Raw genomic sequence first — 115343 nt, 5'->3', positions numbered from 1 at the left:
CTCTGTATATCTATGGATTCTTCCGGAGCAGTCTTTCTGTACACCTCTGGCATACGGGATCTCCGGATACCCAAATCCCACAATTAACCGCATATAATGATCTGCCGGAATTCCCATCATATCTCTCGCCACGGGGGCCAGCTGTTCGATGACTTCCGCCGGGTAACTCATAATGATGGTGCCGAGGCCAAAGCTATTGGCAAGCAGCTCAAAATAGGCAGTTGCCAAATCACAGTTGATTTTCATATCCTCACCCCATTTTCCGGTCTGCTTTGCATGAGCAATAAAAAGATGCGGTGCCCCGCAGAACAACATATCATCCTTGCGAATACTTTGCTCCGATTCCTTCATTTTTGCATAATAAAAATCATCAAAGCTGTCCGTGTAAATATGCCGTTTGGCATTCTTCTCCATGATTTTATATACGATACGACGGATTTCTTCGACTCTATCCTTATCGTCAATGACAGTATACTCCACGCTACAGCAATTTCCGCCTGTGGGAGCTGCCGCCATGGACTTGAGCATTCTCGTAATGAGGGCAGGATTCACATTTTTCTTCTGATAGCGGCGGCAGGAGCGGCGGTTCGCAATCAGCTCCTCCATGTAAGTCCCCATTTCCTTGGGAGGAGGCGGCAGGGAATCTTCAGCTTTCTTACCAAAGATAGAAACAGCACCGGTGGGACAAACAGCAAGACAATGTTGACACCGCCAGCAACCACGCCAGCCGTACCGTTCAAAAGGCTGCATCTCCGGAACGCCATCTGACCGCGCTTTCAAAACCATCCCGGCGCAAACATTGATACAGCGACCGCAGCGGATGCACTTATCCGGATTGACTTCAAAACGAGGATCGATTTTCATTCTTTTCCTTCTCCGATCCGGATGATTCGCCCCTCTTTTCGAGGCTTTGCGGTGGGGTGCTTGTCACCCTCACGCGGATATCCCAAGAGAAGCTGCATAATAGCGTAGTGATCGGTGGGTATATTCCACTGCCGCAACATTTCCTGTCCGTAAGGATGGTCAAAGGCCGTCCATCCCTGTCCGATATAGCAGGAACCGATACCCAAGGTGTCTGCCGCCAGCATCATATTTTCAGCTGCCAGCGCGCAGTCCTCAGCCGAAAACAGAAAGTTCTTCGGTGCGAACATGGTGATTACGGCGGGGGCATCGTAAAAAGCATTTGTCAGCTTGGGGTCATCCGCAATACTCGGCTGCTCACGGGAAACAAAGCTCGTTTCCGTCGCCATACAGGGATGAGAATTGGCCCGCTTAATCTTGCCGAGGCGCTCATTTACCTCTTTATCCTGACAAACGGCAAACAGTACACCTTGCCGTCCGCCTGCGCTCGGGGCATATAGCCCGGCTTGCAATATCTGCTGTAAGGCGGTTTCTTCAATCTGCTTCGGCGCGAATCGTCGGATGGAACGGCGGTGAAGAATGGTATTCATGACTTCGTTCATGCTTGTACCTCCCTATCGAATTTGTTGCTCAAGCTGTAGTTCCGGTGGGGCAAGCCGTCCGTAAAGGAATTGAACTCGGCCCATGCTTCGGTCAGATAGTAGGCTACTACAAGCTCCCGTTGCTCTCCGAATTGCGAAGTCAGCACCGGGCTTTCCGCAAAGCAGCGGTTTACAATGGCGGGGTCCTTGGTGAAATTGACTTTACCGCCCAGCCGTACATAGCTCATCGTTTCCGGGTCACAGATACAGAGCTGAAGATAACGGTGTCAAAATACAAAACACCGTCCTCTTCGAACTTGAACGCAAGGGGGCGAATCTGCGGCTTGCCGTCCAACCCAAGCGTCGTTCCGTATTGCAGGGAGAAACGGTCAAAGGTTTTTGTGAGAACGCGCAGACCGTCCTCATAATCCAGTGACTGAAAAAACTCCAAGTTCGTCATGGCACGCCCTCCTTTTGGGTAGCTGCTGTGAAAACGATAACGCCGGTCGGAAACCTGCGGCACAGCACCAACATGATTTTAGGGTTTGCTCTCAAGCGACTTTAAGAACTTCATACAACTTCTTTCCAACACTGCGGATCGGCAGCATAGAAGTTTCCGTCTTTACCGCTCGCCACAGCGGGACAGCCCCGGCAGAACGCCAGCAGTTCGCATTTGCTGCACTTCTCAAATTTGGTGTAGTCCCGGTACTCTTCCATTTGGCATACCCAAACATCCGCCAGACGGTCGGTAAACACATTGGCAACCTTGCTGTTCTGCACCCGGCGGCAGGCATACACATCCCCGGTGGGGAGTATGGTCAGGTGACAGTTGCCGCAGTTGCAGCCGCCGTAAATCATACCGTCCTCCACGGTTTCGGGAATTTTGAACGTCCCGGTTTCGTACTCATAGAGCGTCCAGAGATGGTCTTTTTTGTTAAAGTAAGTCCGGCAGCCTGCGGCCTCATATTCTTTGAATTTCTTGTCGCAGTCAGAGAGGAGCTTGCGGTAACGGAACGGATCGATGCCGACCTCCTTTTCCTCGCTGGTCGGACAGTAACGCGCGAACGCAAAGACATTCACCCCCGCCGCCACAACAGCGTCGATGATGCCGGGAACCTCATCAATGTTTTTGCCGGAAACGGTGGTCATCACCACGGAGCGAATACCGGCTCGATTGATGCAAGCGATTTTCTCGAGTGTCAGATCAAAGCTGCCGGGTTTGCGGAACCAGTCGTGGGTTTCGCGCAAACCGTCAACGGAAAGCTGATATTTTTCACAGCCGTATTCTCTCAAGCGACGGCAAACCTCGTCGGTCAGGTGGAAGGGGTTGCCGAGTATGGTAAACGGAACGCCGTGCTGCTTCATCAGCCCCAGCAGTTTCCAAAAGTCAGGGTGTAGGATCGGATCGCCGCCGGTAATGTAAAAATACGGCAAGCGGTCATAGACCTCACAGAAGTCAAGACAGTTATAGAAGCTGTCCTGCATTTGCTGCCAAGACATCGCATCCAACTTCTTGTTGCAGTTTTCAGAGAAAATGTAGCAGTGCTTGCACCGCTGATCGCATTCATCGGTGATATGCCACTGGAAAGAAAAATACTGTTTCATGTGATCCTCCTTGTTGTGATAGGACGCATTTCCGAAAGCGTAACAGCTGTTGCTCTCTCGGAAATACGCCCCAAGCTTTTTCTTGGGGTGTATCCCGTCGTCACAAGCTCCGTATCATGCGGTTCCGCGTAAACGCAAAACCTGATTCATTCCGCTCTGACTTCTCCCACAAAATCCTGTGATTTTGCGGGAACACGGTCTTTACTGCTTATCGCCGGCACCGCAGGCAGAACCGCAAGCGGCGGGCTTTTCGGCGGGCTTGTCGCCGGCACCGCAGGCAGATCCGCAAGCAGCGGGCTTCTCATCGGGCTTATCACCGGCACCGCAAGCCGTAGCGGCTGCGGAAGCCTGTGCCTTATTGTTCCAGCCAAAGAGATTCGAAAGAGCCATGATTATGTACCCCCATCCATTTTTGTCAAACAGCGTTTCCTGTTTGCAGTTTCATTGTAACGCATCTTACTCTTGAAAAAAGTACGCACAAATCTATTACTGAGTTACCTTTTTGTAACCCATAGGCGAAAAGAGGGTGGCTTCGCGCCTCCCCTTGCCGAACGTTAACACTTGAAAAAATGTAAGCGTCACACCATAATTGAGGTGTAACATTCTAAATTAAACCATTGGAGGACTGCTATGCTGACCAAAGAAGAGATGCCGGCCTGCCCGGTAGCGACTACCGTGGCGCTGATCGGGAGCAAATGGAAACTGCTTATCATGCGAAACCTGTTGGCCCGTCCGTGGCGCTTCAATGAACTGAAAAAGAACTTGGAGGGGATCAGCCAGAAGGTGTTGACGGACAGCCTGCGTTCCATGGAAGCCGACGGTATTATTACCCGCACCGTTTATCCGGAAGTTCCGCCGAGGGTAGAATATGCTCTGTCCGAGCTTGGCGAATCCATGCGTCCTATCATTCAGTCAATGGAAGCGTGGGGTCTTGATTATAAAAAAGCAAAGGAATAAAAAGCGGCAAGCCAGTCGAATTGCTCCGACAGGCTTGCCGTTTTTTGTTTTTGATATATCCCGCACCATGGACACGCGCGTGTCTCAAGCCGAAGTACTTTTCCAGACACACCGGCTGTACTGCCGGGATCCTATTTTCATTTGCTTTCCGGTCCTATGATTGGTGATACCCTCGTCACTGCTCTCTATTTCGTTCTGCCTCTATCTCTTTCAGGGTTTTACCCCCGCTATTTTCCCAACACGCCGGACCGCAGCATGCCGTCGGTCGCGATCAGTGCACGCTGTTCGTCCTCGCTCATTTCTTTCCGCTTCTTGGAAAGACCAATTTCCCGGTAAGGAATGCCGCATACACGACTATTCTGAAGGCTTATATCGATGTGCCTGCTTTATCCTGTATATAGTCCATCCGCTTCCTCTGTCAATGTCCTCTGTGCCTCTCTTTTCGCTTCTGCTGCTTTAACAGAAACAGGCGTTCCGCTTTTGCCTGCTGTTCTTCTCTGTTCTTTTTCCTGCCTTCCAGACGCTTCGCTTCATGCTGCATTTTTAGCGCCTGCTGCGACTTTGTCCCGATTCCGACCTGTTGCATTTGTCTCTTCGCGTCACGCTGTGCTGTCTTCGGGTTCTTCTTTGCTTCCTTTCGTTCCGTCGGCACAGGCTGACTGAAGCACAGCTCATAAAAATGTCTTTGTATGAAACCAGCGATTTCATAGTCCTTGGGTTCTGCCCCGAAGGTAATTTTTGTTGCCGATAAATGTCCGCCCGCAATCCGCTCAGCTACGCCAACCCAAAACGGATCTGCGAAATAAACCGTCAACTTGATAACTACTTTGTCCATGACAATCCCTCCTAAAATTCAATTCATGAACAAAGAACGGACAACCCGGAGGGCAGGTTACTTACCACGGCTACGCCGTGACGGCCGGGCTACCTACCGGCTCTGGCATACATTTCTGTACGCGTTGCGTTTTTATCTTTGTTATTTTTTATCGAGCTCGTCAGGTTCTCCTGTATTCTTCCGTGAGCTCATCCGCCAGATACATATCACTCATGCAATGTAAATCCGATACGCCTTCATGTAGTAAAGGGTACAATTCGGACTTGTAAAAGAAATCCGTCGCTTCATCTAACAAGGCACGAAGCCGTCACGACTATCCAGATGACTGCCAGACCGCTCATAAGAAGCTTCCTGGCAATCTGCCAAGAGTAACCGTAGAATTTCATCCTGATCCAATGTAATATTGAGTCGAGACCTCGCTCGTTCCCCCTCAGTCTTATGTTGATTGTTATAATTTACATTATACCTGAGGGACGCTTCCCTGACTCTTTCCAGTTTTTGAATTTACGTCATTATGCAGGAACTCCCCCTCATTTGCTCTCTGTCTGTCGATGAATGCAAGATATTGCTCATATTTTTTCAACATCATATTCTTTGTATACTGCTCCATAAAGGCATAATCAGGCTCATCATCATTAGTAACTGGAAGCATGATACGTTCCCTCTTAATGCTATCTTTGTTGCCCATATGCCCATAGGTGTACTTCGAACATGTTTGTTGCACTGCTCTTGCAACAAATAGCCCCAAATAAAGATTAAGCCAATCACTACGCAACATCAAAATTGATGATCCAGCTCCACCACGTCCAAGAAAATCCATCGGCTGGTAGAACGTACTGCCATCCACTGGACTTACAGTGATGCAATTCCCCTTGTCTAATAACTCATCAGGTTTTGAATTACAGCGCTTCATCACGCCGTTATTCACAGCTCCAGACGCCACAAACGGCGTATCACCAAAATCGTAATCATCCTTGTTTCTTGCCTTGGGACGGCTAATTGTAAATAAATCACTCACAAAGAACTCTCCCCATTCCTTCTCATCTAGCGGGGGGATTTCCTTGTATTCTAGCTGGGAGAGTTGCCCTGTGATAAATCTCTTATACCTCATGAGCATACCCCCCTCACTTTAGCGGAGTAAAGCGTCATGTAGTTGTAGTCAGGATTACCCTTGTAATCTACGGGCAATGAGATGCCAACAGTTTTTGCCTTTCGCCAATGTCTCGCGTACCCCATATCTGGAATCCGCTTTTCCCAAGCTACAGCAATAAATGCCAAATCGTCCATGTTCAACCCATTGCTCTTGAGAATTTTTACATTATCTGCTGCTGAAAACGAACATTGTACCAGATTCATGCACCTAGTATGATCGCCAAATATTAAATAGCGATATCGTTTTATATCGATTTCTGGTTCACCATTTGTGAATCCCATAACTCCATTATTTTGTGACTGCGACGCATACACAGGTGTTTTCCCATCATAAGAACAATCTGTAGCAGATAATTTATTTTTTTGTTTTTGCAAAGCAAAGAACTTTTCATACCCAAATTCTTTCCATTCCTTCTCACTCAGTCTTTCCATCATTAACACCTCCCTCGAACAGATATTCTCGATTCTGCATAACCATCGAGAACTCGAACGTCAGATAGTCTCCGATGAATTTCTCAAAATCTGCATCAGTCGGAATCTCATCATTGAAGTAGTAGAAGCTATGGAGCCACTCATCATCTGATTGTACGGTTGATTCAACGCAGAACTTAGACGGAGCTTCTACTCTCCCACACCATGTGTCCAGTAAGTGCTGGAGTTTGTCCTTAGCAGAATCACCCTCAACAAGCCCGACATGAGCCCTTACCACGTACCCGTCATCCCTAAAGTCTATAAACTTGCAGACCTTATCCTTTGGATGTGGCTCATATGCCGTGAATACTGCAATGACCGGATTAGTTCCCACGCCATAGAATGTATCAGTATTGCACGTGATTACGCCCTCGAGTGTATGGTGCTTCATAATGCTCTCCTTGAAAGCCTGCTCTACCTTTGACTTTCCCGTCATGGATGACTGCGGAACAATGACCGCAGCTCGCGCACCCACAGTCAATGAATCCAACAAATGCTCAATGAACGAAAGCTCATACTGGCTTGGGTCTGCCTTCGTGCCCTGCGAATACGGTGGATTCATCAAACCTATCGTTGCTCCCTTCATCTGCACCTGTGCTGGGTTCTTGGCCAAAAAGTCGCTACACTCGAGGTTACTATTCCCATCCCGGCGCAGAATCATGTTTGCAGCCGCCACCGCAAACATATTGCTCTGAAGTTCAAAGCCGTGAAGCTGCTTTTTCTTGATATTCTTTCTTTGTTGTTCACTATCCGCCATAGAGAGCATCTTATGCATCGCAGAAATCAAAAATCCTGCCGTCCCACACGTAGGGTCTGTTGCCGTGTCTAATTTGATACAACATAACGGCAGCCTTTTTCTACCCCTTAACGATGAACACCCCAGTGTACATTTTTGCACACCCCTCATAATGATGCCGTATGCATCGTTACGGAGTAAGGGATTCGGTTTTATCGCTGCCTGTGCGTACATTGCGCTCTCCTCGTAAAACTTGAATAATCAGCCAATCACCTGGTATCGCAATCTAATATAGGAATCCTCAAGTGCAGAGCATTCTATTAACTTCAGCACTCCTAAATCGGATAGTTCAGCTTTGGATTTCAAAGACTGCCCATCAATCAAAGTGGATGTATCTTTACCGCCAATCAGGATCGGAGCCACAACGATATCGACAAAGTCAAACAGTTTTTCACGAAGGAACAATCCATTTACAGTACCCCCAGACTGCACCGTCAATCGCGCACATCCATAATCCTCATGCAGATGTTCAAGTGCTGCTTTCAACGAGATTTGCTCTTGAAAAATAATATACAGATTATCCTCTTTTACGGAGAAAGCCGGATGATTCGGATTCGATGTTATCACCACCGCCTGTTTTGAAAGAGCGCAAAAATACTTTACGCCATTTTCCATCAGATGGTGATTATCCAACAGCACAAACGACACCGGCGTTTTTGCGGGGAGAGGCTTCTCATTAACACCCATCTTGGCCTGCACTCGTCCTGTGTTAAAAGACCACAGGTCTGTTGACTGTTCAATTTTGTAGTATTGATGCAAGCCCTCTGCCACGCCAGTTATGGTAGGGAAATCCCTATCTACATCCAATTCGTCCGAGGAGCCTGTGCTGATTTTGCCGTCAACCGACATCAGCATAAATAAAGTCGTTATAGGTCTGCTCATTTTCAACCTCGTGTACTCGTACTATTTTATAGAGACTGTCCATGTATCCCCATCGACCAGGTACTGAAATTCCGTCAGAGCCGGATCGTTTATTACACGCATCAAGTCCTTAAAATCATCAACCGTATTTATCTCTGTCGAGCCTTTTTGCCCTTGGATAAGTTACCGAGAAGCGTTCGTCTTGTCCGATGCCAAATTTGTCCGATTACCCGAAAACCGCAGTATACTTAAGCTTTCGCGGCTATTTCTCTTCGACTCTTGACATCAAACATACCGTCTCCACATGCATGGTTCTCGGAAAGTTGTCGACCGGGCGCACACGCGTTAGCTCATAGCCATTGGCGCGGAGGTACTTAATATCCCGCGCGAGGGTCGAGGGGTTGCAGCTCACATAGACAATGCGCTTCGGCGCAAGTTCTACCATAGTGCGGAGGGCAGTTTCATCGCAGCCCTTCCGCGGCGGGTCCACGGTAATCACATCGATGTACTGCGCAGGGTGTTCCCGCTGCCACGCCGGGAGTACTTCCTCGGCGGCCCCGGTAAAGAATTCCGCGTTTGCAATGCCGTTACGCTTGGCGTTTTCCTTGGCATCCCGAATGGCGGCCGGCACAATTTCCACGCCGTAGACCTTCTTTGCCTGCTGCGCCAAAAAGAGGGAGATGGTTCCGATGCCGCAGTATAAATCCCAGACGGTCTCGTTTCCGCCGAGTGCCGCGAATTCCAGAGCCGCACCGTACATGGCCTCGGTCTGAACGGGATTCACCTGATAGAAGGAGTGCGGGGAGATGCGGAAGCGGATATCGCCTATGCTGTCCTCAATATAGCCCCTGCCGTAGAGGGTGCGCACCGTGTCGCCGAGTATCACATTGTCGCGGCGGGTGTTGGTGTTGAGCACCAGAGTCTCAAGGCGCGCGTCCTCGCTGTCTGCTGCCTGAAGCGCCTGAAGCAGCGCCTCCCAATGCGGCAATTCCTTGCCGTTTACAATGAGACAGAGCATATAGCTCTTGGTCGCACGGCTCTTCCGTATCAGGGCGTGGCGAAGCAGCCCCCTGCCGCTCTCTTCGTCGTAGGGGGCTATCCCGAAGCGCTCCGTAAAGGCGAGTAGCACTTCCAGAATACGCGCGTTTTCCTTTGCACCGATATCGCAGTCAAGCCAGGGAATCACACGGTGACTCCGGGCAGCATAAAAGCCGGCAACGGGTCTTCCGTCCTCGCCGGCTGCAAACGGCACCTGGGCCTTATTTCGGTAGCGGGACGGCTCTTCCATCCCAACAATTGCCTCCGTGACGGCATCCAGCCGCTCCGCCGGAACTTCGCCGATGCGGAGCAGGTCTTCCCTCACTTTATTCGCCTTGAAACGAAGCTCGGCCTCATAGGAGAGCGCCTGCAGCTGGCAGCCGCCGCAGCGCTGCTCGACCGCACAGCGCGGCGTAACGCGCTCCGGCGAAGGTTTTAAAAGCGTCTTTACGCGCGCAAAGCCGTAGTTCTTTTTGAGCTTCATCGCGAGACAGAGCGCTGTGTCTCCGGGGAGGGTGCCCTTCACAAACCAGACAAAGCCGTCCAGCTTCCCTATTCCGAGCCCCTCATCGGAGAGCGCCGTGATTTCCAGTTCAAACTCATCGTTCTTACGCATGCGGTCTTCTCTTTCTCTCTTCTCAGCGCATTCTTCCGCACTTATACGCCGCTCTCGGAGGTCTTTCTCAGGTTGCTGTCCAAGAAGCGATTAAACCCGAGCCAGCCGTTATTTGCCCCGGCGGCATTCAGGAGTTCCATAAAGGTCTCCATCTTTGCGTCGGTATTGTCCGCGAGATTCAAGGCCATGGCCTCAATCAGTGCGGGCTTCTTCGGGGAGCCGAATTCCAGCTCGCCGTGGTGCGCGACAATGCAGTGCCGAAGTTCGGCCGCGCGCTTCTCGGGGAAGTTCGGAATCTTTGCGATTGCCGCCGCGATCATCTCGCAGCCGATCACAATGTGACCGAGCAGCTGTCCCTCGTCGGTGTAGGCATTCTCCGGAAAAGCCGAGAGCTCGCGGGTCTTGCCGATGTCGTGACAGAGGGCCGCGGTAATCAGGAGGTCCCGGTTCAGAATGGGGTAGTTCTTACAGTAGTAGTCGCAGAGTCTTGCGACACTTAACGTGTGCTCCATGAGGCCGCCGATAAAGCCGTGGTGCACGGACTTCGCCGCCGAGCTCAGGCGGAAACGCTTCACAAAGGCAGCATCGTCCACAAAAAAAGCGCGGAGCAGCGTCTGCAGGTAGCTGTCCTGCACCGACTGAATCTGTGCCAGGAGTTCCGCATACATCTCGTTGTTGTCCCGATTAGAGACCGGCATGTAGTCGCCCGGGTTATACTCGCCCTCATTGGCGCGGCGAATGCGGCTTATTTTGAGCTGCAGCTTGTTGTTGTAGAGAATCACATCCGCATCGATTGCGACATAGTCGAGCTCATCGAAGTCGCCGATGCCGGGATTTCCGGGCTCCCAGATTTTTGCGTCGACCACACCTGTCTTATCGCGGAGCTGCAGACTTTCGTACTCCTTGCCGCTCTTCGTGAGATAGGTCGCCTTTTGCTGGCAGAGATAAACCTCCGAAATATGGGTGTTCTCCCGGAGTGCGTCGATATATTTCATAGTGTGTCCTTTCTGGTTTGCCTTTATCTGCCCGCAAGTGTCGCGGTGACCGAGATGGTCTCATACTTCTCTCTGCCGTTTCGCATCAGGGTTAAGCGCACGCTCTCCCCCTTCGCACTTTTTTCCAGCGCGCCTTCGAGGTCGCGCATGGTCTCGATTTTGCTGTCGCCGAGCGAAATCAGAATGTCCCCCGGCTGCACGCCCGCCGCATAGGCCGGTGCGTTCGGTTCGACGCGGGAGATGTAGACGCCCGCCGGCATTCCCTGTTCGCGCTGCGTGGTGCCGACCTGTCTGCCGTAAATGCCGAGCTTCGCCGTTTCCTTCCCGTTCATCATCCGCTCGATCATGGGCTTTAAATCCGAGATTCCGAGGATCGCCGTGCTGCTCTGTCCCTCCGTCTCGGAGAAGAGGTCTGTCATCCAGCCGACCAGCTCGCCGTCCGCATTTAAGACCCAGGTGCCGGACGCCGCGTCTCCGCTCACATCCGGCAGGTAAACGGTCGCATAGCCGTCCATCACACTCACATTGGTCCGGACATTCGAGAGAAAGCCGTACTTCACCGAGTGAATCATGCCGAGCGGGGAGCCGATCAGGAACAGAAGATCGCCGCGCTTCAGGCGGTAGGAATTGCCGAAGGGAATCACGGCCTGCTTTGCGAGACTGTCCCGGTTCGCATCCGTAATCGGGAGCGAGAGCACCGCAAGATGGGTCGCACTGTCCCGCAGTTTGACAGTCGCGCTCATCCGATCGCCGCGGGCAAAGGTGACTGTCACCGTGTCGGTGCCCTCCACCGCAGCGGTCGTCGTGAGAAATAAGAGCTCGCTCTCCGTCTTTGCGACCGCAAGCCCCGCGTAGTTCTCCGAACTCTCGAGCGCATTGTTAAACCAGTCCCGTTCGGCCTGCTCATGCGTCACGGAGACCACGGCGGCATCGGCGCTGTCGGCCTGTTTCCGGAGCGTTCCCGCCATCTGGCGGATATCGCTGAGCGTGTAGTCCCGGTTCTCTATGGCCTGTTCGACCTGTTCCCGGATGTTCTGATTCTCGGCCTCCCCGTTCACTTCTCCGCTGCCGGACTCGGCCTCCGCGGGAGAGCTCAGCTGCTCGCGCGACTCTCCCTCGCCCCGGCTCTCGTCCCGCTCGATTTTGACGCTGTTTTTTTCCGTACTCTGCCGCCACTTTTTTGCGAGTATCGGGCAGGTGACACAGGTGATGGCTGCAGCGCCGAGCGCAAAACCCGCCCCGGCAAGCGCCGCTTTCCCGGCGAGTTCCATCAGCTTTTTTCTCTTTTGCTTTTTCTCGGCGATATGCTGTGTGATAAACTCATCTTCCTGCATAAAACTCCCTCCGCCGTACTATATTAATGCTTAGTATACCATAAAAGCCGAGCATCCGAAACGCGCGCCGTAGTTTGTGCTATACTGTATCAGGAAAAGTTTTCTCTATTAAAATCAAAGCCGTAACCAAAGCGATACCTACTCTGCCGAACGGCGGAAGAAACGGATGAATCCAACGCATGAACAGCAAAACCCTACATACTTTGGAATTTGATAAAATCATTGCCCTGCTTGCGGAAAGAGCCGTGAGCGCACCCGGAAAAGCGCTGTGTCACGCCCTTGTACCCATGACCGATCTCCCGGAGATAGAGCGCGCCCAGGCGGAGACCGAGGCTGCGCTCTCCCGCATCCGCATGAAGGGCGAATTGCGCCTATCGGGACTCCGCGATGTGAGCGCCTCGGTGAAGCGCCTCGATGTCGGCGGAACTCTCAGCACTTCCGAGCTCTACGCCATCAGCACGCTGCTCGACTTAAGCGAGCGAGCCCGGAATTACGGCGCGCACGAAGAAGCGGAGCCGGATCCCGACGCACTCGAAGCCTCTTTCACGGCGCTCTCCCCGCTCCCGAAAGAAAAGCGGGAACTGAAGCACTGCATCCTCTCGGAGGAGCTGGTCGCCGACACGGCGAGCGCCGAGCTTTCGCGCATCCGGCGGCAGATGAAGACGGCCGACGAGCGCATGCACAGCGCTTTGCAGGAGGAAATCAACCGCCACAAGAGCTATCTCATGGATACCATCGTGACCATGCGTAACGGCAGCTACTGTCTCGCCGTGAAAAGCGAGTACAAGTCGAAACTTCCGGGCGTGGTGCACGACCAGAGTTCCACCGGCTCGACCGTTTTCATCGAGCCGCTTGTCGCCGTGCGCCTGAACAACGAATACCGCGAGCTGGTCATTGCCGAGCAGCAGGAAATCACAAAAATTCTCGCGGCGCTCAGCGCGCTTCTCACGCCCTGCACCGCTGCTCTGCTCGCAAACCAGAAAATACTCGCCGCACTTGACTTTGTCTTTGCGAAGGCGCGGCTCGCCTCTTCGATGCAGGCCTCGAAGCCGCTCTTTAACACCGAGCGCATTGTCGAAATCAAAGACGGCCGCCATCCGCTGATTCCGCGGGACAAGGTGGTGCCGATCAGCATACGGATTGGCGAAGACTTCACGCTCCTCATCATCACGGGACCGAACACCGGCGGCAAGACAGTCTCCCTGAAAACCATGGGACTGTTTACGCTGATGGGGCAGGCCGGACTCCACATCCCGGCGTTTCAGGGGAGCCGCCTCGCCGTATTCCGCGATGTCTTTGCGGACATCGGCGACGAGCAGAGCATAGAGCAGTCGCTCTCGACTTTCTCGGGGCACATGAAAAATGTGGTCGAGATTCTAGCGTCTGCAGACAGCGATGCGCTCTGCCTCTTCGACGAGCTCGGCGCCGGCACAGATCCGACCGAGGGCGCGGCGCTCGCGATTGCGATTCTGTCGTTCTTACAGAATATCGGCGCGCGGACGGTCGCGACCACGCACTACAGCGAATTGAAAGTCTACGCGCTCTCTACGAAGGGCGTCGAAAACGCAAGCTGTGAATTCGATGTCGCGACACTCCGCCCGACCTACCGACTCTTAATCGGTATTCCGGGCAAGAGTAACGCGTTTGCGATTTCCAAAAAACTCGGACTCCCGGATTACATCATTGAGGAGGCAAAGACGCACATCGAGCAGAACGATGCGGCCTTTGAGGATCTCCTCACCCGTCTCGAAGCGGATCGCCGCACGATTGAGGCCGAGCGGAAGGAAATCCTCGCGTACCGGACCGAGATTGAAGAGTTGAAGACCCGGCACGAAAAGGCAGATCAAAACCTCGACGAACGCAAAGAGCGCATTCTCGAGAAGGCACGCGCCGAAGCCGAGCGCATTCTCGCCGAAGCGAAAGAGAGCGCCGATCAGAGCATACGGCGCATCAACCGCCTGAGCGCGGACTCCGGTCTGCTCCGCGAACTCGAAAAAGAGCGCACCGGCCTCCGCGAAAGGTTAAAGGCGGTCGAAAAGACCGCGCCGAAAAAGGAGGCCGTCAAAGCGGCAAAGCCCGCGGTGCTCCACATTGGCGACTCGGTCCGCGTGCTCAGCATGGACCACGATGCCATTGTCTCGACGCTGCCGGATAAAAATAACCGTCTCTTTGTCCGCATGGGCGTGCTTCGCACGCAGGTTTCCGCGGACGATGTAGTCCTGATTGAGGAGGAAGCGGCAAGCGCAAAGGGCGCAAAGCGCGGCTACAGCGGTGCAGCGCCGACCTTCGGCAAGGCCTCCCACATCTCCCCCGAAATCAATTTGATCGGCAAGACGGTCGATGAGGCACTCGGGGAGCTCGACAAGTACCTGGACGACGCCCTCCTCGCACACCTGAACTCGGTCCGCGTGATTCATGGCCGCGGCACCGGCGCACTGAAAAAAGGTGTGCTCGCCTGGCTCAAAAAGCAGCCCTATGTCAAGAAATTCGAAGATGCCCATTTTGACGACGGCGGCGAGGCCGTGACCGTGGTCACCTTCCGCTGACCCGCAGAAAGGAGTCTCTTTGGCAGGAAAACAGAAAATACTGATTGTCGACGACGACGAAAATATTGCGGAACTCATCTCCCTCTACCTGGAAAAAGAATGTTTCGAGACGCACATTGCGCCGGACGGCGCGGCGGCACTCTCGCTCTTTCACTCACTCTCCCCGGATCTCGTGCTCCTGGATCTCATGCTGCCGCATGTCGACGGCTACCAGGTATGTCGCGAGATTCGAAAGAGTGCCCAGACGCCTGTCATTATGCTCTCGGCAAAGGGAGAGGTCTTTGACAAGGTGCTCGGACTCGAGCTCGGCGCCGACGACTATATCATAAAGCCCTTCGAGCCGAAGGAACTGGTCGCGCGCGTCCGCGCTGTGCTGCGCCGCTACCGGCCGCAGGAAGCTGCCCCGCCCGCCCGCACCGACACGGATGTAGTGCGCTGCGAGGATTTGGAGATCAGCCTCACGAACTACGCTGTCCGCTATGAGGGACGCCCGGTCGAAATGCCGCCGAAAGAGCTTGAACTCCTCTACTTTATCGCCTCCCACCCGAACCAGGTCTTTACGCGCGAGCAGCTCCTGGACCATATCTGGGGCTATGAGTATGCGGGCGATACCCGCACCGTCGATGTGCACATCAAGCGCCTCCGCGAGAAGCTGAAGGATAAGCCGAGCTGGTCCATCGCCACCGTCTGGGGCGTCGGCTATAAATTCGACCTCCGCGCATGATGAAGTTCATACGCCGCTCTCTCTACTTAAAATTTCTGCTCGGTTATCTGCTCTTTGGCGTCGCGGGCTTTCTCGCGGTCTCGACGCTCTCCGCGCGTCTCACGGAAAATTATCTGATTAAGAGCCGCGCGCGCACGCTTTACGACGAGGCGAATCTGATTGCCGCCGCCTACTCGGGTGTCTACGACGGCAAGGCGCTGCCGCTCCAGAGCGCCTACCCGCAGCTCGAAGCTGTCTCCACCTTTCTGCGGGCGGAAATCTGGATTATGGACAAAAACGGCGCGATTGTCATTGACTCCGCGCACAGCTGGGACGGCCGCACCATACCGGATTTCGATCCGACCGCGACCGGCAATCGTTCCTATACGGTCGGCTCCTACTTCGGCTCCTTCCCGGAGACCGTCCTCAGTGTCTCCGCACCGATCACGGGCAATTACCGGACCTACGGCTATGTCGTGATTCATCTCCGGATGAACTATGTCCGGGAAGATGCGATGCAGATTCTGAATCTGGTCTATATCAGTTACGGTATTGTCTTTCTGCTATCCCTCACCTTCCTCTTTATTTTTCACTTTGCGGTATACCGGCCGCTCGCCGCAATCACCGAGGGCGCCCGCCAATTTGCCGACGGCAACCTGACCCACCGGATTCCGGTGCGCGCCGAGGATGAGATGGGCTATCTCGCGACAACCATGAACGGGATGGCGGAAAAGCTCGCGCGACTCGAGGAAGATGAGCGGCGTTTTATCGCCAATGTGTCCCACGATTTCCGCTCGCCCTTGACTTCGATCAAGGGCTTCTCCGAGGCGATTCTGGACGGCACCATTCCGCCCGAACAGCGGGAAAAGTACATGCGGCGCGTCATCGCCGAGAGCGAGCGCCTCTCCAAGCTCACGGAAAACATGCTGCGTCTCAACACCCTGAATCCCGGACAGACGCTACACAGAAGCGTCTTTGAGCTGAATGCGCTGATTCGCGCCACAGTCGAGAGCTTTGAACCCCAGTGCAAAGCAAAGCATATTCACATCTCCCTCCTCTTCGCCGAGGAACAGAGTTTTGTCTATGCCGACGCCCTGCGCATCCAGCAGGTCCTCTATAATCTCACCGACAACGCAATCAAGTTTTCGCCGGAGAACAGCGAGATCGAGATTGCCTGCACGGAGCGCCGAAGTCGCATGGAGATCTCGGTCAGCGACAGCGGCATCGGTATTCCGGACGAGGACTTGTCCCGCATCTTTGACCGCTTCTTTAAGGGCGACCGCTCTCGCGGAAAGGACAAAATGGGCGCGGGGCTCGGCCTCGCGATTGCGCGGGAGGTCATGCTCGCGCACGGTGAGAGTCTGGAAGCGACGCAGCGCACAGAGGGCGGCAGCCGTTTTGTCTTCACACTGCCGAAAGCTGACGAAAAAAACCTGCGCCACTGACAGGGAATCGTCATTCTGTCGTAAGGAATTCGTAAGCTTGCTGTGCTATACTCGCTATATAGAAGTTTTTAGAATTCGGAGGTATTTTATGATGAAACGACTGAAACGGGCAACTGCCCTGTTCCTCTGCCTCGCGATGACGCTCTCACAGGGTGCTGTGAGCTTTGCGCGGACGGAAGATGACGACCCGCAGGACTATTCGGTCAGCGATGTCTCCTTTGATGTCTCGAACGACCGCGTCTATGTCAACTGGTCGGTCGGCGACAGCCGCACAAGCTACACGGTGCAGCTCTACAGCTCCTCGGATTTGAAGCCGAAGCACAAGATCGGCACGGCTGTCACGGCGGGCTATACGGCGGAAAAGGCCGACATCACCGACAAGGTCTTAAAGCGCGGCGCCGGCACCTACTACGCGCAGGTCACGGCAAAGAAGAAGGCCAAGGGACAGGGACGCGCAGCTTCCGCCATGGGTGCCGAGACCATCACGGCCGAGGACATCATGATGATTAAGCAGAACCGCGGCAATGCGGATGAGACCAAGACTTCCGCTGCCGCAAGCACTGCCGCCAACCAGAGCACGGCCGCGCAGAATGCTGCCGCACAGACCCAGGCTGCCAACACACAGAATACCGGCGCGCAGAACACAGCTGCCGCAACCGGTCACTGGGTGTCGCTCGAGAACGGCGGCTGGAGCTATGTGCTGAACAACGGTCAGAAGGCGACCGGCTGGTTCCAGGTCGGAGATAAGTGGTACTATGCGGGCAGCGACGGCGCTATGTGGGCAAATGCCTGGATTAAGAGCGCAACCGAAGAGGGTGTCTACTACTATGTTGGCTACAACGGTGAGATGCTCGTGAGCGCTCAGACGCCGGACGGCTATCTCGTGGACTACGCGGGCAAGTGGCGTCCGTAAGCCTGCGCACCCCGAATCTTTTTCGAATCGAATATTCTTTTTTAAAAAATGACATCGCGATTTCCGCGGTGTCATTTTTTGTGAAAAGGTTACACCAAAGGCCGTTAAATTTTTGTGATAATCTTCTTACAGGAAAGTAAGAGAACCGTAAGTGAAATCCACTATTCTTTCCCGCCGAAATCGTTTAGGATAGAGTCAACAGAAAAATTACCAAGCAGGAAATCCTGCGGAACGGAGGAAACAGAAATGATGCAGAAGAATCTGTTAAAGAAAGTGGCTCCCATTGTTCTGAGCGCTGCTATGCTGCTCGGCATGACAAGCGTCGCCTTTGCAAAATCCTCAAAGGGCGTTGTGCAGAATGTCACGATTGATCTCGACTACGACCTCTCTCCGGGCATGACCGCAAGCCAGATTGACGCCGAGAGTGACAGCGCAGGCGTGGACAGCGTCAAGGTCACCTCAATCACGAACACCGACTTCGGCAAGAAGCCGAAGGTCACGCTGAAGCTGAAGCCCGACAGCGACTTCACCTTCAAGGGCACGCCAAAGGGCAATGTCAAGCTCAATGACAAGGGCGGCAAGGGCGCCGAGGTCAGCAAGATTGTCACGAGCGCAAGCGCCATGACCGTCACGGTCACCCTGCCGAAGACCGGCTCCACAGATAAGGACGCACTCGAAGTCGGCGATGTCTCCTGGGGTGACGATGACAGCCCGGTGGTCTCCTGGGATCAGGCAGACTACGCAAAGCAGTACGAGGTAAAGCTCTACCGGAACAACACCATCCGCGAGTCGGTCACGACGAACGGCACGAGCTACGACTTCCGCAGCCAGATTCGTGAGGGCGGCAAGGGCGATTACACTGTCAAGGTCCGCGCGGTTGTCGGCAACGGCAACGGCTCGAAAGGTAACTGGACCGAGTCGGATGAGTTCAGCGTCGATGACGATATCCTCGCGGCACTCGGCGGCAAGACGAACAACGGCGGCTCCAACAACGGCGGTCAGACCGGCCCGAACGGATCGAACTCCGGCAACAAGGGCGCATGGCTGAAGGACAATGTCGGCTGGTGGTACTGCAACGCAGACCGCTCCTATACGACCGACAACTGGCAGCAGATTGACGGCAACTGGTACTACTTCAACAAGGCCGGCTACATGCAGACCGGCTGGCTGAAGAGCCGCTTCACCGGCAAGTGGTACTGGCTCAGCACCGAGAACGGCAGCAACCTCGGCAAGATGCTGACCAACCAGTGGGTTGACAACAACCGCTACTACGTTGACAACAGCGGTATCTGGACCCAGAGCAGATAAAGAAACGGCAGAACGCCTGTCGCACAAAACGTGCGACAGGCGTTTTTTTGTTATTCGAGTTATAGAACAAAAAGAGACGGTATCTTTCTTGAAACAGTTTGTTCGGCGGAAACCTTCACGAAGTATGCAATCCGGCCTTTTTGAGGTGGGCTTTGTATGAAATACGGGAAGAATCCGTCCGGCGCTTCGCGGTGGCGCTGCAATCCCTGTTCCATGATGATTACACCCGGGTTTTTGTTGCGGAAGAACAGAAGGGGGAAGTTCAATCCCGACCTGAGAGGATACAAGCATAAGGAGTCGGTACCATTTGTCAAAAAAAACAGCCCCTGCATCGCAGGGGCTGTTTCTCTTAGTTTGCGTAACGCTCCACAAAGCGCTGAATGCGCCCCATGGCCTCGCGGAGCTGTTCGAGCGAATATGCGTACGAGATGCGTACAAAGCCCTCTCCGCTCTGTCCGAACGCCGTGCCCGGCACGACCGCGACCTTTTCCTCGGTCAGCAGCTTCGTGCAGAACTCCTCGGAGGACATGCCGAATTTCGAGATGTTCGGGAAAATATAGAAGGCGCCCTCCGGCTCAAAGCAGGGGATATTCATCTCCTCGAGCCGCTTTAAGAGATAGCGGCGCCGCTGGTTATAGGCCTCGCGCATCCGCGCAATCTCGGCGTCGCAGTCGCGAAGCGCCGCGACCGCCGCGTACTGGCTTGTGGTCGGCGCGCACATAATCGCATACTGGTGCACCTTGATCATCTGGCGGAGTATCGGTTCCGGCCCGCAGGCATAGCCGAGGCGCCAGCCGGTCATCGCATACGCCTTCGAGAAGCCGTTGATCAGAACGGTTCTCTCCCGCATGCCCGGAATCTGAATGATCGAGGCCGGTGCCTCGCCGTTATAGGTGAGCTCGGTGTAAATTTCGTCCGAGACCACATAGAGGTCGTGGCGGATTGCGACTTCCGCAATCGCCGCGAGCTCCTCTCCGGTCATAATCGAGCCGGTCGGGTTATTCGGGAACGGCAACACCAAAAACTTGGTGCGCGGGGTGGTGGCCTTCTCGAGGTCCTCCGGCATCAGCTTGAAGCGATCCTTCTCCTTGAGTTCCACAATGACCGGCACGCCGTCCGCGAGACGCACACAGGGCTCGTAGGAGACATAACTCGGCTGCGGGATAATGACTTCGTCGCCGGGATCCAGCATAGCGCGGCAGGCGAGGTCTATGCCCTCCGAGCCGCCGACCGTCACCGTGATCTCGCTGAGCGGTTCATAGGAGACACCGAAGCGGCGCTGAATGTAGCGCGCAATCTCCTCGCGGAGCTCATTGAGGCCCGCATTGCTCGTGTAGAAAGTGCGTCCGCGCTCCAGCGAGTAAATGCCCTCTTCCCGGATGGGCCAGGGCGTGTCAAAATCCGGCTCGCCGACGCCGAGGGAAATGGCGCCCTCCATCGTGCGGACAATGTCAAAAAACTTCCGGATGCCGGAGGGCTGCAGGGCAACTGTCTTCTTCGCTAAAATTTCGTTGATATCTCTCATGCCATGAACAACTGCCTTTCGTCTTCTTTCTTCACTTCCATCTCCGTGCCGTGATCCTTGTACTTCTTCAGCACGAAGTGCGTCGAAGTACCTGTCACCGACTCGAGCGGCGCCAGCCGCTCGGAGACAAAGAGTGCGACTTCCCGCATGGTCTTACCCTCAAGAAGCACCATGAAATCGAACGCACCGCTCATCAGATAGACGGAATCGACTTCGTTGTACTGGTAAATGCGCTCCGCAATGCGGTCATAGCCCATGCCGCGCTGCGGGGTCACATTGACCTCAATCAGCGCTTCCACGCGCTCGTTGCTCGTGTTCTCCCAGTTGATCAGGGTGTGATAGCCGCGGATCACATTCTCTTTCTCCATGTCCGCAATCTCGTTCGCGACCGCTGCTTCGCTCTCGCCGAGCAGCATTGCGAGTTCGTGGATGTCGATACGCGCGTTCTTCTCGAGAACCGCGAGGATTTTTTCACGCATCTTTCGTCCTTTCTGTCTCAAACACTTCCGCTTCCAATGTGATGCCCTTTTCCGGGCGGTTGATGTATTCGCGCTCGGTCTTATCGACCACGCACTTGTCAAGTCCCGGCACCAGGCGGCCGATGCATGCTGCCGGAATCCCTGTCCCGCGGAGCGCCCGCACCAGACTGTCACTGTGCGCGGTCAGAAATAAAACGCCCGCCGTGTCCATGCGGTAGGGATTTTTGCCGAGCGCCTCCGCGAGCGCTATGGTCTCCTGGCGAATCGGCACCGCGCGGAGCCGGAGTTCGACACCGGACCTTCGCGCAAGCGCGGTGAGATAGACTGCCGCGAGAAGCCCTCCTCTGCCGTAGGGCAGGCAGAGCGTCTCCGCGTCCGTCTCCCGTCCCAGTCGCAAGGCGGTTTCCCGGGCGTCTTCCTCGGCTTTCAGTCGCTCCAAAAGCGCTGCCAAGTCTCGAACATATATTTTGTTTTCCGACCCGTGTTCCGAAAGAAACCTCGCCGTTTCCAGGTTTCCCGCCGAACAGGCTGCGACAAGTTCCGGATAGCGCTGGCTCAATGCAGGAAAGCGCTGAGGCCGGCCGCGGCCATGCCGAGCACCATCGAAGCACAGAGCACCACTGCCACAATCATTGCCACCACTCTACGACGCTTATCTTTCATCTTCTTCACCTCTGTCTCTGCGGCATTTTCCGCTGAATTTCATTTTACTATAGTCCCTCTCTTCGCCTTCGGCAAGAGAAAACTCAGACAATAATTTGAAGCTTTCGCCCTGTCTTTGTGTACTGGTAGTAGCGGACGCCCGCCGCGTTCAGCATGCGCTTGCTCGCGCGAACCGCCGCCGTGTCGCCGTACTTGTCCTCTCCGTAAATCAAAGTCCGGATACCGCTCTGGATAATCGCCTTGGCGCACTCGTTGCAGGGGAACAAGGTCACATAGAGCTTGCTACCCTCGAGCGAACCCCCACGGTAATTCAGAATCGCATTCAGCTCGCTGTGCGTCGCATAGAAGTATTTTGCCTGATAGGGGTCATCCTGCTCGTGCTCCTTCCCCCAGGGAAACTCATCGTCCGAGCAGCCTCTCGGAAAGCCGTTATAGCCCATCGAGAGAATCTTGTTGTCATCGCTCACAATGCAGGCGCCGACCTGCGTGTTCGGATCCTTCGAGCGGAGCGCCGAGAGATAGGCGACACCCATGAAATATTCGTCCCAGCTGATATAGTCTTCGCGCTTTCCGCTCATTTTTCCTCCTCTGCGTGCAGATAGTGATGCCCCGCTGCCTTGTTCATGCGATTCATAACGGCAAGGCCGACCCCGCTCTCCGGAAACGCCTCGGCGTAAATCACATCGACCGCGCGGGCATCCATCTCGCGGAGCGCGGCAAAGAGATTGTGGGCAATCTCCGCCGGTTTTGCGCGTTCCCCGAGGCAGAGGATCGCATCGGCACGGTAGGCATCTAAGTTTTCCGCACTCGCGAGTATACCGACCTTTTTGCCGTCCGCCTTCGCTACGGCAGCGCAGGCATTGATTTTCCGAATCGCCGCCGCCTGTGTCCCGTCGACCAGGAACATCTCGGCGCGCGGCGCGTAGTGCCGGTACTTCATGCCGGGCGCCTTGGGATGCATATCCGGCGTGAGCGGCTTTGTGAGCACCGGGTCAAACTCTATTTTCCCGAGCACGCCTTCCAGCATTTCCGGCGTAATCGCGCCCGGGCGGAGCAGTGCGGGCACACGGCCGGTCAGATCCACGATGGTCGACTCAAGCCCCACGGCGACCGCGCCGCCGTCCAGTATCATGTCGATTTTGCCGCCGAGATCCTCCGCGACATGGCGCGCCGAAGTCGGGCTCGGGCGCCCCGAGGTATTCGCAGAAGGCGCCGCGATCGGCACTCCCGCCGCCTGAATCAGAGCTCTCGCATTCGGGTCAAGCGGCAGCCGGATTGCGACCGTGTCGAGCCCGCCGCTGGTTTCGCGCGGCACAGCCTCGCTCTTTGGCAAAATCATGGTGAGAGGGCCCGGCCAGAAGGCCGCCGCGAGCTTTTCGGCACTCTCGGGGATGTCCCGCACCAGCGGCTCCATCTCTTCGACGCGGGCAATGTGGACAATCAGCGGATTGTCGCTCGGCCGCCCCTTTGCCGCGTAAATTTTTTCCGCCGCCGCAGCGCTCAGTGCGTTGCCGCCGAGGCCGTAGACGGTCTCGGTCGGAAATGCGACCAGACCGCCGTCGCGAAGTATCTCTCCGGCGCGCGCCAAGGCTTCCTCCCGCTCTGCCCTGCTTCCGGTCAGCAGACCGTAGATTGTCTCCATGCTCAGCGCCGTCCTTCCTGCTCTTTCAGCACATGGCTCAGGCGCTTGTAGAGAAGAATCGTAAGCAACATGTCCACGCTGCCCTTGACAAGATTCAGCGGTGCGACCGCGTAGAGCGCCATGGTCTCAACGCTCACAATGCGCGGGTTCACCTTGGTTCCCATCTGCACAATGGTCTCGAGCGGCATGCCGTAGAGCGCCGCGAATTTCGGGAGCAGGTAAACCGCATTGAGGAGCGAACCGAAAATGGTCATGCAGATCACGCCGAGCGCGCAGGCGATGAAGGCCTGGCGCTTGGTCTTCTTCTCGTAGTAGAAAATACCGGCCGGGAGCACGAGCGCGCAGCCCACCGCAAAGTTTGCGAGCTCGCCGACAAAGGCGGTCGAGGTGGACTTAAACACGAGTTTCAATAAGATTTTCACAAACTCCGCCATCACACCCGCAACCGGGCCGTAGGCAAAGCTCAGAATTAAAATCGGGAGCTCCGAGAGATCGATCTTATAAAAGGGCGGTGCGAACGGCACCGGCACCTCGAACAGCATGAGCACAGCCGCAGCCGCCGAGAAGAGGCCTATCATGGCCATCTTCCGGGTGCTCAGAATGCGCTCCTTCTGCCCTCTCCGCCGCTGAATTCGCTTCTCGATGATATAAGCGACAAAGAAGCAGAGAAAGACAATCAGCAGGAACTCGCCGACAAAGATAAGATTTTCTGCAATTTTCTGAACTAAATTTCCCATTACCGATTGATTATCCCCCATACATCCGTTGTCTCAAGGCCGAGCCGCCACACGGCAATGCCGGCGGGATCCTTGGCCCGTATCACTTCCATGCGCGCCTGCATCGACTTGGCATCCTCCATCCAGATGGACTGAATGCTTCCGTTTGCCGAGCGCTGGCCGTAGTTCTGCCCGAGCGTCTCGTCGTAGGTCAGGCTGACCTGGTTCTTGTTGACCCAGTCCTGCGCCGCCTTCATGCCGAGCGCCTCGCTCGATACCTTGCCGTTCTTGTCCTCCGTCCAGAGCCGCGTGTAGAACGGCACAGCCTGAATCAGTTTTTCCTTCGGAATCTCTTCGAGGCAGGCGTCGAGGCCCGTCGTCACGAAGTCGAGCGAAGCCGTGCTGCCCGGTGCGTCGCCACCGGTGTGCTCGTCATAGCCCATGTTGATAATGTAGTCACAGAAGACCGCGAGTTCTTTTCTGTCGTAGTAGGCATTGAACTTCGCGGGATTCGGAACATCCACCGTGAGGTAGAGCTGCTTGGCATGGCAGGCGACCGAGAGCTCACGGATAAATTCGAGATACTGGTCAATCGCCTCCTGTTTGATGAGCTCAAGATCCACATTGATGCCGTCAAAGCCGTAGAGATCGGCGTCGGCCATCAGCGAGTCAATCAGCCTTTTCCGCACGGATGTCTTTTTCAGGAGTTCTCCCGTCGTGACACTCTTGTCAAAGTTATCGAGCAGCGCAAAGACCTTGAGGCCTTTCTCGTGCGCCGCTTCCACGTAGGCGCGGTCGGCATAGCTCTGATAGTCACCCTCGTTGCCGCGAAGCGAGAACCAGGTCGGGACGATCACATTCATGCCGCTCGCATTGCCGGCAAGCGTCGAAAGTCCCTGGTTTGCCGCCTGGTTGGAGACAAGGTGGAAACCGAGCAACACTTTGCCGCCGATGGAAAGGGTTCCGTAGTCCTGTGCGGCAAACGAATTCTGATAGGGCACCGTCTCCGCCGCCTGCAGACTTCTCTGCTGCACATACCCGGTGAAACCGCTGTCAGTCTTGACGCGCACCCAGCGCGCGGTATCCGTCTTTGCATCGGCATGGTCCGGAATCACGCGGAGCGCCTCCGCTTTTGCCGCGACCGTGACAATGCTGCCGCGCACACTCGGCCGGCTCCGGAGTACGGTTTTATGCTTTGTCGCCCGCACTTCGTCGCTCTCCGGTGCGGTCTCGACAAAAAGCCGCTTGACCTCACCGTCCGTATAGGCCTCGGTGCGGACATTCGTGAATTCGCGGAACAGCGGCAGCGAGAGGTAAAGCGCCTGGTCTTTGACAAAAAAGAGCGGCTTGCCCTCTGTGTCCACCTCTTCCGCCGTAAATGTGCGGACGCCGCCGGGTGCCGCGTAGACCAGGCACTTCTCGTCCTTGTCCCAGTAGAAGCGCCGGTTCATCTCGCGCTTCACAAGTGTCAGCGGCAGATAGACACTGCCGTTCTCAAGAACCGCCTTGTCGCTCTGCAATTCATAGTTATAGAGCACGGCGACTTCATCCCCCTGCACGCCGAACAGGCTGTTCTCGCTGATGCGGGTGCGGCTCGGGCCGAACTGCCGATACCAGAGCCCGAGAATCACTGCGACGAGCGCGAACAACAGCACCAAGGGCAGCAAAGATTTCCTGCCGTTTCGCTTCCGGCTCCGCCTCGCGCTCTGCAGCTCTTTTGTTTCATTCCTTTCTTCCAAGATAATCCTCCTCTGAAGTGCGGTTACATCCCATTAATATTAGGAAGAGAGCCCTAAATAATTTCCGGAACAGTATATCATAAAACGGCGAACTCTGTGTGAAGACAAGCAAAAAAGCGACAGTGCGCTCCGTGACAAGCGCACTGCCGCCTGTGCTCCAAACTTGCAGGCCCGGCAGCACATACAGTTGACAAACATTTTCCGTGACATCATGGCGGAATCGCGAATTCCGCGGGTTGCCGCCCTCTGCTGCGCGAGATGGATGGCGTAGTTCACGCATACAAAAAAGCGCCGGACAGCTCCGGATTTTTGAGTATTTTTAGGGAATACACCGCACGGATGCGTGCGATGCGGCGACGGAGTGTCACCGTTTTCAGAAAGGAATCTTTTGTCTTGGGGACAAGATCTAAAACCGCTGCCTCCTGTTCTCCATCCGCTTAAAGTATACCAATAAAAGCCGCAATCTTCAATTGCCAAACGCGGCATTCCGTTGTATTATGCTTTAACAAAACAGAAAGAGGTGAAGTCCATGAAATTAGAGCGCGTCAGCGAGTATCAGATCAGCTGCACGCTGTCCGGTTTTGATTTGATTGAGCGCGACATCGAGCTCAATGAACTCGCATATGGCAGCAAAAAAGCAAGACGCCTTCTTCGGGAGATGATGCAGCAGGCATCCTCTGAATTGGGCTTTGAAGTCGATAATATGCCGCTGCGCGTGGAGTCCATACCGCTCTCCGACGACAGCATTCGGGTACTGATTACCAAAGTAGACGATCCCGAGGAACTGGATGCGCGCTTTTCGCGCTTTGTCCCCTCGACGGACACCGAGGAGGATGAGGATGACCAGATGGGATTCTCCGATTTCCTGCAGGACACAGACGAGCGGGAATCGTCCTTTGATGACGACGAGATGGATGAACTCCTGCGAAAATGTGCCTCCCTTGCGAATGAATTCACATCCGTCAAGCTCGACGAAAAAATTCCGGAACCTTCCGAGTATCTGGTGCGCGGCTTCCGCTTCCCGAATCTGGACGCTGTCATCACAGCCGCTCACGCTCTGCAAGATCTGTCGACCGAGCTCGTTGCGGAATCGCTCTACCGGAATCCGGAAAACGGTCGGTACACCCTGGTTCTCCGCTTCAAACGGCAGTTTTCGCTACACATTGCCCTACTCTGCAACAGCCTCGGCGAGTACAGCGAGCCCCTGCTGCTGAGCCCGGCGCGCGCCGCCTTCTACGACGAGCACTATGAACGCATTCTCTCAAAGGATGTGCTCACTTCGCTCGCAAAGCTCTGATAGCAAGCCTTAAGTTTTGTTAGTTAATTATAACAAATTGTCCAAGATGTACCTCTAAAAGTGCAGATTTGCTAAATCCTCTGCTTGTAATTACGACTTCTTTCGTTTACAATGTGGGAAACAGCAAAGATGCTGTCCTAGTTTAGAGGAATCAAGGAGGATTTTGATTATGGCACGCAGAATTTCCGATGCTTGCGTCAGCTGTGGCAGCTGCGCTGGTGAATGTCCGGTTGGTGTGATCTCCCAGGGAGACACGCAGTATGTGATCGACGAGTCCGGTTGCATCGATTGCGGCGCTTGCGAGGCAGTATGCCCGGTCGGCGCAATTTCTGAGGCAAACTGAGAAGAATCACAATAAAAAGCTCTGAGCGTAAGCTCAGAGCTTTTTTGCGTTATGGGACAAAAGAGCTTGAAACAGTCTGTTTAGAAGAAAACGTCATGAAGCATGCAATCTGTCTTTCTTCTTTTTTGTTCGCTTAGCCGCTTTTTATGTCAGCGCGCCATATTGACAAAGCGCGTGGTATCCGGCTTCCAGACCAGACTGACGGTGCCGATCGGGCCGTTACGCTGTTTTGCGATGATGACCTCGGCCTCGTTCGGGTGCTCGGTATCCTTGTTGTAGTAGTCGTCGCGGTACAGGAACATCACGACATCCGCGTCCTGCTCGATGGCGCCGGACTCACGGAGATCCGAGAGCATCGGGCGGTGGTCCGGCCGCTGCTCCACTGCGCGGGAGAGCTGGGAGAGCGCAATCACCGGCGCCTGCAGTTCACGCGCCAGTGCCTTTAAATTTCTGGAGATGTCGGAAATCTCCTGCTGGCGGTTTTCGCCGGACTTGCCGCTGCCGCTCATGAGCTGCAGGTAGTCGATAATCACGAGGTCCACCCCGTGCTCTAATTTCTGCTTCCGGCATTTGCTTCGCAGTTCGCCGATGCCGATGCCCGCCGTGTCATCAATCACCAGATTTTTGCTCTCGGAGATATGTGCGGCCGCCTCGATGATGTTGCTGAAATCGCCGCTCGAGAGATCGCCGTTTCGCATCTTCTGCGCGTCGACACTCGACTCCATCGAGAGGATGCGGTTCACCAGCTGCTCCTTGCTCATCTCAAGCGAGAAAATCATGCAGGAACGGCCGTTCCGTACGGCTGCGTGCTCGACAATGTTCAGCACAAAGGCCGTCTTTCCCATCGAAGGGCGCGCCGCAATCAGCACGAGATCCGAGGGCTGGAGACCGCTCAGCTTCCGGTCGAGGTCTATAAAGCCGGTCGGAATGCCGGTCACCTCCGCGCCGTTCTGATAGGCCTCCTGGATTCTCTCCAGCACCCGCAGGGTGATCTCCGAAATCGGGGTGAATTCCGCCGCGCTCCGCTGCTGCAGTATGCGGAACATCTTCTCCTCGGTCTCCTGCAACAAGGTCTCGAGCTCCTGACTGTCGGCATAACAGCTGTTCGCAATCTCCTCACTCGCCTGAATCAGCTTCCGCTTGACTGCCTTTGCGCGGACAATCTTCGCATACTCCCGGATGTTCGCGGCGGTCGCCTCACTCTGCGCAATCTCGCGCAAAAAATCCAGTCCCTGCATTTCCGGCGGCACATCTTTTGTCTTTAGCTTTTCCTGCACCGTCAGAATATCGACCGGCTTGCCCTCGTTGAAGAGCTCTGCCATGCACGAAAAAACAATGCCGTACTGCTTGGAATAAAAATCCGCCGCACTGCAGTGTTCCAGCGCGACGGCAAGACTGTTCTGATCCACAAAAACCGCACCGAGGATGGAGCGCTCTCCCTCCTCGCTGTGCGGCATGATGCGCTTTAGCACATTTTGGCTGTCGTCCGTCATTTTGCTTCCGTCACATTGACCTTGAGCGTCGCCTGCACATCGCGGTGCAACTTGACTACGGTCTCATAGCTGCCGAAGTTCTTGATCGGCTCCGCGAGAGCAATCTTCTTCTTGTCGAGTTCCAGGCCGAGCTGTTCCTTCACGGCTTCCGCGAGTTCCTTGGTCGAGACGGAACCGTAGGTCTTGCCGTTCTCGCCGCCCTTGATGTGCACGGTCACGCTGCCGGCCTCAATCTTGGCTGCGAGTGCCTTCGCCTCGGCGAGCTGCTCCGCCGCAATCTTCGCCTCATTCGCCTGCTTTAACTTCAGGGTGTTCAGATTCTCGGCCGTCGCCGCCGCGCCGAGCTTTTTCGGCAACAGAAAGTTGCGCGCATAGCCCTCCGAGACTTCCACGAGCGTGCCGGCCTTGCCGAGCGACTTCACATCCTGTAATAACACAATTTTCATGAGATTTCTCCTTTCAAAAGCATCTCGTCGATGACCTGTTTTACCTGCTCCATGGCCTCTTCCTGCGTGAGCCCCGAGAGCTGCGCGCCGGCAATGGTGCGGTGACCGCCGCCGCCGAGCTTTTCCATCATGACCTGAACATTGACTTCGTCAATGGCGCGCGCCGAGAGATACACTTTCTCGCGGAAGGTCGTCGCGACGACACTTGCCTTCACGCCGATCACATCGAGCAGGTCGTTTGCCGCCTGCGCGCCGACCACGGTCGGGTTGTCAAGCCCCGTCGCATCACAGTAGCTCAGCGCAAAGTTCTCGCGGTAGATCTCCGCATTGTGAATTGCCTCGCTCTTTGCGCGGTAGTCGTCGAGCTTCTCGCGGAACAATTTCCGGACGCGCGTCACATCGGCGCCGTTTCGCCGGAGGAAAGCTGCGGCCTCAAAGGTTCGGACGCCGGTCTGGTTCTGGAAATTATGGGTGTCAATCACAATGCCGGCGTACATCGCATCGGCCTCGACCGCCCGAATCTTCACATCGTCCGAGATGTACTGCACGACCTCCGCGACCATCTCACAGGCACTCGACGCATAGGTCTCGACATACGAGAGCTGGGCGTTCCGGATGGAATCCTGACTCTGGCGGTGGTGGTCCAGCACCACAATGGTCTTTGCGACATCCAGAAGCCTCGGGCCCTCGACCATGGACGGCCGATTGGTATCCACGACAACCAGTACAGAGTCCTCGTCGAGCAGCTGCAGTGCCTTCTCCTCGGGGATGAACATGTCCTCCGGATAGTCTCCGTTATAGAAGCGTTCGAGCATGGGGCGTATCGCGCCGTTGACCGCCGAAGAGACAATGTGCGCCTCCTTGCCCATGGTCGTCGCAATGCGCCAGATGCCGACTGCCGCGCCGAGCGAGTCGATGTCCATGAGCTTATGCCCCATGATTAAGAGTCTGTCCTTATTTTCGATCAACTCGCGGAACGCATGCGCCTTGACGCGCGCCTTGACGCGCGTGGTCTTTTCCTTGGAATTCGACTTGCCGCCGAAGTAGCGAATGTTCTCGCCGTCCTTGACCACCGCCTGGTCGCCGCCGCGCCCCAGCGCCATATCAATCGCCTGGCGCGCAAAGTCGTAGCACTGCGCGTAACTGCTGCCGCCGTCGCCGATGCCGATCGAGAGCGTGATGCGCATCTCATTGCCGATGTTCACGGTCTTGACCTGCTCCAGAATGTCAAACTGGCTGTCTAAGAGTTCCTGCAGATAGCGGCGCTCGATCACAAAGAAGTACTTGTCCTTCTCGAGCTTCTTCATGATGGCCTGCATCCCGTCGAAGTAGCGGACAATCTTCCGGTCAACCATCGCGGTGAGCAGCGGGCGCCGCACTTCGTCGACGCTCTCCATCGCCTCCTCGTAGTTGTCGAGGTACAGGAGACCCGCCGTGAGGCGGCGGCTCTCTTCCTCTTCCCGGAGTGTGAGTAGGGCTGTCTCGTCATAAAAATAGACGGCAAAGACCGACTCCGTATCGATCTGCTCCCGCACAAGCCGCACGCGAAGCCGCAGTGTACCGAGACTCAGATGGTAATCCGCGCTCTCGGCAATTTTTGCGAGTTCCTCCCGCGTGAGCTCCGGAAATAAATCCTCCAGTCGCTGCGAGGTCTTGTGTTCCGCCGCAAGGAGTTCCGTCAACGCCGCATTCCGGTAGGAAAAGGTGCCCGTCCTGTCCAGCAGGCCGTAACAGATATCCAGCCGGTCCGCAAGCCGCGCCTGCATGCTGTCCGTCGCCGCCGAAAAGCCGATCATCGCCTGGTTGATTTCCGCACCGGAAACCGCATAGAACCGAAGGCAGATACTGCCGGAAATCAGTGCGAGCAAAAAGACCAGCAGGCCGGTCTCCCAATTCGAAACACAAATCAATACCGCCATCAAGATCGAAAGTACGGCGGGAAATATGGGCCATCGCAGATAGGTACGCAGCTTTTCCTGCGCTTTTCTTTCTTCTTTCATTGATCCTCCTATCATTACGGTCGGGTTATACAAGATTATAGCATAGGAACGCAAGCGCGGCATACCGGCATTTTGCCGTTCTATACAAGGCAGGGGGGCTGTGTTATAGTAACCATATGTCAAAAAATAATGAAAAAACCAATGTGTGCCGCCTTCTGGACGGCAAGAAGCTCTCGTATGTCGAACACAGCTATCCACCGGAAGAGGCCGTCAGCGCAGAGGAGGTCGCAGCTTATCTCGGTCAGAATCCGGCGCAGGTCTTCAAGACCCTGGTCACCGTCGGCAAATCCGGACAGCACTATGTCTTCGTGATCCCGGGCCCCGCTTCTCTCTCTTTAAAGAGTGCGGCCAAGGCAGTCGGCGAAAAATCGATTGCCATGCTACCGCAGCGGGATCTTTTGCCGCTCACGGGCTACGTGCACGGCGGCTGCTCGCCGATCGGCATGAAAAAGTTCTTCCCGACCGTGGTCGATGCGAGTGCGGAGACATTCGACAGCATTATCATCTCCGCCGGGAAACGCGGCTATCAGGTGGAACTGAGCCCTGCGGTACTTGGCAAACTGATACGCTTTTCGTATGCAGCCCTCACCGAGTGAGGCTTCTAGAGAGGTAAACAACACATGGCACAACAGGCAAGTAAGCGAAAAAAGAAGAAGGCACATATTGTCGTCCGCATCCTGAAGATCCTGCTTCTCGTCTTCATGCTCTGTATTCTGGCGGCGGTCGCTTTTTTCTTCATCAAAGTGTTTCCGGATTTACAGTCCATCCAGCAGCACGCCTATGAGACCTATCAGCACATGTCCGAGGACGATTTCCGCCTCGTGACGGACACTGAGATCTTTGACAAGGATGATCAGCAAATCGGCGTGATCAGTTCCGGTCATCACTATGTCTATGTCGGCTCCGATGACATCAGCCCCTGGCTGAAAAAGGCCTATATTGCGCAGGAGGACCGGCGCTTTTATTCGCACCACGGCGTGGACTGGCTCGCCATTGCCCGCGCGGGGCTCTCCTATGTCAAGCACCGCCGCGTAACCCAGGGCGGCTCCACGATTACCCAGCAGGTCATCAAAAATACCTATCTCACGCAAGAGCGCTCTCTCAAGCGAAAATTTACCGAGATACTCTTAGCGCCCAAGCTCGAGAAGCGCTTTGGCAAAGACAAGATACTCGAGTTCTACTGCAACGGCAGCTTCTACGCGCACGGCTGCTACGGCGTAGAAGCCGCGAGCCGCTACTATTTCGATAAGAGCGCCAAGGATCTGGAACCCTGGGAGGCAGCCGTGCTGGTCGGCATCAGCAACCGTCCGGCGACCTATGAACCGGTCAACCATCCCAAGAATTCGCTTCGCAAGCGAAATGAAGTATTGAACAGTCTCTACAGACAAGGCGATATCACCGCCGAACAACTTGCGGAATACAAAGAAAAGCCGCTCGAAATTGCGCCGCAGACCAAGAAAGCCACGGCGACAGAGAACTACCAGACAAGCTATGCTGTCTACTGCACAGCGCTGCAGCTCATGAAGAACGACGGTTTTAAGTTTAAGTACACCTTCAAGAACAAAGAGGAGTATGACAAATACCAGGCCGAGTACAAAGAACTCTACGCCGATAAGAGCGAAAAAATTCGAGCCGGCGGCTATAAGATTTATACGACCATAGACTCGGATATCCAGGCAAAACTCCAGAAGCGCCTCGACGAGACACTCGACGACCGCTCGAACGAGAAGCAGGAAAACGGCAAGTATGCGCTCCAGGGCGCAGGCGTGGTCATTGACAACGACAGCAACGCCGTCGTCGCGATTGTGGGCGGCCGCGGCACGGACGACGCTTATAACCGCGGTTTCCTCGCGAGACGCCAGCCGGGCTCCACAATTAAGCCCTTGATTGACTACGCGCCCGCCTTCGAGACCGGCTACTTCTATCCGTCTTATGTGATTGACGATCACGAGTTTGACGGCGGCCCTAAAAACTCCGGCAACAAGTACTACGGCTCCGTGACACTCCGCGAGGCGCTGAACCGCTCACTGAACACCGTGGCCTGGCAGCTCCTCCAGAAAATCGGCGTGAAGACCGGCCTCTCCTATCTCGGGAAGATGGAGTTCTCCTCTCTCTCCTGGCAGGACAGCACGGCGGCGGCCGTCTCAATCGGCGGCTTTACCTACGGCACGCGCGTCGTCGACATGGCAAAGGGCTTTTCGACCTTCGCGAACATGGGTGTCTACGACGACAAGACCTGCCTCCGCTCCGTGGTCTACGACCGCACCGAGCAGCAGGTGCTCCCGGTCAGCTCGCGGCGCACCCAGGTCTATACCGAGGGCACTGCCTACATGATCACCGACATTTTGAAAGGCACCATGGACAAGTCCTACGGCACCGGCCGCGGTCTTGACATTGACGGCCAGCAGGCCGCCGGTAAGACCGGAACGGCAAACGACTCGAAGGACACCTGGTTCTGCGGCTACACCCGTTATTACACGGCCGCCGTCTGGGTCGGCTATGACCAGCCGCGCCCCATGCCCGGTATCTACGGTGCCACCGTCGCGGGACGCATCTGGAAAGGCATCATGACCGACATCCACAAGGATTTACCGGAGAAAGACTGGGAACAGCCGGAATCCGTGGTCAGCGCCTACTTTAAGAGTTCGACCGGTGAACAGGTAGACTATAACACCGGCGAAAAAGACCTTTTCAACCTGAATGTAGACAGCGCGGCGCGAAGCGAGTACGAGAAAACCTACGGCACTACCGAGGTCGATCCCGACGCGAACCGCGACGTAGGCGGCGATCAAAACGATGATGCCATCGTCGAGACCAGCGCTTCCGAAGAGAATGTTTCGCTCGAAGAGACGCTCGAGAGCATCGAGACTTCCGCCCATGTCACCGCGGGAACCGGCGTCACGGGTGTGAACGGCGGCCCCGGTGTGACGCCGCAGCGAAGCCACGAGTCTCGCCGGGACAGCGAAGAGACCGTCGCGAGCCCGCGGGAAACCACCGTCCGCGAGACCGCGGAGCGGAGAACCCGCGCGGAGACCACAGCGCCGGAGACGCAGGTCCCGACGCCCACGGTGAACGGCCCCGGCGGTCAGCTGCACACGGCTCCTGTCGAGACCAAAGGCCCCGGCGCCGGAATGGACAGTCCCGGCAGCGAAGGCCAGGTCATCCCGCGCCCGGGTGTGCACTGACGCCCCGGACCTTCGAAAGAAAACAAAGCAAAAATCCCCGGTTTGCCGTTTCGGCAAACCGGGGATTTTTGTTGCTCTCTTCCTTGCAGCGTCCGTTCCGTTTCAATGCAGTCCGGCTGTCTCTTCGGACACCGTCGCCGCGCTCACGGCATCGGGCTCCGTGCGCTCCTCTGCCTTTGTCGCTGCCTCTGCCTCGGCGAGCGCGGCCTCCAGTTCCGGCGGCACGGGAACCGGCTTCGGCTCTCTGCCGTAGATTTCCGCGAGCATACGGCAGTGCCAGATCAGGTGCTCCGTAAAGCTGTGCCGCGGCATGCGCCACTGCCAGTTTCCGCCCGCTGCGCTCGGCACATTGATGCGCGCCTCCTTACCGCAGCCGAGGTAGTCCCACATTGGGATAATCACGGTGTCGGCGACACTCGCCAGCACGGTGCGAATGCAGTCCCAGTAGAGGTCCTGTTCCGGCGTGTGCTCCGAGCCCTGGTAGTGCAGCATGAAAAGTCTGATACCCTCGTTCTGGTTGCGAATCCACTCCATGAGTGGTGCGTTGTCGTGTGTGCCCGTGTAGGCGACACAGTGCCGCTCATAGTGGTGCGGCAGGTAGAGATTCTGATTGTCGGAGTCATAGGCAAACTCCAGCACTTTCATCGGCGGGAAGCCGCTCTCCTTTACCATGCGAATCACGCTCTCCGTCATAAAGCCCAGATCCTCCGCGATGATCGGCAGCGGCTTGCCGAGTTCCTTGGCGAGCGCCTTGAAGAGCTCGACACCGGGCCCCTGCTTCCAGCTGCCCATCTTCGCGGGTTCTCCCGCCGGAATCGCAAAGTACTCGTCAAAGCCGCGGAAGTGATCCATGCGGAGGCAGTCGTAAATCGAGAGGCTGTAGCGGAGCCGCTTTGACCACCAGGCATAGCCGGTTCTCTCGTGATAGTCCCAGTCATAGAGCGGATTGCCCCAGAGCTGTCCGTCCGGCGAGAAGTAATCCGGCGGGCAGCCTGCCACCGCCTCAGGCTTCCCCTCCGCGTCGAGCTGAAAGAGCTCGGGATGCGCCCAGGCATCCGCCGAATCCGGCGCGACATAAATCGGCAAGTCGCCGATGATCGTGATGCCGTGCGCGGTCGCATAGTCTTTCAGGCGCTTCCACTGCTCGTGGAACAGTACCTGCGTCCAGGTATAGAAATCAATCTCGGCCTCGTGCGTCTTCCGAAAGTCGTGCAGTGCCGCGCTGTCCCGCTTCCGGAGCGGCTCTGACCAGCCGAGATAGCTCTTTCCGCCCTCCGCATCTTTGATGGCGCGATACAGGCAGTACTCCCGGGTCTCGGGGTGCAGGGCAACGACGGCGGCCTCGTAGCTCGCCTTGTCCTTGGTTTTTCGGACAGCCTCCGTCTCCGATGCCGCCGCACCGTTGAGACTTTCCCGGAAGCGCTTGTGTGCGCGCCGGAGCAGCATTTCGCGCGACTCGTAAATATGACCGTAGTCAATTCGGCCCGCATCGCCCGGGTTCCGCTCGCCAGCAAGTTCCTCCTCGGTGAGCAGCCCGAGCGCCTTCAATTCCTCGAGGTCGATGAAATACGGATTGCCCGCAAAACTCGAGAACGACTGGTACGGCGAGTCGCCGTAGCCGGTCGGTCCGAGCGGCAAAATCTGCCAGTAACTCTGCCCCGCTTCCTTCAGGCAGTCAATCCAGTGGTAGGCCTCGATTGAAAAAGAGCCGATTCCGAAATCACCCGGAAGACTGAATACCGGAAGCAAAATACCTGCAGCACGTTTCATTTCTTTTTCTCCATTCCCATTGCGCGGTCAATCCGTTTCTTCGCTGCGCCCGCGACCCCCGCAGCTTTTCCGGCAACCCCCGCAGCCTTTTTGCCCGCTGCATCCTTTGCCTTGCCCGCGACATCTGCGGCCTTTTCGAGAAGACTCTCTGTCTTCTGCTTTGCCGACTTTTCCTCCGCCTGTTCGGCGCGCGGCGCTTTCTTCTCCGCCTCCCGCTTCTTGCAGGCAAAGAAGAGCGCACTGTAGGCGGGCAGGCGAATGCCGATGCCGATTTCCTTGTCGTCTACCTCCATCGCGCGGGCGGGCAGCGCGCGCGGATTCAGCGTGCCGCTGCCGCCGAAACGCTCGTCGTCGGTCGAGAAAATCTCTTTATAGCTCCCCGCATAGGGCACTCCCAGATTAAAGCGCGGATAACTCGTGCCGGAGAAGTTCACGGCGACCAGAATATCCTCCTCCGCGGCGTGCCGCAGGAAGACGACCACATTTTCCTCGTAGGAGTGGCAGTTTAAGAAGGTGAAGCCCTCCGTGTCACTGTCGCCCTCGTAGAGTGCCGGGTGCTCGAGATAGAACGCATTCAGCCCCGCTGCGCAGTCTTTGAGCTTCCGGTGCGAGGGGAAGTCAAGCAGCGAGAAATTCAAGTGTCCGTCCGCCTGCAGCGGTTCAAGCATGCCGAATTCCTGCCCCGCGAAGAGCAGCTTCTTGCCGGGATGCGCCGTCACAAAGCCGAAGAAGGCGCGGAGCAGCGCAATCCGCTCCTCAAAGGGCAGATAACCGAGGCGTCCGAGCAAGGTGGGCTGCTGTTCCGAGAGGAAGGTGTGCGAGAGCGGCAGAATGTACTGCTCCGAGTACTGGTAGAGCTGGGCGTACGAGAGTTCGCCGTAGCGCTCGCTCTTGCCTGCCTCGTCCGCGCCGAGATAGGCAAGCATGCCCTCCGTAAAGCCCCGGTTACAGCGGAAATCAAAGCCGAGGCCGTCGTCCTTGACCGCCGCCGTGGTGCGCGGCCACTCGGCGCTGCCGTCGGCAATCAGCAGAAAGCCCGGCAGTTTCCTATGCACCGTCAGGCTCAGGCGACGCAGGAAGGACGCGCCGTCCAGATTTTCGCCGCCGCCGTAGCAGTTCCGGTTCTCGTTTGCCTGAAACCAGAGAGCCGACGCCATGTCGATGACCCGAACGCCGTCGAGGTGGAATTCGTTTGCGAGGAAGCTCACATTCGAGAGCAGGAAAGACTGCACCTCTGCCCTGCCGAAGCGGAACACCGCCGTGTCGCCGCTGCCGTTTTCCTCGTAGAGCGGGGTTCCGTCAAAGTAGGCGAGGCCCTCCTCGGTCCGCGGGAATCGGACTGCACTCCAGTCCATCAGAACGCCGATGTCTTCGCGGTGCAGCGCATTGACGAGCGCGCGGAAGCCGTCGGCCGTCCCGAGCTTCGTGTCAAGCGCAAAGTAAGCGCCGGTCAGATAGCCGAGCGAAGCCGCATCGCGCGTCTCGAGTAACGGCATCAGGAGCACATGCGTGTAATGCATCTCCTTTAAATACACCGGCAAGGTCTCCGCGAGTTTCCGATAGTCGGCATCCGCCGCGAAGCTCGCGAGATTCAGCTCATAGAGGTTGATGGGCCGCTCCCCGGCAAATTTTCCGTAGCGCTGCGCCCGCTCTGTGAGGTAGGCCTGATCCTCCCAGACAAAGTCCGGCTCCGCTGCGGCAATCATCGAAGCGCCGCCGCCCGCAGGCTCAACCGCACGCGCATAGGGATCCGCCCGGAACAAAATCTCCCGCGCATAGGTTTTAATCTCGTATTTATAGATAACACCCGGCTGCACACCCGGTACAAAGAGCGCAAAAATACCGCTGTCTCCCATGCGCCGCAGCTCATGGACTCTGCCGTCCCAGTTGTTGAAGTCGCCGACCACCGAGACGCGCATCGCATTCGGCGCAAAGACCGCAAAGCGGATGCCCGAAACACCGCCCATCTTCTTCTCGTGCGCGCCGAGGAAGGTATGCGCCGCTGTGCTCTCGCCTGCCTTAAACTTGCGGAGCTCCACTTCCGGCAATTCCGGTATAAAGCGGTACGGATCCTCTGCGACCGTCTCGCTGCCGTCTGCCTCCGGGAGAATGAACTGATAGCGCAGACTTTCCTTCTCCCCCGGAATCAGACAGGCAAAAAAGCCGCTCTCATCGGCCAATTCCATCGGCATTTTGGTCTTGCCGCGCTGCAACAGGACCCTGTCCCGTCCCGGAAAAAAGGCCTGCACGAGTATGCCTTTGTCTGTCTTATGCGGTCCCAAGATGGCGTGCGGATCTGCGGACTCCGAGTAAACAATCTCTTCGACTGCCGCCCAGTCCATCACCTCGTATAGTTCTCGTTCCATGCAGCTTCCTCCTGCTTGTCTGTAATGCTCTTAGTTTATCACAGCAGCCGTCGTATTTTCCACTGTACGGCGCAAAATACGCGCGTTTTCAACGCAACATTCATGCATTTTTACGAACCGCTCTCGCTTGCCTAATGCGGGTAAGGTCGACTATACTATTACTTTGTAGAAAAATAAAAGGAGCGGGAATCATGACCAAACCGGACAAGACAAATAAGGGGAGTAGCGCCCTCCGCGAGCTGCTCAGCTGGATTCAGATTATTGTAATCGCCGCTGTTGTCGCCTTTGTGCTCAACAACTTTTTAATCGCAAACTCCCGCGTTCCCACGGGCTCCATGGAAAATACGATTATGACCGGGGACCGCGTGATCGGCTCCCGCCTCTCCTATCGCTTCGGGGAGCCGAAGCGAGGCGATGTGATCATCTTCCACTGGCCGGACGATGAAAAAATGCTCTTCGTGAAGCGCATCATCGGCATGCCGGGCGACAAAGTCACCATTCGGGACGGTCATGTCTACCTGAACGATTCCGAGACGCCGCTCGAGGAGCCCTATATCAAGGAGCCCATGGTCGTCGAGCCGGAAAAGACCTTCCAGGTGCCGGAAGGCGCATACTTCTGCATGGGGGATAACCGCAACGAGTCGATGGACGCGCGCTACTGGAAAAACAGCTACGTCTACAAAAACAAAATACTCGCGAAGGTTCTGTTCCGCTACTGGCCGGGAATCAAGGGCATTCACTGACGTGCAGCATGAAAACCGTGACAGCACCGCCCGGTGCCATCACGGTTTTTCTTTTGGAAAGGAGTTACTATGACAGATTCCGAATCGAATCGGGAAACCAAAAAGCCCCGCCCCGCATGGCTCGACTGGCTGCAGATTTTTGCCGTTGCGGCGGTTCTCGCATTTGTGCTGAACACCTTTCTCATTGCCAATGCGCGCGTGCCCACCGGCTCCATGATTACAACCATCATGCCGGGCGACCGCGTAATCGGCTCCCGCCTCTCCTATCGCTTCGAAGATCCGGCGCGCGGCGATATCATCATCTTCCACGCCCCCGATGAACCGGAGACCCTCTATGTGAAGCGCATCATCGGCCTGCCGGGCGACAAGGTCACGATTCGGGACGGCCATGTCTACTTAAACGATTCCGAGACGCCGCTCGAGGAGTCCTACATTAAAGAGCCCATGAAGCCCGCGGCGTTACAGGAATTTCAGGTGCCCGAAGGCGCCTACTTCTGCATGGGCGACAACCGGAACGGTTCGGTGGACGCGCGCTACTGGAAAAACCACTATGTCTACCGGGACAAGATTGTCGCAAAAGTCCTGTTCCGCTACTGGCCCGGCATCAAGGCACTCAAGTAAACAGGGCGAAGAAGCCGAAAAGAGACACAGTCCCCGGGGACTGTGTCTCTTTTTTTGTTTCGGTGCTTTTTCTTAACACCTGCTCGTTCGGCGCCGGTCTTATGCACTTCGTCTTGTGTCGCTCTACAGTTCAGTGCTTTTTCATTCTGCTCCGGTCTTTCACCGCCTTCTCGTTCGCCGCTATATCGTTCGGTTCTTCGTCTTTCGGTACTTTAGCGCTCGATACTTGCTCTTATGCGCTTCGTCTTGTTTTTCTTTCAAGTTCGGCGCTTTCTCGTTCTGTTCTGTCCTTCAGAGTCGTATCGTTTGGCTCCCTGCCTTTTGCTCTTCGCCTTTTGACGCTTTATCGTTTTGCGCTTTGTCTCTCAACCGTTCGGTGCTGTGCCGTACCCAAGTCGCTTGCCGAAGCTCCTCTTCCGCAGCGGCGCTGCTTTCTAAAACGCGTTTAGCGGATTCTTCCTCGGCTTATTATGTCAACTTCTTTCACTTTACTTTGACTCAGTTCCCCGCGCTTTCGGTAGTCCTCCCGGATGCGCGCGTCCCAGTCCCGGTCAAGGATCGATTTTTCTCTGAGCGTAAGTATGGCCTCTCCGACCGCTTCATAATTCAGCGCAATGCCCGCGCTGTCACAGTGGTAGCGAACCGCCCGGTCCGCGTCTATACCGAAGCGACCGGCTGTCTCCACAGCGTCCATATTCGCGCCGAGAAACAGGAACTCCCAACCGTATTTTTCCTTCTGCCGCTCTATGAGCCGCCTGAGCTCCCCATAACCGTAGCGACAACTCGCATTTTCCTGCCCGTCCGTGGTAATCACAAAGAGGGTGTGCGCCGGGCGTTCTTCCGGGCGCGTCTCGCGGTGCAGATTTCCGATGTGCCGAATCGCATCGCCGATTGCATCGAGCAGCGCGGTGCTGCCGCCGACACGGTAGTCTTGAAAGCTGAGGGGCTCCACCCGCTTGATATCTTCACGGTCGTGCAGTACCTCCGTCTCGTTGCTGAATAAGATTTAAAAACCCCATGGAGCCGCTCCGATCCAGAATAAATACGATTTCGGTTAAATTATCTTTCATTGCGCTTCCCTCCCGCAGAGTTTCATCCGACCGCTCTGCCGCACGGCAGCCGTCACACACGGCACAACACTTGTGTCATATGCTTGTGTCGCAGAGCCGAGTCACTTGTTTCACTGACAGAGAGAGCATAGCGCTTTTAAAAGCGGGAAGGGTCGCCTCGCAGGCGACATTTGCTCCGCTGTTCTCACGCCCCGATCGGATTCTCATCAAAGGCAAAGAGGGCCTCGTTGATTTCAAAGACATTGTAGTTGCCCTGCGAGACAAAGTACTCAACGATTAAGTCAAACTTGCTTGCGTGCGAGAGGGCAAAGCCCGCCTTTTCTAAGAGTTCTTCGAGTTCCGGGAGAGGAAGCTCCAGCGCGAGCGCAAAGGCAACGGCCGTGGCTTTCGAGGGCTGATAGTGCTTGTCTTTGCGTATCTTCGAGAAGAGCTTCCGGTCTATATTCGCCTTTTTATAGCACTGCGCATCCGTCATGCCCGACTCGTCGATTTTCCGTAGCAGCATTTCCGAAAAGCTCTCGCCGATTCGCCGTAAAGTCTCTTCCAGCGAAATCTCAGCGACAGCTTTTGTCTCATAGAGCGGCGCTTCCGAGCACTTTGCCTCGTACAGCCGCTCCCGGCTTAAACGCCGATCGGCAGTCTCCGTATGTGCATCCACATAGCGCTCGTCGATATAGACCGCAATCTCCGAGAAGCGTTCCGCGCCGATTTCATAAGACTCCCGGTCAAAGATGACCAGGTAGACCGTGAGCTCCGCGGTCTCGAGAAAAGCAGCAATCTCCGTGACCGCGACGCGAAGCGCCTCTGCCTTCGGGTAGCCGTAAATCCCGGCGGAAATCAGCGGGAAGGCAACAGTTTCGCACTGATATTCCGCTGCAAGTTTCAGGGATGCCCGGTAGCAGGAACGCAGTTTTTCCTCTTCCCCTCGCATTCCGCCCTGCCAGCGCGGCCCGACCGCGTGAATCACATACTTGCAGGGAAGGCGGTAGCCCGCGGTAATCTTTGCCTGCCCCGTTTCGCAGCCGTGCAGCTTTTTACAAGCCTGAAGGAGTTCGGGCCCCGCCGCGCGGTAGATGCAGCCGTCCACCCCGCCCCCGCCGAGAAGGGAACTGTTTGCGGCATTCACAATGGCATCCACCCGCATCTTCGTGATATCGTTTCTGACCAAGTGTAAGGGCATAAGCCACCTCCGATGTACGCTTTAGTTTTTCAGGCAAGTAATCGGAACAATATAAATTCCATCCTCGCGTCTATACGCAAACTCACCTGCTCCGACAACAATCATCATAAAAGACGGGGCCGGCATTTTACCGGTATCAATTTTATCCGCCAAAGTCTTTAGATTTTTGGCACCGTCTTCAATTAACTTATCTCCTCCCAGTTTTATTTCCGCTAACCCGTAGCTACCGTTTCTCAGGTGAATGACCGTATCACATTCCAAATTATCCTTGTCTCTGTAGTGCGATACTGCTCCGCCGAGTGCCTCCGCATAGACGCGCAAATCTCGCACGCAGAGGGTTTCAAACAACAGCCCCATGGTATTCAAATCATTCAACAAGTCGTTCGGTCCCACGCCGAGCGCCGCAGTGGCAATTGAGGGATCGATATAGTACCTCGTATCCGCGGTTCGAATGGTTGTCTTGGAACGCAAATTGGGATTCCAAGCAGGCATATCTTCCACAACAAAAATACGCTTCAATGCCGTAATGTAAGATGCCACAGTGTCTTCACTCAGAGAAGCCGTGTCATTCACTCGCATATCATCTCGGAGCACGGTGTTTGCGATTTGTGCGCCCTGATTTCGCGCCAGCGATCTCATGAGACGCCTGACTCTCTCCGGATCTCTGTTAACCTGATCCGCTCGGTTAATATCGGACTTTACAACCGCATCGTAATAATCTACCGCCTGCGAGAGTGCGGCCTCCTCGCGCATTCCGATTGCCTGTGGCCACCCACCCCTGCAGATTAAAAAAGCAAGTTGCAGAATGTCCGTAGAATTGCTCCCCACAATACGCTCCGGCTTCCCGAACAAATCCCCTAAGCTAACCTCCCCCGAGGATTCTCCTGACTCGTACAAACTCATGGGACGCATGGTAAGCCAAGTGAAACGTCCGGTTCCCGAATGCGTAATTTCCTCCGATTCAATCGGAACCGCCGATCCGGTAAAAATGAACTGCCCCACTTCTCCCCGGCTATCCACCTCATAACGTGCCGCGTCCCACAACTTCGGTGCAATTTGCCATTCATCAATCAGCCGCGGTGTTTCTCCCTGCAACAGACGTTCCGGTGCGATCTGTGACATCTGAATATTGGACTCTCGTTTTGAGGGCTCATCCATCCGCAAGATACTCCCGGCCACCTGCATGGCTGTTGTTGTCTTACCGCACCATTTCGGTCCTTCTATCACGACTGCGCCCTTTGCTTCTAATTTTGCCTGCAAAATTCGATCCACAATTCTTGCTTTGTATTCTCTCATGATCGTCACCCCCTTGCCCTCAGCATACCTGCTTTTTTGCACGCGCGCAATTCTTTTCGGCGAGTTGGCGGTATTCCGTTCGGCGTTTTGGCGGATTTTCATTCATCGCTTTGGCGGAATTCTGTTCGGCGTTTTGGCGGTTTTTTGTTCGGCGACTTGGCGAAAAAAAAGAGGTACCGTCCCGGTACTTCCCTTTCACACAACTTATTTTTCAGCGCTTACGCCCTTCCTTGCTTCCGTCTGCGTGTCTCTCAGGCGCGACCGGCCGCCCGCTTCAGTTTCTCGACGGTACTCACGCTGTTTCGAAGGAGCAGATCCGCGAGCACGAGATTCACCATGGACTCGACCACGACTGCCGCCCGCGGCATGATGGTCGGGTCGTGCCGCCCCTGAATCTCGATGGTGACCGGCTCGCCGTTTTTGTTTACGGTCTCCTGCGGAGAGCCGATCGAAGGCGTCGCCTTCACGGCGGCCCTAAGCAGAATGTCGCTGCCGTCTGAAATGCCGCCGAGCATACCGCCCGCGTGATTGCTCTTTTTTTCGGTGCCGCCCTGTCCCGGGCAGAAGGCATCGTTATCTTCGCTGCCGCGCCGGGTGCTCACCCCGAAGCCGTCGCCGAACTCGACGCCCTTCACCGCGCCGATACTCATGACCGCCTTTGCAAGCTCTGCGTCGAGCTTATCGAAAACGGGCTCACCGAGCCCCGGGAACATCCCGGTGACGCGGCAGCTCACCGTGCCGCCGAGCGAATCTCTGGCTTGCATCACTTCTTTCAAGTATGCCGCCGCCCGCGCCGCGGCTTCCGGATCCGGCATGCCGAGCAGGTTTTCCGCACAAATCGCTTCGTCAAAGGTCGCTGCCTCGATTGCACCGACCGCACTCACATAAGCGAAGGCGCGAATGCCGAATTCCGCGAGGAGCTTTGCCGCAATCGCGCCGCCGATCACCCGGCCTATGGTCTCCCGCCCCGAGCTTCTGCCGCCGCCCCGCGGATCCCGAAAGCCGAATTTCCGATCGAAACCGAAGTCCGCGTGCCCCGGGCGGTAGCAGTCCCAAATGGCCTGATAGTCCGCCGAGTGCTGATCTTTGTTCCACACCAGAACCGCAATCGGGGTGCCGAGGGTCTTGCCTTCAAAGACACCGGAGAGAATTTCGCAGGTATCCGCCTCCTTCCTAGGGGTCGTGAACGCAGACTGCCCGGGCTTTCTCCGGTTTAAATAGGCCTGAATCTCCTCGGCCGAGAGCGGCAGCCCCGCCGGGCAGCCGTCAATCACCGCACCGAGCGCCGTGCCGTGCGACTCCCCGAAGGTGCTCACGCGAAACAGGGTTCCGAATATGCTGCCTGCCATTTACGCATCCTCTCCGACCGGCACAATGACGCAGCAGTTCGGCTGGCTCACCGGAATTTCATTTGTATTCATGACAATCAGTTTCTTCTCGTAGTCGACCTTGAAGAACGAGAGAGTTCCGCTCTCGTGGTTCACACTCACAATATGCTGCCCGTCCGGGAACACCGCGACATCCTTCGGGTACTCGCCGCTGATCGGGAGATTGAATTCCGCCGTGAGAAGACCTGTCTCCGCATCCCGCGAGAAGAGCGTCACGCTGTTATCGCCCGCATTGCCCACGAAAATATAGTGGTCGTGCGCGGTAAAGGTCATGCAGGTCGCGGCGTTCAGAGAGCCCGGCGCATTGTCGCCCGTCGTGCAAACGGTCTGAAGCTTCGTGAACTCCGGCATCCCCCTGTCCTCGGAGACCGTGTAGCGGTACACATCAATCGCATTCGTCATATCAAAGAGCAGATAGAGGAAGCGGTTGTCCTTCGAGAAGGTAAAGAAATAGGGCGAGGAGCCGCGCGCCGTCCGGATCGCATCCACGAGCCGGATCTCCCCCGGTCTCCCCGTAAAGCGGTAGATGCTCACCTGATCAATGCCGGGATCGGCCGACATCACAAAGCGCATGTCGCGGGTCGGCTTCGAGCAGGTGATGTGCGCTCTCGAACCGCGCTCCGCAATCGAGCCGAGGCCCTTATGGTAGACCTCGTCCACAATGGGTCCGACCGCGCCGTCCGGATCCAGGCGGAGTATCGTGAGTTTTCCGTCGTGATAGCCCGAGGTATAGAGGTACTTGCCCTCCTGATCCACGCAGATATGGTGCGGCCGCATGCCGTTCACCTTTTTGCTCGAGACGCGCACCAAACCGCCGTCCGGCAGAATGCGGAACGCGACCACGCCGTAGTCCTCCACAGCATAGAGCATGCGCCGGTCACTCGATACGACGATATCGGAGGCATTGTCCACTTCCACTTCCGCGCGCTTCTTGAAGCTGCCGCGCTCCACATCCACATCGAAGATTGTGATGCCCTTTGCCTTTCCCGTATAGGAGTAGGACCCCACATACGCCACATAGTTTTTCATTGTCTCTCCTCACCGCGCAATGCGCGCAAAATCAAGGGATTTTCCGTCTGCTTTCTTCCCGCTCATTCTAGCACAAGCCCTCCGAAAATTCTATTGACACCCCTTTGAAAACCTGTATAATCGTACCGGTGAGTTTATTTTTACTAAACCAAAAGTTTAAGGAGGCTGTTCTTGGAGATCGGTGAAAAAATCAGGCGACTGCGCATCCTGAACAATCTGACGCAGGAAGAACTCGCGGACCGCGCCGAGCTCTCCAAGGGGTTCATCTCCCAACTGGAGCGCGATCTGACTTCTCCGTCCATCGTGACGCTGATGGACATTCTGCAGTGCCTCGGCACCACGCCCGCGGATTTTTTCAGCGAGAAGGCACCGGAGCAACTTGTATTCCGGAAGACGGACTACTTCGAGAAGCAGGACAGCGAGCTCAAAAACCACATCTGCTGGCTCATTCCGAACGCCCAGAAAAATATGATGGAGCCCATACTCCTGACCCTGGAGCCGGGCGGCCGCATGGCGGAGGACGCCCCGCACGCCGGCGAGGAATTCGGCTATGTGCTGAGCGGCAGCCTGGAACTGCACCTCGGCAATGAGACCCGCCGCGTCAAAAAGGGCGAGAGCTTCTACTATCGCTCCGAAAAGAATCACTATGTCAGTTCCAGGACCGGTTGCACGCTGCTCTATGTCAGCGCACCGCCGTCCTTTTGAATCGAGAGAGGAGATCACAAGTTTATGTCAACACTGGTGGATCTGCAGCACATTTCCAAGTCCTTTGACGGCGAGATGGTGCTCGACGATTTGAATTTAACCGTCCCGGAAAACTCGTTCGTGACCCTGCTCGGCCCCTCGGGCTGCGGCAAAACCACGACGCTCCGCATCCTCGGCGGCTTCACGACGCCGGACAGCGGCAAGGTCATGTTTGACGGGCAGGATATCACTTCTCTCCCGCCGAACCGCCGTCAGCTGAACACGGTGTTCCAGAAGTACGCGCTGTTCCCGCATATGAGCATCGCAGAAAATATCGCCTTCGGCCTCAAAATCAAGGGGAAAAGCAAGGCCTACATCGACGACAAAATCCGCTACGCCTTAAAGCTAGTGAACCTCTCCGGCTTTGAGAAGCGCGACGTGAACTCCCTCTCGGGCGGCCAGCAGCAGCGCATTGCGATTGCGCGCGCCATTGTGAACGAGCCGCGCCTTCTGCTCCTCGACGAGCCGCTCGGCGCCCTCGACTTAAAGCTCCGCCAGGACATGCAGTACGAGCTGATCCGCCTGAAAAAGGAACTCGGTATCACCTTTGTCTACGTGACCCACGACCAGGAAGAAGCACTCACCATGTCCGACACCATCGTCGTCATGAACCAGGGCTATATCCAGCAGATGGGCACACCCGAGCAGATTTACAACGAGCCGGAAAATGCCTTCGTCGCGGACTTCATCGGCGACTCCAACATCATCGGCGCGACCATGGTGCACGATGAGCTCGTAAACATCTTCGGCGCAAACTTCCGCTGCGTGGACAAGGGCTTCGGTCAGAACAAGCCGGTCGATGTCGTGATTCGCCCGGAGGATGTGGAACTCGTGAAACCGGAGGACGGCATTTTGACCGGCCATGTGACCCACTCGATTTTCAAGGGCGTCCACTACGAGATGGAAGTGACCACCGAAAACGGCTACGAGTGGCTCGTGCAGTCCACCCGCATGTTCGAACTCGGGCAGGCGGTCGGCATCACGGTCGACCCCTTCAACATCCAGATTATGAATAAGCCCGCCTCCGAGGACGAGGAGGCGATTGTCAATGAATAAGAAGGCAAGACTCCTCGCTCTCCCCTATCTCGTCTGGATGATAGGCTTCATCGTAATCCCGCTCGCGCTGGTCTTTGTCTTCGGTCTGACCGACCGGAGCGGCGCGTTTACACTTGACAATGTGATTTCGATTGTAGAGCGCAATCACCTGAAGGCCCTGAAGCTCTCGCTGCTGCTCTCCTTTGTGAGCACGCTGATCTGCTTTCTGCTCGCCTTTCCGCTCGCGCTCATTCTGCGCGGCAAGAAGATAGGCCGCGCGAACTTTGTGGTCTTCATCTTCATCCTGCCGATGTGGATGAACTTTCTGCTCCGCACCCTCGCGTGGCAGACGCTGCTCGAGAAAAACGGCGTGATTAACGGCATTCTCGGCGCGCTGCATCTGCCGCCGATTGCGATTATCAACACACCGACCGCGATTGTGCTCGGCATGGTCTACAACTTCCTGCCCTTCATGGTGCTTCCGCTCTACAATACGATGTGTAAGATTGAGGACAGCGTGGTCGAGGCCGCGCGTGATCTCGGCGCCTCCTCACTCCAGACCCTCTGGCGCATCTGGCTCCCCCTCTCGGTGCCCGGCATTGTGAGCGGCGTCACGATGGTCTTTGTCCCGGCGCTCACGACCTTCGTGATTTCCAACATTCTCGGCGGCAGCAAGATTCTGCTGATCGGCAATGTCATCGAGACCGAGTTCACCAAGGCGAGCAACTGGAACCTCGGCAGCGGTCTCTCAATTGTGATGCTGGTCTTCATCCTGCTCAGCATGACAGTGCTCGCGCACTATGATAAAAACGGAGAGGGGACGGCATTCTGATGAACAAACGCATACGACGCTTTATCGGGGATTTTTATCTGGTGCTCATGCTCCTCTTCCTCTATCTCCCCATTTTTACGATGATTGTGCTCTCGTTTAACGAGAGTAAATCCAGGACGCGCTGGGGCGGCTTTACGCTCCGCTGGTACGGTGAGCTCTTCTCGAACGCGACCATCATGCGGGCGTTTTATAACACCCTGCTGATTGCCTTCCTCTCCGCTCTCATTGCGACCGTGCTCGGCACGGCGGCGGCCATCGGCCTCCACGCGATGAAGCGCACCGGCCGCAACCTGATGATAGGCTTAAACAACATCCCGATGCTGGACGCCGACATTGTAACCGGCATCTCGCTGATGCTCGCCTTTATTGCGTTCCGCTTCACGCTCGGCTTCCACACAGTGCTGATCAGCCATATCACCTTCAATGTGCCCTATGTGCTGCTCTCCGTGCTACCGAAACTGAAGCAGACCAACCGCTCCGCCTATGAGGCGGCCATGGATCTCGGCGCGACACCGCGCCAGGCCTTTTTCTACACCGTGTTTCCGGACATTGTGCCCGGCGTGCTCTCCGGCTTTCTGCTCGCCTTCACGATGTCCCTCGATGATTTCATCATCACCCACTTCACCAAGGGCGCGGGTATCGATACCCTGTCTACGCTGATCTACTCACAGGTGCGGCGCGGCATTGTGCCCAGCATGTATGCACTCTCGGCCATCATCTTTGCGGCAGTTCTTCTTCTGCTTCTCGTCGCAAACTTCACGCCGTCTGCAAAAAATTCAAAGCAAGCATAAGGGGGATTCACCATGACAAGAAGAAGCATTTTGACGCGCGCGCTCTCGGCGGCGGTTCTCGCGGCACTCGGCCTCGCGCTCGGCGGCTGCGGTCAGAAGTCCGCGAAGGATGACAACACGCTCTATGTCTACAACTGGGGCGAGTACATCGGCGAAAACGTCGTGAAGGAGTTCGAGAAAGAGACCGGCATCAAGGTGGTCTACGACACCTTCGAGACCAACGAAGAGATGCTCCCGATCATTGAGGCGGGCGCGGTGCAGTACGACGTGGTCTGCCCGTCCGACTACATCATCCAGAAGATGATTCAGAAGGATCTGATTCAGCCGATTGACTTCGATAAGATCCCGAACTACAAGAACATTGACCCGAAGTACCTTGAAAAGTCCAAGGGCTTTGACCCCGAGAACAAGTACTCGGTTCCCTACTGCTGGGGCACGGTCGGCATCCTCTACAACACCTCGATGGTGCCGGAGTCCGAGGCGCCGACCAGCTGGGCCGACCTCTGGAACCCGAAGTACCAGAACAACATCCTCATGCAGGACTCCGTCCGCGATGCCTTCATGGTCGGCGAGAAGCTCCTCGGCTACGACATCAACACGACCGACAAGACCCAGCTCGAGGCCGTCAAGGACAAGCTGATTGCCCAGAAGCCGCTCGTGCAGGCCTATGTGATTGACCAAGTTCGAGACAAGATGATCGGCGGCGAGGCAGCGCTCGCAGTCATCTACTCCGGCGAAATGCTCTATGTCCAGAAGGAAGTCAAGGCTTCCGGCGCAAACTTTGACCTCAAGTATGTGATTCCGAAGGAAGGCTCCAATGTCTGGATTGACAGCTGGGTCATCCCGAAGAACGCGCGCCACAAGGAGAACGCGGAGAAGTGGATTGACTTCCTCTGCCGCGCGGACATCGCAAAGGAGAACTTTGAGTACATCACCTACCCGACCCCGAACAAGGCCGCGTTTGAGTTGCTCTCCCCGGAACTCCAGAACAACAAGGCGCTCTTCCCGGACGATGCCGACCTCGCAAAGTGCGAAGTGTTCCAGTACCTCGGCGAAGATGGCGATGCGCTCTACGACGAACTCTGGAAGGAAGTCAAGGCGCAGTAAGCAAAGAGAAATACGGAAACAAAAAAGAGCCGGGAGGCTCTTTTTTGTTTCCGTATTAAGTCATAACGCGTAGAAGCCCGAAATATACAAAAAGAGCACCCTCTCGGGTGCTCTCTCTTCGGGTGGGTACAGGGGCTCGAACCCTGGATCTCCAGATCCACAATCTGGCGCGCTAACCAACTGCGCCATACCCACCATATTCGCGTTGCGGGATTCCGGGGAATCCCAACGAGCCTGAAGGGATTCGAACCCCCGACCCACGGCTTAGAAGGCCGTTGCTCTATCCTGCTGAGCTACAGACTCAAGAGCAGGTGATGGGAATCGAACCCACGTATCCAGCTTGGAAGGCTGGTGTTCTACCATTGAACTACACCTGCGGGCTGCGTTTTTCTTAACGCGTGCCCTAATTTTATATCATACTTCGCCCTACTGTGCAAGCACTTTTCAAGAATTCACTGTCTTTCCTGCTCTGCCGTCTTTTGCCGCATCTCATCCAGGATACTCTTGGTAATCAGGAAGGCAATGATTGCCGAAAAGATATCGCTGACCGGCTGCGCGGACTGAATGCCCGCCAACCCGAAGATGCGCGGCAGGACAAGGAGCACCGGCAGGAGGCAGATGCCTTGGCGAAGCAGCGCCACAACCGTCGCGCGGAAATTATAGCCTGTGGTCTGCGAGAACATATTCGCCATTGTGATCTGCGCCGCGAGCGGAATCGTACACGCCTGCAACTGCAGCGCCCGGGTGCCGATCTCGATGACCTTCGGGTCCCGCCGAAACAGCATCACAATGCGCTCTGCGTTCAGGAACGAGCCTACGCCCATAAACAGCAGCGCGACAAAGCAGACGCGCAGACTGAACTGATAGGCTTCCTCAACGCGCTTATAATTCTTCGCGCCGTAGTTGAAACCGCAGACCGGCTGAAAGCCCTGCCCGAAGCCGATGATCGCCGAATTCATGAACATCGCGACCCGCGACACAATCGCAATCGCGGCAATCGCCGCATCACCGTAGGGCTGCGCCGCAAAGTTTGTCACAATGACTGCGACACTCGCAATGCCCTGCCGCGCGAGACTCGGGAGACCGAAGCGGAAAATGTTCGCATAGCGCGAAAGTGCCGGCTGAAAGCGGCGCAGCCGTATGCTGAGACAGGCCGGCATACAGTTGCACTGCCAGACCAGGATGCAGAACGAGATCATCTGACTGACGGAGGTCGCGGCAGCCGCTCCCGCAATTCCCATGTGAAACCCATAGATGAGCAGCGGATCCAGAAACATATTCAGAATGCCGCCTGTCGCAATGCCTATCATCGAATAGAACGAGTTTCCCTGAAAGCGGAGCATGTTGTTCATGCCGAGCGAGGCCATGAAAAACGGAATGCCGATCAGCACATAGCGCGTGTAAGACGCCGCATAGGGCGCAATCGTCGCGGTCGAGCCGAGCAGATAAACCAGCTTCTCCGAAAAAAGGATACCCGCTGCGGCAATCAGCGTTCCCGCAATCAGTTCGGTGAAAAAGCCGGTTGCCACATAGCGCTCGGCCTCTTCCCGATCCTTCTGTCCAAGCAGACGGGAGATTTCATTGCCGCAGCCCATGCCAATCATGAATGCCACAGCCTGAATGCCCGCCATCAGCGAAAAGACCACGCCGACCGCCGCCGAGGGCGAGGTGCCGAGTTGCGACACGAAATAGGTGTCCGCCATATTGTAGATGGCTGTGACCAGCATTGATATGATGGAGGGAACGGCAAGTCGCGGAATCAGCGTGTGCACCGGCTCCTCCATCATCTGCCGGTAGCGCGCCTCTTGCGATACTTCTCTCATACGCGGCACTCAGAAGTGATGCGTGTTTTTGAGCGTCTCCCAAGTCTGATCCTTATCGCTCAGCGTGAGATGCGTGCCGTCAGAGAGCGTATAGCCCGAGGCATCCGCGGAACCCGGGTAAGTGCCCACGAGTTCCGGCCACTGAATGCCGATCTCCGGGTCATTCCACGCGAGACCGCCCTCATCGCCCGGGTGATAGAAATCCGTCACCTTATAGCAGAACTCCGCATAGTCGGAGAGCACCAGAAAGCCGTGCGCAAAGCCTTCGGAGATATAGAACTGCTTCTTATTCTCCTCGGTGAGTTCCACGCCGTACCACTGCCCAAAGGTCTTCGAATTCTGTCTTAAATCCACCGCGACATCAAAGACACGGCCGCGGATGGCACGCACCAGCTTGCCCTGCGGAAACTCCTTCTGGAAGTGAAGGCCGCGCAGCACGCCCTTCTTGGAGGCCGACTGATTGTCCTGCACAAAATTCAGGTTGAGCCCCACCTCTTCCATATCGCGGCGGTTATAGGTCTCCATAAAATAGCCGCGCGCATCGCCGTGCACCGCGGGCTCAATCACATACAGTCCCTCAATCGGGCAAGTTGTCACTTTGATCTGTCCCATAAGTACCCCCTTTGTATTCTGTGATTATTATACGACCATTGTCAGAAAAAAATCCAGCCCTTATAATGGGGCAAAAGCACACAGACTTTCTGAGGAATTCCTATGGACTGGAAAAAACTATTCAACTTTCGCTATATTCTGATTTCGCTCTATGTTCTGATCACCGCGCTCCTACTCTACTGCGGCAGCCGCGCCATTGACCATATTCCGGAAATCTGGAGCGCTGTCACCGGCTTTTTCTACTGGTTCCGGGTTGTCCTGCACCCGCTGATCACCGGCTTTGCACTCTGCTATCTCCTGAGCCCCGCAGTGAATTTTTTCGGGCAGCGTCTCGAGGGATTCCGGGACCTCCTGCCACGCGCACTGCGCCGCCCCGCGAAGCAAGGAAAAGCGCGCTCCCTCCGGGGACTCGCCGTCCTCCTCACCTTTGTGCTGGTATTGCTTGCCCTCACTCTGCTGCTCTCTCTCCTCATCTCGGCACTCAGCAGCAGCGTGCAGCTCGCCAATTTGAGCGATCTCTGGCGCATGACCAAGGAACTGAGTCTCGCGATTTCAAACTTCTATCAGGATGTGCTGCATAAGCTCTCCACGCTCCCGGTCGCCGGAAACGACTTTACGGCCTACTTAAAGAGCGCGGTCTCGAGCCTGATGAGCTTCGCGGAGCGCTTTCTCGGCTCCATGCTGTCGAGCGTCAACAACATGGGCAGCTTCTTCTCGAACCTCCTCTTCTCGCTCATCTTCTGCGTCTACTTTCTCTTGGACGGCGAGAACATACTCCGCTACTGGAAGCGGGTCTCCAAGGTTCTGCTCGGGCAGCGCATCAACCGGGTGCTCTCCGTCTTCTTCTCGGACGCGGACCGCGCCTTCGCGGGCTATATCCGCGGCCAGGTGATCGATGCGCTCATCATGGCTGTCCTGGTCAGTGTGTCACTCAGCATCATCGGCGTGCGCTACGGGCTCATCATCGGCATTCTGACAGGCCTCGGCAATCTGATTCCCTATGTGGGGCCCTTTATCGCCTACGGCAGCACTGCCTTGGTCTGCGTGCTCTACGGCGACTACACGCGCCTAGTCACGGCGCTCATAGCTCTCTTTGTGATTCAGACTCTGGACGGCAATGTGATCAATCCGCGACTCTTAAGCTCCAGCATAGACATTCACCCGCTGCTCGTGATCGCCTCTCTCCTGGTCGGCGGTGCCGTGGGCGGTGTCCTCGGCATGCTGCTCGCCGTGCCGGTCGGCACGCTCCTGAAAATCCAGTTTGAGCGGCTGCTCAAATTGCGGGAAGAAAAGAAGGCGGGGAAAATGAGAGAAGAATAAGAAAAGTGCCGCCCCAAACAAGGGTAGAGATGATTAAAGAACATCAGGAAAATCTCGGAAAACATTGACCTTTTCCGAAATACGCACTAAAATATGTACATATTTCAGTACGAAAGGAGAACCTCATGATTGCTCTAAAAACCCTGGATGTAAGAAACAACTTCAAACAGATTGGCGATCTGATTAACTCCGGTGAAACCATTCTAATTTCCCGCCCTCACAATCAAAATCTAATTGTGATCAGCGAGGCAGAGTATCGCGAACTTGAGAAACTGCGTCGCAATGCAGAGTACCTTGCCAAACTTGAGTACTCCATGCAGCAGTTCAATGAGGGAAAAGGAGTCGTCAAAACCATGGATGAACTACTGAACATGGAGAGATGAGAAAGGAATCGGAAACCGCTTGGTTTATATCGGCGACAGTGAGCAAAATCTGATTATTCTTTCCTGCCGCAGACACTACGAAAATTGAAAATATCTTCCGACAAAAAAGGGAACAGACAGGCTATGCCTTGTCTGTTCCCTTTTGTCTTATTCCCCCTGCCAGCTCTCCGCTGTCTTGCAGACCAAATCCCAGAATAACTTTAAATAGACCAGCATGGCCCCGTAGGAAACGCTGTAGAGAAACGACTTCCACCAGAGCGCCTTGCCGCTCGCCTCGACCGCCTGCAAAACGCGGGTAAAAACAGGCGTTTTCCCGAAGAACCAGAGGGTCGCCGTGATATCCCCCTCCGGGCGGAGCAGAAACTGTGTGACTACGAGGAGAGACAACATTGATTTCAGCACACACTCGTAGCGGTTCCGGCTCTGCCGCACCAAGAGCACAAAGGCCGGGAGCGAGACCAGATAGAAGGAGGGCGTGGATAGAGTCAGCGATGAGAAAGTAAACATAATGACCGCCAACATGAGTACCGTCCTCAAAATCTGGATCGGCATAGCCGCCTTGGTGTCCCAGTGCAGCACACTCCAGAGGAAGGCAATTACCAGACCCACAATCGCCGCATAGGTTCTGATCTCCGTGCTGACCAAGGGAAAGGCAAGCCGCCAAAGACGTCTGGTCTGCGGCAAATCCCGGTAGGCAAGGTGCAGTGCCGTCGGCAAAATGCGCGGCAACAATAAGAAGACAAAGAGCAAACAACCGAAGCCGAGACCAAAGAGGAGCCAGTCCTTTCTCGCTTTCTTATCCCGCACGAATAGGGTCAACATGAGGAAGGCCATGCTCGGCAGCAACATGAGGTAGGTCACCTTGCAGGCCACACCGAAGCCGAGGAAGAGCGCGGCGCTCCACTTGTTCTTTCGCACATCGGAGAGCAGTAAGAGGCCAAGCAAGGTACAGTAGACCGGTAGCATGTCAAACTGAATGAAGATGATTGCAATCCAGAAGCAAAGCGGATTAAAAACAGAGAAGTAATAAACTTCTCGCGCCCGCTCTTCTTTGAGGAATCCACGCTCCAGGAGAAAGCTAATCAGCGAGAGCACCGTGCCGTTCATGAGAAGCATATTGAGCATTTTGTAGAGGAACGACTGTAACCAGTGATAGGCGCCCGGCTGAAAGCCCCCGAGTGTCGGGTAGAGTAGGTAGGACGGCAGGCCGTAACCCGCGAGCATCATGCCCTCGTACTGCCAGGAGTAGAGCTCCACGGATTTATAGGGGTTAATGCAGGCAAAGAGCTGAAAAAGATCGATGCCCTTCTGCCAGAGGATGATGCTCTCCGAAAGCGGCTTTAAGTCGCAGCCATAGAAAATAACAAGACTGATGGCGGTCACCACAAAAGAAAGCAGAATCGGCTTTCTCCCGATTGCCCGAACCGCCGCGTCGGAATAAGTGAACAGAGCTTTGTCTCTGCCCGCTCTTCGATTCTCCCGCAGTGCGAATGTAAAAAGCGCCAACAAGCCGACAAACAAGAGCACGCCAGCCTGAAGGCGTTTCGTTGTCTGCGCTCCGAGTTTCACACAATAGGTTCCCAGATAGTCTTCCGAAGTGATGTAGCGGCTCACCGGGATGAATGCCTTCTCTTCGCCCGCGACGGTGCAACGCTCCGGCACACTGTCGCGCAGCCGCACGCTGACCTGCAACTCGCTTTCCCCACTTCTTATGACGCCCGCATAGGTCTCATCTCCCGCAGGCAACAACTCGACCGGCGCTTCGTCATAGACAAAGGCCATGACCTTCTGATCTTTCAGGCTGTCCGTGTCCAGAAAGAGCTGCCTTTCCGGAACATAGAGCCGCGAAAAAAAGGCGGCCAGATACAGACTCAAGAGCACAGCAATTCCATACGCAAGATAGCCGCGCTTTCCCATTTTTTCTCTCATACTTCCCCGCTTCCGCTCACCGAAAGTTTCTAAGCTGCCTGTTGTAAAAAGCCGCCGTACAGATGGCTTCCATACGGCGACAAAGCTCAGTCCTTCTTCTTAAACACAAAGAACTTGCTAATCACATAATTTGAGACAATCACCACAATCTGCGCAATCAGCTTCACCAAAAGGCTGTTCCAGTGCAGACGGTCGATGAACACAAAAAGCATCAGTTCTTCCACACCGAGCGTCAAAAGCCTCCCACTGAAAAAACCGGCCAGCTGTGCCCAGAAGCCCTTGGCCGAATCGGTCTCCGCATCAAAGACCCAGGTCTTATTCGTGATGAACTGGAATAAAACGCAGATGACCCAGTCGACAACATTGGCAAAGAGCGCGCCCCAACCGAAACGCTTCGTGAAAAGAACAAAGAGCGCCAGATTCAGAAAGACTGCCAGGCCTCCGAAAAAGAGATACAGGAGTACTTCCTTGTGTTTGCTGTACCAGGGCTTTAAAATCTGCAGTCCCGGCAAGCCCATCATGCGATCAAAAATGTCTTCACGTGTGTTTTCCATAATTATCTCCCAAATTCAATACCAAACAGCAAAACCTCAGGTCATCTCGCTTTGCCGGGCACGGGACAGGCAATGCGAATCAAAACTCTGTTTTCCGGTACGCATCAAATCTTGTCAACGCCGAAAATACGGAGCTTCTCGCGTACCAGATTTCTCAGAAGCGGAATCTTTTGCAATATCTTTGTCGTCAACAAACTACAGAGAAAATCAGGGTACAATTGTAGCGGTCAACGTTTTTTATAACACCACTGCTTAATGGTACACTCCGCTCTCTTTTCAAACGGAGTCAGATATCCGTTATACGAGTGTGGGCGTACCTGATTGTACCAATCGTAAGAAAACTCTGAAACGGCATAATCCGGTTCTGCTGCAGTTTCAAAACGATACGCATAAATCAGCGCGGTCTTTAAGGTATTGTGATCGCGTTCCATCGGCGCATTGTCATACGGACAGCCCGCACGGCTCATGCTTTGAGAAATTCCGAGCTCCCGGCAATGTTGTACAAACTCTGCGGAAGTAAACTGACTTCCTTGATTCGAGTGCAAAATCAGGTTCTGTGGGATAGCCTTTGCACTTGGCAACGCTTTTTCAAGCGTACGCACGGCCGGGGCACTCGTAATAAAAGAGCTGTTTTCACCGGCAACAACACCTCTGTCGTATAAATCAATAATGGAACAATTATAGCGCATGGTTCCATTTATCAGTGTCATATATGTGAAGTCGGTACATCAAACACGATTCGGCTGCTTAGGAGAAAAATTCCGCTTTCATAGATTCGGGAAAACTTTATGAGCCCATCCCCGAAGGTATTAGGGTCTCTATCGGCGACAAATCGATAGTAGTTGTAGCTCACGATTCATGTACTTGTGGACTGTTGTTTTGCTTGCAGTGCCCCATGACCCCATGGGAATCATGATAGAGTGTTTGAATCATTTCCTAAATCCATCTGATTTTTATTTTATACCGTTTTCAACCGGTTCAACAAATCCGTCACAACACCCGGATCATCTATGAGAGAAATAGCAAAACATTTCTTCCCTGCATCCTTTATGGATGCGCCAATATGATACGCCGTCCCCCCGTCCAAAAGTATAAACCTGTCATGGAATACCTGAGTCTTCCTCACTGTCAATGTCGGATACTGCGCATTGAACTTAGCCTCATCCTTTTCCGTAAGCTGTGCATTCGCATATGTATAAATCTTCACATCCACACCGGCGCTCTTCTTCGCCAGCATGTTCAACGTATCGACATCCACATATCCGTCAATCAGGATTATCTCTTTCTGCGCTTTCTGGATGATGGATGTGATCAGGCTGAACGCATCGTAAATCTGACCATCAAAGAATATCTTCTGCTCCGATTCTGCGTGATCCTCAATATACCGGAATACCTTGTCAAACTTCTCATCCGTATTTTTCTGGTATTCCAACTGCTTCAGTTCTATATCACTAACCTTCTCAAAGAGAAGCGCATTGTTGGCAATAAAGCGGCGCATCTCAACAAATGTGTTCATTATTCGAATCGACACCTGAACCGCCACATCGCTCCGAAGGACTCCCGACAGCATGGCTATCCCCTGTTCCGTGAACATGTATGGTCTATATCTCCTGCCGCCTCTTCCGTTTGAGGTTGCAATTTGTGACCTCAAAGTATCGAATTCCTCTTTCGTCAGCTGAAATCTAAAATTCTCCGGAAATCTCTCTATATTCCTGCTTACTGCCTGATTGAAAACCTTTGTCTCAACCTGATAGATCATAGCAAGATCACTATCCAGCATAACCTGCTGCCCTCGAACAACATAAATCAGACTCTTAATATCTTTGGTTTCCGCTACAACAGGAATCCTATCTGTTGTCTGCTCCTGTTCCTTCTTTGCCATTTACACCTCCATCTTTGAAGTCACAAATTGTGACCTCAAACAACCTCATCATTGTAGTGGTCAACGTTTTTTGTAACACCACTGCTTAATGGTACACTCCGCTCCCTTTTCAAACGGAGTCAGATATCCGTTATATGAGTTCGAGGCTCAGTAATTCCTTCTTTTGTCCCGACATGATCTCATCCCCTTGATAAATCAACATTCTATCCCATCATGTCATAGAGGGATGGCCAACGTCCATCCCTCTACAAACTTACTTTACCGCGAGAAATAATCGAATTTGCTCTTCCGTCACCGCAGCCAAATCCTTGCCCTCAGCCCAGGCCTGATACCAGTGAACGGTCTCCCCGACCGCCTGATCCACATGCCATACAGGTGCCCAGCCGAAGCTCTGCTTTAACTTTGCGCAATCAAGCTTCAGGAAACCCGCCTCGTGCGGCGCATTGGCCTCGGCCACGTTCTTCCAAGATGCCGGCTCGCCCCAGTGCTTCACAAAGAGATCCGCGAGCTCTCCGGTGCTCACGCAGTCGCAGTCATCCGGACCCACATTGTAATAGCCCGCATACTTTGCTTCCTTCGCCTGCTGCATCACAATCATCAGGTAGGCGTAGAGCGGTTCCAGCACATGCTGGTAGGGGCGTGTCGAATAGGGATTCCGAAGTTCGACTGCCTTACCCTGCACGGTCGCACGCACGCAGTCCGGGATAATTCTATCCTTCGCGAAATCACCGCCGCCGATTACATTGCCCGCGCGCGCCGTGGAAATGCGCATTGCATCCGGCTCCGAGAAAAAGGACTTCTGATAAGAGTGGGTCACCAGCTCCGAGCAGCTCTTCGAATTCGAGTAGGGATCGTAGCCGTCCAGCTTCTCATCCTCGGTAAAGCCGTGATTCGCCTGCTCCGGGTTCTCATAGACCTTATCGGTCGTCACGTTGAGGAAACTCTCCACACCACCGAGTTCCCGCACGGCCTCGAGGAGGTTCACGGTGCCCATCACATTGGTCTCGTAGGTCTCACGCGGATAGCGGTAGGACTCTCTGACCAGGGGCTGTGCCGCGAGATGCAGTACACAGTCCGGCTTTGCCTCCCGAACAGCCTCCTTGAGGTGGGCAAAGTCGCGGATGTCCGCGATTGTCGAATGCATCTTATCCTGTAAACCGAGGAGCGAGAACAAATCCGGATCACTCTTCGGCTGCAGCGCATAGCCGTAGACTTCCGCGCCGAGCAGGCGGAGCATAACCGAAAGCCAGCTTCCCTTAAAACCGGTGTGACCGGTCAGGAACACACGCTTTCCCGCATAGAATTTTTTCATGTCGTCTGTGTATTTCATTCTCACTACCTCCTCTGCGGGAACCGGCATATTCCGCCCTCCCTGTTCTACTCCGAAAAGCCACTGTTACTGCATGTTTCGCCTATTTCTCCGGTCAAAAGCATCCATGCGTTTCCGGATTTCCGCAAAATTCCGGATGGATTGCAGTCCAATCTTAAAAATACGCTTCACGTTCATGTAATTCTTTCCGCCCTGACGCGGCTGGAAAGTCACGATGCGGTAGCATACCCTCTCGTGATACTTTGAGAAACAGGCCGCCAGAATCGCGTTCGGCAGGTTAAAATCCGCAGGCATAAGGTCCAGATACTTGGCAACCACAGAGCTCTTCATCAGACGGAAGGGTGCATTTGCATCCGGAACAAAGGTCCCGAAAAAGATTTTCAGGTATACGCGCAGTACGTTCTCAACCGCCTTACGCCCCATACCGTCTCCGCGCTTCTTGCGGTCGCCCATAATGACATCATATTTTTCGCGCAACTTCCAGAAGGCCGCAAATTCCGCCGGAACGGTCTGTCCGTCGGAATCGGTCTGAAAAATCCAATCCGCACCGTGCACAATTGCATAGCGGTATAAGAGTATCACTTTGGTGCCGTGATCCGTGCCCGGCTTCGGAATCACGATCAGTTTCTCATACTGCCGCTGCAGAGAATAAAGGATTTCTAAAGTCTTATCCCGGGAACCGCCGTCCGAGATTACAAGCCGGGAATCCTCGCTGCCGTATGCGAGCATAGGATACCACGCTTCAACCACTGCACGGATATTGGCTTCTTCGTTGTATGTCGGCATGACAAGGTATAAACAATCTCCCACCTGACTCTCCCCTCACTGCAGTTCACGCGCCAAATCGAGCGCCCTGCGAATTGCCTGATCCATGTTGTAGTACTTAAACTCCGCGAGGCGTCCCGCAAACGCAAGTCCCCTGACCTGCTTTGCCTCGTCATAATACTTCCGAAACAGCTTCTGACTCTCTTCGGTCAGAACCGGATAGTAGGGCTCCATCGCCTCGCCCTGCTTGTAGGGCAGCGGGTATTCCACGGCATAGGTGGTTCCTCTGACCTCCTGCACCGGGAGCTTCTTGTACTCCGTGATGCGCGTAAAGCCCTCGGCCTGCGGATAAGCGACCACCGGCATATCCTGGAAGCTGTCAATGTCCTCGTGCTTCCACACAAAACGCAGCGAACGGTAGGGTAACTTGCCGTGCTTGCAGTCAAAGAGTTCATCCAATGCGCCGGTAAAGATTAAGATACCGTCCAGCGGCTTATCGCCGTCCATGACCTGATTATCCCGAATCGAGAAGCGATCCAGCGCCTCCTCATTCAGACGAAGTTCAATGCTCGGGTGCTTTAAGAGATTTTCGATAAACTCCATGTACCCTTTAACAGGCATTGCCTGATACTTGTCGCTGAAATACTTGCTGCCGTAGGAGAAGAGAATGGGCACACGCTTAAAAATCTGGCGATCCACCTTCTCGGGATCTATGCCCCACTGCTTTGCGGTGTAGGGCTTATAGTCCTTCTCATAGAGAAAGTCTGCAAAGCGTCTCACATAGCTATCCTGACTTTCCAGCATTTCTAAGACCGTCGCCGAAGCGCGGTCGCCGAACTCTGCCTTGATATGCGCCTTAATCTCCTCTGCCTCCTCCTGGAAGAAAGTATCCACGGAACTGAAATCAAAGGAGGTGGGCACGCACTTGCCGTCCATCACCGAGCCGCAGACCAGGTTAAAGTCCTTGAGCTCGGAGTTGTCGCTCACATAGCGATAGACCTCATCGTCATTGGTGTGGAAGATGTGCGGTCCGTAGTGGTGCACGTGGATACCGTACTCATCGTTATAATCATAGACATTTCCGCCCGCATGAGCACGGCGCTCCAGTACCTGCACCGTGTGTCCCTTTTTAGCAAGTTCCGCTGCCAATACAGCGCCCACAATACCGCTGCCTGCGATATAGTATCTCATCCGCTTATCTCCATATCGCCGCGCACACAATCGATTACCCGGCTGATTCCTGTCTCAAAATCTATCCTCGGTTCAAAGCCTGTGTCCCGCCTGATATCCGTCAGGTCAATGCAGGAGCAAGGCAGCTTGTCGCTGTTATACGGAATCTCGCCTATACCGAGCGGCAAAGACGGATCAATTTTCCGGTGGATGATGCGAATGTAATTTCGGAGCGGCCAGTTGTCCCCGTGGCCGATTGCATAGACCGCACCGTCCTTGCCCCGCTCGCCGACCGCAATCAGCGCAGAAACCACATCGTCGATATAGACATAATCCCAGAGCTGCTCGAGCTTGGTGAGCGAGGGCTTTTCGCGGTGCAAAAGCTTATCGATTGTGTAGAAAATGACATTGTTATCCCGGCGATCCGCCGCATAAATACCGGCGATAATCGTATAAACAAAGTCAATGTCGTTCCGTGATGCAAAATCGCTGCAAAGATAGCGGAGCGCTATCTTTGCAGCGCCGTAGGCATCATGCGGTGACGGCAACGCCTCTTTGTTGAGCGGCTTTCCGTAGTAGAGATATTCGTTCGTAGATCCCGGAAAAACAATCCGGCGAATTCCGATTGCAATCGCCAGTTTCATACAGTCGAGGGACATATTGACATTGCCGATCTGAATATCCAGTTCATTCCGGATTTCCGGCTTCACACCGTTCCACGCAAAGTGGTACATCACCTCTATATCTTTCGGAAAATCCGCAATGTGGTTCAGGATCTGATTGAGATCCAGGCTGTACACATGCAAATTCGGCGCATTCTCACCGGCATAAATATTATGCCCGGGATATACGGTGGCATAAACTTCAATTCCCTGTCTGATTAAGCCCCTGACCAGATTTCTGCCGATAAATCCGCCCGCTCCCGTCACCAGTACCTTCTTCATTGCACTCTCACTGTCGCGGTTAATTCAACTTTGCCTGCTCAAAGGCCTGCACTTCTTCCGGCGTGCCGAGCACATGCACAGCCTCTGTCGGCACCACCGAGATATAAACTTCTCCGCCCTTCTGAATCAGATAGTTATACATCGGCGCAATGTACTTTTCACCCTTTTCGAGGTTGGCCTCGTTCGCGTAGAACTCATGATACAGTCTCTCATAAAGAGCGCAGCTCTTGAAATAATACGCGCCGAGCGTACAGTTCTCGGAAATTCTGGTCTTTTCCCGGACTTCCACTGCTTTACTGCTTTCGTCGAGACGCACAAAACTCCAGTGATCACCCTCACCGAGAAAGCAGGGAATAAAACCGTCACCCTTTAATTCCGCCGCATTCATCGCGCCCGGTACTACATAGGTATCGATATTGTAGATCAACAGACCATGCTCCGGGTTCCAGTACTTCGAAGCCAGTTCCGCCGTGGTAGCCTGTCCGTCCGTCAGATAATCAAGCAGCAGAAGTTTATAATCCGCAATACCGAGTGCTTTGCACTGCTCCGCGATAAAAGTCTCGACATCCGCACTCTCGTCGCGCATCGCAATGAAAATATAGCGCGCCGCGCAGTCCGCAAAACCTTTTAAACTCAGAATAGACCACTCGAATAAAGTCTTTCCGCGCGTCTCAATCATGAACTTCGGAACCGTATACCCGGCCTTCCGAAAGCGGGATCCGAGTCCGCCCATTGTGATCACAATATCCAGATTCTTCATGCTCAATCCTCCTTTGCGCGGGACGCCTCACAGCGCTCGGCGAGTTCTTCCGGGGTATAGGTGAGAAACTCGTCCGGCCTCACCGAACGGTCATCCACATAAAAGCCCTTATGTCCCGGCCAGGGCTTACCGTAGAAAATCTCATCGTAGGGGATGTTCCACTTATCCAGCCATTCCGTCAGAATCCGCGCGGTATTCTTGTTAATCAGGCCCAGATTTCCACCATAGGAATTCATATTGCGAGAAGTAAAGAGCACAATTTTGGCACCGGCCTCGTGGTAAAAGCGTATCTTTTCGACCACCGACGCATACGGAACCAGGTCTTCGTACTTCTCTTCTTTCTTCTTAATCGGGCATATCGTACCGTCAATGTCAAAGACGAACGAATACTCACTGTAGTTCATTCCGAATCTCCTCCAAAATGTTTCTCGCATTCAGGATAAAGCCGAATACCTTGTGCGGATTGTCGATGTGTAACGGCAACATTGAGAGAAACAGCGACGCCTCATAGAGACGAATCAACAGATAATCATATCCGGATGCTTCCGCTTTTTCTCGGAACCACTTCTTATACTGTGCATTGTCAAAGCCGAGCTTCAACTCTGCCTGAAACTCACGGTTAATCGAAATCTCATAGAGCGCATTATTGAAAAAGTCGTAATTGCCGCAAATTGAGTGGCTGAGCTTTGCGAGATCGTAATACGGATTGGTCCAGAGTTCCTCTTCCGTGAGAGCGCCCTTCGGATCGATAAACTTGAGCATTCTCGTCGCCTTGTTGTACATCGCATTCGCAAAGCAGGGATCGCCGTGACCTATTACGCTGACCGGCTCTACCCGAACACGCGACTCCACCTGCTGTTTCAGTGCAAAGTAGCGCGCCTTGATATCGTCAATGGTCTCACCGGTACCGGCCTGTAAGAGCGCCGCAATGTGTCCGTAGCTCTCAAGCTTCTTCAAATCTTCAATCCGGCTCTCCACCTTTTCGATGTAAAGAGAATCTGCCGTTTGCTGATACTCTTCTTTGCTGACCGCTTTCGCATGCCGCTCTTTGAAAAAGTTAAAGTACATGTCAAGCAGACGCCGGAATTCCTCCTCACCGATTGAGCCGTGCACCCACTTAATCGCGAGGTCTGTCATATAGAGACGCTCCATCGTATAGGAGGCGCTCTTTTCATCTTCCCGATAGTTAAACGGCAGAACAAACCACCGCTTCATGTCATCCGGCAAGAGATGATAGAACGTGTACTCTGCCTTAATTTTTTTCTTATTGGTAGAGCGCTTGGTCAGCGTATATTCCTTTTCTTCGAGCGAATTAAAATAACGCGCGTCAAAATTTCCCGTAATACAACGGATGAAGTTAAAGACATCGCCGATATTGACAAGACCGTCCGCCGGGAACGAAGCGGAAACCGTTCGCGCCGCCGTCGCCGAATTCCCCTCCTTGCAGACGCGCTCCAGAAATGTCCGATACGACTTTGTATCCGCAAACATCAATCCCGCGGTCTCGTCCCGCACGGTCATCCGGTAATTCTCTGCAATGTAGGGCAGTTTCTGAAACGAGAGTTTTGCCCACTCCGCATCACTGATAATATAGTTCGCAAACATATGCAGAATGTGAACCGGCTCCGCCGTCCGGTCTTCGAACTGCTCTAATAAAGCATTAAACGCAAAGACAGAGCGCACCACCTGCCACTCCATCTCCGGAAAATAGACCCGGAGCTGTTGCTGAAAGCGCTCTCCGAGGCGCTGCCGCTTGACAACCACTTCCGAAAAGCCCTTTTCACCGATCACATCCTCTATGACTTCACTCTTCCGAACCGTATCGTCAAAGATTACGATAAGCTTCATGTTCCCGTTCCTTTCTTCCCACAAACAACAGGGTGACGAGATATAAAAGCAATAGCAACACTGTGCCGAACAGAATGATTCCGCTCAGATAGGCGATTTTTCCGCCCCACATTGCGCCAAGCAGATATGCTGACATTGCAGCTCCCAAATCCGCGCGCAGCAAAGATACCGTGAGCGCCAGACCACCGATTTCAATGAGCCAGGCAGCCACCGACAACATATAGCTCAGCAAAAACTTTCCCTGCACCACGCGGTGAATATCCCGGTATGCTGCCTCCAGACGCGCTAAAACGGTCAATGCGAACAGTTTCCGTGTGCTGCCTCTCCCCGCAATCAGATAGCGATTCCAGTACTGGCAGAGGCCCGGAAGCGCAAAATAGATAAAGCTCAGCGCAAACAACACCGCAAGCAAGACAAACGAAATCGCAGGCATCGCATTGCCAAGCGGCAACACAAATAAAATAAGCACCGTCATCAATGCCGCCGTATCCACAAAACGGTCAAGAAGAATCACCGCAATCCCGTACATCCAGTCGCCGATATAGTAGCCGTAGCAGTAACAGCGAAACAGATCTCCGGCTTTTAACGGCAGTATCATGCTGACCGGCGTAATTTTACAGTATTGCCTCAGAAAAAGCCCAAAGGGCAGTTTCCGATCCAATAACTCCAGATAGAGACGAAAGGCCTTAATGCCATGTACCAGAATTACAGTCACAATCATGATGAGGCAAACCAACGGATTGTGAAGAACAAAGGAAAAATCCTGGTGCAGCAAGGCTCTGCTGAGGAGCAGCACGGTGAGCAGCAACACCAGGATATTGACAAGTTTATATGTTTTCTGCTTCATGGTCGTCGTTCTCTTTGCCCTTCCGATTCGTATAAACCGGCTTCGCAGTATACGCAGGAATTAGCTTGTCTCTGTGCTCCGCAGCGATAAAACCCTTGCGATTCACGATATAGCTTCCCAAAAGCTTCAGTACGACAATGGCCTGATTGACCATCTTGACATTCGAGACCTGATCGTCCTCTCTCCAGAGTATCGGGAAGAAGCGCATGTTCTGACGGTAATAGGAAGAACCGAGAATCATGCAGTAATTGAACATAAGGTTATCCTTGTACTTCTCATAGAAACGACTTTTGAGGCTCGAAACCTTGTACATGTTGAGTCCGGAACCAAGGTCGTAAATGCGTCTCCCGGTGCCGATTGAGAACAAGAGATTATAAACACGGTTGCCGAAGGTTCGGAAGGCAGAGTAGCCCTGCAGCTTAGAACCGCGCATAAAGCGCGCGCCGAGGAAGCAATCGTACTTCCGATACGCTCCGCTTTGCAAATGCGGCAGGATATTCGCGATATCTCCCTGATCGTCACCATGCAATACTATCACATAGTCAAAGTTGTGCTTCATGGCGTATTCGAATGCAACCTTGTGAGAGCCTCCCAAACCGTAGTTATCGTCGTTTCTGAGCAGCGTCACCGGAATGGGCAGCGGATGCTCTTCCAGATAACGCATGGCCGCAGCCTCGCTGTTGTCCGTGCTTCGATTGTTTACGACAATGACCTCTGTTAATTCCCGGCACACTTCCGGCTTCAACTGCCCCAGAACACGGACAATCTGCTTCTCGCAGTTGTACATCGGGATAAACAGTAAAATTCTGCTCATGATATTAAGCTCCTTTCTGTATCCTTGTCCGGCTCAGAATCATAATCATCCAATAAGAGAGAAGTACATATCCTGCCATGTATTGAGAAAGATAATACATAATCCATGACGATGGCTCTGCCAGAATGACAGCAAACATCTTTATCAACAGCACAGCAACTAGGCCGAACAATAAACGATTTTTCTTTCTGAGTCCATAGAATAGCGCTACTATAAGAAATCCAATCGGAATTAATCCATTCCAGAAGACATAAAACAAGGGACTTTCTTTCCCGTCATAAGTCTGCTGTCCCAAAGCCAAAATAAGACTCTTTCGCAACTCAGGTGCAAACGGCTTCACCATCAACCATCCTGAATTTCTCATAAAGTCTAAATGTGTATTGGCATAACTCGTATCCATCAAATGTACCGTATGCTGGACATTAGTCATTTGCAACCCGTCGCCCTTAATTCCCATTGCAGCCAAAAATAGCGAAACTCGCTCGTGCAAAAAAACGCCGGGATACTTGATAACCAGATTCGTAAGTCCCTTCATGTATTTCTGATACGCTTGATGAGAAATGTGTTTGTCTCTTATTCCGGCCTCTCCGAATACAAGCTCTCCATGCATTCCCGGATGATTGTCAACATAATTCTTGTCAACCACTTCGGACATGTCTGCAATCTCCTGCTCATCCTTTTGAGAGTCGGCTCTCCTCAATAACTCAACCGCCGGTCTCATTGTCGAGGCAATTGCATACATGTCATCTTCACCCATTATATACTTTTGCACTTGATGTGCAGCCATAAATAAAGCTAAGGCTAGTACAACGATGCTTATCTTATAGTATGTCTTCTTATAATTCCTCAGCGCAAATACACACACTCCAATGGCGATGTATATTATATTCTCACTTCTCCACTCTGCAACAACCGCAAGCAGGCTCACCAAAAATACATAATACCAGATAGATATGCATCTCTGCTTTCTTTCTTTAATCTCCTTCAAGAGAAGTACCACAAGTAACAGTTCCAAATATACCAGTGGGCCGTTTCGGTATCCCGAAAACTGATACATCAGTACCGGCGGCATAAGAAATGGAAATAATTTAATTGCAATGTCAAGAGCACCATTTTTCAACCTTTTTAGGCCTAAGCTTTGCTCCATCCAAAACAAACTCGTTGCCACACATACCGCAATCAATAATTGCTGAATAATAATAATTCCAGCCGGAAAAGGGAATATATGTAATGCTACCATTTGGAATATACTGGTAAATACATGCTGCCACGCAAAAATTCCATAGCATCTCACAGAAAATTCCAATGTCATGATGTCGTCCCAAGCCCAAGTTCCCGGCCATAAAATCAACATTAACAGCATCTGTATTCCAAAATAGATGCCAAAAAACCGAAACCATCTTTTATAAGCTCTATCTCCGGCTCTCAGCTTAGCAGTCAAAAACCAAACAGAACTCCAAATGACACAGAGTAAGACGAATGCCAACAACTGTGTAACCCAACGCAATAAAACTGAAGAAGCCTCCACATTTCCTTGCGCATTTCTGATATAAATAAAAAAGGCAGAGTCTGCATTGATTGCAAGTAAAATCCCCCATTGCAAGCATGCAATAATAATCGGAATCTTAAAGTTCTTGACTAAACTCTTCATCATTCCCACTCTCCTTAAAAGCATACAATTTGGATCTCAGTGTGCTCCGCCTCTGAGAAATCATCTTAATGATGCTGATATCACAATATTCGTCCCCTGTGTCTTATCGGTGCCCTTTTGTTTTTTTTATAACTGATGTTAGCAGCTGTCCAAGATAATCTGCCAAAATAGCCAGTAATGTAACAAAAGCAAAATCCAGCCCCATAACAATCCAAATAAAGGTCTCATTCCAATGGAAAGCTATCATTAGCTGTCTGTAAAGTGCACTTCCAAAATCAGCATGAATCAAATAAAACGCAAACGATAAGCGTCCAAGCCATGCAAAAATGTGCTGTGTACGCTCACTCCACCCCTTATAATACGGTGCGGAAAAGATGGTTGCCAGAATCAACAGCAATGCAAACAATATTGTCATTTGAGAATAATTCGCCTCTGAAAAGCTGCCTACAATCCACGCCTGGAATCCGGTCATATTACGGTAAATACCAATTGCTGATAGAATGGAAAGCGGAATCATCCTAGCATCTCTTTCTTTGTAATAGGTCAAATACATCAGAATACCCATCACAAAATGACTCGAATATTTCAGAACGAGAAGGCTACTCAGAATAGGTTGGGTGACAAAAAATGACAAAATAACCCACGCATACATTACGCCATACTTATGTTCTTTCCAAATATGCAATTTTATCATTGCCGCAACCAAAAGGTAGAATTTGCACTCCACCATTAGCGTCCAATAGATGGATGAAAGAGGCTCTCTTCCCACAACATCCGTCATCATGGTAAAGGATGTAATATAAGCAATCAGCTGTCCCCTAGGTTCAATTCCTATTGCAATACGCATAATCAACACAAATGTTGCTGCTACGAAAAAAGTTGGGTAAACCCGAAGCAATCTTTTTTTGAGGAAAAGACCGGCAGTTATTCCCTTTCCGGTCGAATAGAGGATTGCGAATCCACTCAGAATAAAGAACACATCAACACCATATTCGCCCCAAAATCCAAGCGGCAAATAAATAGTCTTAGAATAAAATCCCTGTAATGCACCAATAAAAAACCAATGATACAATAGAATAAACAGTGCTGCAATTCCGCGTACTCCATCCAAGCCCGCAATTCTTTCTTTCATCTTCTACATATCCCCTATTTCAGACTCAAAACATTGAGATTCTACTGTCCTCATTCTGACTGAAGTTTTATATGCGTGATATTCTTCTTGAGCAAATCTGTATATCAATCCAACCCTAAATTCAAGCTCAGATTATCTTATGATAATTCCGGGTTAGTCTCTCTGTCCATTTCCGGCACATACAACTTGATTCGTTCTTGCAAGAACACAATACAGATACAAGAAGTACCACCCTCCCAAATAATTAGCAAAATAGTACATCGCATACTTCACCGGTGCTGTCAGTACAACTCCTGCCAATTCAATGAGTAAAACAGAAAGTACAAGAACAAAATCCAATCGTTTCTCCCAAAGTGACACTAAGAATAACTCCGCAGTGATTACAATGGGAATCCAGAAAGCCCAAAACACAAAATTCATGTTAATGCCAAGCACTGTGAATTGCCCGCCCAAAAACCGGGAGACTTTATTCCGAAGGATCGGGTTCAGCGGCTTGACTCTCTGTGTCAGATCTCCCACGTCCCAGTCTTTCACATGCTCGCCCATTGCATTCTCTGTTGTCTGAATGTATCCTGCTTCCTCGTCAAATCCGACCGAAATCACAAACTCATTCCAGCGGCAGCGCAGAAAATCTATGGGATAAGCCAGTATCAACTTTGTACTACTTTGCAAGAACCGATCCATCTCCTGCTTTGTATATCCGCTGCGCGGTTCCGCCAGTGTATAGGCCCGGTTTGTCTTCGACATAATCTCATCAAGCGCATATACGCGATCAATCGACTCTAATTCTTCGCGATGTGCTTCCCGGTCAAACTTCGGATCCTGCAGAATCGTATAAATCGGCATGACATAATTCAGTGCAACCGGCGAATCTCCTCCGGCACAACTTCTCTCACAAACCGTGTAGCCAACCAATGCCAAGCCCATCACCAAAACAGCTGTCACAATCTGTCTGATAAAAGCGAGTCTCTTTCTGACGAATAAAACGGCCAGCATAATGGGGTAAAAAATCAGCAGGAACTTAATTTCTGTCCGAATACAAATGATACCCGCCACCAAAAGACTGAGCTGCAAAACATCTCTCTGAAAGTTATCGTCTCCCTGCCGGTTCCAAAGCATCAGATAGCGCTGTAAAAACATGACGAGCAGTATTCCGAATAAAAAGGTGCGCATCGGCTGATACAAGTAGTACAAGGCCGCCGGGCTGAAAAGCAGTAGCAAAATAGGACGCGCCTTTTTTCCGGTTACAGCTCTGCACTGCTGAATTAAATCCGCATAAATCCATGCTCCCAGTACAAGTTGCAGTCCTGTAATCATGACCGGATGAAAGAAGAACATCAATCCGACAACATACAGAACCGCAATCAAAAGTCCCCGCGTGGGATGCACTTTTAGCATCAATGCATACTGGTAAATTTTGTATTCATCTACCTCAACCCAGTTACCGGGCCAAAGCAGAAGCAATCCAACAAAAAGTACCGCGAAAATCAAAAGCGCTAAACGGAACTTTCCTTCTATCCATTTCTTCCGCAAAGCATTCAATACCTGTCCCAGAAATAGGTACAGCAAAAAAAGTTGTACCAGTTTGGAAATGGTATATAACAGGTACGAACTTTTCTCCGAAAAATTAAAATGCTGCCAATCAAAATAGAGCGAGAACGGCAAATAGACCAACAGAACCGCTAAGCGGACAAGTTCTGTCTTTGAAAGCTTCTTCCATACCATCATTCCCCACCGAAAGACAAAAACTCTGTCATCCTTTCTTTGAGAACCGAATCAGATTCAGCAAAAGAGAAAATATCACCGCAACATATAAGAACCCATTGATCGGCGTAAATGCCGCCTTCATGCTGTCATCTTCCTTGTACTCTTTGCCGTTTACATAGAGCTTGCCGTCCACATAGACACCGCCGTAGCGGTCCACGGAGACCACGGCCTTGCCGTTCTCATCGACAATCTTGATACCTCTTCCGCTCTCGCCCGGATTCACGACAATCCAGTCATCGCTCCCGCCGTTGTCGTTCGGCTGCTGCTGCACGCTGACATTGCCCGCCGTGCCGAAATCCTGTACTTCCGCTGCGTAGACCGGCGTCGCCGCGAGCATCACCAGCAAGAACGCCATTGCTATTTTTTTCTTCATTGCTCTCCCTCAGTAATATTGTTCCAGAATGCGGTTGTACATGCCGATCAGCGGATACAGCCGGTACTTGGTGAGATAGCCCTGCGGCCAGGTCGTGTCGCGGAGAAAGTCCTTGAACTCTTTCCGCTTCTTTTTACTGACCAGCGCGAGTGCCATTAAGAGCGGGCGGAAACGCGTCCGCCGGTCCACATAACTTCCCACACCGAACTCTTCGTTGTGGCGAAGCGCAAAGTAGGCTTTTACAGCCTCCCGCTTCGGCTCGTAGATGAAGCGCTTTAAAGACTCCCAGGCGAGCGGACGGAGCTCAAACTCGGTCACAAGCTGGTTCTCGCAGTAAATGCACAGCGCCGCACAAGTCTCAATGATGTGCTTCTGCAATTCTTTCGTGTAGGAGAAGAAAATCGCATCCTCCTCCTGCTCGCAGTTCCGGATTGCAAAAGTCTTGCCGTCCTCCCGGCGATAGCCGACGGTACTGCCGTTCGGCGAGTTGCATATCATCTCAAACGGTGTGGAGACTGTCATGAGGGCCCGCGCCGAGCGGAACGCGTCAATGTAGCCGCGCTTCTCCGCATTCGCCGGCTGCTCGTTCAGGAAGGGAATCAGGCCGATGTAGAAGCCGAGCATCTTGGTCTTCGGGAACAGGTGACAGAGGTTATCCTGAATGGTGCCTCTCCAGCCGATATCCACAATCGCAATTTCCTCTTCCGCACCGCTCAGCGCCCGCTCCGCACAGTAGGAAAGCAGGAGGGCGCGCTTTTCGTCCCGCTCCGCTTCCATGCAGTCGAGAAACTCTTCGTCGGCAAAGAGCGCCTGCACGCGCTTGTCCTGCCAGGGATAGGTGATTACTTCTTCCGGCGGAAGTTCGTGCCGCACGAGATAACCGCGCACGGCTTCGAGTTCCACGCCGAGCGAGGTGAAGAGCGCCTGCATCGACTGAATCGAGTACTGATTCCAGAGGCGCATGAGCTCCTTCGTGCTGATTTCGCGGAGCGAGGGCATAAAGGTCGCAAGGCGGCTCACCTCGAGGAGATAGGACTTCGGGTAGGCGCGCTTCGAGACCGCGGCCATCGCGTCGTAAATCTCCTTGTAGAATTCACCCTCGCGCGTAAAGAAGTAGATTTTCTTGATGCCCCGCGCCATTGCCTCTTCCGCAAGGTTCTGCACAAAGCCGTAGAAGAAGAGGCTCACATCGTCGGTGCCGGTGAGCGGCGCGCCCGGGTACTGTAACGGCTTTTTACTGTCGCCGACAAAGTTCTGCTCCCGCTCCTCTCTTTTTTTATGCTCCTCCGCGGGCAGATAGCGCTCGGCCGCAATACCGAGCCGCTTCGGGACTTCCACATCGCTGTAGGCATTGTCCCCGAGATGCATGTGCTCTGCCGGTGTGACGTTAAGCAGCTTCTCTGCCTCTTCAAAAAGACGCCCCGAGCGCTTGTTAACGCCGAAGTCGCAGGAGACCAGCACGCGCTCCAAGGGCTTTGAAAAGCCCGCCGCCGTGAGTACCTCGCGGAGGAATGCCTCATCCGCGTAAAAATCCGAGATGCAGACCAGCCTCTCGTGCGGAATGCTGTCAATCTTTGCCGTAATGTCCGGATCCAGGTAGACATGGCGCTTCTCGGCCGCGAGTTCTTCCTGCACGAGGCGAGCCGCGAGCTCTTCTGCCGCCGCTTCCGGAAGCGGCTCCCGGTATGCGCGCGCAAGCAGCTCCCGGAACACATCCTGTATCGCATATTCGTCGTCAAAGCCCTGCGCCTTTTTCGCGGCGCCGAGCTGCCGTTCTATGTCCTGCCGCAAGCGAAACAGCGCCCGCGGATTTCGGTAGGCTTCCTGCAGTTCTCCGCCGTGACGTTCGAGCAGCACGGCAGCGGTTTCTACTTTGATTGCATCCGGGTGGCAGTCGCGTCGCAGTATGGTGTCCCAGATATCCAGTGATAAGAGTTGATAAGACGGCACGCGCGCACATCTCCTTTCTTTGGTCTTACAGTCCGCGGAGCTTATACCAGAGCTTGCGGAGCAGCTTGCTCTTCCGGATAAAGCCGATTCGCTTGAGGCGCCCGAAGAGCGAATTGTCCACGATGACCGGCGGCGCATAGCTCTGCTCCGCGAGTTTTTCGTCCATGACCACATCCGCCGAGACAGCCGGACGCGTATAGCTCCTGTCGTAGACTGCGGGCTCTGCCGGTTCCCGGCGCGCTGCCATATCGCTGACCGCCGCGTAGAACTGCTCGAAGCCGTGCTCCAGATCCTTATCCGCCATGTAGCGCTTGCCCGCCTCGGACATCTCGGCCGCTTTCTCCGGGTGGTCCAGAATCTCGATTAACGCCTGCGCGATCGACTCCGGCGTGGTGTGCGCGAGGCGCACGCCCTCGTTCGGCATATCGTAAAAGTTATTTTCCATGTAGAGATCCACAACCGGCAGACCGGCCGCCATCATCTCAAACGGAATGCGCGAGGGGTTCGAAGAGCTGATGCAGAGTCCCACCTCGCACTGGTTGTAAAGGGCATTGCACTTCTCAAGCGGGATGATGCCGAGGTTTTCGTGTTCAAACCAGACATTCCCCTTGATGTTCGAGCCGTAGAGATAGATTTTCACATCCGGACGCAGGAACTTCACAATGCCGAGCGCCTCGATACCGAGCACGCTGCAGCGGCGCGGCTTATCGGGCTGGTAGACAAAGCAGATCGCGTGTTCCTTCTTTGCCTTCGGCAGCGGGCGGTAGATGCGCCGGTCGGCGCAGAAATCGAAATAGCGGGAAGGCGTGCGGTACTCCGTCTGCATCTTGTGCGAAAGCCAACGGCCTATGGTGACCGGCTTTAAGCCGTAACCGTAGGAATTGCAGGCGAGTATGTAACCGTCACCCATCGGGTTAAAGAGCGCCTCAAAGTCCTGAATGAAGTAGGCTTTTACAGCCTTACTGTTGCAGTCCCGCACCACCTTGGCCGTAAACCAGGCGGTCGCGAAGATGATGTCGTACTCTCCCTGAATGTCATAGCCCAGAATAAAGCGGCAGTCGTGCTTGCCGAAGAGAGTCTCTGCCTGGCGGCGGAGTTCCTCGGAATTCTTGACTTCTCCCTTATCTTCCACATAGACATCGCATTCATAACCCTTGCGAATCAAGTATTGCACGTTCTGGAGTATGGTTCTGTGCCCTCCGGAGCCCTCGATCAGCGACGGCAGTACCCACGCAGCTCTCATTTTTCCTCCCCGTACTTCTTTCGAAACTCAAGACGCGACATCCAGTGCCGCTTGATAATTGCCTCATACTCCGCGTTCTGCTGCTGCAAGGTGAGAATGATATTGCCCTGCTGCTGCACAATGCCGAGTCTCTCCTCCGCAATCTTATGCGCCTCGTTCAAACTGCGGTCGCGCTCGTCGATTAACTTTGCCTGCGCTTCGATGGCCGCATCTTTTTCCGCGACCAGTTTTTCATCCGCCGCAATCCGCGCATCCCGCTCATTGATCATCTTGGCTTGACTTGCAATCGCCGCATCCTTCTCGGCAACCAGCTTCTCATCCGCCGCAATCCGTGCGTCCCGCTCATCGATCATCTTAGCCTGATTCGCAATCGCCACGTCCTTCTCGGCGACCAGCTTCTCATCCGCCGCAATCCGCGCATCCCGCTCATCTATCATCTTCGACTGCTGCTCAATCGCCGCATCCTTCTCGGCGACCAGCTTCTCATCCGCCGCAATCCGCGCGTCTCGCTCGTCTATCATCTTGGCCTGATTCGCAATCGCCGCATCCTTCTCGGCGACCAGTTTCTCATCTGCCGCAATCCGCGCATCCCGCTCGTCTATCATCTTCGACTGCTGCTCGATTGCTTGGTAGCGCTCCTCATAAAGACCCTTCAACTCGTCAAAACGCGCCTGCGTGTACTTATACTTGGAGCGATAGAAGTAGAGGTCCTTATAGTACTTGAAAAAGCCCGCTGCCTCGAGCTTATCGTACCAGTAGCGTCCCTTCGGGAACAGCACACCGAGGCCGCAGCTATGCGTAAAGTCAAAGTAGCAGTCGTATTCCTTCTTGGTCTTCTCCCAGTGGTCGCAGGAGCCCTGATCGATCGGGCTGTACACATCGTGGAAGAGGACAATGCCGTTCTCCTTTAACTTGGGGAGCCAAGTCGTGAAGTCGCGCTCCACATCCTCGAAGGTGTGTCCGCCGTCGATGTGGAGGATGTCAATCGACTCGTCCGCAAAGTCCGACAGTGCCTGGTCAAAGCGCATCTGGAAGAGATGCAGCTTCACTTCCGGGTAGTAGGTCGCGGCGGTCTTCTGTACGAGCGCGTAGACTTCCTCGCCGGTAATTTCCGCGCCGATGTCGCCGCTCCACATATCGACCGCATTGATCTCGGTGTTCAGCTTAAAATCCCGCACGGCCTGACAGAAGGTAAAGAGCGAGCAGCCGTACTGACTGCCGAGCTCCACGAGGCGCGCCGGGCGCACAAAGTGCAGTAAGTCGTAGGCAAAATCCCGGTGCCCTTCCCAGTAGGCAAATTTGAGCTTCGGGTTTAATTGATCTGCGTCATAGCTCGGGTCGGAGACGACCCAGGGTTCGTCATGATTCATGCTCTATCCTCTCGATTTTGAATTCTTCAATCACATGGTTGATGACGCCGTGCATGGGCTTTAACGCGATTGCCTGCACATGCAGGACGCTGTGCACCCAGCACTGCACGGTGTGCACCATCTGGTCATAGCCTTCGCCGAGTCCGAGGGTCAGAAAGTAATCGCCCTCCTTGACCTCCGGCCAGTGGAAGGAAAGGGAGGCTTTTCTCACCTCTCCCTGCTTCACACCCTCAATCATAATGCCCTCGCCGAGGGTGCTCTGCGCAAAAATACTGTTTCCGTACTTATCCTTAAAAGTATAGCCGATTATGATATTGTCTGCATCTTTTTTCGAGTGCAGTAAAAGCTCGATGCGCACCGCATCGCCGGGCTTTACGACATCGACCGCCTCGCCGTTTATCAGCATGCGGCAGCGATCGATTAAAATATCCTGCGCGCCGCCTATGCTCTCCTTCGGCGAGTCGACCCAGCCGATTTCTGCCTTTTCTTTTTCCCGCTCGGCAGCCTCGGCGGCAACGGCTTTCCGCTCTGCCACTTCGCTCCGCTCCGCTGTCGCAAGGCGCGCGTCCTCGTCCTTTGCGGCCGCTTCCTCGCTCTGGAACACACTCGTGTGAAGCAGCTTTAAGTAGTCCTCAATGACTTCGAGCGGCTTGCCCTCGCGGATTATTTTTCCGCGGTCGATTAAAATCACGCGGTCCGCCATATTCGCGATGCTGTTCATGTCGTGGGTCACGAGAAGCTTGGTGACGCCTTTCATCTCCTCCTTCATGAAGGTATTGCACTTCTGCTGGAAGAAGATGTCGCCGACCGAGAGCGCCTCGTCGACAATCAGAATTTCCGGTTTAAAGCTGATCATGACCGCGAAGGCGAGGCGGGCAAACATTCCGCTTGAGTAGGTCTTGACCGGCTGCCCCATGTACTCGCCGATGTCCGCGAAGTCCACGATTTCCTTGACCTTCTCCTGCATCTCCTCGTCGGAAAAACCGCGCATGGAGCCGTTCAGGAAGATGTTTTCATAGCCCGTGTACTCCGGGTTAAAACCGGTGCCGAGCTCGAGCAGGGCGGAGATTTCGCCGTGTGTCTCAATGGTGCCCTCGCTCGGCGTGATGACGCCGGTAATCAGCTTTAAGAGCGTCGACTTGCCCGCGCCGTTCCGGCCGATGATGCCGAGGGTCTCGCCCTTCTTCACCGTAAAGGAGACCTGATCCAGAGCCTTGTAGAGCGTGTGGTATTTCTTTTTGGTGAGCGAGAACAGTTCCTTGACCCGATCCTGCGGTCTCTCGTAGAGGTTATAGAACTTGCTCACGCCCCTCACTTCAATGGCATTTTCGTTTTGATTCATCGCTTATCCTCAGAGCACGTCTGCAAAATACGGTTTCAGTTTCCGGAAGGTATACATTCCGAGCGCAAAGAGCGCCCCCGTAACTACCCAGAAGTAGAGCGTATAGAGGGGCTTATCCCAGACCGGCACATGCGCGTAGAGCGAGTCGCGGTAGCCCTCGACCAGGTAGTAGACCGGATTCAGCTGGAAAATAAAGCGCAGCCTGCCGCTCAGCACCTCCGGTCCCCAGACAATCGGGATGGCCCAGAACCCGATCTGGATAAAGATGCCCACCAGCTGGCTCACGTCCCGCATGTAGACCGTGACCGAGGAGGTAAAGAGCACCACGGCAAAGACCAGCATAAAGTTGCAGGCGACATAGTACATGAGCTGCAGATAGTACCAGTCCGCCGTGTAGCCGGAGAAGTTCAGAATAATGGTCACAATCCCGAGAAAAATCGCATGGATAATCAGCGAAGTGCCGACTTTCACGAGCGGAATGAGGCCCACGTTAAAGTTCAGTTTCTTCACGAGATAGGAGTACTCGAGGAAGGCATTCGTGCCCGCGCCGAGCGCATCCGAGAAGAAGAACCAGGCGACAATGCCGGACATCATCCAGATGATATAGGGGCTTCCGTCCGGGCGCTCGCCGTTCCGTAAGCCGACGGTAAAGACAAACCAGTAAATCAGTACCGTGATGAGCGGTTGCACAACGCCCCAGATGACGCCGAGATAGGAGCCGCTGTAGCGCGCCTTAAAGTCGTTCTTTACGAGCTTCCCTATCATCTTTTTATCTTTTTCAAAAAAAACGCGAAGTCTGTTCATTCACTCTCTCCAATTGCCTGATTCCAGAATGCCTGTATTTCTTCCGGGGAAAAGCGGGTCGCAAAGCGCTCTCTCGCCGCGCGCGCCATACAGCGGAGCTTCGTTGGATTTGCGGCGAGTTCGCTGACCCGCGCCGCAAAGTCACCGCTCTCCGCGGCAAAGTAGCCGCTCACACCGTCTTCTATCACGGTCTTATTATAGCCCACCGAAGAGAGAATCGGAACAACTCCGGCCGACATATATTGAATGGCCTTAAAGCCGCCCTTGCCGAGTGTATAGGCGCTCTCCCGAAGCGGCATGAGGCCTATCTCCGCTTCCCGGAGGGCTTCGATACCGTAGGTGCGGCTCCAGCGTATATTTCGCAGCGTAAGGCGCTTCACCGCTCCGCTGAGCGGCGCATTTGAGACTACCGATAGTTCCAAGCGCCTGCCCGTATCCCGCGCAAGCGTTTCGGCGGCCTGATCGAGCGCAGGCAGCAGCGCTTCGAGATACTTTAGGTTATCACGGGTGCCGAGCCAGAGAAGTTTCATCACAGCGCTGTCTCTCCCCTTGCCAGCAAGGAGCTCTTCTGTCTCCTCGCCCCAAAAGGCGAGATCCGTGGTCGGGAGCAAGCTTACCTTGGCTCTCGCCGCTTCGCCGAGGCTATCCCGCAGGTATTCGCTTGTCACCGTGATTACAGCCGCCTCTGCTTCGAGCACGGCCTTTTCTCTCTTCGAAAGCTCGCCGTCCAGCACAATGTTGTCGTCAAAGTCCCAGTAAACCTTTTTTCCGCGGAGATAGCGTTTTAAGAGTCCCGCGAGAACAGGCGGACAGGCGCGCGGGAAAAAACGCCGGTTTACAATCACGACTTCCGACTTCCAGACAAGAGCATCGAGTGCCATTGCGCCGAGCGTCGTGCCGAAGGTAACGCCCCCCATGAGGAACTTTAGCGCGAGCTTCATAATCTTGCCGTAACGCCTGCCGTAAAAGAGGCGATAAACCCAGGTCGGCGTCATATTGACCCTGCGGCAGGGTTTCCCCCGCAAATATTGGTACAGGCGATAATACGAGGAGCCGTCCTCCTCATTTTTCAGAAAAACCAGAGCTCTACGCTTCATCGTAGCGCGCATATATTTCCCTCATTTTGGTTTCGTTTGCCTCACGGGAAAACGCGCCGATTCGCTGTCTATTATACAGCCCGTAGGCCTCCCGTTTTTTACAATCCCCTAGCAAAATACTTACAACTTTTTCCCAGTCTGTCGCACAGTGCGGCGATAAGAGTTCCCCGCCCTTTCCGGGCAGAATTAAATCCCGGTTGCCGCGCACCCCGGAGGCGACGACCGGCAGTCCGGCTGCCATTGCCTCCATGACCGCGACCGGCAATCCCTCCTGCAACGAGGGAAATAAAAACAGGTCCGCGATGCCGTAAAAACGGAACACATCCGTCCGGTAGCCCGGGAATATCACCTGCGCTTCCACGCCGAGCGCCCGCGCTTTTGCCTTTAACTCATCCTGCAGTTTCCCGTGTCCGAGAATAATCAGCGTGAGCGCCGGATTATTGAGGCGCCGCAACACTTCGAGAAGCAGCGCTTGGTTTTTTCGCGGTATCATCTCCCCGGCGGTTAGCAGCACCCGCTGCGTCTGCAGGATGCCGAGTTCCTCCCGGAGCCCCGCGCCCTCCGCACTGCCGCGCTGTACCGCTTCGATGTCGATGCCGACTCCCGGTAGGAGATCGGTGTGCCGCGCGGAGAACTTTTTCCTCGCGCGCGCATAGTCCTCGCGGTTAATCAAGAGCAGACTGTCCGTGTAGCGCGACAAAAATTTTTCGACCGGATAGTAGATGAGCCAGTTTTTCTTCGACGCGCCGTCGAAAAAGTGAAAGCCGTGCGCCGTATAAATCACATTCCGAAGTCCTGTGCGCGCCGCCGCGACCCGCGCGCAGGCGGCCCCCATCGGGGTGTGACAGTGGAGGAGCGAAACCCCTTCACGGCGAATGAGCGCCGCGAGTTCCCGCACGGCGCTCATATTCTGTAAATTCCAGGGCTCTCTGGCAAACGCAATCTGGTGACAGCGTATGCCGGTGCCCTTTAACCTGTCGTTATTGTCCCCGTAGGAGGGCATGTCAAAATTGGAGGCATAGTGCACTTCATAGCCTCTCTCCTGCAGGAGGCGCACGTTGTTCATCTCAAACTGCGGCACAAAACCGCTTACGGTTGTGACCAGCAGCGCCTTTTTGCTCCCGCTCATTTCTTTCCCTCCTCTTTCGGCGGTTCACACCTCAATCAGAACTTGAGCTCGCCGCTCAAATCCCCCGTCTGCTGCACTGCCGTGACCTGTCCGTCCGCAACGCCCTCGGTCTTTTCCTTCATGAAGAGAATTTTCGGTGTCATGAAAATGAGCTTCAAATCGAGAAAAATCGAATAGTTGCGAATATAAATCAGATCGAGCTTTAACTTGTCGTAGGGCGTCGTATTGTAGACGCCGTAAATCTGTGCGTAGCCCGTGAGACCGGCCTTGACTTTGAGTCGATAATCGAATTCCGGAATTTCTTTCTTGTACTCGGCTGCGATTTCCGGGCGCTCGGGGCGCGGTCCGACCATGCTCATATCGCCCTTTAGGATATTCAGCACCTGCGGGAGCTCGTCGAGCCGGGTCGCGCGGAGCACTTTGCCGACCCGCGTAATCCGGTCATCGGCCTGCGCGGCGAGACGCGCCACGCCGTCGGCCTCGGCATTGACCCGCATCGTGCGGAACTTCAGAATGTCGAAGGTCTTGCCGTCCTTGGTCAAACGGCACTGCTTATAAAAGACCGGGCCTCTGTCCTCTAAGCGAATCGCAATCGCAAAGAGCAAGAAGAGCGGCAGGCTCAGAATGAGTAGCGCACCCGCACTCAGAATGTCGAGCACGCGCTTACAAAAGAGCTGATCGACCTGCAGGCCGTCGTTCCGGGAAAGCAAGAGCACGGTGTCAAAGAGCTTTAACTCGTCCGAACTCCGAATCAGCACATCGCTGATTTTCGGAATCATATAGACGCGCTTATCCATCTCATAGCAGCGCTTGAAGATCAGATTCCGGTCATGACTTCCGAGGTCGCCGATGATCACACCGCCGTACTTCGGCACTTCCTGCATGATGCGCTCTATGCCCTCGTCAATCCGGATTGCAGCGGTCAGCACATACTTATCATCCCGCGAGTTCATCTTCTCGAGCACATGGGCGACCGAGCGCTTGCCGTAAATCAGCAGGAGCTGCCGCGGCGGAAAGAGCAGGTTATAAGTCCACTGGAAAATACTCGCCCAGAAAAAGACAAGTGCCATATCCACCGCGGTCAAAATCACAAAGGGCAGCGGCACATACCAGTGGCGCTCCACGAGCGCGAGCAAGAGGTAGCCGAAGACATTCGTCGCGAGTATCGCGAGAAACTGCGAGTAGATGATATTGTTCTTTCGAAAGAAACCGATCTTCAAGCCGCCGTAGAGGTTGTGAAAGACAAAGAGCATGGTGCCGTAGAGGCCGGTCATGAACCAGTTGCCCCTGCGCCAGAACGGCATGGTAATCACGCGGTTGTAGTAATGTGTCCAGAGCAGGTAGTAGAGCCCGATCTCGACAAAGAGTATCACCGCTGCCGCGCCGAACTTAATGAGGCGCTTATAGCGTTCCATCTGTTCCATACCGTCACTCCGCCGCTCTCGCGACCGCAAGAAGCGCCCAGAGAACCGGGGCCGCGACCGGGACATTGATATTGACAAAGGCCTGGAAGGCATAGCAGATCACCGCAATGCCGAGCGCATCGAGATAGGCACTGTACACCCGCGGAAGGCTTCCGTCCTGTCTCTCCCGCAGCGCTCTCGCCTTTGAGAAAGCGGCTCTCACGCTGAACACGAGGATGCCGAGGTGCGCAAGCAGGCCGAACGGTCCCACGGTGAAGAGATACTGCAGGTACTCGTTGTGAGCGGCGTCGTAGAACTGCCCGGTGATCTGGTTCATCTCGTTCCAGCGATTCGTGACCATGTAGCCCACATAGGTATCGGGACCGCTGCCGAAGATGCGGTTCAGGATGGGGAGCTTGCTGTACTCGTCAAGCGTCGCGCCCCACACATAGCCGCGGAAGGTGCCCCACTCATTCCGGAATTTCAGATAGTCGCCGAGCATGCCGAACTTCGCGTGCACGGTCTCATAAGGCAGGCTGTTCGCATAGACAAAGAGAGCGATCAGCGCGAGGAGCGCGAGTATCAAAAGCACCGCATAGCCGCGAAGCCAGAGCGTCGCGTGCGGGCTCCGCACCGCTTCTTTGCCTTTCTCGCGGTACAGAAGTACCAGTGCGAGTACGCCGAGCACGGCGCCGATGACCGGCAACCCCGGCAGTTTCCCGATGACGAGGAACAGGCCGTAGAGCGGAATCACTTTGCCTGCCTTCGCGATGCTGACGCCGGTCAGATAATTGATGACCAGCAGCATGGTCGCAAACAGCAAAAGATAGCGCGCTCTCCCCTTCCGGCTCCGGAAGGCGATAAAGGGCAGCGCTCCGAAGAAGCCCGCGAGACTTAAGTAGCCGTTGTCCGAGGCGCCGGTAATCAGTGCGAGCATCGCAACCAGATAGACCAGATAGTAGAATACGAGGCGTCCGGTCTTCTCTTCGCTTAGCGTAAACAGCGCGCCGGAAACGCCGACGACAAGTCCCACATAGGTCGTATAGGTGTTCACATTGCCGAAGGTCGACATGAACATTGCATACTGCTCGGGCAGCATCTCGGTGCGGAAGCCGAGCAGGTCCATGTTGTAGAAATCCGTATAGCCGAGCAGGCAGACCAGAAGTCCCACCGCGAGAAATACGGTCAGGTACTTTCCGGAAAAGCGCAGATTCCGGCTCACGATAAAATAGCTTGCTGTGATCAGCGCGATATAAAAGAGACCCACGAAGCGGCCGTCAAGCCCGGTCAGTGCCTGGAACCAGAACTTGCCGGAGAGCAAGGTCGCGATCAGCGCAATGCCGAAAAAGGCGAGCACCGAGAGGTCGGCCCGGCTTAAATCCTCCCGGCTGCCGAGCGGTCGAAATTTCCGGCCGCCGTCCAGATAGACGATGCCCATGCCGACCGAGAGCAGCAGCGCCAGGACGATGAAAGTCACGTCCTTGGTCTGCAGAATGTTAAAGTAGTGGTCGGTAAAAATCAGCGGAAAGAGCGCGAACATGAGCATGACCCATGCGCCCGCAAGCCATGAAGCCCGGCTGTCCTCCTCTTCGGATAGCTTCCGCTCCCGCTTTGCCGCAACCGGTTTTTCCGCCCGCAGCGCATTGCTGTCTGCTTCCCGCAATCCCCCCGCGCTGCCTGTATTTTTCTTTCTCTTACCCATGTTTCTCCTTTTTTGCTCAGAGTAACGGTGTGAAGCCTCTCTCCTCCTGCTTTCCGCGCTGCTTTTCTTCGAGGCGCGCGACTGCGGCCGCAGCCGTCGCCTCCTCAGCAAACACTTCCTGCGAATTGAGCGGCGCCCTGCCGCGGCGGTTTTCCTTCTCGTAACTGCCGTCCGGGCGGTAAATGCTCGCCTTCACATTGTCGCGGAGTTCGGTCTCCAGATAGTGGTGTACTTCCTGGCGGATTGCGCTGTCCGTGACTGGGAACACAATCTCAACGCGGTTGTCGAGGTTCCGGCTCATCCAGTCGGCCGAGCCGAGATACAGCGTCTCCTCGCCGTCCGCGTGGAAGCGGAAGATGCGCGCGTGCTCGAGGAAGTTGCCGACAATCGAGCGTACGCGGATGTTCTCCGAGATGCCCGGAATGCCGACCCGGAGGCAGCAGATGCCGCGGACAATGAGATCGATCTGCACGCCGTCCATGCTCGCGCGGTACAGCTCCCGTATCATATCGGGATCCGAGAGCGAGTTCATCTTCGCCATGATGAAAGCGGGTTTTCCGGCGCGCGCCGCCGCGCGCACCCGCTCGATTTCGCGGACAAAGCGCTCGCGCATCCAGAGCGGTGCGACAATGAGCCGGTTCCAGAACAGCGGCTCCGAGTAACCCGAGAGCATGTTAAAAACTGCGGTCGCGTCCTCGCCGAACTCGCGCTTACAGGTGAGTAGTCCCAAATCCGTGTAGAGCTTTGCGGTCGAATCGTTGTAGTTACCTGTGCCGAGGTGCACATAGCGGCGTATGCCGTCCTCCTCGGAGCGCACCACAAGGGTAATCTTCGAGTGCGTCTTTAAGCCGAGCAGACCGTAAATGACATGGCAGCCAGCCTTCTCGAGCATCTTTGCCCAGACAATATTATTCTCCTCGTCAAAACGCGCCTTCAATTCAACCAGTACCGTGACCTGCTTGCCGTTATCCGCCGCCTTCGCGAGCGCCTGGACAATCGGCGAATTGCCGCTCACGCGATACAGGGTCTGCTTGATGGCGAGCACATCCGGATCCTTTGCCGCTTCCTGAATGAAGTTCACGACCGGATCAAAGGACTGGTAGGGGTGACTTAAGAGAATATCGCCCTCGCGGATGTTTGCGAAAATGCTCTTTTCGTTCACTAGCGCCGGCACCGGCTGCGGGACATGTTTCGGGAGCTTTAAGCGGTCAAAACCGCCGACACCGTAGAGCTTCATGAGCACAGTCAGGTCGAGCGGTCCGTTGATGGAAAAGAGATCCTCCGACTCAATCTCAAGCTCGTCCTGCAATATTTTCAGGAGTTCTTCGTCCATGCCCTCTTCGACTTCGAGGCGGATGGCCTCGCCCCACTGCCGCCGCTTTAACTTCTTCTGAATCTCGACCAGAAGGTCGGCTGCCTCTTCCTCATCGAGTTCAAACTCCGCATTCCGCATGATGCGGAACGGATGCGCCGCGAGGATGTCGTAGTTTAAGAAAAGGGAGCTTATGTTCCGCTCGATGATTTCTTCGAGCAGAATAAAGGTCTTCTCCCCCGCCGGTCTGCCGGTGACCTCGGGCGGCAGTTCCACAAGGCGTGGCAACACCGACGGCACCTGCACAATCGCAAAGTCCGGGCGCTGACCGCCTTTTTTCTTCTTCTCCTCAATGCGGATTAAGGGCTTCACATGTTCTTTTTTCCGAATGCGCGCCGCAATATTCAAGGTCTTATTCCGAATCAGCGGGAAAGGCCTCGAAGAGTCCACCGCCATCGGTGTGAGCACCGGGTAGATGGTGTCCTTAAAATAGCGGTCCACAAAGACCTGTTCTTTTTCCCCGAGTTCCTCGTGGCGGGCAATCAAATGCAGCCCCTCCTTCTCGAGTGCCGGCAACAGACTCCGCTTCAGGCTGTGATACTGCAGTTCGACCATCTCGTGGGTCTCTTCGGAAATTTTCTTCAACTGCTCCGCCGCCGTGAGTCCCGCAATGTCCCGCTTCGTGAAGTCTGCGAGCACCTGGTCTTTCAGGGAGGCCACGCGGACCATGAAGAACTCATCCAGGTTGGAACTCACGATGCTGAGGAACTTGAGCCGCTCAAAGAGCGGAATGGTTTTATCGCGCGCCTCATTCAGGACGCGAAGATTGAACTGAAGCCACGAGAGTTCGCGGCACACATAGTAGTCGGGATTTGCGAGGTTCAGCGTCTTCTCCTGCTGTCCCTGCTTTTTATTCTTTTTCTCGTTTTCTCTCTTCATACGACGCCGCTCCCAAGGCTTCTTCTCTGTCGGAATACCGGGCTGATGCCGAACACATTGCTGAACGAGGGGATACACTGTTCGAAACTCAGGCGCTCCAGGGTCATGTCACCGCCGAAATCGGTCGCGACCGGCAAGGTACCGTCCTCCCGGAGGCGGATGCGGTAGACCCCCGCCTTCTGTTTGGCCGAGCGGTCCATCGCGTTCGCGAGCCGTATCACGGCCGCAAATTTGGCCGCCTTAAGCGGAATGTCGCGCCGCCCGAAGACATCATCCTCATTTCGAAGAATTTGCACAATCAGCGCGTGTTCCTCGGTCGAGAGCCCCACAATCTCGGTCGCGCGGATAATGTCGCCGCTCGACTCACTCGCATTGCCCATGTTCAGGAAGCGCCCGCAGTGATGCAAGGTCGCCGCAATCTCAAGGAGCAGACGGTCGCGCGCCGTGAAGCCCTGCGCCTTTTTCAGCGCGTCGAAGATCTGTAGCGCGCAGCCGACCGTGTAGCGGCGGTGCGCTCGCCGTAGCGCGTCGCGAGCTCCTGCACGGCCGCCAGAATATCCGCGTCAAAGTCGTGCGTGCGCCGCACCAGTTGTTTTTCAAAGGCGTAGTCCGCCGCGACGCCGTCAATCAGACGGGTGCCGGGGAACCAGACCTTTTCCGCGCCGACGGTCTCTGCCATGCGCTGGTAGAGCACCGCCGCCGGTAGCAGGACACCTGTGGTCGCCGGATTTAAGTCGAGCGTCTCCTCGAGCTCGGCTTCAGTGCGCGCAATCACATACTGATAGAGTCCCTTCATTCTGCCAATGTCGGCAAAACTCTCCTCTTCCGGATTCAGCTGCTGCGCGCGCATAATTTTGTCATAGAGCACACGAATCGGGTCGCCGATTGCAATCATGTGTCTCACACGGCGTCCGCGAAGATGCAGGTGCTCGTAGATGTCCAGTTCGTGGGCGACGGTTTCCTGCAGAATGCGCTCTCTGTCATCCCGCGCGGAGTTTAACTGTTGCAGTGTGTCGCGAAGCCGGAGCGCGCCGAGCCGCAAATTCTGCGTGCTCTGCATGGTTCCGGCCCCGTAGAGACTCACCTGCATGGAGCCGAAGCCGACTTCCACGACGGCGGCGCCCTCATTCGCAAGCGTGTCAAAGCGCTCGCCGCAGGCAGCGAGCGCCTTCAGTACCAGCATGCGCTGTTCGGCATTCGAGAGGATCTGTACCGAGAGTCCTGTCCTGGTTTTAATCTGATCCAGCACAATCGCGCTGTTTGTCGCCTCGCGCATCGCGGACGTCGCGATGGCGCGGTAAGCCTCACAGCGATATTCCGCGATGATGCGGGTAAAGTCCTTTAAAACGGCAATCAGTTCCTGTACGAGCGGAAAGCTGATCTCGCCGTTCCGGTAGGTGTCGGAGCCGAGCGCAATGACATGGCGCACATTGTCCACGAGGCGAATGCCGCCGCCCTTGCTGAACTCATAGATACCCAGTTCGATTTCAAACGACCCTACGTCAATCGAAGCAAAGCGTTTTAACGCCATAGTTCCTCCTAGAAGCAACCCAAAATGCGCAAACTCGTGCTGAGACGCTCCACCTCTCGGAGCGCGCGCTGTACCGCAGCTTCTTCCAAACTTCCCGAAAAATCGAGAAAGAAACGGTATGCCCAGCTGACTTCCGGTACGGGGCGCGCCGCGAGGCGGAGCAGGTTAATGCCTTCCGCGTAGAGTGCGCCGAGCACATGGTAGAGCGCGCCTGCCTCGTGGCGGGTCTCCATCATGAGACTCACGGTCTTTGCGCCACACAAGTATAACTTTTCTTTTCCGACAATCAGAAAGCGGGTTGTGTTCTCCGCGCGGTAGTTCAGGGTCGGAATCAGCACCTTGAGGCCGTAAATCTGTCCCGCATAGGCGGAGGCAATCGCCGCGGCGCTGCTTTTTCCCATCGCCTGCACCAGCTGAGCGGCAACGGCGGTATTCGAAACCGCGACCGCCTCAATCTCCGGGTGCTCCTCAAAAAACGGCGCACACTGCTTGATGCCCTGCGGGTGCGAGTAGACGGTTCGGATGTCCGCGAGGGCGGCATCGCCGCACGCGAGCAATGCGTGCCGGACCGGCAAGAGATACTCGCCGACCACCGAAACCTCGCGCTTTGCGAGCGCGTCGTAGCTGTCCGCGACACTGCCCGCGGTCGAATTCTCGATCGGGAGCACGGCATAGTCGCCTGTGCCTTCATCGACCGCGCGCACCGCCGCATCAAAGGTCTTCACATGCGAAAAGCCCGCTTCCGGATACTGCGAAAAAAACTGCACGGCCGCGAGATTGCTGTAGGCACCCTCGAGCCCCTGATAGACAATGCGCTCTGCGTGCGGCAAGCGCTCACAGCGCTCGTAGCCGAAGGTATCCTGACTCATGCGCGGCGCCGCTCCTCTTCGACCAGCATCTCGCGAATCCGCGCCGCCGTGTACTCGCTGACCTTTTTCTTCATCTCCTGCGGCAGTTTTGACGCGCGGAAGGGCTTTCCGAATTCAATCGTGATGTCGGTCGGGCGGACTGCCGGGAACTGATTCTCCCAGAGCACGTCGGTGCCGTAGATTGCGACCGGTACAATATACGCATTCGCGCGCTCGGCTATTTTAAAGCTGCCCGCGTGGAAGGGGCTCAGCGCGGTCGGGTCGGGATTCTTCGTGCGGCTGCCCTCCGGGAATACCCAGATCGAGGTTCCGTTCTTCACGAGTTCCGTGCAAGTCTTGATGGTCTCCATGCCCTTCCGGATGTCCTTCCGGTCGAGGAACTGGCAGTGCAGAAGCTGCATCCAGCGGCGGAGCGACGGCACCTTATAGAGCCCGTCCTTCGCGAGGAAACCGGTCTGCACCGGGAGAATCGGATAGGTGCAGATGATGTCAAAATAACTTCTGTGGTTGCCCATGAAGACAACCCCCTCGTCCCGGGGTATGTTCTCGAGTCCAAGGACGGTCAGTTTCTTCCCGCCGAGTGCGGTCCGCGTGATGACGCCGAGTATCCAGGCGACATACCACTGCGCGCGCTCCGAGACGCGATGCGGGTTGAACAGCTGATAAATCCAGAGCACCAGGAGCACCGGGAGACCCAGAACCAGAAATAAAAAAATCTCGATAAAGCAAAAAACGGCGCGAATCATACGCACTTCCTTCCCACGGCGATTGTATTTTTATCTATTTTACCACAATGTCCGGAAATTGACGAGACAGCCTCTCCGGACACAAAAATAAGCCCCGGTTTCCCGGGGCTTATCTCTTATATCAATTCTGTTGTGCGCATCTTTCAGACGACCACTTCCGCCTTGAGACCGCCCTTCTTCTCGTCGACATCCATCCGAATCACAGCGCCCTTATGCAGTCCGCTGTCGCTGCTCAGAATCAGCTTTGCCGCGAGGGTCTCCACATGCTTTTGCAGGAAGCGCTTTAACGGTCTCGCACCGAAGGCCGGATCGTAGCCCTCGTCCGCGACATACTGCTTGGCCGCAGGCGTAAGTTCGATCGAAATCTCCTGATCCGCGAGACGCTCATTGGTCTCCTGCAGAAGGAGATCCACAATGCCGCCGATATTCTGCTTCGTGAGCGGCTTGAACATGATGATCTCATCGAGACGGTTCAGGAATTCGGGGCGGAAGTGCGCCTTTACGTCGGCGTCGACCGCCGCGGCCGCCTCGGGCTTAATATTACCCTGCTCGTCAATGCCGTCCAGAAGATACTGGGAGCCCAAGTTACTTGTCATGATGATAATCGTGTTCTTAAAGTCCACGGTCTTTCCGAGCGAATCGGTGATGCGGCCGTCGTCAAGCACCTGCAAGAGGACATTGAACACATCCGGGTGCGCCTTCTCGACCTCATCGAACAGAACCACGGAGTAGGGCTTTCTTCTGACTGCCTCGGTCAGCTGGCCGCCCTCGTCATAGCCCACATAGCCCGGAGGCGCTCCGATCAGACGCGACACGGAGAACTTCTCCATGTACTCCGACATATCAAGTCGCACCATGGCGCTCTCATCGTCAAAGAGAGCCGCCGCGAGGCTCTTCGCGAGCTCGGTCTTGCCGACACCGGTCGGGCCGAGGAACAGGAAGGAGCCGATCGGCTTCGACGGATCCTTGATGCCCGCCTTGCTTCTCTGGATGGCCTCCGCGACCTTCTCGACCGCTTCATCCTGGCCGATGACGCGCTGATGCAGGGTGTCGTCGAGATGCAGGGTCTTATTCTTCTCGGATTCCGTCAGCTTTGCGACCGGAATGTTGGTCCAGCGGGAAATAATCTTTGCGATTTCATTCTCGGTGACTGCCTCGTGCACGAGCGAGAAGTCCTGCCCCTGCACCTTCGCCTCCTCGGCTGCGAGCTGTTTCTGCAGCTCGGGAAGCTTGCCGTACTGAAGCTCTGCGGCCTTATTCAGGTCATAGGCCTGCTGCGCCGCCTGAATCTCGTGGTTCGTATCCTCAATCTGCTGCCGGATTTCGGCGAGCTTCGAGACACTTGCCTTCTCATTCTCCCACTTTGCCTTTGCCTCGGCAAACGCTGCCTTCTTCTCGGCAAGCTCTTTCTCGATGGCCTCGAGTCTCTCCTTCGAGAGATTGTCGGTCTCCTTCCGGAGCGCCGTCGCCTCGATTTCGAGCTGCATGCGGCGGCGATTCATCTCGTCGAGTTCCGCCGGCAAAGAGTCGAGCTCGGTCTTAATCATCGCGCAGGCCTCATCGACCAGGTCGATTGCCTTGTCGGGCAGGAAGCGGTCGGTGATATAGCGGTCCGAGAGCACGGCCGCGCTGACCAGTGCGCCGTCCTGAATCTTCACATGGTGGTAGTTCTCATAGCGCTCCTTCAAGCCGCGGAGAATCGAAATCGTATCCTCCACGGTCGGCTGATCCACGAGAATCGGCTGGAACCGCCGCTCGAGCGCCGGATCCTTTTCAATGTACTTCCGGTACTCGTCAAGGGTCGTCGCACCGATGCAGTGGAGCTCGCCGCGCGCAAGCATGGGCTTTAACATATTGCCGGCATCCATGCTACCCTCGGATGCGCCCGCGCCCACAATCGTGTGGAGCTCATCGATGAAGAGTATCACCTCGCCCTCGCTCTTCTTGACTTCCTCGAGCACGGCCTTCAGTCTCTCCTCGAACTCGCCGCGGTACTTGGCACCCGCGACCAGAGCGCCCATATCGAGCGCAAAGAGCCGCTTGTCTTTGAGCCCCTCGGGCACATCGCCGCGCACAATACGCTGGGCAAGTCCCTCGACAACGGCTGTTTTGCCGACGCCGGGCTCACCGATCAGTACCGGGTTATTCTTGGTCTTTCGGCTTAAGATGCGGATTGCGTTCCGAATCTCCTCGTCTCTGCCGATCACGGGATCGAGCTCCTGATCCCGCGCGCGCTCCACGAGGTCGTAGCCGTACTTATTCAGCGTGTCGTAGGTTGCCTCGGGGTTATCCGAGGTGACGCGCTGGTTGCCGCGAACCGTCGAGAGTGCCTGCAGGAATTTCTCGCGGGTAATGCCGTAGGTCCGGAAGAGTTCCTTCAGGGCGCGGTTCGGATTCTTTAAGAGACTTAGGAACAAATGCTCGACGGAGACATAGTCATCTCCCATCGCCTTTGCCTCATCCTCCGCGCCGTTCAAAGCGCGGTTCAAGTCCGCGCTCACATATTCCTGGCCGCCGCCGCTCACCTTCGGGAGTTTTTGGATCAGAGCCTCGCTCTCGTCGAGAAACGCTTCTTTTTGTATCCCCATCTTCGCGACGAGGCTTGCAATCAGGGAGTCCGAAACGGTCAGCAGAGCGCTGAGCAGATGCTCTTCGTCAATCTGCTGGTTGCCGTTTTGGCTCGCCAGCTTCTCCGCTGCGGCAATCGCTTCCTGAGATTTTTGTGTAAACTTGCTGATATTCATGCACTTCACCTCGCTTTGCTATGCTGCTATACATGCTATATAACATTCTTTGAACTGTGCCCAGTATAGCAGTCGTTGTTAGCACTGTCAATAGATGAGTGCTAATTTTTTCAACTTTTTTCAGTTTGGCAAAAGTTCCACCGAAAGGGCTCCCTCCTTCGCCGTGCTGTGCACCTGTCCCGCATGGCGGCGAAGACGCTCCATCGCCTCGGCGTGCGGATGCCCGTAGGAATTGCCCCGCCCGCAGGAAATCAGCGCGCAGTCCGGCGAAAGCAGCGCGAGAAAGGCCTCGCTGCTCGCCCCTCTCGAGCCGTGGTGTCCGACCTTCAGGAGATCGATGTCCGTGAGCGCGGCGCGCTCGGCAGCCCGTTCGGGAGCGGCAAGCCGCTCCAGCAGTTTCTCCTCGCTCGGCTGTCCCGCATCGCCCGTAAAGAGGCAGCGCTTGCCGTTTGCCGTGAAGAGGAGGATTAAGGACTGCTCGTTGACCTCCTCCGGCAGCACCTCCCGCGGCGGCCAGAGACAATGAAAGTTTCCGTAGACATCGCCCGCGCCCATAAAGAAAAGTTCTGTCTCCGGATTTTCCCTGAGCGAAGTCATCAATTTCGCATAATGCGAATCGGTCTCCGCCGCCGGATTCAAAATGACGCGCTTCACCCGTATCCCCGAGCCCCTGCTTGCAAGGTAGCTTAGGCCGTTCGTGTGATCCAGATCCGCATGGGTCAGAAAGGCGGCGTCCACGATTCCGAGTGCGCGGCTCATAAGAAACGGCTCTATGACCTGTTTCCCGCAGTCCGGCCGCGAAGTGCTGCCGCCGTCGATTGTGATGCAGCGGCTGCCCTGCTCGATTACGATGGAATCGCCCTGGCCTATGTCGAGAACCCAGACACGGGGCACGCGGCTCCTGATCGGCAGGAGACTGATCCCCGCGCCGAGCGCGGCGCAAAGGAACAACACGAGGCGCAATGTCCGCTGCCGCTTCTCTTTGGGACGAGACTCTCTGTCGAGTAGCAGCCGGAAGCTAAGCGACAGGCAGAGGCTGTAGGCGACAAGCTGCCAAGCCTTCGGCCGCCCGAGCAGGATGCGGTGAAACGGCAGATGCTCTACAAAACGGCAGAGCAGAATCTGCATTCCGAGCGCAAGGTGCAATATTTGTCCGCAACACAGCGCGAGCGGCGGCGCGGCGAATGCCGCGGCGAGCAGCATAAACCCGAGTAGCAGCAGCGCGCCTGTCATCGGAATGACAAGTAAATTGAGGAGTATGCCGTAGGGCGGCAGGGAAAAGAACCAGTAGGAAATGACGGGAAGTGTAATCAGAAAAACCGTGAGACTCTGCAAAAACGCGGCACAAAGCTTTCGCCTTGCCGCAAAGCGCTCCGTGAGTGCCTTGCCGGGACCGCCGATTGAAAAGACTGCGAGAAAAGAGAGTTGAAAGCCGCACTGAAAGAGTTGCAGCGGCGAGAGGAAAAGAAGAAACAGAAGGGCAAAGGCGGCAGCGCTCCGAAGATCATAGCTTCTGCCGAGACAGAGCGCGAGAAAACCGAGGCCGAGCATCAGGCTGCTCCGAAAAACGCCGGTGTCTCCGCCGGTCAGCGCCGCATAAAGGCAGAGAAACAGCGCCGTGACGACAGCGCTCAGAGAAAGCCCGCACTTTTTCCGAAGCAGACGGTAGAGCGCGAGCCCCAGAAAGCCGGTGTGCAGCCCGCTGATTGCGAGCAGATGCGCAATGCCGTTTTTCCGGTAGAGATCGTAGAAGTCCTCGCTGAGCGCGTGCTTGTCGCCGAGTAAGAGCGCGGCGAGATAGCCGGCCTCCTGTTCGGGGCAGACTGCTTTGAGCCGCTCCAGTGCAACGCTTCGAAAGCGCCTGAGCCCCTCCGCGAGCGGACTCGCCCTGCCCTCCACGCGATACCGCCGTACCTGCATGCGGTGCGTCACACCGCGCGCGCGGCAATAGGCCCGGTAGTCAAATTCTCCGGGGTTGGTCGGCGCTGCGATCGGGCTTAAGTTGCCGCTCGCCGTCAACACGCGCCCGAGCGCGAGGCGCTCTCCGTCGCTCTCCCGGAGCAAAAGGTACACGCTGCCGCAGCGGACGCGCGTCAGCTCGCCGCGCGGCTCGATTTCCGCAATGCGCCCGCGAAAGGTCGCAGCGGCTCCCTCGGCGCGCTGTAACTGCCGCTCGGCGCGCCCCGGCAAAAGGGCAAGTTGCAACCGAAGCGCCCCGGCGACCGCGCCGAGGACAAGGACAAGAAGGATGCGCCGCCGCACCCCGCGCCAAAAAAACGCTAAGAGTGCCGGGCAGAGACAGAGCAGGAACAGTAAAATTCCGCGGATTCCGGCGAGGCAAAGCAGCTCTCCAAGCACAACCCCGACTGCCAGTACTTCCAGCGGACGTCTCATATTCTGTTTTCTCCGAACTGAATTTTCTAAAGATAAATCAATTTACTTCAAACCGACTGCTTACTGCGATGCATCCGTCGCAGCGGTTTCGCTAGGCGAAGCGGTATTCCCGGGCAAGCCCTTGCCGACATAGTCGAGATTCTGCTCAAAGAGCGCGTCAAGGGAGATGGTGTCCCGGAACAGCACGGACTGGGAGCCCTCGACCGAGATGCGAACCCGCTGTACGGTTTTGAGTCCGGTCAAGGTGTCCACGAGCGCATAGAGACTCACATCGGGGCTCACGCCCGTGACCGGATTCAGAAATTCTTTGCTGAAATTCAAATAGCAGATGTTTTCATTAACCGAGATGCTGAGTAACTTGGTCTCCGGCGGAAGTATGGCCTTGCCACTGCCCCGCGGCCCCGCAATCAGCTGCTCCACCGCGACCTGCTCGAGCAGGGTGTTCGCGCGGTAGGTCACGCTGCGGGTCTCCTCGGTAAATTTTTTGCCGTCCGCCGCCGCAAAGTAGAGTGGCAGCTCCACGGTCTCATAGCTGTTCACATCCGAGACGCTGTTCACGAAATCATTTTCGCTGAAAGGCCCCAGAAGACTGCCGTCCACCCCGGCGAGCGGCTTTCCGCCGCTGTAAATGCCGACATGTTCGACGCCTATGATCTGCGCGAGCGTCTCGGTCAATGCCGCCGAGCAGAGGGTCTTCCGGTCGGTCTTCAAGTCCTGGTAGTTCTCGTCAAAGTAGACATAGAGCACCTTGTCGTCAAAACTGAAGGACTCGTAGCGCGTCTTGTCTCCCGTCGCCGTGATCAGATCCTCGGCGCTTGGCACATGCAGAAACTGCTGCATGAGTTCGCCGACCAGCTGATTCTTGTCCGTGGTCTGGGTCTCGTAAATGAGCGGCGTCAGTTTGGTCGCTGTCTTGTCCAGATAGTAAATCGCATAGCGCCCCGCCGACGGGTCCGCGCCCGCTTCCTTTCGGCTACAGCCGCAGAGGCACAGCAGGCAGAGCAGCAGGATGAGCCACCCTCTTTGTTTATTCGCCACGCGCCTCACCTCTCTTTCCCCGCTCTCTCCGGCTCTTCTTCTGCGAGGCCGCCTGGGCGGGCGTGCTACTCTCGATATACTTGAGCGGAATGCGCACCAGGAAGGTACTGCCCTTTCCGACTTCACTGGTCAGGCGTATCATGCCTTGGTGCAGAAGGATGATTTCCTTCGTGATTGCGAGCCCGAGTCCCGTGCCGCCGGTCTCGCGGGAGCGCGCCTTGTCCACGCGGTGAAAGCGCTCAAAGACCAGTTCCTGCTGATCCTCCGGGATGCCGATGCCGTTGTCCTCGACGCGGATATAGCAGAACTGGTGATCCGCATCGAGCGTGACCTGCACATAGCCGTCCTTCTGGTTGCCGTTATACTTGATGCCGTTCTCGACCAAGTTCATGATGGCGAGCGAAAGCTTCACCTCGTCCACCTCGGCCGTGACCTCCCGCACCGTATGCAGGGTCAGCTCGATCTGATTCACCTTCGCGAGCGGGCGGAGGCGCTTCAGAATCTGCTCGAGCATCTCGTGCATATCGGTCTCCTTCCGGTTCAGCACCGTGCCCGAGCGGTCCATGCGGACCAGACTCAGAAGGTCGTCGATAATCTTTGCCTCGCGGTCAATCTCCTTCGAGATATCGGTCATAAACTCCTTGTAGAGTTCCAGCGGCGCATCGCCCGCCGAAATCAGAGAGTCCGCGAGCACGCGCATCGAGGTAATCGGCGTCTTTAACTCATGCGAGACATTCGAGACAAACTCCTGGCGCGACTCGTTCAGCGCGCGAAGTTTCCGGAGCGTCGCGTTGACATCCTCGCTGATCTGTGCGGTCACGAGGTAGCTGTTCTGCTCAACCGTCTCGTTCAGATTGCCGACCGACACCTTGCGGAGCGCCGCGCGGAGTTCCGCGAACGGGCGCAGAATCAGAGAGGCCAGGATTACGCTGATCAGCGCGAGCAGCAGCCCGACCGCCACCGTAAAAATGCGCAGGGTCTCGCCCACCCCCTGCAATTCCGTGCGCTGCAATTCCGTGGACGAGATGAAGAGCAGCACCCCCTCCACCACTCTGTCTTCCGCCTTCACGTCAAGGGAGTCGTAAATTGGCGTAGTCTGCACCATGTAGTACTTGTCGGCATTGTAGTTGGTCGCGTTCTCGCCGCGAAAGCTCCGTATCACCTCCGGCGCGATATGATAGCGTCCCTCGGCAAGATGGAAGCTGTCCTCTATGATGCGATAGTTCTGATCCACAACCAGAATGCGCCCGTGGTAACTCTGCGCGATGATCTCGAGCTCCGAATTCAGACTGTTGTCTTTTTTGTCCTGATTGTGGAGATAGCCCGTCCGGGTCAGCTTGGTCGACAGGATGCCGCTTCTCTCCTGCACCTCTGCCTTGTGGGTGTCCAGGAGACTTTGCCGGAAACTGTTGGTCGCCACCAGCCCGGAAAGGCAGAGCGGCAGGAGCCCCACAAGAAGAAGCAGCACAATGAGTACGTTTTTGAGCCGTAGAGGCGGCAGCTTTTTCGGAAACGGCGGATGCTGCGGCATCGGAACACTCCTTTCAGGGCTTGACCTCCGCGCTGCAGCGCAGCGCGTGTTACTCTTTATTCTACACAGCTTCCCGCAAAAAGGAAAGCTGCACAGCGCCCGTCGCAAAAAAGCCCGCTTTGTAGTATACTTTGGGTAAACAACGGCTGTTCCAAGCCGCGCGAAAGGATGACGCTATGCAAGTAAACGAACCCGCTTCCGACCGCACAGCGCGGGAAACACCCCACCTCTATGTGCGCCAGGAAGATCGCTACGAAGATTTGAGCTCCTCGGCCTCGGCCTTTTTGATTGTCGGCATTGTGATGAGCGTGCTAACGCTGCTAAGCTTCGGTCAGCAGCTGCATCTCCCCTTCGCTCTGCCGACCACCGCACTGATGCGCTTTTTCCTTCTTGTCTTTGCAATCGGTGCCTTTGGCCTCTATTGGAAAACGCACCGGGAAGCTTCCCGTGCCTACTCGCACATCGAGGAGGAACAGCGCATCACCGAAGAACTGGAGAGCTGGTTCCTCGCAAGCTATGCACCGGAGCAGATTGACCTCGAAATTCTCGGCGCAACCCGCCACCCGCTCCGCGCGGAGGCGCTCGCCCTGAAGCGCTTTGACTTTATTCAGGACTGCTTCTTACAGCGCTACGACGGCATGGACGAGGGCTATATTGAGGCTCTCTCCGAGGAGCTCTACAAGAAACTCTTTGAGAGCGGCCACTACGGAAAAGCCGTGCTGAAGAAAGCAGACGCAGCCGTCAGCGAAGAGCAGCGTAGCGAGACGGCACCGCAAAATGCGGCGCCGCAGGATATGGCACAAGCGAGCGAGGAGATGCAGCCTGTCGATGCAGTGCAGTCCGCGGAGATACCGGAGACAGCGGCATACAGTACAGAGCCGCAGACCATGGCACCGGAAAATAAGGCAGACGCTTACAATGCGGCGCTACTGGACACGGCGCAAGAAAATGAGGCCGTAGCATACAACGCGGAGCCACAGGACACGGCGCAGGAAAATGAGGCCGTAGCATACAACGCGGAACCGCAGACTATGGAACAGGCGGAAGCTGTTCCGAGCGAACACGAAGCTGAGACGGCAGACAGTGCCGAGACGCTGTCCGCCGTAGTTTCGGCGACCGAAGATGCAGCGGCGGCTTCCGCCGAGACAGAAGCCGCTGCCCGCGACGAAGCTTCGGTCGAGCAATCCTAAAGCAGAACGGGAAAACCGCTTCTTTGATTCGAGATACAAAAAAAGTCAGGTCTTTCGACCTGACTTTTTCGATGTGGGTAATGTTTACTCTTATTCACTTCGCAGCGCATCAATCGGATTCAATGCAGCCGCGCGCTTTGCCGGCATATAGCCAAACAGAAGACCGATCGCAACCGAGACGGTAAATGAGATAAAAACAGCGCTCGGCGTCGCCGCGACGCTGTATCCGAGAAATATGGTCACAATATTCAGTATCCCACTGCCAATTCCAATGCCGATCAGTCCTCCAAACACTGAGGTCGTGATTGCCTCAAGCACGAACTGTTGCAGAATCACCCCGGGACGCGCGCCGAGCGCCTTCCGGATACCAATCTCCCGCGTCCGCTCGGTGACTGAGACCAGCATGATATTCATAACGCCAACACCGGCGACAAAGAGAGAAATACCCGCGATGCCGCCCATCAGAACCGACATCTGCGCCATCATCTTGTTGATCTGGTCAAGCATCTCGCTCATCGCCATCAGGTGATAGTTCTTCTTATCGCGGAAGATGCTGTAAAGATAGTCCTGAAGCGCCTGTTTTGCCGCTGACGCCTGCGCCTTATCTGTGCTTGCCGTCGAAAAGACATAGGCACCCGGCTTGCTTGTTCCGCTGAACCGCAGCGCCGTTGAATAGGGAAGCAACATCACATCGTCCGTGCCGCTCTCCTCCATTCTGCCTTTGCTCTTCCTCGTCAAAACCCCGACTACCTGCAGGTTTTTTCCGCCCAACGTGACATTCTGCCCAAGCGCTGCGTCCGAAGAGCCAAACAGTTTTTGCGCCGGATACGCGCCGAGCACACAGACTTCCTGCTTTGCGACAACATCTGCATAGTTCAGGAAACGTCCCTCGGCCACAGTCTTCTCTGTGAGCGCGGCATAAGTCTCGCTCACACCGGTAATGGTGGTGCTCTCAGACTTGACACTTCCCACTTTCAGCGTTCCATTGCCAGGTGAAACTGCCGGACTGACGCCCTCAAACAGTGTGCTGTTTGCATCCCGGAAGGCATACATATCCTCCAGGCTCACGGAGCGGCTTGGCTGGTTGACAACTGTCACATTGATATTTTTTGCGCCGAGATCCGCCCACTGCGACAGCTGATTCTGCATATAGCCGTTCAGCAGACTCACAAGGATAATGACGGACGCGACGCCGATCACAATGCCAAACATAGTGAGAGCAGAGCGCATTTTATTGCTCCAGATGCTCTTTAACGCAAGCTTAAATGATTGCAGCATACTCCTCCGCCTTCCCGTCAAAATTGATTTTTCCGTCCTGAATCCGCACGACGCGCTTCGCTCTCACGGCGATGGAATTGTCATGCGTGATCATGATGATGGTATTGCCCTCTTTGTGGAGTTCCTGGAAAAAATCAAGAATCTGACGGCTGGTCTTTGAATCCAGCGCGCCGGTCGGCTCATCGGCGAGCAGAAGCGACGGATTCCCGGCCAGTGCTCTCGCAATCGAAACGCGCTGCTGCTGTCCGCCGGAGAGCTGATTCGGCATATTTTTTGCCTTCTCTTTTAATCCCACTCTCTCCAGCTGCCGGAGAGCGCGCTCTTTCCGCTCATCGCCGGGAATATGCGCATAGAGCAGCGGGAGCTCCACATTTTCAAGAAGATTCAGGCGCGGGAGAAGATTATACTGCTGGAAAATGAAACCAATCATGCGATTTCGGATATCTGCAAGCTCATTCTGTGTCATGTCGCCGACATCCTCGCCACCGAGAAGATAGGTGCCGGAGGTCGGTACATCCAGTGCGCCGATGATATTCATCAGCGTGGACTTGCCTGAACCAGACTTGCCGACGATTGCGACGAACTCGCCCATCCGTATGGTCAGATTCAGATGGTCATTGGCGTGTACCACCTCATCACCCATCACATAGGTCTTGCAGATGTCCTTTATCTCAATCAACACTTCGCCCTGGGGAATGTGGACAGTCTTAACTTTGCCCATTCTCGCCACCACCCTGGTCGCCGCCGCTCTGCTGTCCACCGCCTTCTGCATTCTCAGCGCCGCTGTCGCCGCCTCCCTCTGCAGCTCTGCCATTCATCATCATCATCCCGGAGTCTGTCACTTTCGGCTGCACATAGACTTCATCGCCCTCTTTGAGATTGCCCGACGTGATCTGCACTTTATCTGCGCTGATCAGACCAATCTCCACTGTCTCCTCGCGGAATCCTGCGGGCACCGCGCCCTTTGCCTCTGTCACAGATGGATCTCTTACGTAGACTTTATTGTCTCGCAGCAGCGCGTCTGCCGGAATGCAGAGCGCGTTCTCCGCGGAGCCGACCAGAATTTTCGCGTTGATGTTCATGCCCGGAAGCAATTTCTCTGTGTTGTCAAGCGTGACCTGCACCGGATAGGTCGAGACACCATTCTGCGATGTGCTCTCCAGACTGATATTCGTGACAGTCCCGCTGAAGGTTTCTCCCGGCAGCGCATCTGCTGTGATCTCAACATGCTGTCCCAGCTGAATCTTTGAGACATCTGTCTCATCGATTGCCATTTTGAAGTTATAGGAGCTCATATCATAGATGGTCGCGAGCGTTGTAGCCGACTGCCCACCGCTCACACCTGCGCCGCCGATCTTATCGCCTACCTTGTAACTCTTCGTGATAACTTCGCCGTCGATCGGAGATTTGATCGTATAGTTGTTCAGCGTCTCCTTCGCGCTGTCCAATGCTTTCTGCGCGCTCTCGACACTGCTCTCGGCTGCATCCACCTTATCGGAATATCCTTGCAGCGCATCTTTTACCGACTTGGCAGTCATCGTGAAAACAGGTGTGCCCGGCTGAATATAGTCGCCGACATGCACCAGAATATTCACGCTGTCCACTGCGCTTCCGAGATCCGCTGTCATACTGCTGGACAGCTGTGCCTCAAACTTGCCTTCCTCAACGCAGCGAAACCCATTGATCACCGCACTCACCGCTGTACTGCTTGTGATTCCGCCGGGATTTTTGAGCGAGACCGTCACTTCTCTGACCAGTCTGCCGCCGGAAAGCGCCTTCTCCTGCGCGCCGACAGCAATCACGGTGCCTTCTACCTGCTCCATCGTATCCGAGAGCGTCAAAGTCGCCGGACTCCCGACTTGAATCAATTCTGCCTCGCCGGAGAGGAACGGAATGCGCACATTCATCGTCGTTTCATCCGCCAAGTCTACCAGATTGCTGCCCGTGCCGATTTTCTCGCCGTCTGTCACATAGACTTTGGTCACATAGCCAGCGCGAGTCGCCTTATAAACGCCGTCTCCGTATTTGCTCTGCGCATCGCTCAAATCCGCCTGCGCATTTGCGAGCGCTTTTCGCGCGCGAGAGAGCGCATTTTCCGCATTCTTGACATCCGATGCCACAAGTGCGCTGTCAAACCGGTATAAAATCTGATCTTTTACGACATGATCGCCAATTTCGAAATTTGCCTCGGTGATCGTGCCGCTCGGTACCAGAGAGGTAATCGAATAGGTATCCTTCGCGGCGATGGTTCCCGTCGAGGAAATCTTCTGCGAAATATCCTCTCTCGTCACCGTGCCTGTACTCACCGCCACGCTTGCCAGCGCTGCCTTCTTAGCTGCTTCCATGCGGTTGTGCACAATCGCGCCGCCAATGCCGATCACCGCCAGCGCAATCACCGCGCGCCGTATGTTTCTTCTGGCTCCTTTGCTGAGCCCCTTCTTCTTCGGCTTTACTTCTTCTGCCACTGCCTGCCCCCTTCTCCCTTACGGCTCCACATAGTCTACAACGCTGAACTTCTGGCTTCCCTCCTCGCCATCGGCTGCAGTGCCGTTCGAAGAGACCTGATAAATCAGAACAACATGATCGCCGACCTTCACGCTGCCGTAGACCGAAAAGACAAACTGCATTTCGGTCGAATTCAGCTGGTAAACATTGCCATCGTCCAGCTTGACAGCACTCGGTGTGAGCGTATTGGTATTCTGATAATAAATTGCCTCTACAACGCCGCGCGCCACGCGCTTGTCGGCGTCGGAGTCGGTGTCCGCATTGTACGCCCAGACTGTCTTGGTCTTTGAACTGTAATAAATGACCACATACTGTGCTGCTGCCGCGTAGAGCGCCTCTTTCTGCACTTCCTTGCCGTTCATAAAAATGGTCGCATCATCCAGGCGGAACGGAATGATGTTGTCAACCTGGGTGCGGCTCTCCGCGACTTTCGGCCCCCGCGTCGTATTGTCAGCCATCTTGAGCGCATTCACTTCGCCCTTTGCATCTACCTCTGCATCCAGAACAGTCGCATAAACCGTGCCGCTCTTTTGTTTTGCCTTCATAAGATTATAAAAGAGATTTACGCAGTCTGCTTTTGTGAGTTCCGTCTGCGGGTCGCTGTAGCCGATATTTTCATTCAGATCCGAGCTCGCATACTGCGCCATGCGCTTGTTGAACTGATCGCCCGCAAAGTCATCTGCTGTATAGCCAAGCAGTGAGAGCACGCCCTTTACCGCCTCATTCAGACGAATCGGCTCTGCCGGCTTAAACTTTCCGCCGAGATAGCCGGTCATCCAGCCCTGCTCCGCCGCAAGACGGATGGAGGCCGCATTCTCGTCGCCCGACTTCACATCCGCAAAAACCGAAACATTGCTGGTCTTCGTGAGAACGCTCCGATAGGCGGAAGCGCGAACCAACATCTGCGCAAACTGCGCGCGCGTCACCTTCTCCGCCATGCCCCCAGTTGTCGGCATAATGCCGGAGAGCGCAATGACCTGACGCCGATAGGCAAAATTAGTACTGGTATTCGCATAGACACTGAGCGGAGCAGCCACTGTGCCCACCACGGCAGCTGCGCTCAGGAAATATGCAAGCGGTCTGGTTCCACGCATCATAGTAACACCTCGCTTTTCCTGTTGATGATTGTTCAGAATGGGTTCATTTTACCATAGATGGCAGATACACTCAAAAAAAGTAGCTGAACTTTCCGTGAACTTTTTCTGTCAGTTTCCACAGCTGCTTTGCCAGAGGCTCTGTGTTCCAGTGAACCAATAGCATAATACACCGCAACTCTATTTCTGTCAATCAGTCTCAAAAAACGGCGCAGCCTCAGCTGCGCCGTTTCTCAAAGTATCTCAGAGAGCTTTGTAATTCACAATATGCCCGAATTCCGGCTTCAAAGAGGCGCCGCCGATCAGGCCGCCGTCGATGTCCGGCTCCGCGAGCAGCTCCTTGCAGTTCTTCTCGTTCATCGAGCCGCCGTACTGAATGCGGATTTCCTCGGCAATCGCCTCGCCGTAGAGCTCCTTCACGGTCTCGCGGATGCCGCGGCACACTTCCTCGGCCTGTGCGACGGTTGCGGTCTTGCCGGTGCCGATTGCCCAGATCGGCTCATAGGCAATCGTGACCTTCGCCGCATCCGAAGCGCTGACGCCCTGAAATGCGAGCTTTAACTGCATCCGAATAAAGTCCATCGTGACGCCCGCCTCGCGCTGCGCAAGACTCTCGCCGCAGCAGAGAATCGGCTTAAACTGGTGCTCGAGGAGCTTTAAGAGCTTCTTGTTGATGATCTCATCGGTCTCATGGAAATACTCTCTCCGCTCGGAGTGTCCGATGATCACATACTCGACGCCCGCATCTTTTAACATCGCCGGGGAAGTCTCACCGGTGAAGGCGCCCTTCTCCTCGAAGTAGACATTCTCCGCGCCGAGATGCACGGCCGTGCCCGCAATCACTTCCTTGACCGGGAAGATGTCGATAAATGGCACGCAATAGACCACGTCGACCTCCGGGTTCTTGACGAGCGGCGCCAGGGTGGTCGCCAGTGCCTTCGCCTCGGTCGGCGTCATGTTCATCTTCCAGTTTCCCGCAATAATCTTTCTTCTCATCTCTCGCTCCTTCAGTCCTTGTTATCCGCCGCCGCGACACCCGGGAGCTCCTTGCCCTCGAGGAACTCGAGTGAAGCGCCGCCGCCGGTCGAGATGTGCGTCATGCGATCCGCGAAGCCGAGGCGCTTCACCGCGTTCACAGAGTCACCGCCGCCGACCACGGTCGTCGCGTCTTTGAGCTCTGCGACCGCCTTGCAGATTGCCAGGGTACCAGCCGCAAACGCCTCAAACTCAAAGACACCCATCGGGCCGTTCCAGACCACGGTCTTTGCCCCCTGCAGTGCCTCTGTGAAGCGCTGAATGCTCTTCGGTCCGATGTCGAGGCCCATGTAGCCCTCCGGAATCTCATCCACCACCTTGTGCGGTGCATCGGCCGCAAACTTCTCCGCCGCGACATGGTCCACCGGAAGCAGGAGCTTAACACCCTTCTCCTCCGCCTTCTTCAGCATGTCAAGGCAGTAAGAGAGCTTATCCTCCTCGCAGAGCGAGTTGCCGATGCTCTGTCCCTCTGCCTTTAAGAAGGTGTAAGCCATTCCGCCGCCGATGATCAGCGTATCCACCTTGTCGAGCAGATTGTTGATGACATTCAGCTTATCCGAGACCTTTGCGCCGCCGAGAATTGCGACAAACGGGCGCACCGGGTTCTCGACCGCCTGACCGAGGAAACGAATCTCCTTCTCCATGAGGTAGCCGACCACATTCTCCTTGCAGTACTTCGTGACACCGACATTCGAGCAGTGCGCGCGGTGCGCGGTGCCGAACGCGTCATCGACAAAAATGCCGTCGTCGCAGAGTGCCGCGAGCTCTTCCGCATACTTCTCGGCTGCCTCATCCTTGCCGTACTTGGTCTCCTCGCCGCGGTAGCGCGTGTTCTCGAGGAGCAGCACTTCGCCGTCCTTTAAGTCCGCAGCCGCTTTCCGGGTCTCTTCGCCGGTCACCTGCGGGTCCGAGATAAACTTGACCGGGACACCGAGGCGCTCCGAAAGTGCCGGTGCGACCGGGGAAAGGCTCATCTCCGGCAGCGGCTCGCCCTTCGGCTTGCCGAGGTGGGAGCAGAGAATCACCTTTGCGCCCTGATCGAGGAGCTTCTTGATAGTCGGCAGCGCGCCGTCGATGCGGTTATAGTTCTGAATCACGCCGTCCTTCAGCGGAACGTTGAAGTCGCAGCGCACCAGTACCTTTTTGCCCTTTAAGTCTTTGAGATCGTCTACGGTCTTCTTGTTTAACATGCTTGTCCTCCGTCTTTGTCATAAAAAAGCGGGCCCGGTCCAAAGACCGGACCCGCGAGAGTCGCCTTGCAAAAGCAGATGCTTACAGCTCTGCGAAATACTTGATCGTGCGAACCATCTGGCTCGTGTAGGAGTTCTCGTTGTCATACCAGGAGACAACCTGCACCTGATAGCAACCGTCCGCGATCTTGCTGACCATGGTCTGGGTTGCATCGAAGAGGGAGCCGTAGCGCATGCCGATGACATCGGAGGAGACAATCTCATCCGTGTTGTAGCCGAAGGACTCGTTTGCCGCTGCCTTCATCGCTGCGTTGATCTCTTCCTTCGTGACCTCATCCTTCGCGACAACCGCGACCAGGATGGTCGTGGAACCGGTCGTGACCGGGACACGCTGTGCGGAACCAATGAGCTTGCCGTTCAGCTCCGGAATGACCAGGCCGATTGCCTTTGCCGCACCGGTGGAGTTCGGGACAATGTTCGCTGCGCCTGCTCTCGATCTTCTGAGATCACCCTTTCTCTGCGGGCCATCGAGAATCATCTGATCGCCGGTGTAAGCGTGAATCGTGCTCATAATGCCGGACTGAATCGGCGCGTAGTCGTTCAGTGCCTTTGCCATCGGTGCGAGGCAGTTCGTCGTGCAGGAAGCTGCGGAAATAATCTTGTCTTCCTTGGTCAGCGTCTTCTCGTTGACGTTGAACACGATGGTCGGCAGATCGTTGCCCGCCGGTGCGGAGATAACAACCTTCTTTGCGCCTGCCTCGAGGTGAGCCGAAGCCTTCTCCTTCGAGGTGTAGAAACCGGTGCACTCAAGGACAACATCGACATCCAGAGCCTTCCACGGAAGGTTCTTTGCGTCTGCCTCCTTGTAAATCGTAATCTTCTTGCCGTCGACGGTGATGGAATCCTCACCTGCCTCGACCGTGTGCTTGCCCTCGCCGATCTTGCCGAGGAAGCTTCCCTGCGAAGTGTCGTACTTCAGAAGGTGTGCGAGCATCTCCGGCTTCGTGAGGTCGTTGATTGCAACGACTTCATAGCCCTCGGTCTCAAACATCTGACGGAACGCAAGACGTCCGATGCGTCCAAATCCGTTAATCGCAACTTTAACCATGGCTTTTATCCTCCTGTATCTGCTGCGGAAATGAATTATCTTTCCATTTCATTCTAACCGTGTGCCTGCAAAAATGCAAGGAAGGAAATCCCGCTTTCTTTAACCGTGCATCCACCAATCCTGGCTGCTCACATAGTTGTAGTAGCGCTGAATCGGCGTGATTCTGCCGTTCCGAATTTCAAAGATTTCCCAGACTACGCCCGGCCGGTTGGTCGGCACATGGTAGGTCGCCGCGAGGCCCTGGTCTGTATAGACCTGCACGGTCGCGCCCGAGTTTGAGAGCTCGTAGCTCTGCGTATTTTCCCGCACACCGTTCGTGAAGTCAAAGACGCAGTACTTGTAGTAATCCTCGGCGGAGAACTGCTTGATGGTCACGGTCTCCGGCCCGTAGGAACTCGTGTCGTCGACATCGAGATCGTTGCCGAAGCTGTCCTCCTTGCTGCCGAACCAGACATGCGAGGTCTCGGTGCCGCGCTGCGTAAAGAGGTGAGAGTCTAAATCCGCGGGCACCGCGCCCCAGGTCAGGACAATCGACACCTGTCCCGAACCGACCGTCGGCGCCGCAAAGAACTCCCGCTCGGTCTCGCCGTTTTGCCGCGCGACCAGCGTGTCGTAGACCGTCTCGTAGCCGCTCGCAATCAGCTCGACCGTGTAGACGCCCGGCTTCAGCTGTACATCCGCCTCGCCGGACTCATCGGCCTTTGCGGTCGCGACAATGGTGCCCGTGCGGTTATTGATGCCTTCGCGCAGATTGATCGCCGAGGCGATGACGGTCTGCATACCGCTCCGGCTCTCGTTATAGTGGAGCGCATCGCCGAGTTTCAGGCGGTAGTCGATCGCCGCGCCGCCACGCTCAAAGAGGTATACCGGCGTCTGGTAGGCGACCAGCTGATCGCTCTCGACGCCGATGCCGTAAATTTCGCAGGCCTGATAGGGCTGCTTTGCAATCTGCAGCATGTACTGTCTCGCCTCGCTCGGCACATAAATCTGGTACTTGCCGTCCGCATCGGTCTGACTCTCGTAGAGCAGCTTGCCGTCCTCGTTCCGGTAGAGCCGGACCGCCGCTGCCGCTATGCCGTTGCCCTGCTCGTCGTAGGCATAGCCGCTGATGCTCGTCAGATTCTGCGCGTTCATCACGGTCTCATAGGTGTTGTACGCGGCATTCAGCATGATGGATTCCCGCTCGTCAAAGGCGCGCCGCATATCGGCGCTCTCGTTCTGATAGAGGAAAATCGTGTTGGCGGGCCAGGACTTCCGAAGCCGCTCTGCCTCCGTCGCATTGGCCGCGCAGTTCCACTTGAAGCCGCCGTCCCGGACTTCTCGCCAGGTAAGCAGCGTGTCGCTGCCGAAGAGGAAGCGCTGTCCCGGCTTCTCCGGCACCGCATAGCCCGCGACATAGTTGTCAATGTCGTACTGATAGACAAAGCGCGGCATGCGGTTCGCGTCGTAGTAGTACTCCGTGACCTGCAGGCTTCCGCTGACCAGGTATTCGATTGCGACAATCTTGTTCGCGACGCCGTCGTTCGGGTTGATGTAGATGACATAGTCAATCCGGTTTCCGGTCGCCGCGTTGATGAGCTGCTTTTGCTCGAGGCGGCAGAGGTTCTTGTTCACATAGCCCGGGCGGTTTTCATAGCCCTCGAGCGTGTAAAAGACATCCGAATTCCAGCTCTCGCCCGGATTTCTGGTGCCGACCGCGTGGTTGACTGCCGACAGGTCAATGCGCTGGGCGGCCGCCGCCATGCTGTTTAATTCCGCGATTTTTCGCTGCAGGGTGCCGAGCTCGGTATTCTCGGCCGCAAGCACCAGCTTCTCCTCGCGCTTTGTGCCCTCGCTCCCGCTCTCCGCACTGCTCTCCGCGCTCTCACTGTCTGCGCCGCTCTCGCTGCTTTCTGTCCCGGCCGCCTTGCCGCGCTCCTGTGTGTCCCGCTTCGCAAACGGGTCGTTTTGCTTGATTGAACCGCCGCCGGAACCGAATCCCGAGCCGATTCGAATGCCGAGAACCACGCCGAGCCCGGCGAGCAGCAGAAAGAGGGGAATCAGAAGAAGCCCCTTTTTCGACTTCCCGCCCTCTGTCTTCTTTTCTTCCGGCGGCGTTGACGCGGACGGCTTGGGCTGTTCCGCCCTTTTTTGTTCCGTCTTTTTGGGTTCCGTCTCTTTCCGCTCTGTCAGTTTCTTCTCCGCGCCTTCCGCCGCCGCTTCGGTCTTGGTCTCCTCTGTTTTTTCGGACGACTCGACTTTCCTGCCGCAGCTCGTACAAAATTTTGCCCCCGGCTTTAACTTGCTCCCGCAATACCTGCAATACATCTCTTTTCCCCCGCTTTTCTTCAGAGTGCGCCGATAAACTTCGAAATTCCCTGCTGCGGTGTCATGCCGTCCAGCAGTTCATCGTCTATGTTCTCTTCCTCCCCGGTCGGCAGCGCCGCGGTTCCGGTCTTCGTGGCCTTCAGGGTAAAACTGCCGAGCTCGTTCTTCAGCTCATAGAGCGAGTTTGCGCCCTCGTTTCGCACCTCGAATTTGATGCCGTCTCCGTCCTCGTCGCCGCCCGGCAGCAGGCGGTATTTCCCGCAGGGCAAACCGAGCACACTCTTTTTCTTAAAGTCCACATTGCTGTACTTGAGCGCAAAGCTCTCGGTGTAAAACCACCAGCTGAAGCGGCAGGCAACGGTGCCGTAATAGCCGCTCTTCTCGAGATCCCGCTTTTCCGTGAGCACCGAGTCAAACACTTTGACGCCGCGGTACAGCTTGCCCTTGTCCGTATCCCGCTCATAGCAGAAGATCTGCGTGTCACCGCCGTCCAGCTGCAGGAGAATCGCCCGAACTTCACTCCCCTCCGTCACGAGTTTCCAAGTGAACTTGCGGTCTTCCAGGCGGTTCGCGTAGGTCTCCGCATTGTCCCGGAGCCGGTCTGCGAGATCTTCAAACCTGACACTCCGTCCCGGGTGCTGTCCGCTCGCCTTCGCAAACTGCTCGCCGATTTCCTGCCGTCTGTCATACCAGGCAGCGAGCGCCCTGTCCTTCTCCATTTCATCCGCAATGTTCCGGAACAGCCGCTCGAGCTCTTCGGCATTCGGCTCCCAGCTGTAAATCGTATAGTCCTTCTCAAGCGAATGCTTTAACTCGGGCTTTAAGACGCGCGAGCGGTAACTCCGTTTCTCGGTCTTCAGATTGTTGCGGTTGATGGCCGCCGCCACAATTTTTCCGTAGCGCTTCACCGTCGCGGCGCGGAGCTCCTTTGGAAACTGTAAGTCCGCAAACATAGAGGTGCTGAGCCGCGACTCGCTGCCGAGCTCCTGTAATACCTCCGGATACCGCGTCACATAGACCTTGTCGCTCTTTTTCGGAAGGCGGAAACCGAGGCGATCCGGATCGATGAAGAAGTCCGCCTGCAGCACCGGGTCATTCCCGCGCCCGAGCTCCAGATTTAATACAGCCTTTTCAAATTTCTTGCCGATAAAAATGCGCGCCTCGCTGCCGTCCCGCAAGATGCGTTCGTACGGCCCCGAAAAGAGCCCGCGCCGCGTGAGCGCTGTCACCTGTCTGTCCGAGAGCTCTGTCGTGAGCTGAAAATCGCTCGAGAAACCGTTCTCAAAGACTTGCTCCGCGCTGTTTAGTACCGCAGCCTCCTTGGAAAGCGCCCGGAACTGTCCGGCGAGAAAGCGCTTCCCGGGCGATCCGAGGTTTTTCGACACAGTGCGCGCGCCGAAACCGATTGCCAGTCCCAGCACGGCGAGGGCGATGAGCGCGGCGGAACCTATTTTTTTCTTCTTACCCGCACTGTCTTCCTCCGCCGCAGCCTCCGCGCCCGAAGTCTTGTCTTCCGCGGTAGGTTCCGCCGTTCCCTTATGTCCCGCCGTTTCCTTGTGCTCCGCCGCATTCTTTTTCTCCGCGGCAGCCTCCTCCTGGGCCGGCTCTTTCGGCGCTGTCGCCTCTGTCACGACAGGCTCTGTCACCTCTTCATGTTCCGCTTCTTTCGTTTCTGCCGCCGCTTCCGCTGCTTCTTCCGCGGCTCCTCCGGGCAGCTCTTCCGTAGCCTTGGTCACTACCGCCTCCGGCTTCTCTTCCTCGAGTCTCGCGCCGCAGTTCGCGCAAAAGAGCTCGCCTTCCCCCGTTTCGCTGCCGCAATGCTTGCATTTGCCCATGGTCACTTCCCCCTTTTTCAATCCGAAACCGCGTGTTCCCCCGTTGCGTGCAAAAAGGCGCCTGTATCCAAACGACACAGACGCCTTGCGCAAAATCTCTGGCAATGTTGTCAGGACTTTCCTTTTTATCTTAACATTTGTTGTGCTAAACTTCAATCTTTCCGGCTCTTTCGAGCCTTTCCCCTCTGATATTCCGACAAATTTTGCCATCCCTCCGGAAAAGTTTGCCCGCTTGCTTCGTGTTTCCTTTTCCGCTCAGAGTTTCTCGATGATGTCCGAAAACTTCTCCTGCGGCAGACTCTTGCCGCTGCCCGACAACTCATCGCTGATATCCACTTCCCGGCCCGTCGGCTTCTCGGCGCTACCCTTCCGTGTCGCCGTCAGCGTGAACTTGTCGTAGCCGTCGTCAAGCTCGTAGACGGAGCGCCCCCACTTCTCCTTGACCTCAAAGGTATACTTCCGGTCCGGCCGGTCCGCGTCAAAGTAGGTGTAGCGATAACTGCCGTTCGGCAGTCCGAGCACCGAGGGCTTTCCGTCAAGCGGCACCTTACTGTAGTACAGCCGGAAGCCCCAGAGCCAGGCGTCGCCGAACATCGCGAGGCGCCCGATGACCCGCCCCTCATAGCTGTTCTCTTTTTTGCTGCGCTCTTCGGCGAAGGTACCGAGAAACACCTCGCCGCCGACGCCGTGGTAGAGCGTATCGCCGACCTGATCCCGCTCATAGCAAAAGAGCGGTCTCTCGCCGTTGTCGACCACGCGTATGGCCGCGACTTCCTTCCCCTGCATCACAAGTTTCCAGCGCAAGTTCCGCTGTTCCAGTGTCTCCGCCCAATCCGCAGCGTGCTTCTCGACATAGTCGGCGACATCCGAAAAGTGGGCCGCCCTGCCCCGTCCCATACCGAGTGCCGTGGCAAGCTCCTCGCCCGCCTCCTGCCGCCTGTTATACCAGTCGGCAAAGTCCTTATCCTCCCGCATCTCGGCCGCGAGACTCCGGAAAAGTGTCTCCAGCGTCTCCCGATCGGGATTCCAGGTGTAGACCGTATACTCCCCCTTCATCTCGTGGTCCAGCTGGCGCTTCAGGACGTGGGAGGTATACGCCCGCTTTTTGACCTTGATCTCCTTCGGTTTAAAGGCTGCCGCGAGCACGCGCCCGTAACGCGCCGCGGACGCAGAGAGCAGCGCCTTCGACGGTACCAGCGCAGCGAGCTCCGCCGTGCTGAAGCGCGCCCCGCCGCTGTACTGCCTAAGTACTTCCGGGTAATTCAGGACAAAGACCTGCTTGCCGACCTGCGGAATCCGGTAGCCGAACTTCTCGCTGTCCAGAAAGCAGTCAAAATTGAGTTTCGCGCTATCGTCGGTGCCAAACTCCAGATTCAGCACGGCGGTCTCCAGATGTCTTCCGAGGTCCACCTTGGCCTGAATGCCGCGCTGCAGAGCCTTTGCAACGAGCATATAGTTCTCATTGCCGCTCCGCGAAAGGGCGAGCAGTCTGCTGCGCGACATCTGCATGCTGAGCACAAAGTCGCTCGAGAAACCGTTCTCAAAGACCGCGCCGAGGCCTTCGAACGGCGCGGCCTCCTGCCGCAGCGCCTCCGCCTGCACGCGGACAAAGCGTTCCCCCGTCATGGCCGTCATGCGGTGCAGTAGCACGGTCGCGCCGACCGCCGCAACCGCGACCGCCGCAGCGGCGAAGAGAGCCGCCCGCAGACGGCGCGGTTTCCGCTTCGCGGTCTCACCGGACGCTTCCTGTCCCGCCGCTGCAGTCTTTTCGGTACCTGTCACAGCATTCTCTCCGGCAACTGTCGCCACAGGTTCTCCTACAGCCTCTGCCGCAGGTGCGGGTAACGCCGAATCCCCTTCGGCAGTCGTCGTCACAGGTTCTCCACTAGTCTCTGCCGAAGGTCTGGGTACGGCCGGATGCATAGCTTCACCGGACGCTTCCTGTCCCGCCGCCGTGCTCTCTTCGGTACCTGTCACAGCATTCTCTCCGGCAATTGTCGCGGCAGTCTCTTCGGTAGCCCCTTCGACAGTTGCGGTCAGCGCCGGACTTCTGTCCTCACCGTGCGCTTCCTGTCCCGCCGCCGTGCTCTCTTCGGTACCCGTCACAGCATTCTCTTCGGCAACCGTCGCGACACTCTTTTCGGCAACCTCTCCGCTCTCCTCCGCCGTCACTTCCGCTTCCGCCGCTTCCGCTTCCTGCGGCGCACCGCAGTTGCCGCAAAAACGCATGCCTTCTTTCACCTCACTGCCACAATGCTTGCACTGTCCCATCCTGCGCCTCCTTATTTTCGCGCTGCACGCATGTTCTACCTGTCTCCGGCAATTATGTGACGCAAAAAGCGCCTGTGTCCGAATGACACAGGCGCCACTTTCAAAAGCTCCGGCAATTCTGTCAGGACTCTGTTGTTATCCTAACATTTGTTTTGTTAATTTTCAATAGTTTAAGAAGTCCGGGCTTTTGTTAAATTTAAATTTCATTCATGATGTACTCCGCCATGTTTTGTGCATGATCGGAGATACGCTCCAGATTGTCGATGATCTCGATGAAGACCAGACCCGCCTCCGGCTTGCACTCGCCCCGCGAGAGCCGGTCCATGTGGCGCTCCTTCTGCTCATCGCGCAGCGAGTCCACGAGATCCTCGCAGGCGCTCACCTTTCTCGCGCTGGTCACACTCCGCTCTTCCCGCGCCTTGACCGCATAGCGGAAGGCTTCCTGCACGGCGTCCGTCATATCGCGGAGATCCTTCTTGCCGGTCTCCGAGAGCGTGAGCTGGCGCGTCATCAGGAGCTGCACTTCCTTGGCGACGTTTTCCGCGTGATCGCCCGAGCGCTCCAGATCCGTCAGCGTGTTGAAGAGATCCGCGACAACCAGGCGCTGGTGGTCGTTGACCGGCAGCGTGTTCGCCTTGATTAGATACTCCGAGAGCTCGCGGTTCATCGCATTGATTTTCTTCTCGGTCTCGAAAATTTCGGCGATGACCGCCTCATCCTGCGTAAAGCAGACCTCGCAGGCCCGCTCCACATTGCGGAGCGTGAGCTTACCCATGGACGCGACCGCATTCGAGAGCGCCGCGACCGCAATCGCCGGCTGCTCAAAGATACGCGGATCCAGACAGGTCACAAACTCTTCTTCCTTCTTCTCGCCCGTGAGCAATGCCTGCTTCTCCGGCACCAGCATGCCCGAGAGCTTGACCAGCTGCTCACCGAACGGGAACAGCAGGACGGTCATGGTCAGCTTAAAGCCCGTGTGGAACATGGAAATCTGTACGGGGCTGATGTGATAGTGCGCGAGTGTCGGCTTCAGCGCGAAGAGCAGAATGCTGATGACCGTGAAGAGCAGCGCGCCTATCATGTTGAACGAGAGGTGAATCACCGCCGCGCGCCGCGCATCGCGCGAACCGCCGATCGACGAGAGCATGGCGGTCACGCAGGATCCGATGTTCTCACCGAGGGTGATGAAAATCGCGGCATTCGTCATAATCAGGCCGTTGCCGGCGAGCATCTGCAAAATACCGACCGAAACCGAAGAACTCTGTAAGAGCGCCGTGACAACCGCACCGGCGAGAATGCCGAGAAACGGATTCGAGCCGAGCGTCGTGAACACCGTCGCAAAAATCGGCGCGTCGGTGTAAGGCGCGACCGACTCCGACATGAACTTGAGACCCTGGAACAGAAGACCGAAACCGATGATAATCTCCGCGCGGTTCTTCTTGGTGTCGGACTTCGAGAACATGATGATGCACGCGCCGATGCCGATTAAGACCGGTGCGTAGAACTCCGGGTTCAGGAACTTCATCGAGTCGCCGATCTGGCTCAGCGAGACAATCCACGCGGTCACCGTGGTACCGATGTTTGCGCCCATGATGACGCCGACCGCCTGGCTCAGTGTCATGAGACCGGCGCTCACGAAACCGACGACCATGACTGTGGTCGCGCCCGAACTCTGGATGATACCGGTGATCAGGGTTCCGACCAGCACGGCCTTCAGCCGGTTCGAAGTCAGCATCCCCAGAAAGTCCTTCATCTTACTGCCGACAGACTTTTGTGTTCCTTCCGCCATGACATGCATGCCGTAGAGAAACATACCCAGTCCTCCGATAAAGAGAAACAGATTTGTGATATTGTCGAGCATAGCCCCCCCGCGGGTCAAACGCCCCGCCCAGTTTTGCCGGTTACGGGCTCAGTGTAGCATAGCTCTGTTTTGCTGTGCAAGTTCGCAAAAGAACGTTTTTTACA

At 55.3% G+C, this 115343-nt stretch carries 99 protein-coding genes, 3 tRNA genes and 2 pseudogenes (2 of these 104 cut by a window edge); 20 read left to right on the top strand and 84 right to left on the bottom strand.

Annotated features, from left to right (window positions below):
- The 5 genes from HMPREF9623_RS06820 to acgA all read right to left on the bottom strand — a co-directional run.
- On the bottom strand, positions 1-864 hold the 5' portion of the coding sequence (locus tag HMPREF9623_RS06820; RefSeq protein WP_009533161.1) for a nitroreductase family protein. 6 nt of this gene lie to the left of the window's left edge; only the first 864 of its 870 coding nucleotides appear in the window; the start codon lies at positions 862-864; the stop codon falls past the left edge of the window.
- Positions 861-1463, bottom strand: coding sequence for a nitroreductase family protein (locus tag HMPREF9623_RS06815; RefSeq protein WP_009533160.1), 603 nt, complete (start codon positions 1461-1463; stop codon positions 861-863). Before HMPREF9623_RS06815 ends, HMPREF9623_RS06820 begins: the two co-directional genes overlap by 4 nt.
- A 223-nt stretch (positions 1464-1686) precedes the next feature.
- Positions 1687-1902: a hypothetical protein gene (locus HMPREF9623_RS11720; RefSeq protein WP_009533158.1), complete on the bottom strand. Its 216-nt coding sequence runs from the start codon at positions 1900-1902 to the stop codon at positions 1687-1689.
- A gap of 110 nt (positions 1903-2012) precedes the next feature.
- A complete protein-coding gene (acgM, locus tag HMPREF9623_RS06805) occupies positions 2013-3047 on the bottom strand; it encodes a radical SAM/SPASM domain protein, ACGX system (RefSeq protein WP_009533157.1) in 1035 nt (344 codons plus the stop codon).
- 201 nt (positions 3048-3248) lie between these two features.
- Positions 3249-3437 (bottom strand): ACGX-repeat peptide, encoded by a 189-nt coding sequence (acgA, locus tag HMPREF9623_RS06800; RefSeq protein WP_040799877.1) that lies wholly within the window; start codon positions 3435-3437, stop codon positions 3249-3251.
- A 240-nt stretch (positions 3438-3677) separates the two neighbouring features.
- Here acgA and HMPREF9623_RS06795 point away from each other — a divergent pair, with 240 nt between their 5' ends.
- Entirely contained in the window at positions 3678-4004 is a 327-nt protein-coding gene (locus HMPREF9623_RS06795) for a winged helix-turn-helix transcriptional regulator (RefSeq protein WP_009533156.1), read from the top strand.
- A 418-nt stretch (positions 4005-4422) separates the two neighbouring features.
- Here the strand turns inward: HMPREF9623_RS06795 and HMPREF9623_RS06790 are convergent, their stop codons facing one another.
- The 9 genes and pseudogenes from HMPREF9623_RS06790 to HMPREF9623_RS06755 form a co-directional block, all read right to left on the bottom strand.
- Positions 4423-4839 (bottom strand): YjdF family protein, encoded by a 417-nt coding sequence (locus HMPREF9623_RS06790; RefSeq protein WP_009533155.1) that lies wholly within the window; start codon positions 4837-4839, stop codon positions 4423-4425.
- A 160-nt stretch (positions 4840-4999) separates the two neighbouring features.
- Positions 5000-5131: pseudogene (locus HMPREF9623_RS12245) on the bottom strand (DUF3791 domain-containing protein); the annotation flags it as partial.
- A 168-nt stretch (positions 5132-5299) separates the two neighbouring features.
- A complete protein-coding gene (locus tag HMPREF9623_RS06785; protein ID WP_009533154.1) occupies positions 5300-5950 on the bottom strand; it encodes a restriction endonuclease subunit S in 651 nt (216 codons plus the stop codon).
- On the bottom strand, positions 5947-6426 hold the full coding sequence (locus HMPREF9623_RS06780) for a hypothetical protein (protein ID WP_050806345.1): 480 nt from the start codon (positions 6424-6426) through the stop codon (positions 5947-5949). The genes HMPREF9623_RS06785 and HMPREF9623_RS06780 overlap by 4 nt, the downstream gene beginning before the upstream one ends.
- Complete coding sequence (locus HMPREF9623_RS06775; RefSeq protein WP_009533152.1) at positions 6407-7432, bottom strand: HsdM family class I SAM-dependent methyltransferase; 1026 nt, start codon at positions 7430-7432, stop codon at positions 6407-6409. The genes HMPREF9623_RS06780 and HMPREF9623_RS06775 overlap by 20 nt, the downstream gene beginning before the upstream one ends.
- Positions 7433-7459: 27 nt before the next feature.
- Positions 7460-8140 (bottom strand): dihydrofolate reductase family protein, encoded by a 681-nt coding sequence (locus HMPREF9623_RS06770; RefSeq protein ID WP_009533151.1) that lies wholly within the window; start codon positions 8138-8140, stop codon positions 7460-7462.
- A 241-nt stretch (positions 8141-8381) separates the two neighbouring features.
- Positions 8382-9773 (bottom strand): 23S rRNA (uracil(1939)-C(5))-methyltransferase RlmD, encoded by a 1392-nt coding sequence (gene rlmD, locus HMPREF9623_RS06765; RefSeq protein ID WP_009533150.1) that lies wholly within the window; start codon positions 9771-9773, stop codon positions 8382-8384.
- A 41-nt stretch (positions 9774-9814) separates the two neighbouring features.
- On the bottom strand, positions 9815-10768 hold the full coding sequence (locus HMPREF9623_RS06760; RefSeq protein WP_009533149.1) for a 3'-5' exoribonuclease YhaM family protein: 954 nt from the start codon (positions 10766-10768) through the stop codon (positions 9815-9817).
- Between the two features lie 23 nt (positions 10769-10791).
- Positions 10792-12102, bottom strand: coding sequence for a S1C family serine protease (locus HMPREF9623_RS06755; RefSeq protein ID WP_009533148.1), 1311 nt, complete (start codon positions 12100-12102; stop codon positions 10792-10794).
- Between the two features lie 179 nt (positions 12103-12281).
- Between HMPREF9623_RS06755 and HMPREF9623_RS06750 the strand changes: the two genes are divergently transcribed.
- The 5 genes from HMPREF9623_RS06750 to HMPREF9623_RS06730 all read left to right on the top strand — a co-directional run bounded on the left by HMPREF9623_RS06750 (position 12282) and on the right by HMPREF9623_RS06730 (position 19017).
- Positions 12282-14648 carry an endonuclease MutS2 gene (locus HMPREF9623_RS06750; protein ID WP_009533147.1) on the top strand — a complete coding sequence of 789 codons (2367 nt, stop codon included), beginning with the start codon at positions 12282-12284 and terminating at the stop codon, positions 14646-14648.
- 19 nt (positions 14649-14667) lie between these two features.
- Positions 14668-15372 carry a response regulator transcription factor gene (locus HMPREF9623_RS06745; RefSeq protein ID WP_009533146.1) on the top strand — a complete coding sequence of 235 codons (705 nt, stop codon included), beginning with the start codon at positions 14668-14670 and terminating at the stop codon, positions 15370-15372.
- Positions 15369-16796 (top strand): sensor histidine kinase, encoded by a 1428-nt coding sequence (locus HMPREF9623_RS06740; RefSeq protein WP_009533145.1) that lies wholly within the window; start codon positions 15369-15371, stop codon positions 16794-16796. Before HMPREF9623_RS06745 ends, HMPREF9623_RS06740 begins: the two co-directional genes overlap by 4 nt.
- Before the next feature lie 88 nt (positions 16797-16884).
- A complete protein-coding gene (locus tag HMPREF9623_RS10920; RefSeq protein ID WP_009533144.1) occupies positions 16885-17709 on the top strand; it encodes a hypothetical protein in 825 nt (274 codons plus the stop codon).
- Between the two features lie 249 nt (positions 17710-17958).
- Complete coding sequence (locus HMPREF9623_RS06730; RefSeq protein WP_040800050.1) at positions 17959-19017, top strand: cell wall-binding protein; 1059 nt, start codon at positions 17959-17961, stop codon at positions 19015-19017.
- Between the two features lie 59 nt (positions 19018-19076).
- Here HMPREF9623_RS06730 and HMPREF9623_RS11475 read toward each other — a convergent pair whose 3' ends face one another.
- The 8 genes from HMPREF9623_RS11475 to HMPREF9623_RS06690 all read right to left on the bottom strand — a co-directional run bounded on the left by HMPREF9623_RS11475 (position 19077) and on the right by HMPREF9623_RS06690 (position 25781).
- Positions 19077-19232 carry a hypothetical protein gene (locus HMPREF9623_RS11475; RefSeq protein WP_154646129.1) on the bottom strand — a complete coding sequence of 52 codons (156 nt, stop codon included), beginning with the start codon at positions 19230-19232 and terminating at the stop codon, positions 19077-19079.
- A gap of 134 nt (positions 19233-19366) precedes the next feature.
- A complete protein-coding gene (locus tag HMPREF9623_RS06720; RefSeq protein WP_009533142.1) occupies positions 19367-20542 on the bottom strand; it encodes a pyridoxal phosphate-dependent aminotransferase in 1176 nt (391 codons plus the stop codon).
- Positions 20539-21021: an Lrp/AsnC family transcriptional regulator gene (locus HMPREF9623_RS06715; RefSeq protein ID WP_009533141.1), complete on the bottom strand. Its 483-nt coding sequence runs from the start codon at positions 21019-21021 to the stop codon at positions 20539-20541. The genes HMPREF9623_RS06720 and HMPREF9623_RS06715 overlap by 4 nt, the downstream gene beginning before the upstream one ends.
- The gene (locus HMPREF9623_RS10915) at positions 21014-21418 is read right to left on the bottom strand and encodes an AIR synthase-related protein (protein ID WP_195891210.1); all 405 of its coding nucleotides are present in this window, start codon (positions 21416-21418) and stop codon (positions 21014-21016) included. Before HMPREF9623_RS10915 ends, HMPREF9623_RS06715 begins: the two co-directional genes overlap by 8 nt.
- Positions 21419-21767: 349 nt before the next feature.
- Positions 21768-22262, bottom strand: a complete 495-nt coding sequence (locus tag HMPREF9623_RS06705) for a deoxycytidylate deaminase (RefSeq protein ID WP_009533138.1) — start codon at positions 22260-22262, stop codon at positions 21768-21770.
- A complete protein-coding gene (locus HMPREF9623_RS06700; protein ID WP_009533137.1) occupies positions 22259-23326 on the bottom strand; it encodes an L-threonylcarbamoyladenylate synthase in 1068 nt (355 codons plus the stop codon). The genes HMPREF9623_RS06705 and HMPREF9623_RS06700 overlap by 4 nt, the downstream gene beginning before the upstream one ends.
- A 2-nt stretch (positions 23327-23328) precedes the next feature.
- Positions 23329-24063 carry an ECF transporter S component gene (locus HMPREF9623_RS06695; protein ID WP_009533136.1) on the bottom strand — a complete coding sequence of 245 codons (735 nt, stop codon included), beginning with the start codon at positions 24061-24063 and terminating at the stop codon, positions 23329-23331.
- On the bottom strand, positions 24063-25781 hold the full coding sequence (locus HMPREF9623_RS06690) for a glycosyl hydrolase family 18 protein (protein ID WP_009533135.1): 1719 nt from the start codon (positions 25779-25781) through the stop codon (positions 24063-24065). Before HMPREF9623_RS06690 ends, HMPREF9623_RS06695 begins: the two co-directional genes overlap by 1 nt.
- Positions 25782-26310: 529 nt before the next feature.
- Here HMPREF9623_RS06690 and HMPREF9623_RS06685 point away from each other — a divergent pair.
- Both HMPREF9623_RS06685 and HMPREF9623_RS06680 read left to right on the top strand, forming a co-directional pair.
- Complete coding sequence (locus HMPREF9623_RS06685; protein WP_009533134.1) at positions 26311-27078, top strand: adaptor protein MecA; 768 nt, start codon at positions 26311-26313, stop codon at positions 27076-27078.
- Positions 27079-27247: 169 nt separating this feature from the next.
- Entirely contained in the window at positions 27248-27421 is a 174-nt protein-coding gene (locus HMPREF9623_RS06680; RefSeq protein WP_009533133.1) for a DUF362 domain-containing protein, read from the top strand.
- Between the two features lie 149 nt (positions 27422-27570).
- Here HMPREF9623_RS06680 and dnaB read toward each other — a convergent pair whose 3' ends face one another.
- From dnaB to HMPREF9623_RS06665, 3 genes are read right to left on the bottom strand one after another with little or no spacing between them, the layout of a single operon-like run.
- Entirely contained in the window at positions 27571-28914 is a 1344-nt protein-coding gene (gene dnaB / locus HMPREF9623_RS06675; protein WP_009533132.1) for a replicative DNA helicase, read from the bottom strand.
- Entirely contained in the window at positions 28911-29360 is a 450-nt protein-coding gene (gene rplI / locus HMPREF9623_RS06670; protein ID WP_009533131.1) for a 50S ribosomal protein L9, read from the bottom strand. The genes dnaB and rplI overlap by 4 nt, the downstream gene beginning before the upstream one ends.
- The gene (locus HMPREF9623_RS06665) at positions 29357-31360 is read right to left on the bottom strand and encodes a DHH family phosphoesterase (protein WP_009533130.1); all 2004 of its coding nucleotides are present in this window, start codon (positions 31358-31360) and stop codon (positions 29357-29359) included. Before HMPREF9623_RS06665 ends, rplI begins: the two co-directional genes overlap by 4 nt.
- A 116-nt stretch (positions 31361-31476) precedes the next feature.
- Between HMPREF9623_RS06665 and ybaK the strand changes: the two genes are divergently transcribed.
- On the top strand, positions 31477-31956 hold the full coding sequence (gene ybaK, locus HMPREF9623_RS06660) for a Cys-tRNA(Pro) deacylase (protein WP_009533129.1): 480 nt from the start codon (positions 31477-31479) through the stop codon (positions 31954-31956).
- Positions 31957-31980: 24 nt separating this feature from the next.
- The gene (locus HMPREF9623_RS06655; protein WP_009533128.1) at positions 31981-34545 is read left to right on the top strand and encodes a transglycosylase domain-containing protein; all 2565 of its coding nucleotides are present in this window, start codon (positions 31981-31983) and stop codon (positions 34543-34545) included.
- A gap of 102 nt (positions 34546-34647) precedes the next feature.
- On the opposite strand, the gene malQ is transcribed toward HMPREF9623_RS06655, so the two are convergent.
- A complete protein-coding gene (malQ, locus tag HMPREF9623_RS06650; protein ID WP_009533127.1) occupies positions 34648-36315 on the bottom strand; it encodes a 4-alpha-glucanotransferase in 1668 nt (555 codons plus the stop codon).
- On the bottom strand, positions 36312-38681 hold the full coding sequence (gene glgB / locus HMPREF9623_RS06645; protein ID WP_009533126.1) for a 1,4-alpha-glucan branching enzyme: 2370 nt from the start codon (positions 38679-38681) through the stop codon (positions 36312-36314). The genes malQ and glgB overlap by 4 nt, the downstream gene beginning before the upstream one ends.
- Before the next feature lie 191 nt (positions 38682-38872).
- Here glgB and lepB (HMPREF9623_RS06640) point away from each other — a divergent pair, with 191 nt between their 5' ends.
- Both lepB (HMPREF9623_RS06640) and lepB (HMPREF9623_RS06635) read left to right on the top strand, forming a co-directional pair.
- The gene (gene lepB / locus HMPREF9623_RS06640; RefSeq protein ID WP_009533125.1) at positions 38873-39424 is read left to right on the top strand and encodes a signal peptidase I; all 552 of its coding nucleotides are present in this window, start codon (positions 38873-38875) and stop codon (positions 39422-39424) included.
- Between the two features lie 69 nt (positions 39425-39493).
- Complete coding sequence (gene lepB, locus HMPREF9623_RS06635) at positions 39494-40045, top strand: signal peptidase I (RefSeq protein WP_009533124.1); 552 nt, start codon at positions 39494-39496, stop codon at positions 40043-40045.
- Positions 40046-40490: 445 nt separating this feature from the next.
- Here lepB (HMPREF9623_RS06635) and HMPREF9623_RS06630 read toward each other — a convergent pair whose 3' ends face one another.
- The 5 genes from HMPREF9623_RS06630 to HMPREF9623_RS06610 form a co-directional block, all read right to left on the bottom strand.
- Positions 40491-40997: a hypothetical protein gene (locus HMPREF9623_RS06630; RefSeq protein ID WP_009533123.1), complete on the bottom strand. Its 507-nt coding sequence runs from the start codon at positions 40995-40997 to the stop codon at positions 40491-40493.
- 302 nt (positions 40998-41299) lie between these two features.
- Entirely contained in the window at positions 41300-42295 is a 996-nt protein-coding gene (locus HMPREF9623_RS06625) for an O-acetyl-ADP-ribose deacetylase (RefSeq protein WP_009533122.1), read from the bottom strand.
- 21 nt (positions 42296-42316) lie between these two features.
- A complete protein-coding gene (locus tag HMPREF9623_RS06620) occupies positions 42317-43591 on the bottom strand; it encodes an ATP-binding protein (RefSeq protein WP_009533121.1) in 1275 nt (424 codons plus the stop codon).
- A gap of 251 nt (positions 43592-43842) precedes the next feature.
- On the bottom strand, positions 43843-44940 hold the full coding sequence (gene aroC, locus HMPREF9623_RS06615; protein WP_009533120.1) for a chorismate synthase: 1098 nt from the start codon (positions 44938-44940) through the stop codon (positions 43843-43845).
- Positions 44941-46008 carry a lactonase family protein gene (locus HMPREF9623_RS06610; protein WP_009533119.1) on the bottom strand — a complete coding sequence of 356 codons (1068 nt, stop codon included), beginning with the start codon at positions 46006-46008 and terminating at the stop codon, positions 44941-44943.
- Between the two features lie 171 nt (positions 46009-46179).
- On the opposite strand from HMPREF9623_RS06610, the gene HMPREF9623_RS06605 reads away from it, so the two are divergent.
- The 5 genes from HMPREF9623_RS06605 to HMPREF9623_RS11820 are packed head-to-tail and all read left to right on the top strand — an operon-like array spanning position 46180 to position 50517.
- The gene (locus HMPREF9623_RS06605; protein WP_009533118.1) at positions 46180-46713 is read left to right on the top strand and encodes a helix-turn-helix domain-containing protein; all 534 of its coding nucleotides are present in this window, start codon (positions 46180-46182) and stop codon (positions 46711-46713) included.
- 24 nt (positions 46714-46737) lie between these two features.
- Complete coding sequence (locus tag HMPREF9623_RS06600) at positions 46738-47808, top strand: ABC transporter ATP-binding protein (RefSeq protein ID WP_009533117.1); 1071 nt, start codon at positions 46738-46740, stop codon at positions 47806-47808.
- Positions 47801-48619: an ABC transporter permease gene (locus HMPREF9623_RS06595; RefSeq protein WP_009533116.1), complete on the top strand. Its 819-nt coding sequence runs from the start codon at positions 47801-47803 to the stop codon at positions 48617-48619. Before HMPREF9623_RS06600 ends, HMPREF9623_RS06595 begins: the two co-directional genes overlap by 8 nt.
- The gene (locus HMPREF9623_RS11825) at positions 48619-49410 is read left to right on the top strand and encodes an ABC transporter permease (RefSeq protein ID WP_009533115.1); all 792 of its coding nucleotides are present in this window, start codon (positions 48619-48621) and stop codon (positions 49408-49410) included. The genes HMPREF9623_RS06595 and HMPREF9623_RS11825 overlap by 1 nt, the downstream gene beginning before the upstream one ends.
- Before the next feature lie 12 nt (positions 49411-49422).
- Entirely contained in the window at positions 49423-50517 is a 1095-nt protein-coding gene (locus tag HMPREF9623_RS11820; protein WP_009533114.1) for an ABC transporter substrate-binding protein, read from the top strand.
- A 121-nt stretch (positions 50518-50638) separates the two neighbouring features.
- Here the strand turns inward: HMPREF9623_RS11820 and HMPREF9623_RS06580 are convergent.
- The 5 genes from HMPREF9623_RS06580 to rfbC all read right to left on the bottom strand — a co-directional run bounded on the left by HMPREF9623_RS06580 (position 50639) and on the right by rfbC (position 52952).
- Positions 50639-50712: transfer RNA gene (locus HMPREF9623_RS06580), tRNA-His, on the bottom strand.
- A gap of 34 nt (positions 50713-50746) precedes the next feature.
- Positions 50747-50820: transfer RNA gene (locus HMPREF9623_RS06575), tRNA-Arg, on the bottom strand.
- A gap of 3 nt (positions 50821-50823) precedes the next feature.
- A tRNA-Gly gene (locus HMPREF9623_RS06570) sits at positions 50824-50894 on the bottom strand.
- A gap of 75 nt (positions 50895-50969) precedes the next feature.
- The gene (locus HMPREF9623_RS06565) at positions 50970-52340 is read right to left on the bottom strand and encodes an MATE family efflux transporter (RefSeq protein WP_009533113.1); all 1371 of its coding nucleotides are present in this window, start codon (positions 52338-52340) and stop codon (positions 50970-50972) included.
- Between the two features lie 9 nt (positions 52341-52349).
- A complete protein-coding gene (gene rfbC / locus HMPREF9623_RS06560) occupies positions 52350-52952 on the bottom strand; it encodes a dTDP-4-dehydrorhamnose 3,5-epimerase (RefSeq protein ID WP_009533112.1) in 603 nt (200 codons plus the stop codon).
- 102 nt (positions 52953-53054) lie between these two features.
- Here rfbC and HMPREF9623_RS06555 point away from each other — a divergent pair, with 102 nt between their 5' ends.
- Together HMPREF9623_RS06555 and HMPREF9623_RS06550 are read left to right on the top strand one after the other, a co-directional pair.
- On the top strand, positions 53055-54272 hold the full coding sequence (locus HMPREF9623_RS06555) for an AI-2E family transporter (protein ID WP_009533111.1): 1218 nt from the start codon (positions 53055-53057) through the stop codon (positions 54270-54272).
- 125 nt (positions 54273-54397) lie between these two features.
- Entirely contained in the window at positions 54398-54655 is a 258-nt protein-coding gene (locus HMPREF9623_RS06550; RefSeq protein ID WP_009533110.1) for an antitoxin PHD, read from the top strand.
- Positions 54656-54802: 147 nt separating this feature from the next.
- Here the strand turns inward: HMPREF9623_RS06550 and HMPREF9623_RS06545 are convergent, their stop codons facing one another.
- From HMPREF9623_RS06545 to HMPREF9623_RS06385, 35 genes and pseudogenes are all read right to left on the bottom strand, one after another.
- The gene (locus HMPREF9623_RS06545) at positions 54803-56584 is read right to left on the bottom strand and encodes a hypothetical protein (RefSeq protein WP_040799867.1); all 1782 of its coding nucleotides are present in this window, start codon (positions 56582-56584) and stop codon (positions 54803-54805) included.
- An 86-nt stretch (positions 56585-56670) separates the two neighbouring features.
- The gene (locus HMPREF9623_RS06540) at positions 56671-57138 is read right to left on the bottom strand and encodes a GtrA family protein (protein ID WP_009533108.1); all 468 of its coding nucleotides are present in this window, start codon (positions 57136-57138) and stop codon (positions 56671-56673) included.
- A 227-nt stretch (positions 57139-57365) separates the two neighbouring features.
- Positions 57366-57854: pseudogene (locus HMPREF9623_RS11175) on the bottom strand (transposase); the annotation flags it as partial.
- A gap of 242 nt (positions 57855-58096) precedes the next feature.
- Complete coding sequence (locus HMPREF9623_RS06535) at positions 58097-59020, bottom strand: ORF6N domain-containing protein (protein ID WP_009533106.1); 924 nt, start codon at positions 59018-59020, stop codon at positions 58097-58099.
- Between the two features lie 253 nt (positions 59021-59273).
- The gene (gene rfbG, locus HMPREF9623_RS06530; RefSeq protein ID WP_040799864.1) at positions 59274-60350 is read right to left on the bottom strand and encodes a CDP-glucose 4,6-dehydratase; all 1077 of its coding nucleotides are present in this window, start codon (positions 60348-60350) and stop codon (positions 59274-59276) included.
- Between the two features lie 66 nt (positions 60351-60416).
- Complete coding sequence (locus tag HMPREF9623_RS06525) at positions 60417-61160, bottom strand: glycosyltransferase family 2 protein (RefSeq protein ID WP_009533104.1); 744 nt, start codon at positions 61158-61160, stop codon at positions 60417-60419.
- Positions 61161-61172: 12 nt separating this feature from the next.
- Positions 61173-62306, bottom strand: coding sequence for a UDP-galactopyranose mutase (glf, locus tag HMPREF9623_RS06520; RefSeq protein WP_009533103.1), 1134 nt, complete (start codon positions 62304-62306; stop codon positions 61173-61175).
- A complete protein-coding gene (locus HMPREF9623_RS06515) occupies positions 62303-63229 on the bottom strand; it encodes an NAD-dependent epimerase/dehydratase family protein (RefSeq protein ID WP_009533102.1) in 927 nt (308 codons plus the stop codon). Before HMPREF9623_RS06515 ends, glf begins: the two co-directional genes overlap by 4 nt.
- 19 nt (positions 63230-63248) lie before the next feature.
- Positions 63249-63989, bottom strand: a complete 741-nt coding sequence (locus HMPREF9623_RS06510; protein ID WP_009533101.1) for a glycosyltransferase family 2 protein — start codon at positions 63987-63989, stop codon at positions 63249-63251.
- Positions 63990-63991: 2 nt separating this feature from the next.
- Positions 63992-64393 carry an HAD family hydrolase gene (locus tag HMPREF9623_RS06505; RefSeq protein ID WP_009533100.1) on the bottom strand — a complete coding sequence of 134 codons (402 nt, stop codon included), beginning with the start codon at positions 64391-64393 and terminating at the stop codon, positions 63992-63994.
- Positions 64380-65837 (bottom strand): aminoglycoside phosphotransferase family protein, encoded by a 1458-nt coding sequence (locus HMPREF9623_RS06500; RefSeq protein ID WP_009533099.1) that lies wholly within the window; start codon positions 65835-65837, stop codon positions 64380-64382. Before HMPREF9623_RS06500 ends, HMPREF9623_RS06505 begins: the two co-directional genes overlap by 14 nt.
- On the bottom strand, positions 65815-66684 hold the full coding sequence (locus HMPREF9623_RS06495; RefSeq protein ID WP_009533098.1) for a lysylphosphatidylglycerol synthase domain-containing protein: 870 nt from the start codon (positions 66682-66684) through the stop codon (positions 65815-65817). Before HMPREF9623_RS06495 ends, HMPREF9623_RS06500 begins: the two co-directional genes overlap by 23 nt.
- Complete coding sequence (locus tag HMPREF9623_RS06490) at positions 66665-67498, bottom strand: glycosyltransferase family 2 protein (RefSeq protein WP_009533097.1); 834 nt, start codon at positions 67496-67498, stop codon at positions 66665-66667. Before HMPREF9623_RS06490 ends, HMPREF9623_RS06495 begins: the two co-directional genes overlap by 20 nt.
- A 4-nt stretch (positions 67499-67502) precedes the next feature.
- Positions 67503-69152 (bottom strand): hypothetical protein, encoded by a 1650-nt coding sequence (locus HMPREF9623_RS06485; protein ID WP_040799858.1) that lies wholly within the window; start codon positions 69150-69152, stop codon positions 67503-67505.
- A 100-nt stretch (positions 69153-69252) separates the two neighbouring features.
- Positions 69253-70281 carry an acyltransferase family protein gene (locus HMPREF9623_RS06480; protein ID WP_009533095.1) on the bottom strand — a complete coding sequence of 343 codons (1029 nt, stop codon included), beginning with the start codon at positions 70279-70281 and terminating at the stop codon, positions 69253-69255.
- Positions 70282-70434: 153 nt separating this feature from the next.
- Positions 70435-72009, bottom strand: a complete 1575-nt coding sequence (locus HMPREF9623_RS06475) for a hypothetical protein (RefSeq protein WP_040799855.1) — start codon at positions 72007-72009, stop codon at positions 70435-70437.
- A gap of 25 nt (positions 72010-72034) precedes the next feature.
- On the bottom strand, positions 72035-72421 hold the full coding sequence (locus HMPREF9623_RS06470) for a hypothetical protein (protein WP_009533093.1): 387 nt from the start codon (positions 72419-72421) through the stop codon (positions 72035-72037).
- Positions 72422-72430: 9 nt separating this feature from the next.
- Complete coding sequence (locus HMPREF9623_RS06465; protein WP_009533092.1) at positions 72431-74371, bottom strand: HAD family hydrolase; 1941 nt, start codon at positions 74369-74371, stop codon at positions 72431-72433.
- Positions 74372-74396: 25 nt separating this feature from the next.
- Positions 74397-75614, bottom strand: coding sequence for a rhamnosyltransferase WsaF family glycosyltransferase (locus tag HMPREF9623_RS06460; protein ID WP_009533091.1), 1218 nt, complete (start codon positions 75612-75614; stop codon positions 74397-74399).
- Entirely contained in the window at positions 75611-76984 is a 1374-nt protein-coding gene (locus HMPREF9623_RS10910) for a class I SAM-dependent methyltransferase (RefSeq protein WP_009533090.1), read from the bottom strand. Before HMPREF9623_RS10910 ends, HMPREF9623_RS06460 begins: the two co-directional genes overlap by 4 nt.
- On the bottom strand, positions 76974-78326 hold the full coding sequence (locus tag HMPREF9623_RS06450; protein WP_009533089.1) for an ABC transporter ATP-binding protein: 1353 nt from the start codon (positions 78324-78326) through the stop codon (positions 76974-76976). The genes HMPREF9623_RS10910 and HMPREF9623_RS06450 overlap by 11 nt, the downstream gene beginning before the upstream one ends.
- 9 nt (positions 78327-78335) lie before the next feature.
- A complete protein-coding gene (locus tag HMPREF9623_RS06445; protein ID WP_009533088.1) occupies positions 78336-79130 on the bottom strand; it encodes an ABC transporter permease in 795 nt (264 codons plus the stop codon).
- The gene (locus HMPREF9623_RS06440) at positions 79127-80239 is read right to left on the bottom strand and encodes a glycosyltransferase (protein WP_009533087.1); all 1113 of its coding nucleotides are present in this window, start codon (positions 80237-80239) and stop codon (positions 79127-79129) included. Before HMPREF9623_RS06440 ends, HMPREF9623_RS06445 begins: the two co-directional genes overlap by 4 nt.
- Entirely contained in the window at positions 80217-81356 is a 1140-nt protein-coding gene (locus tag HMPREF9623_RS06435; protein WP_009533086.1) for a glycosyltransferase family 4 protein, read from the bottom strand. Before HMPREF9623_RS06435 ends, HMPREF9623_RS06440 begins: the two co-directional genes overlap by 23 nt.
- Before the next feature lie 35 nt (positions 81357-81391).
- Positions 81392-82780 carry an exopolysaccharide biosynthesis polyprenyl glycosylphosphotransferase gene (locus tag HMPREF9623_RS06430; RefSeq protein ID WP_009533085.1) on the bottom strand — a complete coding sequence of 463 codons (1389 nt, stop codon included), beginning with the start codon at positions 82778-82780 and terminating at the stop codon, positions 81392-81394.
- A gap of 4 nt (positions 82781-82784) precedes the next feature.
- The gene (locus HMPREF9623_RS06425) at positions 82785-84461 is read right to left on the bottom strand and encodes an O-antigen ligase family protein (RefSeq protein WP_009533084.1); all 1677 of its coding nucleotides are present in this window, start codon (positions 84459-84461) and stop codon (positions 82785-82787) included.
- Positions 84462-84477: 16 nt separating this feature from the next.
- Positions 84478-86712 (bottom strand): RNA degradosome polyphosphate kinase, encoded by a 2235-nt coding sequence (locus tag HMPREF9623_RS06420; RefSeq protein WP_009533083.1) that lies wholly within the window; start codon positions 86710-86712, stop codon positions 84478-84480.
- A complete protein-coding gene (locus HMPREF9623_RS10905; protein ID WP_330362076.1) occupies positions 86709-87179 on the bottom strand; it encodes a hypothetical protein in 471 nt (156 codons plus the stop codon). Before HMPREF9623_RS10905 ends, HMPREF9623_RS06420 begins: the two co-directional genes overlap by 4 nt.
- Positions 87176-88243 (bottom strand): Ppx/GppA phosphatase family protein, encoded by a 1068-nt coding sequence (locus HMPREF9623_RS06415; RefSeq protein ID WP_009533081.1) that lies wholly within the window; start codon positions 88241-88243, stop codon positions 87176-87178. Before HMPREF9623_RS06415 ends, HMPREF9623_RS10905 begins: the two co-directional genes overlap by 4 nt.
- A gap of 8 nt (positions 88244-88251) precedes the next feature.
- Positions 88252-89112 carry a prephenate dehydratase gene (locus HMPREF9623_RS06410; protein WP_009533080.1) on the bottom strand — a complete coding sequence of 287 codons (861 nt, stop codon included), beginning with the start codon at positions 89110-89112 and terminating at the stop codon, positions 88252-88254.
- The gene (locus tag HMPREF9623_RS06405) at positions 89109-89858 is read right to left on the bottom strand and encodes a lysophospholipid acyltransferase family protein (RefSeq protein ID WP_009533079.1); all 750 of its coding nucleotides are present in this window, start codon (positions 89856-89858) and stop codon (positions 89109-89111) included. The genes HMPREF9623_RS06410 and HMPREF9623_RS06405 overlap by 4 nt, the downstream gene beginning before the upstream one ends.
- Before the next feature lie 143 nt (positions 89859-90001).
- Entirely contained in the window at positions 90002-92602 is a 2601-nt protein-coding gene (clpB, locus tag HMPREF9623_RS06400; RefSeq protein ID WP_009533078.1) for an ATP-dependent chaperone ClpB, read from the bottom strand.
- A 120-nt stretch (positions 92603-92722) separates the two neighbouring features.
- A complete protein-coding gene (locus HMPREF9623_RS06395) occupies positions 92723-94996 on the bottom strand; it encodes a DNA internalization-related competence protein ComEC/Rec2 (protein ID WP_009533077.1) in 2274 nt (757 codons plus the stop codon).
- Between the two features lie 60 nt (positions 94997-95056).
- Positions 95057-96034 (bottom strand): GerMN domain-containing protein, encoded by a 978-nt coding sequence (locus tag HMPREF9623_RS06390; protein WP_009533076.1) that lies wholly within the window; start codon positions 96032-96034, stop codon positions 95057-95059.
- Positions 96024-97565: a sensor histidine kinase gene (locus HMPREF9623_RS06385; RefSeq protein WP_009533075.1), complete on the bottom strand. Its 1542-nt coding sequence runs from the start codon at positions 97563-97565 to the stop codon at positions 96024-96026. Before HMPREF9623_RS06385 ends, HMPREF9623_RS06390 begins: the two co-directional genes overlap by 11 nt.
- 176 nt (positions 97566-97741) lie before the next feature.
- On the opposite strand from HMPREF9623_RS06385, the gene HMPREF9623_RS06380 reads away from it, so the two are divergent.
- Positions 97742-98755 carry a hypothetical protein gene (locus HMPREF9623_RS06380; RefSeq protein WP_009533074.1) on the top strand — a complete coding sequence of 338 codons (1014 nt, stop codon included), beginning with the start codon at positions 97742-97744 and terminating at the stop codon, positions 98753-98755.
- Positions 98756-98845: 90 nt separating this feature from the next.
- Here HMPREF9623_RS06380 and HMPREF9623_RS06375 read toward each other — a convergent pair whose 3' ends face one another.
- From HMPREF9623_RS06375 to HMPREF9623_RS06320, 12 genes are all read right to left on the bottom strand, one after another.
- Positions 98846-100033, bottom strand: a complete 1188-nt coding sequence (locus HMPREF9623_RS06375) for an ABC transporter permease (protein ID WP_009533073.1) — start codon at positions 100031-100033, stop codon at positions 98846-98848.
- The gene (locus HMPREF9623_RS06370) at positions 100017-100754 is read right to left on the bottom strand and encodes an ABC transporter ATP-binding protein (protein WP_009533072.1); all 738 of its coding nucleotides are present in this window, start codon (positions 100752-100754) and stop codon (positions 100017-100019) included. Before HMPREF9623_RS06370 ends, HMPREF9623_RS06375 begins: the two co-directional genes overlap by 17 nt.
- Positions 100741-102498 carry an efflux RND transporter periplasmic adaptor subunit gene (locus HMPREF9623_RS06365; protein WP_009533071.1) on the bottom strand — a complete coding sequence of 586 codons (1758 nt, stop codon included), beginning with the start codon at positions 102496-102498 and terminating at the stop codon, positions 100741-100743. The genes HMPREF9623_RS06370 and HMPREF9623_RS06365 overlap by 14 nt, the downstream gene beginning before the upstream one ends.
- Before the next feature lie 18 nt (positions 102499-102516).
- Positions 102517-103635: an S-layer homology domain-containing protein gene (locus HMPREF9623_RS06360; protein ID WP_009533070.1), complete on the bottom strand. Its 1119-nt coding sequence runs from the start codon at positions 103633-103635 to the stop codon at positions 102517-102519.
- Positions 103636-103875: 240 nt separating this feature from the next.
- On the bottom strand, positions 103876-104628 hold the full coding sequence (tpiA, locus tag HMPREF9623_RS06355; RefSeq protein WP_009533069.1) for a triose-phosphate isomerase: 753 nt from the start codon (positions 104626-104628) through the stop codon (positions 103876-103878).
- Positions 104629-104639: 11 nt separating this feature from the next.
- Positions 104640-105857: a phosphoglycerate kinase gene (locus HMPREF9623_RS06350; RefSeq protein WP_009533068.1), complete on the bottom strand. Its 1218-nt coding sequence runs from the start codon at positions 105855-105857 to the stop codon at positions 104640-104642.
- Between the two features lie 82 nt (positions 105858-105939).
- A complete protein-coding gene (gene gap / locus HMPREF9623_RS06345; protein WP_009533067.1) occupies positions 105940-106965 on the bottom strand; it encodes a type I glyceraldehyde-3-phosphate dehydrogenase in 1026 nt (341 codons plus the stop codon).
- A gap of 99 nt (positions 106966-107064) precedes the next feature.
- Entirely contained in the window at positions 107065-109272 is a 2208-nt protein-coding gene (locus tag HMPREF9623_RS10900) for a zinc-ribbon domain-containing protein (protein WP_009533066.1), read from the bottom strand.
- 20 nt (positions 109273-109292) lie between these two features.
- Complete coding sequence (locus HMPREF9623_RS06335; protein WP_009533065.1) at positions 109293-111107, bottom strand: zinc ribbon domain-containing protein; 1815 nt, start codon at positions 111105-111107, stop codon at positions 109293-109295.
- Between the two features lie 255 nt (positions 111108-111362).
- Entirely contained in the window at positions 111363-113378 is a 2016-nt protein-coding gene (locus tag HMPREF9623_RS06330) for a zinc ribbon domain-containing protein (RefSeq protein ID WP_009533064.1), read from the bottom strand.
- 196 nt (positions 113379-113574) lie between these two features.
- On the bottom strand, positions 113575-115239 hold the full coding sequence (locus HMPREF9623_RS06325; protein ID WP_009533063.1) for a Na/Pi cotransporter family protein: 1665 nt from the start codon (positions 115237-115239) through the stop codon (positions 113575-113577).
- A 99-nt stretch (positions 115240-115338) separates the two neighbouring features.
- On the bottom strand, positions 115339-115343 hold the 3' portion of the coding sequence (locus HMPREF9623_RS06320; protein ID WP_009533062.1) for an NUDIX hydrolase. It continues 508 nt past the right edge of the window; only the last 5 of its 513 coding nucleotides appear in the window; the start codon falls outside the window, past its right edge; its stop codon occupies positions 115339-115341.

The sequence above is a fragment of the Stomatobaculum longum genome (assembly GCA_000242235.1).
GTDB classification, from domain to species: Bacteria; Bacillota; Clostridia; order Lachnospirales; family Lachnospiraceae; genus Moryella; species Moryella longum.
This window is presented reverse-complemented; position numbering and strand designations above follow the sequence as displayed.

Bases quoted from the DNA above. Each gene is read 5' to 3' on its own strand.
- HMPREF9623_RS06550 (WP_009533110.1), top strand. From the start codon at position 54,398: ATGATTGCTCTAAAAACCCTGGATGTAAGAAACAACTTCAAACAGATT.
- HMPREF9623_RS06555 (WP_009533111.1), top strand. From the start codon at position 53,055: ATGGACTGGAAAAAACTATTCAACTTTCGCTATATTCTGATTTCGCTC.
- rlmD (WP_009533150.1), bottom strand. From the start codon at position 9,773: ATGCGTAAGAACGATGAGTTTGAACTGGAAATCACGGCGCTCTCCGAT.
- HMPREF9623_RS06395 (WP_009533077.1), bottom strand. From the start codon at position 94,996: ATGAGACGTCCGCTGGAAGTACTGGCAGTCGGGGTTGTGCTTGGAGAG.
- HMPREF9623_RS06425 (WP_009533084.1), bottom strand. From the start codon at position 84,461: ATGGGTAAGAGAAAGAAAAATACAGGCAGCGCGGGGGGATTGCGGGAA.
- HMPREF9623_RS06545 (WP_040799867.1), bottom strand. From the start codon at position 56,584: ATGAGAGAAAAAATGGGAAAGCGCGGCTATCTTGCGTATGGAATTGCT.
- HMPREF9623_RS10920 (WP_009533144.1), top strand. From the start codon at position 16,885: ATGATGAAACGACTGAAACGGGCAACTGCCCTGTTCCTCTGCCTCGCG.
- HMPREF9623_RS06685 (WP_009533134.1), top strand. From the start codon at position 26,311: ATGAAATTAGAGCGCGTCAGCGAGTATCAGATCAGCTGCACGCTGTCC.
- HMPREF9623_RS06535 (WP_009533106.1), bottom strand. From the start codon at position 59,020: ATGGCAAAGAAGGAACAGGAGCAGACAACAGATAGGATTCCTGTTGTA.
- HMPREF9623_RS06350 (WP_009533068.1), bottom strand. From the start codon at position 105,857: ATGTTAAACAAGAAGACCGTAGACGATCTCAAAGACTTAAAGGGCAAA.
- malQ (WP_009533127.1), bottom strand. From the start codon at position 36,315: ATGAAACGTGCTGCAGGTATTTTGCTTCCGGTATTCAGTCTTCCGGGT.
- HMPREF9623_RS06495 (WP_009533098.1), bottom strand. From the start codon at position 66,684: ATGAAGCAGAAAACATATAAACTTGTCAATATCCTGGTGTTGCTGCTC.
- HMPREF9623_RS06440 (WP_009533087.1), bottom strand. From the start codon at position 80,239: ATGCGCGCTACGATGAAGCGTAGAGCTCTGGTTTTTCTGAAAAATGAG.
- HMPREF9623_RS06370 (WP_009533072.1), bottom strand. From the start codon at position 100,754: ATGGGCAAAGTTAAGACTGTCCACATTCCCCAGGGCGAAGTGTTGATT.
- HMPREF9623_RS06595 (WP_009533116.1), top strand. From the start codon at position 47,801: ATGAATAAGAAGGCAAGACTCCTCGCTCTCCCCTATCTCGTCTGGATG.
- HMPREF9623_RS06490 (WP_009533097.1), bottom strand. From the start codon at position 67,498: ATGAGCAGAATTTTACTGTTTATCCCGATGTACAACTGCGAGAAGCAG.
- HMPREF9623_RS06430 (WP_009533085.1), bottom strand. From the start codon at position 82,780: ATGGAACAGATGGAACGCTATAAGCGCCTCATTAAGTTCGGCGCGGCA.
- HMPREF9623_RS06565 (WP_009533113.1), bottom strand. From the start codon at position 52,340: ATGAGAGAAGTATCGCAAGAGGCGCGCTACCGGCAGATGATGGAGGAG.
- HMPREF9623_RS06755 (WP_009533148.1), bottom strand. From the start codon at position 12,102: ATGCAGGAAGATGAGTTTATCACACAGCATATCGCCGAGAAAAAGCAA.
- HMPREF9623_RS06740 (WP_009533145.1), top strand. From the start codon at position 15,369: ATGATGAAGTTCATACGCCGCTCTCTCTACTTAAAATTTCTGCTCGGT.
- HMPREF9623_RS06730 (WP_040800050.1), top strand. From the start codon at position 17,959: ATGCAGAAGAATCTGTTAAAGAAAGTGGCTCCCATTGTTCTGAGCGCT.
- tpiA (WP_009533069.1), bottom strand. From the start codon at position 104,628: ATGAGAAGAAAGATTATTGCGGGAAACTGGAAGATGAACATGACGCCG.
- HMPREF9623_RS06780 (WP_050806345.1), bottom strand. From the start codon at position 6,426: ATGATGGAAAGACTGAGTGAGAAGGAATGGAAAGAATTTGGGTATGAA.
- acgM (WP_009533157.1), bottom strand. From the start codon at position 3,047: ATGAAACAGTATTTTTCTTTCCAGTGGCATATCACCGATGAATGCGAT.
- HMPREF9623_RS06330 (WP_009533064.1), bottom strand. From the start codon at position 113,378: ATGGGACAGTGCAAGCATTGTGGCAGTGAGGTGAAAGAAGGCATGCGT.
- HMPREF9623_RS06600 (WP_009533117.1), top strand. From the start codon at position 46,738: ATGTCAACACTGGTGGATCTGCAGCACATTTCCAAGTCCTTTGACGGC.
- HMPREF9623_RS06815 (WP_009533160.1), bottom strand. From the start codon at position 1,463: ATGAACGAAGTCATGAATACCATTCTTCACCGCCGTTCCATCCGACGA.
- HMPREF9623_RS06750 (WP_009533147.1), top strand. From the start codon at position 12,282: ATGAACAGCAAAACCCTACATACTTTGGAATTTGATAAAATCATTGCC.
- HMPREF9623_RS06460 (WP_009533091.1), bottom strand. From the start codon at position 75,614: ATGAGAGCTGCGTGGGTACTGCCGTCGCTGATCGAGGGCTCCGGAGGG.
- HMPREF9623_RS06385 (WP_009533075.1), bottom strand. From the start codon at position 97,565: ATGCCGCAGCATCCGCCGTTTCCGAAAAAGCTGCCGCCTCTACGGCTC.
- HMPREF9623_RS06510 (WP_009533101.1), bottom strand. From the start codon at position 63,989: ATGAAGAATCTGGATATTGTGATCACAATGGGCGGACTCGGATCCCGC.
- lepB (WP_009533124.1), top strand. From the start codon at position 39,494: ATGACAGATTCCGAATCGAATCGGGAAACCAAAAAGCCCCGCCCCGCA.
- ybaK (WP_009533129.1), top strand. From the start codon at position 31,477: ATGTCAAAAAATAATGAAAAAACCAATGTGTGCCGCCTTCTGGACGGC.
- HMPREF9623_RS11475 (WP_154646129.1), bottom strand. From the start codon at position 19,232: ATGGAACAGGGATTGCAGCGCCACCGCGAAGCGCCGGACGGATTCTTC.
- gap (WP_009533067.1), bottom strand. From the start codon at position 106,965: ATGGTTAAAGTTGCGATTAACGGATTTGGACGCATCGGACGTCTTGCG.
- HMPREF9623_RS06795 (WP_009533156.1), top strand. From the start codon at position 3,678: ATGCTGACCAAAGAAGAGATGCCGGCCTGCCCGGTAGCGACTACCGTG.
- glf (WP_009533103.1), bottom strand. From the start codon at position 62,306: ATGAGATACTATATCGCAGGCAGCGGTATTGTGGGCGCTGTATTGGCA.
- HMPREF9623_RS06705 (WP_009533138.1), bottom strand. From the start codon at position 22,262: ATGAGCGGAAAGCGCGAAGACTATATCAGCTGGGACGAATATTTCATG.
- HMPREF9623_RS06470 (WP_009533093.1), bottom strand. From the start codon at position 72,421: ATGAAGAAAAAAATAGCAATGGCGTTCTTGCTGGTGATGCTCGCGGCG.
- HMPREF9623_RS06700 (WP_009533137.1), bottom strand. From the start codon at position 23,326: ATGGAGACAATCTACGGTCTGCTGACCGGAAGCAGGGCAGAGCGGGAG.
- HMPREF9623_RS06360 (WP_009533070.1), bottom strand. From the start codon at position 103,635: ATGATGCGTGGAACCAGACCGCTTGCATATTTCCTGAGCGCAGCTGCC.
- HMPREF9623_RS06375 (WP_009533073.1), bottom strand. From the start codon at position 100,033: ATGCTGCAATCATTTAAGCTTGCGTTAAAGAGCATCTGGAGCAATAAA.
- HMPREF9623_RS11720 (WP_009533158.1), bottom strand. From the start codon at position 1,902: ATGACGAACTTGGAGTTTTTTCAGTCACTGGATTATGAGGACGGTCTG.
- HMPREF9623_RS06325 (WP_009533063.1), bottom strand. From the start codon at position 115,239: ATGCTCGACAATATCACAAATCTGTTTCTCTTTATCGGAGGACTGGGT.
- HMPREF9623_RS06435 (WP_009533086.1), bottom strand. From the start codon at position 81,356: ATGAGCGGGAGCAAAAAGGCGCTGCTGGTCACAACCGTAAGCGGTTTT.
- rplI (WP_009533131.1), bottom strand. From the start codon at position 29,360: ATGAAAATTGTGTTATTACAGGATGTGAAGTCGCTCGGCAAGGCCGGC.
- HMPREF9623_RS06405 (WP_009533079.1), bottom strand. From the start codon at position 89,858: ATGATTCGCGCCGTTTTTTGCTTTATCGAGATTTTTTTATTTCTGGTT.
- HMPREF9623_RS06760 (WP_009533149.1), bottom strand. From the start codon at position 10,768: ATGAAATATATCGACGCACTCCGGGAGAACACCCATATTTCGGAGGTT.
- HMPREF9623_RS06335 (WP_009533065.1), bottom strand. From the start codon at position 111,107: ATGGGCAAATGCAAGCATTGCGGCAGCGAAACGGGGGAAGGCGAGCTC.
- HMPREF9623_RS06665 (WP_009533130.1), bottom strand. From the start codon at position 31,360: ATGAAAGAAGAAAGAAAAGCGCAGGAAAAGCTGCGTACCTATCTGCGA.
- HMPREF9623_RS10910 (WP_009533090.1), bottom strand. From the start codon at position 76,984: ATGAATCATGACGAACCCTGGGTCGTCTCCGACCCGAGCTATGACGCA.
- HMPREF9623_RS06715 (WP_009533141.1), bottom strand. From the start codon at position 21,021: ATGCGTGAAAAAATCCTCGCGGTTCTCGAGAAGAACGCGCGTATCGAC.
- HMPREF9623_RS06485 (WP_040799858.1), bottom strand. From the start codon at position 69,152: ATGATGAAGAGTTTAGTCAAGAACTTTAAGATTCCGATTATTATTGCA.
- HMPREF9623_RS06720 (WP_009533142.1), bottom strand. From the start codon at position 20,542: ATGAGAGATATCAACGAAATTTTAGCGAAGAAGACAGTTGCCCTGCAG.
- clpB (WP_009533078.1), bottom strand. From the start codon at position 92,602: ATGAATATCAGCAAGTTTACACAAAAATCTCAGGAAGCGATTGCCGCA.
- HMPREF9623_RS06790 (WP_009533155.1), bottom strand. From the start codon at position 4,839: ATGGACAAAGTAGTTATCAAGTTGACGGTTTATTTCGCAGATCCGTTT.
- lepB (WP_009533125.1), top strand. From the start codon at position 38,873: ATGACCAAACCGGACAAGACAAATAAGGGGAGTAGCGCCCTCCGCGAG.
- HMPREF9623_RS06620 (WP_009533121.1), bottom strand. From the start codon at position 43,591: ATGAGAGAATACAAAGCAAGAATTGTGGATCGAATTTTGCAGGCAAAA.
- HMPREF9623_RS06410 (WP_009533080.1), bottom strand. From the start codon at position 89,112: ATGAGTCAGGATACCTTCGGCTACGAGCGCTGTGAGCGCTTGCCGCAC.
- aroC (WP_009533120.1), bottom strand. From the start codon at position 44,940: ATGGCAGGCAGCATATTCGGAACCCTGTTTCGCGTGAGCACCTTCGGG.
- HMPREF9623_RS06380 (WP_009533074.1), top strand. From the start codon at position 97,742: ATGCAAGTAAACGAACCCGCTTCCGACCGCACAGCGCGGGAAACACCC.
- HMPREF9623_RS06770 (WP_009533151.1), bottom strand. From the start codon at position 8,140: ATGAGCAGACCTATAACGACTTTATTTATGCTGATGTCGGTTGACGGC.
- HMPREF9623_RS06445 (WP_009533088.1), bottom strand. From the start codon at position 79,130: ATGAACAGACTTCGCGTTTTTTTTGAAAAAGATAAAAAGATGATAGGG.
- HMPREF9623_RS10900 (WP_009533066.1), bottom strand. From the start codon at position 109,272: ATGTATTGCAGGTATTGCGGGAGCAAGTTAAAGCCGGGGGCAAAATTT.
- HMPREF9623_RS06540 (WP_009533108.1), bottom strand. From the start codon at position 57,138: ATGGAAAACACACGTGAAGACATTTTTGATCGCATGATGGGCTTGCCG.
- HMPREF9623_RS06775 (WP_009533152.1), bottom strand. From the start codon at position 7,432: ATGTACGCACAGGCAGCGATAAAACCGAATCCCTTACTCCGTAACGAT.
- HMPREF9623_RS06475 (WP_040799855.1), bottom strand. From the start codon at position 72,009: ATGATGGTATGGAAGAAGCTTTCAAAGACAGAACTTGTCCGCTTAGCG.
- HMPREF9623_RS06415 (WP_009533081.1), bottom strand. From the start codon at position 88,243: ATGGCGTTAAAACGCTTTGCTTCGATTGACGTAGGGTCGTTTGAAATC.
- glgB (WP_009533126.1), bottom strand. From the start codon at position 38,681: ATGGAACGAGAACTATACGAGGTGATGGACTGGGCGGCAGTCGAAGAG.
- HMPREF9623_RS06500 (WP_009533099.1), bottom strand. From the start codon at position 65,837: ATGAAGCTTATCGTAATCTTTGACGATACGGTTCGGAAGAGTGAAGTC.
- HMPREF9623_RS06610 (WP_009533119.1), bottom strand. From the start codon at position 46,008: ATGAAAAACTATGTGGCGTATGTGGGGTCCTACTCCTATACGGGAAAG.
- HMPREF9623_RS06480 (WP_009533095.1), bottom strand. From the start codon at position 70,281: ATGAAAGAAAGAATTGCGGGCTTGGATGGAGTACGCGGAATTGCAGCA.
- HMPREF9623_RS06785 (WP_009533154.1), bottom strand. From the start codon at position 5,950: ATGAGGTATAAGAGATTTATCACAGGGCAACTCTCCCAGCTAGAATAC.
- HMPREF9623_RS11820 (WP_009533114.1), top strand. From the start codon at position 49,423: ATGACAAGAAGAAGCATTTTGACGCGCGCGCTCTCGGCGGCGGTTCTC.
- dnaB (WP_009533132.1), bottom strand. From the start codon at position 28,914: ATGACGGACGACAGCCAAAATGTGCTAAAGCGCATCATGCCGCACAGC.
- HMPREF9623_RS06450 (WP_009533089.1), bottom strand. From the start codon at position 78,326: ATGAATCAAAACGAAAATGCCATTGAAGTGAGGGGCGTGAGCAAGTTC.
- acgA (WP_040799877.1), bottom strand. From the start codon at position 3,437: ATGGCTCTTTCGAATCTCTTTGGCTGGAACAATAAGGCACAGGCTTCC.
- rfbC (WP_009533112.1), bottom strand. From the start codon at position 52,952: ATGGGACAGATCAAAGTGACAACTTGCCCGATTGAGGGACTGTATGTG.
- rfbG (WP_040799864.1), bottom strand. From the start codon at position 60,350: ATGAAATACACAGACGACATGAAAAAATTCTATGCGGGAAAGCGTGTG.
- HMPREF9623_RS06515 (WP_009533102.1), bottom strand. From the start codon at position 63,229: ATGAAGAAGGTACTGGTGACGGGAGCGGGCGGATTTATCGGCAGAAAT.
- HMPREF9623_RS06655 (WP_009533128.1), top strand. From the start codon at position 31,981: ATGGCACAACAGGCAAGTAAGCGAAAAAAGAAGAAGGCACATATTGTC.
- HMPREF9623_RS06680 (WP_009533133.1), top strand. From the start codon at position 27,248: ATGGCACGCAGAATTTCCGATGCTTGCGTCAGCTGTGGCAGCTGCGCT.
- HMPREF9623_RS06420 (WP_009533083.1), bottom strand. From the start codon at position 86,712: ATGAAGAGAGAAAACGAGAAAAAGAATAAAAAGCAGGGACAGCAGGAG.
- HMPREF9623_RS06505 (WP_009533100.1), bottom strand. From the start codon at position 64,393: ATGAACTACAGTGAGTATTCGTTCGTCTTTGACATTGACGGTACGATA.
- HMPREF9623_RS06625 (WP_009533122.1), bottom strand. From the start codon at position 42,295: ATGCCCTTACACTTGGTCAGAAACGATATCACGAAGATGCGGGTGGAT.
- HMPREF9623_RS11825 (WP_009533115.1), top strand. From the start codon at position 48,619: ATGAACAAACGCATACGACGCTTTATCGGGGATTTTTATCTGGTGCTC.
- HMPREF9623_RS06695 (WP_009533136.1), bottom strand. From the start codon at position 24,063: ATGGGAAATTTAGTTCAGAAAATTGCAGAAAATCTTATCTTTGTCGGC.